Consider the following 109,757-nt stretch of genomic DNA (forward strand, 5'->3'; position numbering starts at 1 on the left):
TTTTGGTGTTGTCGGGCGCTGGTGGTTTCGTTGGGGTGATCTTGATTTTGTTGCCTGGGGTTTTTTTTTTTTTTTTCGTTTTTATTTGTTTTCACTCCCACCCGCCGGGGGAGCTTTGCTCCCCCGGACCCCCTCAAGGTATTTTTGAACAGAAGAAGGGCAGAGCTGGTTTAGGCCTGCGCTTTTTTGAGGGCATCGGTGAGTTCACCGATCAGCGCTTTGCGCTCGTCCTCGGAGAGGAATTTGCCAAGCTCGACCTCGCGGCCGTTGCCTTTGAGGGTGATGTAATGCGGCACGGGGCCCTGACGCGGGTAGATATGGGCGCGGGTCCAGTAAGTGTTGCAGGACCAATCGAGCGGCGCGCCTTTGTGGGGGATATGGGTGAGTGTGGTTTCCTCCGGGCCTATTGTGAGCACTTCGCGGGCATCGCCTGTGCGGTAGGTGTGCATGAAGGCAAAATAGAGCCCCGTCAGCGTGACGAGAACAAAGGGTAGCATCCCCCAGAGAAGAGAGGTTCCGATGAGCCCGAAGAGCGGAATAATGGCCAGAATGAAGATGCAACCGAAGACCACGGCGAAGCCACGGATCGGCAGGCTGCGATGAGGCCAGAGGGTGAGAGCCTGGCCTGTGTCGGTTTTTGTCCAGCGATAGGGCATATCAGGCGCTCCTTTGGCCTTTGAGCGCGCGCAGCATCGAGACCACGAGTTGTATGATGAAGCCTGCCAATGCGACGGCTGTGAGGGTGAAGCCCACTGAGGCTGCGATGATGAACAGTTTGTCGGGCGTGCGGGCTGTGGACCAGTCATAAAAGCCTGCAAAATAGGCCAGGGCGAATGTCATCGGCTCGGTGGCGGCGGCAAGGCTTGCCATGGGCGCGGCGAGCCAGCGGGTGAAGCGGCTGTAGAAAGTGGCGCGGCGCAACTCCTGGAGCCAGTAGAGCGCGGCTGAGGCGGCCAGAAGGGCTGCGTTGAGCAGAGCGAATGCCGGGGGGAGGCGCACGGTGCTTGTGCTGTGGCTTCCGCCTTCGCTTGTGAGGGTGAGCACGCTGGAAAAGGGCCATGCCTGAAGCCCTGGCGCGCTTATGAGCGCCTCGAAGGCGTAGGCGAGCAGGGCTGCCCCGCCCATAAGGGCTGCCAATGTCAAAAACAGGCGCGAGATCCGCAGGCCCCGCCGTGCCAGCCATAGGCCGTAGAGCGGCACGGCAATACAGGCGAGAAAGGGCAGGCTTGGATAGAACATGACGTGCGGGCCTTCGGGTGAGCGAAACGAAAATGGGGCCCCAGATTGCTCCGGAGCCCCGTTTTGTCTTGTTAGAGCATCCGCTTAGTGAGCGTGCTGCTTGTCCCAGTCTTCCTGTTTTGGAAGCTGCTCGAACGTGTGCTCGGGCGGTGGGGAGGGCAGTGTCCACTCAAGTGTATCGGCATATTCGTTCCAGTAGTTGTTTTCGGTCACTTTTGCGCCGCGGAAGAGTGTGTAGAACACGATGCCGAAGAACAGGATGAACGAAGCGAACGACAGGAATGCGCCCCATGAGGAGACATAGTTCCAGTAAGCGAAGGCTTCAGGGTAGTCGATGTAACGACGTGGCATGCCCTGACGGCCGAGGAAGTGCTGCGGGAAGAATGTAATGTTCACACCGATGAAGAACATCCAGAAGTGAACCTTGCCCCAGAACTCCGGATACTGGCGCCCTGTCATTTTGCCCATGTAGTAATAGATACCGGCAAAGATGGTGAAGGCCGCGCCCATTGACATCGTATAGTGGAAGTGCGCCACGACGTAGTAGGTGTCATGGTAGGCACGGTCGATGCCTGCCTGGCTGAGAACAACGCCTGTCACGCCACCGATGGTGAAGAGGATCAGGAAGCCGATGGAGAAGAGCATCGGTGTTTTGAACTCGAGGCTGCCGCCCCACATGGTCGCGATCCACGAGAAGACCTTGATCCCTGTCGGGATCGCGATCGTCATGGTGGCGAGCATGAAGTAGCTTTGCTGTGTCAGCGAGAGGCCAACGGTATACATGTGGTGCGCCCAGACGACGAAACCGAGGGCCCCGATTGCGATGATGGCCCAGACCATTGGCAGATAGCCGAACACAGGCTTGCGCGAGAATGTCGCGAAGATGTGCGAGACAAGGCCAAAGCCCGGCAGAACCACGATGTAAACTTCGGGGTGACCGAAGAACCACAGGATGTGCTGATACAAGATCGGATCACCGCCACCGGCAGGGTCAAAGAAGGTTGTGCCGAAGTTGCGGTCGGTGAGGAGCATCGTGATCGCGCCGGCCAGAACGGGCAGGGCGAGGAGGATGAGCCACGCGGTTACAAAGATTGACCATGCAAAGAGCGGAACCTTGAACAGTGTCATGCCGGGAGCGCGCATGTTGAGGAAGGTTGTGATCATGTTGATCGCGCCGAGGATCGAGCTGGCGCCCGAAACGTGGACCGCGAAGATCGCGAGATCCATCGACATACCGCCTTCAAGCACCGAGAGGGGCGGGTAGAGAACCCAGCCAACACCCGAGCCGAGCTGGTCGTTGCCGCCGGGTGAGAAGAGCGAGGCCAAGCCAAGCGCAACACCGGCAACATACATCCAGAAGGAAAGGTTGTTCATCCGCGGGAAGGCCATATCGGGCGCGCCGATTTGCAGCGGCATAAAATAGTTGCCAAAGCCGCCGAAGAGCGCCGGAATAACCACGAAGAACATCATCAGGACGCCGTGATAGGTGATAAACACGTTCCAGAGGTGTCCGTTCGGGGTGCAGGCATCTGTGGATGAGAAGAAGCGAAAGCCCTCCATACACATATGCTGAACGCCCGGGTGCATGAGCTCGAGGCGCATGAACACGGTGAATGTAACGGCGATCAGACCGGCAAGAGCCGAAACGATCAGATAAAGCAGACCAATATCTTTGTGATTTGTCGAAAGGAACCAGCGCGTAAAGAAGCTGCGGTTATCTTCGTGGTCGTGGCTGTGAATGGCTGCGTCTGCCATGCGTGCCTCCCTTTGGTGCAAAAAATCGGCATACGTCAGGGGGAATCCAGCGGGAATCCCTGCGCGCATACGGGGTGTATCATTTATACGTTTTAGAATGTGTGGGCCGCTGGGGCAACGGGTGAAGTTGATCCAGATCAAATTATATTGTCGCACCCCTCTTGTGCGAGATCAAATCACTTCCAATGGGAGAGCTTTCTTCAGGGGGCCTTGCTGGAAGCGGTTTCATTTTGTTTGATGAGAAGAGTGTTTTTCGAGTAGCCTGTGAGGGCGATAGGACTGCGGCCAGCGGCCAGAAGTTGCTGCCAGCCGCGTAAACTCGGGGATATTAAATGACTTATATCAGTGGATTTGTTGCGGCCGTTCCAGCGGGAAACAAGGCAGAGTATGTTGAGCACGCCAAGAAGAGCTGGCCGATTTTCAAGAAATACGGAGCGCTTCGGATGGTTGAGACCTGGGGTGACGAGGTGCCGGACGGAAAGGTGACCTCATTTCCGATGGCTGTGAAGCTGACGGATGGGGAGACTGTTGTTTTCAGCTGGATCGAGTGGCCCGACAAGGCGGCAAGTGATGCATGTATGAGCTCGATGCAGACAGACCCTGAATGGGAGGCTTTGGGCGACATGCCATTTGACGGCAAGCGCATGATTTTCGGCGGCTTTGAAGCGCTACTGGATTGCTCTGCCGGCGAGGCGTGATGAACGCTCTGGAGCAGGACGGGGTGACAGGTGCTCTGGACGCAATCATCCGTGCGGTCGCGCCAGATGTGAGCCTTGTGCCGAAATATGGCGGCACTCTTTACACGCTTTGGCCCGAGCAGAAGGGGGGCCAGTTTTGCGGTATCTTCCCCTACAAGGCGCATGTTCAATTGGCGTTCAGCGAAGGAGCAATGCTGGCCGACCCTGACCGGGTGCTGGAGGGCACGGGCAAGTTCCGCCGTCATGTGAACTTTACGGCTGTGAGCGAGATTGACGAAGGAGTCATTGCCGCGCTGCTGAAAGAGGCGGTGATGCGTTCGCGGGGGGGCAAAGGAATAGTTAGTTGATTGGCTAAGTTTTATTGACAGTCTGTTGGGCTGCATGATACTAAGGCGTATGGCTAAGTTAGATTTGACCCTCGACCTCTGTTTTGCTACACTTGGAGACCCAACTCGGCGAAGGATTTTGCAGCGCCTCGCACGCGGAGACGCCAGTGTGAGCGAATTGGCCGAGCCTCATGACATGGCGCTTCCGTCATTCATGGGGCACCTCAAAAAGCTGGAAGAGGCAGGGCTGATAACATCGGCCAAACAGGGTAGAACGCGCATCTGCACTCTGTCGCCCGATGCCTTTTTGCCTGCGAAAAGCTGGCTGGGCGAACAGGACGAAATCTGGGAAGGCCGCCTCGACCGCCTTGATGATTATGTGACCAACCTTATGAATGAGCGCGCTAAATGAAACTCGACCCCGAAACCGACCTCAGCTTTACCCGCACGATAAACGCGCCTCCTGCGCTTTTGTGGGAGTGTTGGACAACCCCCGAACACATCAAAAACTTCTTCATGCCAAAGCCACATTTCATTGAGGCTTGCGACATTGATCTCCGCGTTGGTGGCCGCTTCAACACAACTATGAATGTTGATGGCAACAAGATTGAAAACAAAGGGGTTTATCTGGAAATCGTAGATGGCAAGAAGCTTGTCTTTACAGACACATATAGTGAAGGGTGGGCACCCGCTCCGGATCCGTTCATGACGGCTATTGTCGAATTTGAAGACGACGGCAACGGCGGCACAACTTATACAGCCACCGCGCGTCATCGTTCATCGGAAAGTCGGCAGACCCATGAGGATATGGGCTTCTTCGACGGGTGGGGAACTGTCGCCACGCAACTTGAAGAATATGCGCAATCTCTTGCGAAGGGTTGAAAAAGAAAACGCCCCTGCGGTTGGCGGGGGCGTTTTGGTCTGTGTCAGCTCGTAGCTTAGTCTGTAGAGGCTGCGGGCTCTTCTGCCGCGGCTTCTTCTTCCATGGCCGGGCCAACGGAGGCGAGCCATGCGGCGACATCTGCGCCGCCACCTTTCAGCTTGAATGACATTTTTGATTTCGCTGCGAAGTCATTGTCGCTCAGCCATGCTTTGGGATCTTCGGTGTAGATCGCGATGGCTTCCTGGGTCCAGACGAACTCGGCGGCGGCTGCATCTTTCAGGCCGTCGCCGTATTTGAAGCCGTCCACACCGCCAGCCACGCGGCCGACAACACCATAAAGGTTCGGGCCGGTTTTGCCGCCTTTTACGATTTCTTCGCCATCGTCAGAGACGACCATGTGGCAAGCTTTGCATTTTTTGAAGTCTTTTTCGCCGGCATCGATATCACCTTCGGCGAAAGCGGGAGCGGCGACCATGAGGGCGCCCGCAGTGAGGAGTGTAAGGGTTTTCATTGCTAAAGAGTCCTTTGGTTTTGTTTGGTCTTGCGCAGACCTGATATGTGGCTTTGGAGCCTTAGATGCAACGGACAATTCGACGCGGCTGCATCTAGGCGCAGTTTGGCGTTTCCATGGTGCGTTTATAGGCGGTTTTGAGCGCTACGTCGAGATCACCCATGGTAACGGGCAAGCCGAGATCGACCAGCGAGGTGACGCCGTGCTCTGAGATCCCGCAGGGGACGATGCCTGAGAAGTGTTCCAGATCTGGCTCGACATTGATTGAAATGCCATGAAAGCTGACCCATTTGCGCAGGCGGATGCCGATGGCAGCTATTTTGTCTTCAGGCTTTGCGCCCGTTGCGGTGAGAGGTTTGTCATCACGCGTGACCCAGACACCAACGCGGCCTTCGCGGATTTCGCCGGTGACGTTGAATTCGGCGAGGGTTTCTATGACCCAGCGTTCGAGATCATGCACAAAGCAGCGCACATCGCGGCCCCGTTTTGCGACATCGAGCATCACATAGACAACCCGCTGGCCGGGGCCGTGGTAGGTGTATTGCCCGCCGCGTCGCGCCTCGTAGACAGGGAAGCGATCGGGCGCGACAAGATCTTGCGGCTTGGCCGAGGTGCCTGCGGTGTAAAGCGGCGGGTGCTCCAGCAGCCAGATGCATTCGGGCGCTGTGCCTGCGGATATGTCCGCGACACGGGTTTCCATGAAGCTCAGCGCTTCTTCGTAGGGCACGAGGCCGTCAGAGTGTTTCCATTCGATCATTTCGGTTCCTTCAGCGCGGCAAGAGGCCTGCCTCTTTCAAGGCAGGGATATAGCTGCGCGAGGCGGGAATGTCGCGCCCGTCTTTTAGGGTGATGCGGGCTTTGTCGCCCTCGCGGGTGACTTTTTCGATCTGTGCAAGTGCGACCCAATGAGAGCGGTGAACTTGCAGGCCCGTGTCTGAACCTGTTTCCTTGATGGCATCGGAGAGCCGCATAAGGACGAGCGACGCGCCTTTTGTGGTGACAACTTCGACATAGTGATCCTGCACCGAAAGCGAGATGAGCGGCCCGCGTTTGGCATAGTCGAGCCTTTGCAAGAGATGTGGCGGGCCTTTGGGCGCATCGGGCATGTGGTGAGCCGTGTAGTAGAGTGCGAGCGCGATGATTGCGGCGGTAATGAAGACCGAGGCGAGCAAGCTGCCAAGGTAGGCCGTGTCGGTGGGGGCTGTGCCGAAGGCGGCCCAGTTGAGTAAGAGCACCAGCGCACCGACGCTGAGGGCTGTGCAGATCGCGACCATGGCGGGAGCGAGCCAGACTGGCCCTCTGTTTTCGAAGTGGCGCGCGCAGAGCAAGGCAGTGAAGCTGCCGAGCGCAAATGTGAGAGGGGCGGTGAAAGCCCAGTAAGCCAGCCGCGCGGGTAAGCGCAGGGTTTCGTAGGTGCCAAAGGGGCCGGAGACAGCGAGGAAAACCACAACCCCTGACAGTGCCGCAAGATTGCGCGGCGAGGTGAAGGTGCGCCGCAACTCACGAAGCGCGGAATGCGTTGGGCTGTCTTTCACGTAGCGGGTCCGTTCTTTGGGCAAGGGCGGCTGACGCCGCTTTCGCTCTGTCTTAGCCGATTTGTGAACCAAGACAAAAGGAGCTTTGACATGACGATTGACCCGATCCTGAGCGCACCCGTGGCGGTGCAATTGCATTTGCTGGCGGCCCTGGCTGCGCTGGCGCTGACACCTGTGATGCTTTTGGTGGCAAAAGGCACGCCGCGCCACAAGGCTTGCGGGCGCATATGGGTGGCCGCAATGGCACTCACGGCAGCAAGCTCGTTCTGGATTGCCGAAATTCGGCTTATCGGACCGTGGAGTCCGATTCATATTCTGTCGCTGATCACGCTCTTTAGCCTGTTTGAGGCGGTGCGCGCCGCACGAAAGCGCCGTGTTTCGACGCATAAGGCCTATATTTTCGGAGCAATGCTCGGGCTTTTGGGGGCAGGGCTGTTTACGCTCGTACCGGGGCGGCTATTGTCGGACAGCCTGTTTGCGGGCTTTGAAACACTGGGGTTTTCGGCTTCGCTCGTGATCGGCGGAGCGGGGCTTTTCTGGCTGACCTTGCGCTGGCGGAGGGCGTGACGCGATTATTTCGCAATTGCGCGCTCATTTGCTCTTCACATCCCTAAAGGCTTTCGTTAAACGACCCTTCACCAAGCCTAGAGCATTGCGGTCGTGGCGGAATTGGTAGACGCGCAGCGTTGAGGTCGCTGTGAGGTAACACTCGTGAGGGTTCGAGTCCCTCCGACCGCACCAATACAACTCCCAAAACAGTCTTACTTTGTCTCCGCATAAGCGGAATAATTCTGTTCGGCGTTGGGCCGTTGAACTGAGGCGTCGCGTGGTGCATGACTGCTGCATTGAACGTAGTTAATTCGAGTGAACACATGTTTCAGATGGATCTTGCAGAGCGCGCAGCCGTGCATCTGGCCGAATTGCGCAAGCTGGGTTTTGATGTGTTGGCGAGCGACGACTTCGAGCAGATCGAAGAGCTGATGCAGGCCGCTGGCAGCCCGTTTCGCACGCCGATGTTCGATCTGCGGCGCAATGATTTTACCAAGGGCGAGGCCTTTTGGCTGTTTTTGATGCGCGCTGGAAAGCCTGCCGGCGGATTGGCCGCGCGTTTGGTTGACCTGAAAGACGAGAATTTTTTTAACTATATGCAGCGAACGTCGGCGCAACACTATGGAGCCGACGCACCGTTGGCGGCCATGGCCGCGCCGCTACGCCAGCGCCTTGCGGGGCGGCTTGTGCACCTTGGCGAATTGCATTTGCGCGCGGAGGATCTTGCCAAGCCCGAGCTCATGCGCGCGTTCGGGCACATGGCTGTTGTGCTTTCGGCGATGAGCTGGCCTGAATTTGACTGGATGTATAGTTTTGCGCCTGAGGCGCACAGCACGTTGCAAGCGGCTTACGGCTTTCCTATCGTTACGCCTCATGCGTTGAGCTGGCGTGCGCCTGTGCCTTACGCCCATGAAAGCACCGAAGCGGTGATTTATCTCTCTAAAGTGGATTTTCTGCATTTGCTCAGCCTTGGCGCACGCCGCACGCAAGACGTAACGTGACGCGCAGCGCCCCTTTACTCTGAGGCTTGGCAGGTTTCTTATCGGGGGAAACCACGAGGAGATGAGACATGGATCTGGGATTGCGGCCGGAGGCTGAAGCACAGCTTGCCAAGGTGAAGGCGATGATTGCGGACGAGATTATGCCGCTGGAAGAGGCCTACCACGCAGAAATCGGCAAGGGTGAGCGCTGGGGTTATACCGCGCGGCAGGCTGAAATTCTGGAAGGGCTGAAGGCGGAGGCCAAAAAGCGCGGGTTGTGGAACTTCTGGCTGACCGACAGCGAAAAGGGGCGTGGGCTGAGCACTGTTGAATATGCCTACTTTGCTGAAGAGATGGGCAAAACCCCGATGGGGGCGGAGGTGTTTAACTGCGGAGCGCCCGACACCGGAAATATGGAAGTGTTCGAGCGCTATGGCTCGGACGCCATGAAGGAGCAGTGGTTGAAGCCGTTGCTGGCGGGCGAGATTCGCTCGGCTTATCTTATGACGGAGCCTGACGAGGCCAGCTCGGACGCCACCAACATCTCGATGTCTTGTGTGCGGGATGGTGACGACTGGGTGCTGAACGGAGAGAAATGGTGGGCCTCGGGTGCAGGTGACCCGCGCTGCAAGGTATATATTGTGATGGTGCGCACGGGGGGGGACGATGCTCCCAAGCACAAGCGACATTCGATGATTGTTGTGCCTGCCGACACAAAGGGTGTCGAGGTGTTGCGACCTATGCAGGTTTATGGCTCTGATGACGCGCCGCACGGGCATATGCACATCCGCATGACGGATGTGCGTGTGCCAGCCGAAGCGATGATTCTTGGCGAAGGGCGCGGATTTGAAGTGTCGCAAGGGCGGCTCGGGCCGGGGCGTATTCATCATTGTATGCGCGCAATCGGCCAGGCCGAGGTCGCGCTTGAGATGATGTGTCGCCGCAGTTTACAGCGCGCGGCTTTTGGCAAGCAACTGGCGCACCTGGGCGCGAACTACGATATTATCGCCAATGCCCGTATGGAGATCGAACAGGCGCGGCTTCTTTGCCTGAAGACCGCGTGGATGATGGACCAAGGCGATATGAAAGCGGCGGCACCATGGATTCACCAGATCAAGGTGGTTGCGCCGCTTATGGCGCTCAAGGTGATTGACGAGGCTGTGCAGATGTTTGGCGCGGAGGGTATTTCGCAAGATACGGCTTTGGCGAAAATGTGGAAAAACGTGCGCACGCTGCGGCTTGCGGACGGGCCTGATGCGGTGCACCGCCGGCAGGTCGCGCGGGTGGAGCTGCGCCAGTATACGCAGGAGCGTATCTGACAAGAAAAAAGGGCGCCCGCGAAGGGCGCCCGAGGTTAAGAGCAATCAGGATAATGTCGTGCCCCTTGCGGGTTTAAGAACCGGATGCGCGTGCATCGGGGCGATAGGAAATTTGCTCGGAGGCTTCAAAACGGCCGCCGCCGAGCTTGCGGATTTTGCCCGCGCGCAAGAGTTGGCCGAAGGAGCGCAGACGATCCTCGCGAGAGGTGCCGGCGTGATCGGTGCCTTCGAGTTTGGACATAAGTTGTGGGCGCGAGAAAGCATCCTGTCCCTCAACGAAGGCCATGTAGGAGGCAGCAGCCTCCAGCACTTCACCGAGGTTTTGCGCGCCGGCATTTTCAGCATAGTCGGCGAAATCACTGGAAATTTCGGGTGCTTTGTCGTGCACCAGAGTCTGGGTTACGCGCACACGGCGCGGGCGCACGGGGCCTTCGGGCTGGGGCGTGTCGATGCGCTGCTCGGCCACCAGTTTGAGCGGGGCAGGGCGGCGCACTTCTGGGCGCGTGCCTGTGCTGTGAGCGGCCACAGGGCGGCGCGGACGCACGGCTGTTTCCAGATCATCACGGTAGACTTCGGTGTCGCGGCCATCTGCGCCAAGGTCTCCGCCCATGTCACGTTCGGCTTCCGTGGCTTGCACAGCGGCGCGCAGGTGGGCGATGGCGTTGCGGCGGCCGCGGCCTTCGTCTTCATCGAGCTTGCTGTTTGTTTCTTCCAGAATGCGGCCCATCTGGTCGTCGGTTTTTGTTTCGACAAGGCGGGCGCTGCGCACGGCGCGGACGGCAGAATTTACGTTGTTGTCGGTTTCGTCGGAGAAGAGGTTGCCTGTGGTGTCTTCACCAAGGTTTTCGTCATCATAGACCTCGTCTTCATCTTCATCGTCGTCAAAAACAATGTCGAAGTTGTTGCCAGCTGCGGTATCGGCAGAAATGTTTCCGGCGCCCAGCTCGGCTTCGACGGCGGCGAGCTCGCGCATGAGGTCTTCTTCATCCTCATGCGACAGGGTTGAACTTTCATTTTCGCCATCTTCATCTTCTTCTTCGATATAGCCGTCTGAGATGGCCGCTTCGAAATCGGTCTTTTTCATTTTGATGACGCGGGCGCGAACGGGCGCGACTTCCTTGTTGGCCTCGTCGTCGCCAACGAAGGATTCGGCTTTGGGGGCGTCATTGGCCGGGTCGGTTTGACCTGCGCTGTCGGAGGCGCTGAGCCTGTCGAGCATGGCACCGATGTCGTCTTCCTCGCCTTCGTCCTCATCATCAAGGGCATATTCGGCTTCGGCGGCGGCAATGGCAGCAGCTTCGGCTTTTGCAGTGGCTTCCGCCTGTGCTTCCTCTTCGGCTGCGGCGCGGGCGGTTGCCTCGGCTTCGGCCTGTTTTTCAGCCTGTGCCGCTTCTTCCGCTTCTGCGGCGCGGCGGGTCTCTTCGGCGGTATCGTCAGCCTCAAGGGCGGCGGCGATATCGCTCTGTGCGCCTGTCAGGAACTCTTCGGTGGCGTCTTCGTCATCTGTGAGAACATCCTCGGCGTGCTCGTCCTCGGAATAGGCGCTTTCAGCTTCATGTTTGGACACGACATCGCGGATACGTTGCAGCTTGGCAGCGACGCTATCAGGATCAACCGCCGTTTTAGGGGCAGATGGCATGGGCTCGGCGTCAGGTTCTGTCAGAGTGTCATCAGCGATATAGGAAGCCTGGCTTTCGGCCACCAGAGCGGAGAGGCCGGTGATGGAGGCTTCTTCTTTCGCAGGTTCGATTACGGGTGCGGGGGCAGGCGCGGGGGCTTCGGCTTTTACCTCGGGCGCTGTGGCGTCTGGTGCGGGCGCTTCCGGCTGAGCTTCAGGTGTTTGGGCCGGCTTGGCAGCCATGGGCAATGTGCTGGAGGCATCGGCGCGCAGAACAAAGGTGTTCTCGTCGCGGTGCGCTTCGACACGGCGCGAGATTTCGCGCTCGGCGATTCGGGCCAGCATCTCGGCGTCAGGGCTGGGCGGCTCTGCGCCGAAGTATCTGTCATCGGCAGCAAGATCGCGGAAATATTCCGCGATGGCTTTCATCGTGCCAAAAGAATCGTCGAAACCCTCCAGTGTGCACGAGAACGTGCCATAGGAGACGGTGAGGATCTTGTTCGTGTTAACCATGTTCTTGCTCGCCACGTAATTTTATTATTGCCATAGTTAATGACAGCGCACAGCGTCGAAAGCGGACCGAATCTAAGAACTTTACCGTATCATTTCGTGGCAAGAATGTGTCCTGTTTCCTTAAAAAGAGTAAAAACCCTATGATTTCAGCTATTGTTCACGAATTGGAACCAGTTTTGCTTGTTGGCGGGGGAAAATACCGCAAATCAGGGCTAAAGGCGGCTGAAGGGCGGTTTCGGCGGATTGTTGTGGCAGACGGCGGGGCGGATTGGCTTTTGAGCCGCGGGTATGAACCCGATATGGTGATTGGCGATCTGGATTCAATTTCGGACAGCGCATTAACCAGGTTGGGCCCTGAGCGGGTACACAGGGTTGACGAGCAGGACAGCACAGATTTCGAGAAGTGTCTTGTGCGGATCGACGCGCCTTTGGTGTTGGGCGCGGGGTTTCTGGGCGGCAGGGTTGATCATGAACTGGCTGCGCTTCACGTGCTGGCGGCGCTGCCCGCACAGCGCTGTGTGTTGATCGGGCGGGACGATATTGTCTTTCTTGCACCGCCTGAAATGCGGCTTGATCTGGCGCGTGGCACGCGGGTCTCGTTGTTTCCGCTGGGGCAAGTGAGGGCAAAGTCACAGGGTTTGCGCTGGGAGGTGAACGAGGTGCGCTTTGACACTTCGAGCAAGATCGGAACCTCAAACGAGGCTTTGGGGCCCGTTGAGTTGAGCGTTGAGGCTGCGAATATGCTGGTTATTCTGCCACGCTCTGCATTGGGACTGGCTCTGGAAGCGCTCTCAACGAGCGGCGGCGGTTGGCCTCCTCGAAAAGCATCGTAAAGAGGCCCGCGGCGATTGTCAGGCTCATGCCGAAGGCGGCCAAGGCGTTGGGTAATTCGGCGAAGATTAGAAGACCGATGAGCGCCGCGATGGGAATTTCGACATATTGGATGGGTGTGACGGTGGCCGAGGGCGCATAGCGCAACGACCATGTCATTAGGAGGTGTGCGAGTGTCCCAAGCGCTCCGACAGAGAGCAGCAGGCTCCATTCGCGGATGTCGGGCAGCGTCCATGTGAACTCGGCGAACTCTGCCGCAGCGCCAAGAGCGAAGAGCGGCAGGATCATGACCGTTGCCATGATGCCTGAAACGAATTGTAGGCCGATCGGGTCGGTTTCGTGGGCGATGTGGCGGGTGATGAGCATGAAGCCCGAGAAAAGAAAGGCGACCATCAGGGGCAGGATGGCAAACCAGCCAACCTCGGCGAAACTGGGCTGAATCACGAAAAGCGTGCCGACAAAGCCGACGACGCACGCGCCAAGGCGGGCAGGGCCGACAGTTTCGCCCAGGATAAAGCGGCCAAGCACAAGGTTGATGAAAGGGAGCACAAAGACAATCGCGATGGCATCGGCCAGAGGCATGTGGCGCAGAGCGGTAAACATGAGGCCGATGCCCGCCATGTGCAGCACCGTGCGCAAGAAGCAGAGGCGCAGCGCGCGGGGCGAAAGAAGCCAAGGCCGCAGCGAGAGGGCGATAAACGGCAGGAGCAAAAGAACCTGAACCCCGAAGCGCACAAGCAACATGGGGCCGAGCGCGACAGACTGCCCGATGAGTTTTGCGATGGCATCTCCCAGAGGGGCAATGATGCAAAAGCCGAGCATCAAAGCGATTCCGAGGAGGGGTTTATCAAATGACATGAGCCAGACGCTAGACCGAGGAAGCGGTTCTGGCAACTTAAAGTTGTGCTGTGGCGCGAGAAGCTATCTGTTGTGCCGGACTGTTCAGCAGTTCGGCACGTTGACAGCGAGGCCGCCCAGTGAGGTCTCTTTATACTTTTCGCTCATGTCCTGCCCTGTCTGGCGCATGGTTTCGATGCAGGCATCCAGCGGGACGAGGTGTGTGCCATCGCCCCTGAGAGAGAGCGAGGCGGCGGAGACGGCTTTGATCGCGCCGAGGCCATTGCGCTCGATGCAGGGCACTTGCACGAGGCCTTTGACAGGGTCGCAGGTCATGCCCAAGTGGTGCTCCAGCGCGATTTCGGCGGCATTTTCCACCTGCTCGGGCGTGCCACCCATAACGGCGCAGAGGCCAGCAGCGGCCATGGCGGCGGCGGACCCTACCTCGGCCTGACAGCCTGCTTCGGCGCCCGATATACTGGCATTGAACTTGACGAGCCCGCCGATGGCGGCGGCGGTGAGCAGGAAATCCTCGACTTTGCTTTCCGTCGCGCCGGGGACATGATCAAGCCAGTAGCGGATCACGGCGGGCATGACGCCCGCTGCGCCATTGGTCGGCGCGGTGACGACCTGGCCGCCTGCGGCGTTCTCTTCGTTGACGGCCATGGCGTAGGTGCTCATCCAGTCGTTGATGGTGTGCGGCGCACGCTGGTTCATGCCGCGCTCGGCCACGAGCGCATCGTGGATGGCTTTGGCGCGGCGTTTCACAAAGAGGCCGCCGGGAAGCTCTCCTTCTGTTTCAAGGCCACGGTTGATACAGTCGTTCATGACCTGCCAGAGGCGGGCCGTGCCTGTGCGCAGGTTATCATGACCGCCACGGGCGACTTCGTTTGCGCGTTTCATCTCGGCGATGGTTTTGCCGGAGGTCTTGCACATCTTCAGCATCTCGGCGGCGGATTTGAACGGGTAGGGGATGGGCGCGCCATCATCATCTGTGGCTTTGCCTTGAGCGTGTTCCTCCGCAGTGAGGACGAAGCCGCCCCCTATGGAATAGTAGGTTTCTGACAGGATCACATCACCCTGCGGATCGGTGGCGTGCAAGATCATGCCGTTGGCGTGGCCCGTGAGGGCGGGGCCGTAATCAAACACGAGGTCGTCTTTTGGGGAGAACCGGAGCGGGGGCAGGCCCTCGGGGGTTATGATGTGGTTTTCGCGGATGGCCTCGAGCGTGGCTTCGGCCTGCTCGTGGTCATAAGTTTCGGGCACAAAGCCAGCGAGGCCCAGAATGGTGGCGCGGTCGGTGGCGTGGCCGACGCCTGTGAAGGCGAGCGATCCGTGAAGGGAGCCTTTGAGGCCAGCGAACTCGAATGGCGAGGCGCGCATCAGATCGAGAAAACGCGCGGCGGCGACCATCGGGCCCATCGTGTGAGAGGAGGACGGGCCGATGCCGACTTTGAACATTTCAAACACAGAGAGAAACATCAGGTGGCAGATCCTTCTGGTGGGGTGGCATAGCTTGGCGCGGTGAAAGGGCTGGGGCCGAGGCCTTCGGCGAGGATAGCGGCTTGCACGCTGGTGCGGACTTCGACTTGAGACGCTAAACCGAGCAAATGCGGCGTTTCCTTGAGCGAGAACCAGCGCGCGCCGCCTTTCGGGTAGAGCGCGAGCCAGCGTAGGAGTGTGACCACGTAAATATCCAACACGCTTGGTTCTTTGGCTGCGAACCACGGATGGGCTTCGCTTGCCAGAGTGTCGAGCTTTGAAAGATGTGCGGTGAGGCTTTTTTGCAGGCTTGTCCGTAGCGCAGCTTGGTGGGACAGATCATCGCCAATGTATTTGGCCGGATAGAAGAGCATCCGCATCTCGGCATGGAGCGCGTTTGAAACAAAGAACAGCCATTTGAGGAAGTCGCCGCGCGCGGGGTGCTCGGGTGCGGGGGCGAGCTTGCCGTGGGTGTCGGCCAGCCAGAGGAGAATCGCCCCTGTCTCGAACAATGCGCCATGGGGTGTTTCCAGGACGGGAATGAGGCCATTGGGGTTGAGCGCAAGATAATCCGCACTGCGCTGGGCCTCGCTTGCGCGATCAACCAGCACAGTATCATAGGGCGCACCCAGTTCTTCCAGCGCGAGGCGGATGACGAGCGAGGCGTTATCGGGGGCATAGTGAAGGCGGTATGTCATGGGGTATTGATAGCCTGCATAGCTGAATGGCCAAGGCATAAATACGACATGCTCCGGTAAAGCTGCGCGGCAGTGGATGCGATTGCCGCTTGGTTCGGGGTGGTTCATGCCTGTTCGCTGGCCGGCCTGCGGGCGAGAGCGGGCGCATGGCCCGAGCAGTCGAAGCACTTGTGATGATGGTCATGAATGCAGTGCGACAGTTTCGCCCCGTTTTCTTCAAAAGAAAAACCTTCCGCCCTCTCGCACCTTCTGCGCAAGTTTTCTATAAGGCGGGAGGGGACAATTACGCGAGGCTGCTATGAGCGGAGAACTTTCACCGATTGATAAAGCCAAATTCGTTGCTGCCAAACGCGCAGCCGAGTTTGTTGAAGACGGAATGCGTGTCGGGCTTGGCACGGGGAGCACAGCGGCCTGGCTTGTGCGCTGCCTTGGCGAGATGGTGCGCGATGACGGGCTCAAGATACGTGGTGTGCCGACAAGCACGCGCACGGCGGAGCTTGCGCGCGATGTGGGAATCGAAGTCATCAGTCTTGACGAGGCCAAGTGGCTGGACCTGACGATTGACGGGGCCGACGAGTTTGACGGGGAGTTGAACCTCATCAAAGGCGGCGGTGGCGCGCTTTTGCAAGAAAAGATCGTGGCCACAGCAAGCGACCAGATGATCGTGATTGCCGATGTGGGCAAAGAGGTCGAACGCTTGGGAGCGTTCCCCCTGCCTGTCGAGGTGATCCCTTTTGGCTGGCAGACCACGAAAGCGCTGATTGAAGAAACGCTGGTGAGCATGGATGTGCTTGGTCGCACGACCACACTGCGGATGAACGGTGATGTGCCTTACATCACGGATGAGGGCAACCACATCCTTGATCTGCACCTCAACCGCATTGGCAACGCACGCCAGCTGGGAATGGTGATGAACCAGATCCCCGGTGTGGTGGAGAACGGCTTGTTTATTGACATCTGCGACAAGGTGGTTGTGGGATATGGTGACGGCAAGGTTGAAATCCGCGATATCAACGCGGGGACTGTCGAAGTCGACCGGCTTGATTTTCTGGAAGATGACAACCTGTTTACAGATTTGATGGAGTAAGCGCTTATGAGCTTTGACTATGATCTTTTTGTCATTGGCGGAGGCTCGGGCGGTGTGCGTGCGGCGCGGGTGGCGGCGCAGGGTGGGGCGAAGGTCGCTCTGGCCGAGGAAGACCGCTACGGCGGAACCTGTGTGATCCGTGGCTGCGTGCCCAAGAAGTTGATGGTTTTTGCCAGCGAATTCCCCGGAGCTATTGCGGATGCGCAGGCCTATGGCTGGGATGTGAGCAACGGCGGATTTGACTGGGGCGCATTCAAGACCAAGCTGCACGCAGAGCTTGACCGCTTGGAGAACGTCTATCGGGGCATTCTGAAAAATAATGGCGTTGAGAGCTATGATGCGCGCGCCAAGGTTGTCGGCGCGCATGAAGTCGAGCTGTCTGACGGCACACGCAAGAGCGCCAAGCATATTTTGTTGGCGATGGGCGGGCGGCCTGTGAAGCCCGAAATCAAGGGCGCGGAACACGCGATTACCTCAAACGATATTTTCCACCTTGAGAGCCTGCCGAAAAACATGCTGATCCTTGGTGGCGGTTATATTGCCTGCGAATTTGCCGGGATCATGAACGGTCTTGGCGTGGAAGTGACGCAGTATTATCGCGGTGCGCAAATTCTGCGCGGATTTGACGATGAGGCGCGCGGGCTTGTCTCGGAGGAGATGATCCAGAACGGTGTGAAGCTGCACCTTGGCACGAACATCCTTGAGATGGAAAAGGTTGAGGGTGGTGTGCGTGTAAAGTCCACCAATGGTCACGACGAGATATTCGAGCAGGTCATGTTTGCCACGGGCCGTGCGGCCAACACAGAGGATATGGGGCTTGAGGCCGTTGGCGTGGACCTTGGACGCGGTGGCGAGGTCTTGGTTGATGATTATAGCCAGACGAAAGTTCCCAGCATTTATGCTGTGGGCGATGTGACCGACCGTGTGAACCTGACGCCAGTGGCGATCCGCGAGGGCATGGCCTTTGTGGAAACGGTCTTTAACGGCAACCCGACAAAGCCCGACCACGAGCTTATCCCTACAGCGATTTTCACGCAGCCCGAAATGGGCACGGTGGGCCTGAGCGAAGAAGCGGCACGCGAACAGGAGGCAATCGAGGTTTATTGCACTTCCTTCAAGCCGATGCAGCAGAGCTTTGCGGGGCGGTCTGACCGTGTTTTGATGAAACTGGTTGTGTCACAGGAAAGTCGTAAGGTTCTGGGCTGTCATATCGTCGCACCGGGGGCGGGCGAGATGATCCAGTTGGCGGGAATCGCTGTAAAAATGGGCGCAACGAAAGAAGACTTTGACCGCACGGTTGCGGTCCATCCGACGATGAGCGAAGAGATTGTGACAATGAAAGAGCCTGTGAGGCGCGCTTAATCCCGACCAAAAGGGTTGAAATAGTGGCGCAGGCACACAAGTTAGGACATAGCGTCTTAAAGACTTTAAACAGAGGGGAAATCTGTAGATGGCGGGTAATTCTGGCGGCCCATGGGGCGGCGGCGGAAACGATAACGGTGATGACGGGCGTGAACAGCGCCCCAACGGCGGGCGCAGGCCCGACGGCGGCGAGCAGTCGCAGATCCCCGAGATCGACGAGTTGATGAAAAAAGGCCAGGAGCAACTGCGCGTTCTGATGGGCGGCCGTGGTGGCGGCAATGGTGGAAACCGTGGTGCTGCCGGCGGCGGCGGTGGACCGGCCTTCAACCGTGGCACCATTGGCCTTGGCCTGTTGGTGGCTTTCGCGCTTTGGCTCTTTCAGAGTTTTTACACAGTCAAGCCGGAAGAACAGTCGGTCGAGCTTTTCCTGGGCAAATGTAACAGCCCTTGTGTGGGCAGTCCTGGCCTTAACTTTGCACCCTGGCCTGTTGTAACAGCCGAGGTGATATCTGTAACACGGGAAAACACCGAAGACATCGGTGGCGGCACGGGCGCGGAGGCGGGCCTTATGCTGACCGGTGATGAAAATATCGTCGACATCGACTTTCAGGTTGTCTGGAATATCGACAGCGCCGAGGAATACCTTTTCAACCTGCGCGAGCCGAAAGCAACCATCCGTGCGGTTTCGGAATCAGCGATGCGCGAGATCATTGCGCAAAGCGAGCTTGCTCCGATCCTCAACCGAGACCGTGGCCCGATTGCCGACCGTTTGAAAGACCTGATCCAGTCAACGCTCAACAGCTACGACAGCGGTGTAAACATTGTGCGTGTGAACTTTGACAAGGCGGACCCGCCCGAAGAAGTGAAGCAGGCATTCTTTGCCGTACAATCTGCCGAGCAGGACCGTGACCGCCTTGAAAAGCAAGCCGATGCCTATGCAAACACAGTTTTGGCTGCGGCGCGTGGTGAATCAGCTCAGGTGCTTGAAGAAGCCGAGGGTTACCGTGCGCGCGTTGTGAATGAAGCGCAGGGCGAGGCGAGCCGTTTCTCGGCCGTTTTGACGGAATACACCAAGGCGCCCGAAGTGACACGCAAGCGGCTGTATCTTGAAGCAATGGAAGACGTGCTGGGTGGTGTCGACAAAATTATCGTTGATGACGGCATCGGCGGGCAGGGGGGCATTGTGCCATACCTTCCGCTCAACGAGCTTCGCCGCAGCACGGACACTGACACTCAAACCGGAGGGAGCAACTGATGCGCTCGACAACATATATCCTGCCGGTGATAGTGCTGGCGATTGCTGGCTTACTGTCGTCAATTTTTATCGTGGACGAGCGGGAGAAAGCGCTGGTTCTGCAATTTGGTCGCCTTGTGGACATCAAGGACGAGCCGGGCCTTGCTTTCAAGATCCCGCTTATTCAGGAAGTGGTCCGCTATGATGACCGTATCCTGAGCCGTGAAATTCCACAGCTTCAGGTGACACCGTCAGATGACCGCCGCCTCGAAGTCGATGCTTTTGCGCGCTACCGTATTGTCAATGTGGAACAGTTCCGCCAAGCGACAGGTGCGGCCGGCGATCAGGCGATTGAACTTGCGGGCCGCAGGCTTGACTCGATCTTGCGTTCGGAAACACGCGAAGCGCTGGGCACGGTGTCATCCAACGACATCCTGAGTTCGGACCGTGCCGCTCTGATGCTGCGTATTCGTAACGGCTCGATAGAGCAGGCCCGCTCGCTTGGTATTGATGTGATCGACGTGCGCCTCAAGCGCACCGACCTGCCGAATGCAAACCTCGCGGCCACATTCTCGCGGATGCAAGCCGAGCGCGAACGCGAAGCGGCGGACGAGATTGCCCGTGGTAACGAAGCTGCACAACGCGTGCGTGCGCAGGCCGACAGAACCCAGGTCGAGATCACTTCTGATGCGCGCCGTCAGGCCGAGATCATCCGGGGTGAGGCAGATGCCAACCGCAACGCGATCTTTGCGGAAGCTTATGGCGCGGATGCGGAGTTCTTCGAGTTTTACCGCTCGCTCAACGCCTATCGCGAAGCCATCAAGGGGAGCAATTCGACCATGGTTATGTCGCCTGACTCCGAATTCTTTAACTATCTGAAGAATGAAAACGGCAAGCAATGATGATTTGGGCGACAGCCCTTCTGGCCCTCGGGTTGGTATTGTTACTGGAGGGGCTGGTCTATGTGCTGGCCCCTTTTCTTGTTGAGGACATGCTGCGCGCATTGCGCGAGTTGCCGCCCGAGGCGCGGCGTATGATCGGCGCGCTGATGATGGTGTTGGGATTGCTCCTTGTCTGGGGCGCAAAGACACTTGGCGCGTAAATTTGAGCGGTTTTTCGCTTTATCACGAAGCTGTCACGCAAATTTCACGTGAGCTTGAGAGCGCGTGCACAGACTTGGCGTTGCGCAGGAAAGTCCCTAAGTTACATATACAAGAGATTGGACCCACGCCGTTTGGTGTGGAATGATCACACGAGATAAAGGAGTGTCGGTGTGAGACAGGCAACACGAGTAATTGCAATGAAGAGAGCTGATGTGGGCATGATGCGCGCGCTTTGGCTGATGGTTCTGGGCGCTGCCCTTGTGATGGCGCAGGCGTTGAGCGCACAGACAAGGCCCGAGAGCTTTGCAGATCTTGCTGACAGGGTAAGCCCTGCAGTTGTGAATATCACCACCTCAACCATGGTGGCGCGTGGCACAGGGCCAGGTGCGATTGTGCCTGACGGAAGCCCGTTTGAGGACTTCTTCAGGGAGTTTCAGGACCGCAATGGACAAGGCAACCGTCCGCGCCGCTCTTCGGCACTGGGGTCGGGGTTTGTGATTTCGGAAGATGGTTACATTGTCACCAACAATCACGTGATTGACGGGGCCGACGAGGTGATCATCGAGTTTTTCTCAGGCCGTGAGCTTGAAGCGAAGGTGATCGGGACCGACCCGAAAACAGATATCGCGCTTCTCAAGGTTGAAAGCGACGAGCCGCTGCCTTTTGTGCCGTTTGGCGACTCTGATACAGCCCGCGTGGGCGATTGGGTGCTGGCTGTGGGCAATCCGCTGGGGCAGGGCTTTTCTGTTTCAGCAGGGATTGTCAGCCAGCGCAACCGCGCGCTGCAAGGCGCATATGACGACTACATCCAGACCGATGCCGCAATCAACCGTGGTAACTCGGGTGGGCCTCTCTTTAATATGGAGGGTGCTGTTGTGGGTGTGAATACCGCGATTCTCAGCCCCAATGGCGGCTCGATCGGGATCGGCTTTTCGATGGCTTCCAATGTTGTGACGCGGGTTGTTGACCAGCTGCGTGACTTTGGCGAAACCCGTCGTGGCTGGCTTGGTGTGCGCATTCAGGATGTGACCGATGATGTGGCCGAGGCCATTGGGCTTGAAAAGACCGCAGGTGCGCTTGTAACGGATGTGCCTGAGGGCCCTTCCAAAGAAGGCGGTATGCTTGCGGGCGATGTGATTATGAGCTTTGATGGTGTTGAAGTGGAAGACACACGTGGGCTTGTACGCACTGTGGGCAACGCCGATGTCGGCAAGACCGTGCGTGTTATTGTCTTCCGTGAAGGCAAGACCCAGACGCTCAAGATTACCCTTGGCCGCCGCGAAGATGCGGAAAGCACAGACGCCCCCATGGACGACGATGCGCCTGAAGAAGGCGGCGTTAAGGAAGTGGAGATGATGGGCCTGACGCTTGCACCGTTGACCGACGAGTTGCGCGAGCAGCTTGAGTTGGGCTCAGATGCGAACGGGTTGGTTGTGACCGACGTGAACGAAGAAGCCGAAGCCTTTGAAAAAGGCCTGCGCGCAGGTGATATCCTCACCGAGGCAGGGCAGCAGAAAGTCAGCTCTGTGGCCGATCTTGAAGCGCAAATTGCCGCTGCCAAAGAAGGCGGGCGTAAGTCACTTCTGCTTCTGGTGCGGCGCGGTGGCGAACCACGGTTTGTGGCGCTGACGCTGGAGTGAGCCTGAAGGCAATGACACAAAAACGGCCGTGCAAGAAATTGCGCGGCCGTTTTACTTTAGAGCGCGCGGCGGTTGAGCGCGACAGTGCCAAGCGCTAGATCGGTGAGGCCCTGGCCGCGCTCTTGCCCGGCCATGAAAACCATGGAGACAACCTGCACGAAAAAAAACATCCATGACAAGGTGAAGCCCAGCGTGTGGAGAACAGCGAGTGAAAAATCAAACTGCTCTCCACGGCTTGTGCGAAATTCGATCGCCGTGAGGCGCATGCCAAGGGTTGCCGAGCCGTTGGCCAAGCAAACCACGCGGTAGGCAAAATTGACGGTGAGCGCGAGTAATGGCAGAAAGAAAAGCCCCGTGAAGGCTGTGAGCGGCACAATGACCACGACGAGCAGCGCAACGATCACGGTGTCGATCACCCATGAAATGAGCCGCTTCACAGCCACGTCAGCGTAGAATTCGGGCTGGTAGAAGGGATCGGGCAGAGCCCAGCTTTGGCTTTCCATAGTGGTCCTCTCAAAGAAACGAGCTTGGCCCCCAAGATAGGAGGGCCAAGCCGGTGGTGTAAGGGGGCTTAGGCTTTTTCTGCCGTCTGGCCTTCGTTAAGGGTTTCATCGCTGTCTGCGGCTTCGGCGCGTTCGTCCATGAACTGGTCAAACTCGGCCTTGTCCTTTGCATCGCGAAGGCGCTCGAGGAAGGCTTCAAAGTTGTGCTGCTCTTCTTCGAGGCGGCGCAGGGTCTCTTCTTTATAGGCGTCAAAGGCGGTGTTGCCTGAGGGGCGTGACGCATGGAACCTTGCGTGACGGTGGGCGTGACGTTTGCCACAGCGTCCCGAACCGAGGCGTTTGCTCCAGATCATGTAAAAGAGGAGCGCGAGGCCGACCGGCCAGAAGGCGATAAAGCCAAGGACCATAGCGGCGATCCAGGCGCCTTTGCCCTTGTCGTCAAGCCATGCCTCGGCACGGGCAAACCACCCTTGGGAGTGGGCGGGAACGTGAACGGCGTGTGTCATATAGTGTCTCCTTGCGGGTGAGTTGCTTTAATGTGAATGCTCTTCACATTGCCAATATTGGGGTCAAAGGTGCTGCGCGCAAGGCTTGATGTTAATCAAATTTACATTTATTTTAATTACACAACAAAATCAGATAGTTGAGACTTTGACTTTTCCAGGAGTCGAGCGGGAGTTAAGCTGAAAACATGGTGCGGGGTGCCTGCTGCGGCCCAGATCAGCGCGAAATCATGCAAGCGGGGGTCAAAAAAGCTGCGGATCGGGTTTTTATGCGCGATGGGAGACACGCCGCCAATGGCGAAGCCTGTCTGCGCACGCACAAGGGCGGCATCGGCACGGCCCAAGGGCTCGCCTGCAAGGGCGGCGGCTTTCTGCTCGCAAACCTGATTGCCTCCTGCGGTAATGAACAGCAGTGCCTCGCCCGAGGTTTGTCCCTGAAAGATGATCGATTTGGCGATTTGGTCGACTTCCACGCCCAATTCGGAAGCCGCTTGCAGTGCAGTTTTGGCTTCACCTGTCTCGCGGATCTCGGTTTGCTCGCCTTCAAGGGTTGCGCGCACACGTTTGAGGCTTTTTGACATCTTGGTACTCCTGTTCGCGATTGACGCCGCTTTAGGAGCGGCGCATCTTCAGGCATGGAATTTGCACAGAAAATCACCCGCCTGCCAAGGGCTTATGACAATGAACGCGGCGCCGAGGCGCGTGGGATTTTTGGCGGGTTGAGGGGTGATCTGGCCAAGCTTGTGGAGGGGGCCGGGGGGTGCAGCCCTTACTTGCTGTCGCTGATGAGCCGTGAGGCGGCCTGGATGAACACGGCGTTCGATGCGCCTGAAGCGGTGCTTAAGGCCGAGTTTGCTAGGTTGCATGAGGTTGGTGCACCTGATCTTGGCAGTGAGCTGCGCCGTGCCAAGAAGCGTGTGGCCTTGCTTACGGGCTTGGCTGACTTGGGCGGTGTCTGGGCGCTTGAGCAAGTGACAGGGACGCTCACCGAGTTTGCCGACCTGTCAGTAAACCTGAGCCTGAGAGCGGCTCTGGGCGCAGAAATCAAGCGTGGCAAGCTGCCAGGGATGACGGAAGACGACCTTGACGCACTGGGCGGTATGTTTGTGCTTTGCATGGGCAAGATGGGTGCATTCGAGCTGAATTATTCGTCCGACATTGACTTGATTTGCCTGTTTGACGAGACCCGCTTTGAACGCGACGATTTCTTTGAGGCGCGCAAGGCGTTTATCAAAGCGACGCGAACGATGAGCGCAATGCTGAATGACCGCACGGCGGAGGGCTATGTCTTCCGCACTGATCTGCGGTTGCGCCCTGACCCCGCGGTGACACCCGTTTGCATGGCTGCGGAGGCGGCGGAGCGATACTACGAGAGCCTCGGGCGCACTTGGGAGCGCGCGGCTTATATCAAGGCGCGCTGCGGTGTGGGTGATATTTCGGCGGGTGAGACCTTCCTTGAGACGTTGCGCCCGTTTGTATGGCGTAAGCATCTGGATTTTGCCGCCATTGAAGATGCGCACAACATGCGCCTGCGGATACGCGAGCATAAAGGCCTTGGCGGGGCGATCGACCTGCTGGGCCACAATATGAAGCTTGGGCGCGGGGGAATCCGCGAGATCGAGTTTTTCACCCAGACGCGGCAGCTTATATCGGGGGGGCGTGACCCTGATTTGCGCGAGCGGCGCACCGTGCCTGCTTTGGGAGTTTTGGCCGAGAAAGGTTGGGTGCCTCAGGGTGTGGCGCAGGTTTTGGGCGCGCATTACCGAGCGCACCGCGAGGTGGAGCACCGTGTGCAGATGATCGCTGACCAGCAGACGCATTTGCTGCCCGCCACGCCTGAGGGCATGGAGCAGCTTGCCGCCTTTATGGGCGTGTCGCGTGAGGTGATGGAAGCCGACTTGCATAGCCGCCTTGAGGAAGTGCACGAGCTGACAGAGGGCTTTTTTGCTCCTGATGCCATAGCGCAGGAGGCGGAAAGCCTTGAGCTGGAAATTCCCGAGCTGGACAGTGAGGTGATCAGCCGATGGCCGACTTATGCGGCGCTGCGCTCGGAGCGGGGAACGCAGATATTCAAACGCCTGAAGCCTGATATTCTGCGGGCACTGGCCAAATCATCCGACCCTCATGCGGCGTTGTTGGCCTTTGACGGCTTTCTGGCGGGCTTGCCTGCGGGGGTGCAGCTTTTCTCGCTGTTTGAAGCGAACATGCAGCTTGTTGACCTTGTGGTTGATATTGTCAGCACGGCGCCTGCTTTGGCGACTTACCTCAGCCGCAATTCGAGCGTGTTTGACGCTGTGATTGGCGGAGATTTCTTTTCAGAGTGGCCCGGTGTGTCTCCGCTTGCGGCGGAGCTTTCAGCGCGGCTTGCGGCAGAAGATGATTACGAGCGCAAGCTTGATCAGGCGCGGCGCTGGAACAAAGAGTGGCACTTTCGTGTGGGCGTGCATTTCTTGCGTGGCCTGACGGGGGCCGAGGAGGCAGGTGCGCAATATGCCCAACTGGCCGAGGCTGCCCTCAAGGCGCTTTGGCCCGAAGTTGTGGCGCAGTTTGCCGAAAAGCACGGCCCCCCGCCCGGCAAGGGCGCAGCGGTGATTGGTATGGGCTCGCTCGGGGCGGGGCGGCTGAGCAGCGCGTCTGATCTGGATATCATTGTGATTTATGACCCAGAGGATGTGGAAATGTCCGAAGGCCGCCGTCCGCTGGCCACGCGGCCTTATTATGCGCGCCTCACACAGGCTATGGTGACAGCGGTAAGTGCGCCTATGGCGGAAGGTAGGCTCTATGAGCTTGATATGCGTCTGCGCCCCTCGGGGAACCAAGGGCCTGTGGCAACGAGTTGGCCAGCTTTCAAGGCTTATCAGCTTGATGAGGCCTGGCTTTGGGAGCATTTGGCACTGGTACGTGCGCGCCCTGTCTGCGGGCTTGAAACGCTGGGGGCAGAGTTTACGGCCTTCAGGCAAGCGCTTTTGGCGGAAAAGGGGCAAGACCGTGAACGCACGTGCAAAGGCATTGCCGAGATGCGGGGCAAGATTGCGGCAGCCAAGGCTCCGAATGGACCGTGGGATGCCAAGCTCGGCCGCGGACGGCTGCAAGACATTGAACTTTTCTCGCAGATGGGGGCTTTGACGGCGGAGGCCACTGGCGCGAGCAGCATGCGGGTGCAGGCAGGTGTAAAGGGGCTTTTGAGGGCCGGGCTGATCGACAAAACCGATAGCGAAGCCTTGATGCGCGCTTATCGTTTGCTCTGGGCGCTGAACCTGAGCACGCGGTTTTTGTCGGACAAACCGTTTGAGGCGGAGGCCGCAAGCGAGGGCGCAACCCAGCTTGTATTGCGAGAAACAGGGTCACAAGACCTTGCCAGCCTGCGGGATGAGTTGCAAAGCTGCACAGAGAGGGTGGCCACGATGATTGATGCCGTATTGGAGGGACCAGACGATGAAGGGTGACATATATGACCCCAAGGCGCTCATCCGCGAAGCTTACAACATCGACGGGATCACAGCGTCGGAGTGCCGCACAATTTTTCTGGACTGGGCCTTGAGCCTGCCTGTGGAAATGGACCAGAAAGACACAATTTTGAAGCTTCTGGAGCGCCATGGAGATCATGGCCATCCGATGACCGAAGTGATGCAGGAGGGGCTCCAAACGATGGCTGCCCCGCGCCGCAGGGGCGGCTGGCAAGCGCGCCGCCGTGATTAATATCTGAAAAACAAAGCGTTATGAAGTGTGTGGCTCTGAGGGAACACCTTGTGGCAACACGTATTTACCTACAAGTTGCCTTAAAGTCGTCCCATTCCAAGGCCAGATTTCTCCTCAAGCAGAACGCGGGCAGAGTGCCCAAGGAGAATTAACATGAAACTGATCAAAGCAACACTGGTGGCCGCGATGGCCCTGACTGTTTCGGGCTGTGCCAGCATGGATGTGGCAACACGCAACGCGCCGTTTGAGGCCGTAAAAGAACAGCAACCATTGAGCGAGATTGTCGCGGTAAGTGATGTGAAAGTATCTGTTTCACGCGACCTGCGTGTTTCGGAAGCGGAAGTTTTCTACCCTGTTGCAGACATTGTCTGGCGCGGTGACGAGCGTGGCGACCGCTATGAGCAAGTTGGAGCAATTTTTAACGAGAGCGCAAAAGTAGCCACCCAAGACCTTAAAGGTGACGTGCCCGCGCGTATCGAGATCGACGTTCTGCGCTTTCATTCTGTGACCGACAAAACCCGTTACACTGTCGGCGGGACACATTCGATCAGCTTTTTGCTGAGCGTGAAAGACCCCGAGAGCGGGCTTGACCTTGTGGCGCCACGCAAGATCAAATCTGATTTGCACGCATTTGGCGGACAAGAGGCCATTGCAGCTGATGCACGGGGCGAAACACAGAAAGTGCGTGTGAGTGCGCATCTTGCTTCTGTGATCCGACAAGAGCTTTCGACTGTGGCTGCACCTGACGCTGTTGTGAGCCGTAACCGGCAGGTTGATACCCTGACATCGGCACCGATGAAATCTAGCCTTACCCGCGTGTACTAAGGCTTTCACACCGATCAAAAAGTAATGTAAGGGAGCTGTATGACACAGCTCCCTTATTCCGTTATTCGCCTCAAACCCAAAGCAGACGCGCGCAAGATCCGCCATGGCGCGCCTTGGGTGTTTGACAACGAGCTTGTGCTCGACCGCCGCACAAAGGCCATTGCCAAGGGCGAGGTGGTGCTTTTGGAGGATGCCGAGCGCGCGCCTATGGGGCTGGTCGGCTTCAATGCCGAGAGCCGGATTACAGGCAGGATGCTGGACCGCGATGTGACTGCCGTGATTGATGCCAAGTGGTTCGCAGCCAAGCTTTCCAAGGCGCTTGATATGCGAGAGCGGCTTTATGCAGACCCTTTTTACCGTCTTGTTCATGCGGAGGCAGACGGGCTTCCCGGAGTTGTGATTGACCGCTTTGGCGACACTGTGGTTTTGCAGCCGAACGCTGCTTGGGCCGAAGCCAAGCTTGACGCTCTGTGCGAGGCTTTGCTTGGATTGGAAGGCATCACGACGATTTTGAAAAATGCCACGGGCCGCGCGCGCGGTTTGGAAGGTCTTGACGATGTAAGTGCTGTGCTCGCAGGCATTTCTCCAAGCGGGCCTGTGCCAGTGAAAATGAATGGCGCAACCTATATGGCCGATCTGACCGGCGGGCAGAAAACAGGTATCTTCTTTGACCAGCGCGACAATCAGGCTTTTGCGGCAAAGCTCAGTCAAGGTGCTGATGTTCTTGATGTTTTTTCCCACGTGGGCGGCTTTGCTCTTGCCGCTTTGGCGCATGGCGCGTCGAGTGCTCTGGCTGTTGATGGCTCGGCACCGGCGCTTGAGTTGGCGCAGGCAGGGGCCGAAGCTTCGGGCGTTTCAGGGGCGTTTGAAACCCGTGTGTCTGATGCCTTTGATGCGCTTGCCGCATTGGCCGAAGAGGGGCGTAAATTTGATGTGGTGATCTGTGATCCGCCCGCATTTGCGCCGTCTAAAAAGGCTCTTGATGCAGGCCTTCGCGCTTATGAGAGGATCGCGCGACTGGCTTCTGTTTTGGTTAAGGATGGCGGCTATTTGGGCCTGTGTTCCTGTTCACATGCGGCGGATCTGGGCAAGTTTCGTGCAGCTTCCAGCCGTGGCATTGGCCGTGCGGGGCGCACGAGCCAGCTTATCCACACAGGTTTTGCTGGGCCAGATCATCCTCTGATGCCGCAGCTTGCGGAAAGCGGATATCTCAAAGCGCTGTTCTATCGGTTGTGAAGCTTCTGCTTGATACATGTGTGCTCTACCCGACGGTGATGCGCGAGATGCTTTTGGGTGTGGCAGATGCGGGTGCTTTCGAGCCTATTTGGTCTGCCGAGATCGAGGGCGAATGGGCGCATACGGCCGAGAAGCATGAGGCGGGTGCGCGGGTGTTTGCTGAAGGCGAGATTGCCATGCTCAATGCCCGCTGGCCCAACGCGCAGATACGCTATGGCGAAGGGTTGAAAACCCGGCTCTGGCTGCCTGACCAGAACGACATCCATGTGCTGGCGGCAGCTATTGCAGGGTCGGCCGATGCAATTATTACTTTGAATAAAAAGGACTTTCCCGCGCAAATATTGGCGGAAGAGGGCCTAAGCCTGATGGATCCCGATGCTTACCTGCGCGGGCTTTGGGCGGCGCAACCAGAGCTTGTGGCAAGTGTGGCCAAGCGTGTTCTGGCGAAGGCCTGCGAGCTGTCGGGGCAGGACTGGACGATGCGCGGATTGCTCAAAAAAGCGCGTCTGCCAAGGCTTGCCAAAGCACTGGATTAAGCCCTTTCCCAACGGCTTTCGAGCGCGCGGATTGCGGCGATACGCTCTTCTGTTTTCGGGTGGCTCAGAAGCCAAGCGGGCGGGCGGCCCGCGACTGTGCCTGTGAGGGTTTCGAGCTTGTGAAACAACTCGATCTGAGGCGTGACACCAAAGCCAGCTTTGGTCATGAGGGCAGCGGCGTATTCATCGGCCTCGTACTCATCAGAGCGTGACAGCCTTGCCGCAAGCAGTGTGGTGGCGAAGTTGGCCAGCCAGAAGCCGATGAACGGAATGAAGCGCGACAGCACCGCGCCGAGGGCCATGCGCATGGCATTCTGGCCGGAAAAGTCGATCATGCGGCGGCGGGAATGGCCGAGGGCAACATGGCCCAACTCGTGGGCGATGACGCTTGCAAGCTCTTCGGCGCTGACTTCTCCAGAGCGAAATTTGTTGTAAAATCCACGGGTTATGAAGATGCGCCCGTCAGGTGCGGCGAGGCCGTTGACAGGCTCGATCTCGTAAAGTTGCACGCGCACACGGGGAATGCCGAGGGCGGCTGCAAGGCGCTCAAGCACGGGCTGAAAAGACGGATCGACCAGCTCAACAGAATTCTCATCCAGCTCCTTGAGCGTGTTGCGCACGGAAAAGCGGTAAAGGATGTAGCCGTAGACAAGCGGCAGAAGGATAGGCAGAAGCTTTAACATGTTCCTGATATGGGGGCTTTGGGCCCGTCACGCAACGGGCATTTCGGGATGTTGGCGGGGCGGGTATGTGTGTTTTCCTGTGTGAAGGTGGTGTTGCGGCACCTGAAGAGCTTAGCATCAAACCGGAGCGCAAAAGTTAGCGGAGCGTGCGCAGCCGCTTGGAGCCTGATCATCCGCGAATCGGATGGCCCATTAGGGGTGACAGGGGCGTTCTTCATGGGGCAAGGTTGGGATGGCGCGGGATTCGGGCCGGAGAGATTTGTGGAGGTCTGGTGTGCAGGACTATGAACTTGATCAAGGCTACGGCGGCGCAGCGAAGCTGGGGCTGATTGTGCTTTCAACAGATGAGACGCTGGAAAACGAAGCGCGTCAGGTTCTGGCGGGGCAGGATGTGAGCCTCGTTCATACGCGCATTCGGGCGGAGGCCGATGTGACACCTGAACGGCTGAAAATGATGGAAACAAGGCTTCCGGAGGCAGCCGCGCTCTTGCCCGAGGGGCTAACGGCTGTAGGCTATGCCTGCACCTCGGCGAGCACGGTGATCGGCCCCGCACGGGTGACGGAGCTGGTGCGGATGAGCCACCCCGAGGCGGCGGTGAGTGATCCGATTTCTGCAGTGATGTCGGGCCTGAAGGCGCTGAAGGCAAAGCGGATCGGGTTTGTGAGCCCCTATGTGAAAGAGCTGACTGCGCCAATGCGTGTGTTTTTGGGGGCAGCGGGCTTTGAGACAGTAAGCGAGCTGAGCTTTGATCTGTCAGAAGACCGGATGGTGGCGCGGATTGACGAGAAGAGTGCGCTTCAAGCTATTGAAAAGGCATCGGAAAGCAGTGATGTTGACGCGATTTTTGTAAGCTGCACGAACCTGCGGACTTTTGGCATTCTGGAGGAGGCCGAGCGGCGCATCGGGCGCCCTGTGATCTCGTCGAACCAAGCGCTTATGTGGCATATGCTGCGGCTTGCAGGCGTTGAGGCGAAAGGTTGGGGGCCGGGACAGCTTTTCAAACTGTGAACGCTGCGCACCGCTTGGTTAACAGGCATAGAAACGGCATGATTCCAGGGGGGGTGAAATGCGTGCACCCTGTGTGCACATCCCGTGCACCGCCTGAACCGTGTCTGTGTTAACCGAAAATTAGACACTGGAGCGCACGCTGGCCTAAAGCGTTTTACATTTCTCCGATAGAGACGGAGCACAAAGATTTCAGATCAGCTCGCGCATACCACGGCTGATTCCATCAAGCGTCATTGGAACCATGCGGTTCTCGAAGATATCCTGAATCATGCCGATCGAATGGGTGTAGCCCCAGTATTTTTCCGGCACCGGGTTGATCCAGACGTTATGTGCCCATTGCGTGCGGGCACGCTCAAGCCAGACCTGGCCTGCCTCGGGGTTCCAATGCTCGTTTGCTCCTCCGGGGTAGGCCACCTCATAGGGCGACATGGAGGCATCACCTACGAATATACATTTGTAATCAGCGCCATAGGTGCGAAGCACCTCCCAAGTGGGGGTTTGCTGGTCCCAGCGGCGGGCATTGTCTTTCCACACGCCTTCATAGAGGCAGTTGTGAAAATAGAAATGTTCGAAGTGTTTGAACTCGGATTTGGCGGCGGAAAAGAGCTCTTCCACCATCTTGATGTGTGGGTCCATCGAGCCGCCGATATCGAGAAACAGCAGAACCTTGACGGCGTTGCGCCGCTCGGGGCGGGTTTTGACATCGAGGTAGCCGTGCTCTGCGGTGGCGCGGATCGTTCCGTCAAGGTCGAGCTCGTCATGTGCGCCATCCCGCGCCCAGCGGCGCAGGCGCTTGAGTGCAACTTTGATGTTGCGTGTGCCAAGCTCGACATCGCCATCGAGGTTTTTGAACTCGCGTTTGTCCCAGACTTTGACAGCGCTCTTGTGGCGGCTCTCGTTCTGGCCGATGCGCACACCTTCGGGGTTGTAACCGTAAGCGCCAAAAGGCGAGGTGCCTGCCGTGCCGATCCACTTGTTGCCGCCTTGGTGGCGGCCTTCTTGTTCCTTGAGGCGTTCTTTGAGCGTTTCCATAAGCTTGTCAAAGCCACCTAAAGCTTCGATCTCGGCGCGCTCTTCTTCGCTGAGATGCTTTTCGGCGAGCTTTTCAAGCCAATCAGAGGGGATATCGACCGCTTCTAAGACATCACTTAAAGGAAGGTCATCAAGACCTTGGAATGTATGTGCAAAAGCGCGGTCAAAGCGATCTATGTGGCGCTCGTCTTTGACCATTGCCGTGCGGGCGAGATAGTAGAACCCTTCGATATCATAGGTGACAAGGCCCGCTTTGACGGCTTCGAGAAATGTCAAATACTCGCGCAGGGAGACGGGGATTTGGGCTTCTCGAAGGTTTTCAAAGAAGGGCAGAAACATTGCGGGCCTCAGATCATCCGCAAGATGATGATATTGAGAAAGAGTGCAACCAGCCCGACCATGACGCCAATGACAGCGGCGTGCTGAAGTATATCCAGACGGTTGCCGCCTTTTTTACGTGCGACCAGCGCCCCTATGAGAGCGCCGATCAAAAAGCCAGAAGTTACAATCATTTTGCCTTACCCGGGTTTACCTCGTCGCGGACTGAGCATCGAGATTTCGCGCATTTTTGCGCGCACGGCCCATTCCGAACCAAAGCCGTATCGCGCCCAGCCGAGACTGTCCAGCCTGACGTGCTGTGCTTCGGAGGAGCGCCCTGTGAGCTCGAGCGCTTCGGCGCGCAGCATCATGAGGGTGCTGAGGAGCGCTGCATTTTCATGCTCTTGGGCGATGTGCAACGCCGGATTAACCAGAGCCAAGGCGCGCACGCCGTTGCCTTGGCCCACCGCATGGGAGGCAAGTTGCGATGCAACATAGGCGCGGTGCAGGCTTGTGGCCGAAGAGTTTGCATAAAACTGGTCGGCAGCCTGAAAGTGCTTGAGCGCTTCATCGGGATTGGAGGCCAGCGCGATGCGGCCCATCGCGTAGTGGGCGAAAGCGCGGCGGTGATCCTGCCAGCCGAAAGCGCGCGAAATATCGAGAGCTTTCTCGGCGGCTTTGCGGCGCTGCGGCATGCTCGCGCCCGGGCCAAGGGCCGTTTGGACGGCAGCGATATAGCTGCGCGGGGTGGGTGCGGCGCGCTCGGGGGAGAGGCGCTCGCCAGCCGGATTGAGCCGGGCCAGAAGACCGGGAAGGACAGCCGCAACCTGACGTTTGCTCATGCCGGTGCGCAACTCGGGGGAGTAATAGGCACGCAGGACGAGCATATCAAATCCCGTGAGAACGGTGTGCATGTTGTCGTCATTGAAAACGGAATCGGGCAGGCGGTAGAGATCGTTGAGCGGGCCAATGGCCTGGGCGAGTTCTTCGTGCAAGCAATCGCGGACCTCTTGCGGACTGGCGTCATTGGGCACGAAAACGGCGAGTTTGTTGCGCTCGCGCAGCAATGCCCAGTTGGTTTTGGGAGTGCGGCGGGCGGCCTTATATTCGGAGATGTCGGAGATATTGGGCACAACAAAGCAGGCGGCGTGCGGCAGGTTCTTGCGGATATCGGCACGGGTGACGGCTTGCACTGTGATGTTGGCATCAGGCGAGTTTGTGAGGCTGACGGGCAGGCGGGCCTCGCTTTGGAAGCGGTAGACGAGGCGTGTCAGATCGGGCACGAGCGTGGCGGGCGGCGCACCGGTGACGCGGATGCTGATCGGGCCTTCAAACCGTGTGAGAACAGGCAGTTCGCGGCCTGATTCAAGGTGAAAAGACAGTTCGAGGAAATCGCGTGCGATATCGGTATTGGAGCGACTGGGCCGCTCGACTGACGAGGTGCTGAACGATTTGAGCGGCGGCAGGCCTAGGGCGCTCTCTTGCACAAAGCTGCGTGAGGGCGTGTCGGCCATGTTGCCCGGCATACAGCCAACAAGAGTGAGAAAAACCGGCAGCACAATACGACGCATCAGTGGTCTCCCATCGGTGACGGGCATGCCGTCGACATGACAAGAACGCTTGCGGATGCGGGGGCGGGTGCACAGGTTGCCCGCAGACGCAGCTTATGCGCCAGCTCTCTCTTCTTCATGGTCAGCTTCTGCCTTCGTTTTTCCGTTGAGCAGACTTTTCGCTGCCCTTCCTGACATCCTTAAGGATGAATTGGGGCGAAAAAGTGACAATTTGTCTTGATGTGGGGCGGGCTGTGGATGAATTGGAAAAGAAATTTTAAAACAAAGGCTTACAATGAGTTGTTTTCGCAACACATAAGCAAAAAGGATGCCATGCGGCCTGTGCCGCGGCTGTTTTCTGACCTGTTTGGACAGATGTGTGCTCCAGCCAGAAGGCGTTGCAACAGGCTTAAGTTGATGCCGTTTACAGGCCTGTGTGGCGGTGGGCGTGGACAGGGGCTGTGGTGAAAATCAGCGCTTTGTTTTGCCGAATGTCTCGCGATGCCAGACATAAATTCCGGAAGAGGCAATCACGATTGCACCGATGAGAGTGTAAAGATCGGGCACAGCGGAGAAAACGAAAAAACCGTAGATGAGCGCAAAGAGAATGCCCGCGTATGCAAAGGGGGCAAGCATGGCGGCTTCGCCTTCCATGAGGGCGCGGATCAGGGCGAGCTGCCCGAGGGTGGCGCAGAGGGTGATGCCAACCACGAGGGGAAGCTCGGCAAGGCCGATGGGCTGCCAGAAGCGGGGCAAGGCCAGCGTGAGCACGACTGCGCCGAAAAGGGCGGTGTAAAACAGCGAGGTCCAGGCGTTTTCATCGCGTCCGACAAAACGGGTGGCAAGGGCATAGGCCGAATAGCAGAGCGCGGCTGCCAGCGGGAGCAGTGCATAGGGTGAAAAGACATCTGACCCCGGGCGGATGACAAGGTAAGCTCCGAGAAAGGCTGTGAAAATTGCTGCTGCACGGCGAAGGCCGAAGCGCTCTCCCAGAAAAAGGGCAGCACCCAGCGTGATGAAAATCGGGTTTGTGGACATGACAGAAGCGGCCTCGGCCAGTCCGATATTGGAGATCCCGAAGAAGAAAAACGTGGTTGCGCCGAGCAGGAAAACCGAGCGCGCGAATTGTAGTTTGGGGTAGCGCGTGCGGGTGATTGCCCCGATTTTTGGCAGGATGAGGGCGGTGACAAAGAGTGTTTGCCCGAGGTAGCGCACCCAGAGGGTTGTCATGGTTCCGACGCGCCCTGACAAAAGCTTGGCCAGCATATCCATGGTTGAAAAGCAGAAGATTGCGGCCAGCATGAGCAGGATTGCTTTGGAGGTCGAGGAGAGGGGCATAGGGCAGCCTTGCCTGAAAATTCCTTCACAGGTTACCGAGCTTTCAGAGGGAGGGAAAGCGCGAAGGGCTTAATCCTCCTCTTCTCCATCGTCCGCGACAACAAGGGTCAGCTCGCCTGCGGTTTGCAGGGCGCTGATGCCTGCAACTACGGCATTCATCGCGGCCTCACCATCTTTCGGCTTCACGCGGCCCGACTCGCTGATGTCTTCGCGCATGGTTTCGGCCATGCGCTTGGAGATATTGCCGAGGATATATTCGGCGCTGGCTTTGAGGCCTTCATCCGTGCCGGAAAGGGCAAAGGCGAGGGCGGTGCGCAACTGGGCCGGATCCACCTCGCGGGTGATTTTGGGCACATCGACGGGGCCGACACGGGCAGGGATGTGAACGAAGGTGAAGATGGCTTTTTGCAGTCGTTCACTGAACTCGGCATCATCTTCGGCAAGGCCGGAGAGCAGCTCTTCACGTGTGTCGGCGCTTGCGATGTTGAGAATGGCACCGAGGCGCTCGACCGGGTCATCATCAAAGGCGCGGGGGGCTTCATATTCGAATTGGGCGGCAAGGGAGAGGCCGATACGGTCAACCGCCTCGGGGGTGACATGGCCTGTGAGGGAGACAGCATAGCTTATTTTGCGCGCATCGGGGCCGGGGAGCCGGCCGAGAAGTTCGGCCGCTTTCGGCACGGGCAGCTTGGAGAGCAGCACGGCAGCAACCTCGGTGCTTTCCTGTTTGAGGAGAGGGAGAAGTTTGTCCGGCTCGAGCGCGCGAATGCGCTCCCAAGGATCGCCGATCTGGCGCACGCCCGCCTCTTTGCGCAGGCGCGCGGCGGTGACGGGAGAGATGCGCCCCTCAAGGGTCTGGAGCGCCTCGGCGAGGCCTGAGGGAAAAACAAGGCCCATGGCCTCGATCTCGCGGGCGAATTCGGCCAGCACATTGGCGAGGGTCTCGCGGTCGATATATCGCATGTCGCCCATGGCGGCGGTGAGAGTGCTCTGGCTGGCCTCGGAGAGGCGATCAAGCGGAACATCGGCCCCCTCCTTGAGGAGAAAGCGCACAATGATGGCGGCTTTTTGTGCGGGGGCGAGCTGTGGCTTGGTGCGACCGGAAGATTGGCCGGGGGCAAGGCTGCCGAGGGGTTGCATCGCGGACATGGGGCTTCCTATCTGACTCGATAAGACCCTAGCCCCAACCCCCTAAGAAAGCCTTTCGCCGCCCCCGCATGTGTGGAGCGGCGACTGTTATTTATCACAGGTTTAATCTGGTTCTGCCTAAAATTGTCGGCAATTTCTAGCGCGGTTCGCCGTCTTCTTCGAGCTCGCGATCCTCCTCGGAGATATCGAGGACCGACCATGTCTCATCGCCTGCGGGCTCCGGCACCGGTTCGCAGTGGCTTTGGTGAATGTTGACCTTGGCGATGAAGTTGGCCGAGATCGGGGCGGTGACAAAGAGGAAGGCCATGATCAGAAACTCGTGAAACGAGGGGACACCCGAGACGAAGGAGTATGTCATCGAGGCAAGCAGGAGCGCGCCGATGCCGACTGTGCCGACCTTGGTGGGGGCGTGCAGGCGCGACATGGCATCGTTGAATTTGATCAGGCCGAGCACGCCGACGAGGGAAAAACCCGCCCCGATGAGAAGGAAGATTGCTGCGGCGTATGTTCCGAGGATTTCAGGTGTCATTCGATGATGTCCCCCCGCAGCATGAAGCGCGCAAGGGCGACGGTTGACACAAAGCCCAGCATGGCGATGAGCAGCGAGACTTCAAAGTAGATGGTCACGCCTTGGTGAATGCCGAGCAGGATGACGAGGCCCAATGCATTGATAACCATCGTGTCGAGCGCGAGAATGCGGTCGCCCGTGCCGGGGCCGAGGACAAGGCGCACCATGCACATAAGCTGTGCGAAGGCGAGGGACACGAAAGCAACGATGAGCGCAAAGTTGAGCAGATCGGGGGCTGAAATCATGAGAAAATCTCCTTCAGGCGGGCCTCGTAGCGGGCTTTGATAGTGTCGCGCTCGGCGTCCGGGTCATCGGTGTGAAGCACATGCACAAGCAGGCTGTGGCCGCCGTCGGAGAGATCACAGGAGACAGTGCCGGGGGTGAGGGTGATGGTTCCTGCGAGCAGGGTGATGGCTTCGGGTTCGACGAGATCAAGCGGAATGACGATCCAGGCAGGCTTGAGCTTGCTGTTTGGCACGCTGATCACGATCCAGGCGACTTGCACGTTGGCGACCATGATATCCCACATGACCATGAGGCTGTAGGGGATCATTTTGAGCAGGCTGAAGCGATTTGGCGTGTCGGGCCACCAGACGGATGTGCCCCAGGGAATCAGGATGCCGAGAATGATACCGAAGACGACCATGCCTGCGGAGATGTCATTTTGCAGCATGGTCCAGCCGATGGCTAGCAGCAGGGTCAGGAAGGGGTGCGGCATGAGCCAGCGGAATGCGCGTGCCATATCAGTAGCCCTCCTGTGGCGTGCTCAGTTTGCCCGGGGTGTCGAGCGATATTGCGATATAAGGTTCGGGTGCTGCGAGTTGTGCAGCGATGGAGCTTGTGTAGCTGTGGACCTGTCCGGCAAAGACGGTATGTGCGGCCAGAAGTGCGATGAGCCCGCCGACGGCTATATAGGCCAGAGGCGCGGGTGTTGGCATCGGGTCGGCCTGGCCTTCGTCCGGGATGTCTGCCTCGGGGTCGGGCGCGAGGCTTTGGGCCTTCCAGAAGAGGGTGCTGCCTGCACGGGCAAACCCGACGATGCTGATGAGGCTGGCGACAAGCACCACGGCCCAGATCCAGGCGGCGTGAGGCGAGGCGAAGGCGGCATAGAGCAGCAAGAGTTTGCCTAGAAAGCCCGAGAGCGGCGGCAGGCCTGCCATGGCGATGGCGCCGATGAAGAACAGGGCCGCCGTGAGAGCCGCGCCTGAAACGGGGGGCTGTGCCGTGAGCATGAGATTGCCCCGTCCTGTGCGCACCAGATCTGCGACGAGAAACAGTGCTGCGCCTGCAAATGTGGAATGCACGATATAGTAAAGTGCTGCGGAAATACCCGCAGGGGTGAAAAGGGCGATTGCGACCATGACCATACCCATGGAGCCGATGATCGAGAAAGCGACCAGCCTGTCGAGCTTCTTGGCCGCCAGCACGCCGACCATGCCTATGGCGAGCGACAGGAGCGCAGCGGGGAGAAGCCAGAGATCATGCAAACCGGCCGTAGCGGCAAGCTCCGGCGGGAAGATCAGCGTGTAGACGCGGATGATGGCGTAGGCACCAACCTTTGTCATGATTGCGAAGAGCGCTGCCACGGGCGCGGGCGCTTCGGCATAGCTTGAGGGGAGCCAGAAGTGCAGCGGCACAACGGCGGCCTTGATGGCGAAAACCAGCAGCAGAAGCACGGCTGCGATGCGGATGCCGACGGTTTCCTCGGGGGTGATGAGCGTTACGCGCTGCGCAAGATCGGCCATGTTGAGCGTGCCTGTTTCCGCATAGATTGCGCCGAGGGCGAAGAGAAACAGCGTCGAGCCGATGAGATTGAACAACACATATTGCACGCCTGCATGCAGGCGGGCGTTGCCGCCTGCGTGGATCATCAGGCCGTAGGAGGCAATGAGCAGAACCTCGAAGAAGACGAACAGGTTGAATAGATCCCCTGTGAGGAAGGCGCCGAGGATGCCCATGAGCTGGAACTGGAACAGCGCATGGAAATGGCGGCCCCGATTGTCCCACCCCGAGCCTATTGCGTAAAGCAGCACGAACAGCGCAAGCAGGGTGGTGAGCAGCACCATGAAGGTGGACAGCCTGTCGCCCACCAGAACGATGCCGAAGGGCGCGGCCCAATCGCCGAGCTGGTAGAGCGTGATCGTGCCATCAGACGCCTGCACGGCCAGCCCTGCCGCGATGGCCACAAGGGCGAGGACCCCCGCCACGGAGAGGACGCGCTGGATGCCGATATGATAGCGCGCGGCCAGCACGATGAAGGGGGCAAGCAGGGCTGGCAGAACAACGGGTGCGATGATCCAATGGGTCATGATGTGCCCTCCGCTTCTTCATCGAGGGTCGAGGTATCGGTTTGGTCATCCACGTGGTCATCATCGGTGCCGAGGAAGGCACCAAGGCCGATCATGACCACAACGGCGGTCATGCCGAAGGAAATCACGATTGCGGTGAGCACGAGGGCTTGCGGCAGCGGATCGGTGTAAGTGCTGACCCCGTCCCGCAGGATGGGCGGTGCACCGACAGTGAGGCGGCCCGAGGTAAAGAGAAAGACATTGACCGCGTAGGTGAGCAGCGAGATGCCAAGGATCACCGGGAAGGTGCGCAGGCGCAGCATAAGGTAAATGCCCCCGGCAGTGAGAACGCCAATGGCGGACGCGACGAGAAGTTCCATGTTACACGCCCTCCTTTGCAAAACCGGCTTTTTCGGGGGGTGGCCCTTCGCGCGATGGGTCGATGTCCATCGGATGTTCGCTATCGGGCACATGGGCGCGACGCGCGAGGCGCGAGAAACTTTCCAGCGAGAGCATTACGGCGCCTACAACGGCAAGGAAAACCCCCAGATCGAACAGTGCGGCTGTGGCCAGCTCGAACTTTTCAAACGGCGGGATGCGCACATAGGTAAAGTCGGACGTGAGGAAGGGCTTGCCGAAAAACCACGACCCGATGCCTGTGAGCCCCGCAATGAGAACGCCCGCGCCGATGACGCCGTGATAGGGATAGCGCAAGCGCGCAGAGGCCCATGAGAAACCGCTCGCCATATACTGCATGACCACGGCGATCGAGACGATGAGACCTGCGATGAAACCGCCGCCCGGTTCGTTGTGACCACGCAGGAAGATGTAGAAGCCGACCAGCAGGACCATCGGCATGATAACGCGGGTGAGCACAACCATCATCATCGGATGCTTGATGCCTGCGCGGGGCTGGTCGGGCTTGCGGTTGAGCAGGCGCGCCCGCACGGGGCCACCCAGAAGTGTTTCGGTAAGCGCGTAGATGAGCAGCGCGGCGATGCCGAGCACGGTGATTTCGCCGAAAGTATCAAAGCCGCGGAAATCTACGAGGATCACGTTGACAACATTGGTCCCGCCGCCGCCTTTGTAGGAGTTGGCGAGATGAAATTCGCTGATCGGCGTGGTGATGGCATCGCGCAGCAGGTAATGATAGGCGAGACCAAAGGTGGCGAGGCCACCTGCGATGGCCACGCCAGCATCGCGCACGCGGCGCAGAACGGTGCTTTCGACGGGTGTTGTGTTTGGCAGGAAGTTGAGCGCCAGCAACATCAGGATGATTGTGACCACCTCGACGGTGAACTGGGTCATTGCCAGATCGGGGGCGCTGAAGAAGACAAAGCCTATGGAAACCATGAGCCCGACAATGCCGATGAGAATGAGTGACAGGAGGCGGTTGCGGTGCATGAACACCATGCCGCCGGTGGCCGCGACCAGCATGAGCCAGCCTGCGATTGTCACGGGGCTGGCGGGCTGAACAGTGCGGGTTGTCGCGCCGACTGTGCCGGACATATAGGCGTGAAAGCCTGCCGCGAGGATGGCGACTGCGCCGATGGCGGCATAGCGCGAAAAAGCGCCATTGTGCAGCGGCAGGATGATGCCCTGCGCGAGGCTGACGCAGGCCTTGATAAGGCTGTCAAAGATTTGCTTGGCTTCGGGGCGCGGTGTGGCATCCCAGAGGCGCAGCGCAGGGTTGAAGACGGCCAGAAGGAGAAGGCCGCCAGCGACCGCGACAAGCGACATGTAGAGCGCCGGCACGAGGCCGTGCCAGATTTTGAAATGAGCCGATGGCAAGCTGGCGGCATCGCCGAGCACTGCGCTTGTAACGAGCTTTACGAAAGGTTCTGCGATAAAAGGCGCAATACCGATGACCACAACAGGGATCATCAGAAGGGCGGGCGGCAGCCAGAGACCGGCGGGGGGATCATGCGGCTTTGCGGGGTAATCATCGCGGACGGGGCCGAAGAAGACATGTCCGATAAGGCGGAAGCTGTAAGCCGCCGAGAAGAGCGCCCCGAAGGTGGCGAGCGCGGGCACGAGCCACGGAACGCCGAAGAGCGCTGTTCCGTAGGCCTCCTCAAGCATCATTTCCTTGGAGAGAAAGCCGTTGAGCAGCGGGATGCCCGCCATGGAGAGCGCTGCCAGCGTTGCGATTACAAAGGTGACCGGCATGAGGGTGCGCAAGCCGCCGAGGCGGCGGATATCGCGGGTGTGGGCCTCGTGATCAATGATGCCTGCGGACATGAAGAGCGCGGCCTTGAACGTTGCGTGGTTGAGGATGTGAAACACTGCCGCCATTGAACCGAAGGCTGTGCCTGTGCCCAGCAACATGGTGATGAGGCCGAGGTGAGAGACTGTCGAGAAGGCCAGCAGCGCTTTCAGATCGTGCTTGAAGAGGGCAATCACCGCGCCGAGGACCATTGTGATGAGGCCCGCTGAAGTGACGATGACAAACCATTCCGGTGTGCCTGCAAGCACGGGCCACATGCGCGCCATGAGAAAGATACCTGCTTTCACCATGGTTGCGGAGTGCAGGTAGGCCGACACCGGCGTGGGCGCGGCCATGGCGTGTGGGAGCCAGAAGTGGAAGGGGAATTGCGCCGACTTGGCAAAACAGCCCAAGAGGATGAGCAATAGCGCAGGCACATAGAGTGGATCGGCCTGAATGAGCTCGCGGTTTTGCAAGATGGTGCTCAGGTCATAGCTGCCGACGATCTGGCCGAGAATGAGCATACCACCGACCATGGCAAGGCCACCCATGCCCGTGACCGCAAGCGCCATGCGCGCGCCCTGGCGGCCTGCGGGGAGATGCTTCCAATAGCCGATAAGAAGGAAGGAGGAAAGCGATGTCAGCTCCCAGAAAATGAGCAAAAGCAGTATGTTATCGGACAGAACGATGCCGACCATCGCGCCTTGGAAGAGCAGGAGATAGGTGAAGAACTCTCCCATGTTGTCATTGCGGCTGAGGTAGTTGCGTGCGTAGGCGATGATGAGCAGGCCGATGCCCAGAATGAGCAGGGCGAAGAAAAAGCCCAAGCTGTCGAGCATCAGCGTGAAGTTGAGGCCCAAGAGCGGCATCCAGTCGATTCTTGCGGTGACGACCTCACCGGCGAGAACGGTTGGCAAGTTGGTGAGCAGGCCGACGAAGGCGGCGAGGCTGACGGTAAAGGTGACGCCTGCACAAGCGGCGCGGCCAGCGGAATTCATGAGACCAGGGAGGAGAGCGCCGAGGAAAGGCAAGAGGACAATGAAGAAAAGGGACACGGAATCTCCTGCTTGGCTGGGCTTTCAAGTTTACCCAAAAATGCACCTCAGGCTCGGAAACGCAAGGTTGATCGACAAAAATAGTCGATTATTCCGTGTCAGCGGGGCGTTATTTTGTCTTTTTATGTCAGAGGGTTCGCGGCGGGTTTGCAGCTGGAATGAATCTGCTCGCTCGCGGAAATGTGAAGGTCTTGGACGCAAAGGCCGATTGGCCAGAGATTTTACAACCTCCGGCACTCAGGCGTGCGAGGAGTAAGCTGCGGTCAGCTGTTGACGAGCGGCACGCAGGCACCTGTTTGGGCGTCATAGCTCTGGCCTTCGGCACAGCTCATAGCCTGTTCGTGGCCACGGTTGCACTCGGCGGCGGCGAAGGAGGCGGACAGGATGAAGGCTGTCGCGAGAACGAGTTTATTCATAGGGCAATCCTCTCTGTTTGCGAGGAGAGGATAACACGAAAAGCGGTTTGCGCATAGAGATGTGGCGCATTGGGGCGTGAAGCGGCGGCGCTGCGCCTGAAATGGGTCGAAATAGAAACGGCGGCTCCGGTTTCAAAGCCGCCGTTTTGAAAGCTGTGGACTGTGGCTCAGCTCTCGCCGAACACGCGGTTGAAGATCGTGTCGACGTGTTTGGTGTGATAGCCCATATCGAATTTGGCTTTGATACCATCTTCGCCGAGGGCTGCCACGACCTCTTTATCAGCGAGCAGAAGCTCTTGGAAATCAAGCCGTTCTTCCCAGACTTTGAGCGCATTGCGCTGCACCATCGAGTAGGCATCTTCGCGGGATACACCCGCTTGGGTGAGGGCGAGAAGCACGCGCTGGGACATAACGAGACCGGGGAATTTGTTCATGTTGTCGAGCATGTTGTCGGGGAAGATCAGCATTTTCTCGACGACACCCGTGAGGCGGGCGAGGGCAAAATCGAGCGTGATGGTGGCATCGGGGCCGATGGCGCGCTCGACGGAGCTGTGCGAAATGTCACGCTCGTGCCAGAGGGCTACGTTTTCCATCGCGGGGACAACGGCCATGCGCACCAACCGCGCCAAACCTGTGAGATTTTCTGTCAGCACAGGGTTTTTCTTGTGCGGCATCGCCGATGAGCCTTTCTGGCCCATCGAGAAGAACTCGGCGCCTTCCAGAACTTCGGTGCGCTGCATGTGGCGGATCTCTATCGCGACATTCTCGATGCTGGAAGCGATGACACCGAGCGTGGCAAAGAACATGGCGTGACGGTCGCGCGGGATGACCTGTGTGCTGATCGGCTCGGCGCGCAGGCCGAGCTTTTCGCAGACGTGCTCTTCAACGGCAGGATCAATATTGGCGAAGGTGCCAACCGCGCCCGAAATGGCACCAGTGGCAATTTCCCAGCGGGCCTTTTCAAGGCGGTTCTTGTTGCGGTCCATCTCGGCGTAGAAACGTGCGAAGGTGAGGCCCATTGTTGTCGGCTCGGCGTGAATTCCGTGTGAACGGCCCACGCGGACTGTCATTTTGTGCTCCATCGCGCGGGTTTTGAGCGCGGCGAGCAGCTTGTCCATATCGGCAAGCAGGATATCGGCGGCGCGCACCAGTTGCACGTTGAGGCAGGTGTCGAGCACATCGGAGCTTGTCATGCCCTGATGCACGAAGCGGGCCTCGTCGGAGCCGACATGCTCGGCCAGATGTGTCAGAAAGGCGATGACATCATGCTTTGTCACGGCTTCGATCTCGTCAATACGGGCAACATCGAACTCGACATCCTTGGCCTTCCAGACGGCCTCGGCATTTTCGCGCGGAATCACGCCCAGATCGGCCATGGCATCGCAGGCGTGGGCCTCGATCTCGTACCAGATTTTGAATTTGGTCGCGGCGGACCAGATGGAGACCATTTCGGGGCGGGAGTAACGCTCGATCATAAGGAAGCCTTCGCTGTTGCAGGTTGGGTTGGAGCGGTCATAGACTGGGGCTTGGTTAACCTCAAGTCAGGACGCGTATATATGAGACAACTTGCCGACTTTGAGGGCCATTGGGCGCTGTCCCGGCAGATTGTGCCTGCGGTGGGGCCAGAGGCGCGCTTTGAAGGCACGGCTGTCTGGACGCAAGAGGGGGCCTATGCGGAGGAGGGGCTTTTGCATGTGCAGGGCCAGACACCGATGCGGGCGGAGCGGCGATACGTCTGGGATGCGGAATTGAATGTCTATTTCGAGGACGGGCGGTTCTTTCACAGGGTTCCCGCAGAAGGCGGAGAGACGGGGCACTGGTGTGCGCCTGACCAGTATGATGTGTGCTATGATTTTGCCGATTGGCCGCGCTTTGAAGCGCGTTGGAAGGTTTTTGGCCCTCGCAAAAATTATGAAATGATTTCGCATTATTCTCGTGTGTGAGCGGTTCTGACTTGCACAAATCATGTTGCTCGTGCAGAAATTGCGCAAACAAATGGAGGGACGTGGAATGGCCATTGCCATGACGAACAAGGTTTTGACAGAAACATTCGGGGCGGATACGGGCGCTGCCCTATGGGTAAAGCGCGCAGCCCTTGTGATTGCAGGTGTGATGACGCTGGCGGTTTCGGCGAAGATTGCTGTGCCGATGTGGCCGGTGCCGATCACCATGGGAACATTTGCTGTGCTTGCGTTGGGTGCAGCTTACGGCCCGCGTCTCGGGCTGGCGACAATCGGCGCGTATTTGATGCTGGGTGTGATGGGCTTTGATGTGTTCGTCGGATCATCAGCCGAGACTTACGGGCTGACATATATGATGGGTGGCACAGGCGGCTATCTGGTTGGCTACGTGCTGGCGACATTGGCTTTGGGCACGCTTGCGCGCGCCGGTTGGGACCGTTCGGCGGGCAAGATGGCCGGTGCGATGTTGATCGGCAATGCTCTGATTTATGTTCCGGGCCTGATCTGGCTGGGTATGCTTTACGGTTTTGACAAGCCGCTTCTGGCATGGGGCCTAACACCGTTTCTTGTGGGCGACGCTGTGAAGCTGGTTCTGGCGGCGATGCTTTTGCCTGCGGCCTGGAAGCTTGTGGGCCGCGCGCGCGGCTAAGCTGATAGAGCGAAAGAATTTGAGGGCGTGGCGGAGAAATCTGCCGCGCCCTTTTTTGGGGTTCGAATTTGCGCTTTGCGCAAATCCGACCGTTGCGAGGGGGTGTCACCCCCTCGCGCTCCCCCAGGATATCTTTGGCAATAAGAAGGGCGTGGGGGATTTGAGAGGCTTTTGGCCAAAAGAAAACCCGCGCGGTTTTGGAACCGGCGCGGGTTTTGTTTTTTTAGAGTGGTTTACGCGGCGCGGCTGACCAGAACGTCGTCGATCTGCTTTGCTGCGGCGAGTTCGTCTCCGCCTTCAACGGCGCCGACTTCACGGGTGAGGCGCTCAAGCGCCGCTTCGTAGAGCTGGCGCTCGGAGTAGCTTTGCTCGCGCTGGTCATCGGAGCGGTGCAGATCGCGCACCACTTCGGCGATGGCGATGAGATCGCCCGAGTTGATCTTTTGCTCATACTCTTGCGCACGGCGTGACCACATCGCGCGTTTGACCTTGGCCTTGCCCTTGAGGGTCTTCATCGCGTGGCTCACAACATCCGGGCTCGAGAGCCCGCGCATGCCGATTTCGGTGGCTTTGTTGGTAGGGACGCGAAGTGTCATTTTGTCTTTCTCGAAAGAGATCACAAAAAGCTCCAGTTCGAAGCCGGCGACCTCCTGCTTTTCGATCGAGACGATCTGGCCCACACCGTGGGCGGGGTAGACGACGAATTCATTGGCGCGGAACTCCGCTTTCTTCGATTTGCTCATGCAATCTTTCCTCGCATTGCCGAGAAACCCTGTGAGAAGGTCAAAAACATCCCCTGAGGGCGGCGTGTGTCACCCCGACAGGTTGAATTATTCGACAGACAAAACCATCCTTCAAGCAAAAGCTCGGGGGATGGGATCAGGCAGGTTTCATACTTTACATAGACGTTACATACCACGAATCACCGCCAAAAGAAAGGGTCTGGCGGGGAGGCGGTTTTGGGCGTGAAAGGCGGGTTAGCCGCCTTCACCCGGAGCTTCGGAGAAATACTTCTCCAGCTTACCCTCTTCGCCGTCGCGTTCTTCGGCTTCGGGGAGTGGGTCTTTTTTGCTCACGATGACGGGCCACATTTCGGAATACTTGCGGTTGAATTCGACCCATTTTTCCGTGCCCGCATCGGTATCGGGGCGGATGGCATCGGCGGGGCATTCGGGCTCGCAGACGCCGCAATCGATGCATTCGTCGGGGTGGATGACCAGCATATTCTCGCCCTCGTAGAAGCAATCTACAGGGCAAACCTCGACGCAGTCGGTGTATTTGCAGGCGATGCAGGCATCATTGACGATGTAGGTCATTCTTAGAACCCCAGTTTTATCTCAGGTCGTGGGCTAAACTTTTTTGTCTGATCATTCAAGCGCACTCTATGCCGCAGGTGGTGGTGTTGCGAAATGGCTCAGTTTTCATCCTCCAGCCCCTCTTTGAAAGCGGTGAGGTCCCGCCGGTCTTTCTTGGTGGGGCGGGGGCCTGTGCGGGCAGGTTCGGGCGCGCGCTCCTCACGGGGCGGTGTCAGGTCTTCGTAAAGGGCCTGGGCCTCGGGGGCGGGGCCACGGCGTGTGCCGAGCCCGAGAACCCTGATGACGCGAATTTGATCGCCTTGGGCGAAGGTGAGCACATCTCCCGCCGTGACGCTATAGGCGGGTTTAAGCGCTTTTTGGCTGTTCACGCGCACATGCCCGCCCGAGACCTGCTTGGCGGAGAGGCCGCGCGTTTTGAAAAAGCGCGCGTGCCAGAGCCATTTGTCGAGGCGTAGTTTGGCGGGTGCTTGTGGCGTTTCGGCCATCAGTCTTTCTTGGTAAGCCCCATCAGCGCAGCGGCGAAGGGGTTATCCGGGTCGATTGCTTTTTCCTTGGGCGGACGAGACTGGTAGGACTGTGCGCCCCGTTTGTCACCCTGCGGTTTGCCGCGGGGCTTGCCTTTGGGTTTTCCTTTGCCGCGGGGCTTGTCACCTTCGGCGCGCGCAGGGCGGGCAGCGCGTGCGTTGCCGCGGTTGCCTGCCCATGTGAAGCTGTAGAAGACTTCCATTTCAGGCGCTTCGAGGGCTGCATCGGGGGCTTCGCCGGGCAGCGCTTCTGTTTCGGAGGCGGCGGGGATGTCGGCGGGGACTTCACCTGCGGCCTCGGGCTCTACGGCGACGGGGGCGATGCCTTCGTCGGGGATGTTTTCAACGCTGTCTTGGGCTGTCTCGGGTGTGGGCTCTATTTGTGGCGCACCCAGAGCCTGATCGACGGCTTTTACCTTTACGCGCTCGCCTTTTTCGGCCTTGTAGCCAAGGCCTGTCATGAGGTCGGCGAACTGTTCAAGGGTCATGCCGGTGATCGAGAGCATATCGGCTTTGGCTTCAAAGCCGCCGCGGCTGTCCTCATTGCGCAGCATATCGGCGAGGCGCTCGAGCATGTCGATGCGGATCGCGCGGGTGCCTGCGTTGCGGTAGCCTGCCATTGTGTCGGTGCCTTGTGGTTGGGCCGACATGTTGGGCACCGTGACGAGGCCCGCGGGCGGAGATTCGGGGAATTCCTGCAAATCTTGCGCGAGCGACCAGAGCACGAGGCGCAGGCGTGTGGGCGCGGGCTTCAGGAGCAGCGGCAGGAAGATTGTGAACTGGCCAAAGCGGATGCCGTGTTTGCGCAGGGCGGAGCGGGCGTCCTGATCGAGCGACTTTACATCATTGGCAACAGTCGCGCGGGGCAGGATGCCCAGACCTTCGACCATCTGGAAGGCAAAGCCGCGGGCGAGGCCTGTGAGGGTTTCATCGCGCGAGAGATTGAGGAGCGGCTCAAACGCGGTGGCGATTTTGCGATCAATGAAGTGCTGGAGGCGGCGGGTGACTTTTTCGGCCACATCGGCGCCGGCTTCGTCATCAACGAAGGCTTTGACCGTGGGTTTGAGCGCATCGGCACCGCGGATGAGTTTGCCGACGGCGGTGTTGCCCCACATGAGGCCACCTTGCTCGGTGAAGTCGATCTCGGTGTCGGGCGCGTTGTAGAAACGGTCGGCCAATAAGTGAAAATGCGGGGTCAGCGCGGCAAGGCTGGCGGCCTTGAGCGTTTTGGCCTCTTGGCCTGCTGCTGATTTGTCCTGCGAAAAGCGGAACCCTTCGAGACGGCCGACGAATTCGCCCTCGACCGTCACTTCACCATTTTCATTTACTTCGGCCAACATGGCCTCCTTTTGTTTTAGGCGCCGCAGGAGCACAGATGTGCGCCTGTCGACAAATCTCTGGGTCAACGCCTCGTGAAGCGCATCTGACAGGCGGTCTTCTACAGCGCGAGTCGTCCCGCGCCAATGAGAATCGTCCTTTGTCCAGCCTTTTCGCTGTGCGACATAGGTCCAAGTGCGGATAAAGGCCAGCCGTTTGGACAATGTGTCGATGTCACCGGCGGGGCGATCTATGTGTTTTATGTGCCGTGCGATCCAGTCTTCGGGCAGTTCGCCGCGCTCGTGAAGATGCGCGAAAATCTGCCCAAGGAGGGCGGCGTGCTCGGCGGAGGAGATGGAGCGGAAGTCGGGCACGCAGCAGACATCCCACAGAAGGCGCACCGAGGCGGCATCGGAGGCGCGGGCGCGCGGCTCGGCTTCGGCGGCCAGTGTTTTCAGCGCGCCGAGGTCATCGGCTTCGCGGGCTTTGACCAGAAGCTCGTCTTGCGGGCTTTCCTCCAGTGAGCGTATGAGCGCATCAAGCTGGCCGAATTGCAGGTTCGGGTTGCGCCAGATGAGTTTTTTCACAGGGGCGAAGCGGTGCTCCATGATCGCTTGTGCGACTTCATCTTCAAGCGGGGCAGCTTCGCCTGTGACACCGAAAGAGCCGTGCGACATACCACGCCCTGCGCGCCCTGCGATCTGGCCAAGCTCGTGTGGCATGAGCGAGCGCATGCGGCGGCCATCAAACTTTGCGGTGGCGGAAAAGGCGACATGGTTGATATCGAGGTTGAGGCCCATGCCGATGGCATCGGTGGCGACGAGAAAGTCCACATCGCCGTTTTGGTAAAGCTCGACCTGCGCGTTTCGGGTGCGCGGGGAGAGCGCGCCCATGACGACAGCCGCGCCGCCTTTCTGGCGCTTGAGCAGCTCGGCAATGCCGTAGACGTTTTCGACCGAGAAGCTGACGATGGCGGAACGCGCCTGCATGCGGCTAATTTTTTTGGAGCCGCCGTAGACAAGTTGTGACATACGCTCGCGGCCCAGAAAGTCGGCCTCGGGCACAAGCGCGCGGATGATGCCACGCATGGAATCAGAGCCGAGAAACAGGGTTTCGTTCAGGCCACGGGTGCGCAGGAGGCGGTCTGTGAAGACATGGCCGCGCTCGGGATCGGCACAAAGCTGGATTTCGTCGATGGCGACAAAATCGGTGGCCATGCCCTCGGGCATCGCCTCGACTGTGCAGACCCAATATTGTGCCCGTGGCGGGATGATGCGTTCTTCCCCCGTGACGAGCGCCACAACGGAAGGGCCGCGCACCGCGACGATTTTGTCGTAGACCTCACGCGCAAGCAGGCGCAGGGGCAAGCCGATAACGCCTGTGCGATACGCCAGCATCCGCTCGATGGCATAGTGGGTTTTGCCAGTGTTGGTGGGGCCGAGCACCGCCGTGATGCGCCTTGGCTGGGTCATGTTGGGGCTCTTTGACTTCTTGGTAAGAGGGGCTTTTAGAGCCTGGTTCCGTTGAGGGAGGGCTCAAGGCGGGCGATGGCTTGCAGAGCTTTCTCATGAGCCGGATAGAGGTTCAAGAGGATCTTGTATGCGTCATAGGCCTCTTCCGGCTTTTCGATCTGCTCCAGAATGGCGCCGAGGCCGTAAATGGCCCCGAAGTGCTGCGGATTGAGCGCGAGGGTTTGCTTGAGGTCTTCAAGGGCAAGGCCATATTCCCCCATAGCAAAGAAAGCCCGTGCGCGGCCATGCCAGCCTTCGGCGAAGGCGGGGGCGTGATCGGTGAGCGCGGTGAAATGATCGAGCGCAACCTGCGGCTCTTGGGCGTCAAGCGCATCTTCGCCGCGTTTGAGCAACAGGTTCGCCGAGGCCGAGCCGGAGGCGGACCAGCGTATTTCAATATCGCGGGCGATTTGGGCAGCCTCGGGGCCTTTGGCCTCTTTGAGGGCTGTGAGCATGTCGGAGACAGCGGTTTCATCGGCAAAACCTGGCTGACCTAGCGTGAGCAGGGCGACAAGTGCCGTTACGGCAGGTTTGAGATGGACACGTGAAATACTCATAGTAGTGTCAGGATAACCACTGGCAGGGCCGACACAAGCCTTGTCGCAACAATGTGAAGGATTTGATTATGAGCGAAGTGATTGACGGAGCGGTAAAGGCACTGAACGAGAAGATGGGCGGCGGCGGCTTTTCGGGCGGCACGGCCAAATTTGTGATCAACGGCGAAGGCGCGGTTGTGATTGACGAAAGTGGCGCGCGCGCGGGAGATGACGAGGCCGACGTGACGCTTTCGGCGGACCGCGATGTGTTTGAAGCGATTCTCTCGGGGGACATGAACGCCACCGCAGCCTTTATGGGCGGCAAGCTGTCTGTGGACGGTGACATGGGTATGGCGATGCAACTTGGCTCGGTTTTGAGCTGAATGTCTGAGGCTGCTCCCTATTTCGACGGGATTGCCGAGGGGCCGGAGGGCGGATACGCGCTCTGGCTCACGGCGGAAGACGGTGTGCGGCTGAGGGTTGTGCACTGGCCACATGCGGCTGCGCGCGGCACGGTATTGCTGATGCCCGGGCGGACGGAATATGCCGAAAAATACGGACGCACGGCTGGCGAATTTGCAGAGCGCGGGCTGGCGACTTTTGCGATCGACTGGCGCGGACAAGGACTTGCCGACAGGCTGGCGGAGCCTGCGCTTCTGGGTCATGTGGCGCAGTTTGGCGACTATCAGCGCGATGTGCGCGCTATGGTGGCCGCGGCCAAGGCAGAGGGTGCTGTAGAGCCGTTTTTCTTGCTCGGGCACTCTATGGGCGGCTCGATCGGTTTGCGTGCGCTTTATGAGAAGATTGACGTGAAAGCGGCAGCGTTTTCAGCACCGATGTGGGGGATTTACTTGTCGCGGCAGATGCGCCCGGTGGCTTGGGCGCTGGCCAACCTGAGCAGTGCGATCGGGCAAGGCGCGAACTTTGCGCCCGGCACGAAAAGCGAAACCTACGTAATGACCGAGCCGTTTGACGACAATATGCTCACGACTGACCGTGATATGTGGGCCTATATGGTGCGTCAGGCAGAGGCACAGCCGGAGCTGACTTTGGCGGGGCCTTCGCTTGGCTGGCTGGCCGAAGCTTTGCGAGAGACACTTGCCCTGCACCGTATGCCCTCGCCCCAGACCCGCACGATTACATTTCTTGGCACGCAGGAGCGGATTGTCGATGTGGAACGCATCAAGGACCGTATGAAGCGCTGGAACAACGGGCGGTTGGTTATGGTTGAGGGGGCGGAGCACGAGGTGCTTGTGGAAAAACCTGCCATGCGGGCCAAGGTGCTTGACGAGATGGTGCAGTTTTTCTTCGAGTGAGTGCTCTTTGAGGGAGACAGACCGGTTGAAACCCTCCTCCTAGAGCGCGCCCCTAGATTTGGTACTTCTTGGTTTATCAACAAAAATAGATTGTGCTGACATGGTTTGGAACCTTTGATTTGGGCTCTTTTTGCGGCATATTTTCTTGTGATAATTGATTTGAGAACCACCCGGCTTTTAGTGGACAGTTGCCAGTGGACGGTTGAAGGAGTTTTTGATGTCATTGTTTTTAGAGCGTTTTGCGCCGGCGGCGAGCCTGCGCCATAGAGACGGAGGCGGACACTTGAAGGTTTCGACCGTCGAGTTGTTCTTCGATCTGGTTTATGTTTTCACGATCATCCAGCTTTCGCACTACCTGCTCGAGCATCAGACCTGGATGGGCGCGATTGAGGCGATGACGCTTTTTGCCGCCGTCTGGTGGGCGTGGAACTACACGGCCTGGGCCGCCAACTGGATCAACCCCGAACATGCGGCAGGGCGCTGGCTGATGCTGTTTCTTATGGCCTGCGCGCTTTTGATGGCGGTGGCGATACATTACGCCTTCAGCTACCGCGCCGGGCTGTTTGTGTTTGCTTATGTCACCATGGCTTTGGCGCGTGCGGGGTATATGGCACTGGTGATGCGCGGCACACAAATGGGCCAGAACTATGCGCAGCTTGGCGCGTGGAGTGCCTTTTCGGGGCTGTTCTGGATTGCGGGTGCAGTCATGGAAAGCGTGCGGTTGCAGCTCTGGATTATTGCGGTTCTGATTGACTATGGCGCGCCTTATCTGGGCTTCTGGCTGCCCAAATTAGGCAAGACGCCGATGGACACCTGGACGTTGAAAGGGCTGCACCTTCTGGAGCGCAACCAGCTTATTTTCATTATTGCGTTGGGGGAATCTATCCTGCTTCTGGGGGGCACCATGGTGGGCGCGGATCTTGACGGGATTATCATGCTCACTGCGGCTGTCGGCTTTTTGCTGATTGTCTCGCTTTGGTGGCTTTACTTTGTGCATAGCGGCGAAGAGGGCGAAGCGGCGTTCGAGCAGGAAGCATCGCAGGCGAAACTCGCCCGTGCAGGGCTGGCTTATGCGCATGGCATTATGGTGTGTGGTGCGATTGTTGTTGCGGTGGCGATCGAGGAGATCATTGCGCACCCGCAAGATCCGGCGCATATGCCGACCATTCTTATATCGGTTGCGGGCCCCTTGATTTTTGTTCTCGGTAACCTGCTCTTCCGGCGCACGATTGCGCGGCGTATTCCCGTCACTTATCTACTGCCCTTCGTGGCGCTGCCGATCCTTGGCTATGTTGTATATGCGGCCCATGCCTCGGGTATCATACTGGGTGTTGGCATGATGGTTATCATGATGCTGACGGCTCTTATGCAACCTAAAGAGCCCCCCGTGACATGAGCGGCGCGCACTCTGACGGCGCTGTCCGGGCGACAGCCGGGCTTTTGTTTGCGGTGGTCTTGCACAACCTGATTTATCCGGTTTCCCAGCAGGGCATGGCTGGAGCGGTTGTGTTTTACGTCTTTTACGGCGGCATGTATGTGGTGTGGACATGGCTGTTGAGCCACGACAAGCGGCTGCGCATGGCCGCGCTTGTGACAGGGCTGGCTGTGTTTGCGGCAGGGATTGCCAACGCGGGAATGGGCACATCCGTTACGGCGGTGGCGGTTTTTGTCACCTCGATTGCCTATCATTTGGTGATCATTGTGGTGCTCGGGATATACATTTTTGCCGCGCGGAAAGTGTTTACCGAGATTATTCTGGCGGCGACATCGCTATACCTTATCCTCGGATCGGGCTTTGCGGCTGTCTTTGCCTTGATCGAGTGGTTGCAGCCCGGCTCTTTTGTGGGGGCGAATGGTGGTGTCACAGCCTGGCAGGAGCTTCTGTATTTTAGCTATGTGACGCTGACGAGCCTTGGCTATGGTGATATTCTCCCTGTGAAATACTACGCACAGGCCTTTGCCGCTTTTGAGGCAATTGTCGGGGTGCTTTATACTGTAATCCTTTTGTCGCGGCTGGTTGGGATGCACAGCGCACGCGAGTGAGCTTGCCCCTTGAGCAGGAAGTTTGCAGACCGCGCCTTGAGATCAGCTCACGTGCGCTCTATGTCTTTGGGAGCATAACCAAAGAGGCGCTCAAAGATGTTTCAACTTCCCTTTCCCGTTCGTGATGTGAATGCAAGCTCAGGCACAGGTGGCCTTGGAGATTTGCCGGAATGGGACCTGAGCGATCTCTACACTGCAGAAGACGCGCCAGAGCTTAAGCGTGATCTGGTCTGGCTTGAGAAGGAATGCGCGAGCTTTGCCGCGGATTACGAGGGCAAGCTTGCCAGCCTCGATGCGGCGGGCTTTCTCGAGTGCGTTTTGCGCAACGAGAAGATCTCGGGCATCGCGGGGCGGATCATGTCATATGCGGGGCTGCGGTATTACCAACTGACGATTGATGCTGGGCGCGCCAAGTTTCTGTCGGACACGCAGGAAAAGATCACCAATTTCACCACCCCTCTGGTGTTTTTCACGCTGGAGCTGAACCGTCTGGACGACGGTGCTCTGGAGGCGCTGTTTGCTGAAAGTGCCGAGCTTGCACGCTATAAACCCGTTTTTGACCGTATTCGCGCGATGAAGCCTTACCAGCTCTCTGACGAGTTGGAGAAGTTTCTGCATGATTTGGGCGTTGTCGGCGACGCGTGGGAGCGGATGTTTGACGAGACCATCGCGGGCCTTGAATTCGAGGTGGATGGCGAGCCGCTGAACATTGAAGGCACGCTCAACTTGCTGACGGACGAGGCCCGCGAGACCCGCGAGGCGGCGGCGCGTGAGCTTGCAGATGTCTTTGGTAGCAATATCAAGACTTTCGCGCGCGTTCATAACACACAGGCCAAAGAAAAAGAGATCGTAGATCGTTGGCGTGGGATGCCCACGGCACAGACGGGGCGGCATCTTTCAAATGATGTGGAAGCCGAAGTGGTGGAAGCGCTGCGCGACGCGGTTGTGAAGGCCTACCCGAAGCTGAGCCACCGTTACTATGAGCTGAAGCGCAAGTGGCTCGGGCTCGATACGCTACAAGTCTGGGACCGCAACGCGCCCTTGCCGATGGAAGACAAGCGTATTGTCGGCTGGGAGGCGGCGCGCGACACCGTGATGAGCGCCTATGCGGGGTTTGACCCGCGCATGGCAGAAATTGCCGAGCCGTTCTTCACCAAGGGCTGGATTGACGCAGGCGTGAAGCCCGGCAAAGCACCGGGGGCTTTTGCACACCCCACGGTGACAGATGTGCACCCCTATGTGATGCTGAACTATCTGGGCAAGCCGCGCGATGTGATGACGCTCGCGCATGAGCTTGGGCATGGTGTGCATCAGGTTCTGGCGGCGGAGCAGGGCGAGATGCTTTCCTCAACGCCGCTGACATTGGCCGAGACCGCCAGCGTTTTTGGCGAGATGCTAACCTTCCGCAAGATGCTGTCAGAGGCCAAGAATGATGCGCAGCGCCGAGTGATGCTGGCAGGCAAGGTTGAAGACATGATCAACACGGTCGTGCGCCAGATTGCGTTTTATGACTTTGAGTGCAAGCTGCATGCCGCGCGCCGCGAGGGCGAGTTGACGCCTGAAGACATCGGCGAGTTGTGGATGTCTGTGCAGGGCGAAAGCCTTGGACCGGCTTTCGAGTTTATGGACGGATATGAGCATTTCTGGGCCTATATCCCGCATTTCGTGCACTCGCCATTCTATGTTTATGCCTATGCTTTCGGGGATGGCTTGGTGAATGCACTCTATGCTGTCTATGAAGAAAAACCCGAGGGCTTTCAGGACAAATACTTCGACATGCTCAAAGCCGGCGGCTCGATGCACCACACCGAATTACTTGCTCCATTCGGGCTGGATGCGACCGATCCAAAGTTTTGGGACAAGGGCCTCAGCATGATTTCGGGCTTTATTGATGAGCTTGAGGCAATGGAAGCGTGATCCAAAGGAGCGCCTTCGGCGCGCTTTATGTCTCGGCCTTGCCTTTGGCGCGGCCTCGGAGCCTTCGGCGAGGATATTTTGAGCAATAAGAAAGCGCAAAACGAAGTATTAACCAGTCTTGGGTAATATGCTTTTACGGTACAGGCGGGGACGCCGATGGCCGTGCAATGAGAAAGGCGGAAGCCTTGGGGGCGGGTCTTCGGGGCCGCCCTTTCTTATTGCTTCAAATATCCATTCCCATGTCCCTCAAACGCGTGCGCGGTATCGGTTCGCGCTTGCTCGGCTGTTTGCCGTAGGCGAGGGCATAGCCCCCGCCGGTGGGGCGTGGCCGAAGGCCGCGCAAGCTCTGACTATTTGAGCTGGCTGTCTTTTGAGCCGCGACGATTGATGCCGCCGCGCTGGTTTGCAGCTGTGTCTCGCTCGGACATGCAGTCGATGCAAAGCTTCACGCCCGGGATTGCGCTACGGCGCGCCTCGGGGATTTCTTCTTCGCACTCTGCGCAATGGGTGAGGCTTTCGCCGACAGGCTGTTTGCGCGCTTTGAGGCGCGCAAGTTCGTCGCTGATCGAGGCTTCGATCTGTTCGCTCACGGCGCCGTCTCTGGCCCATCCGCCTGCCATGGTTTTCTCCCTGCTACTGCAAGAGCCGCCCGTCGCGGCGGCTTTCTCCAAGAAGAACATAGCGCGAGAATTCCTCGGCTGCCAAGCCTACTCCGCTGGTAAACCTGCGCATGAACTGGATGGCTGCAGGAGAGGAGACCGGGACCATATGGCCGAGGCCTCCGCCTGCTTCAAACAGGGAGAAGTCGAGCACACTCACCTCGAGACCTTCAACCTCTTCGGCGTTCTGGATGCGGCCCAAGCGTTCCTTTCGGCCCGTGAGCAGGCCTGCCACGTTGAGAGCGCGGTCTTTCTGACTTGTCATGATGATGAACGGTTGTGGCAGCTTTCCGATTTCGCGGGCTTGTTGGCGGAAGACATCCGGGTCGATATCGGGTGACATGAGGATCACGGCTTCGAGCGCGTTGACCTGGCCGGATTTTCCTTGAAGGGCCATTTGGCGCAGTGACTCCATTACCAGATAGCTGCCCATAGAGTGTGCGAGAATGATCACACGGCGTTGGCCCGAGCGGTTCAGATCTTCCAGCAGGCGGGCAAAGTCGGAGCGCGCGAAGAGCACTGAGTCACGGTCGTAGGCGTAGCCGAGCGGATCACCTGCGGAGGGCCATGAGAAGAGCAGCGCGGGGTTTGTCAGCTCGAAATCATGCTGGATCTGGGCGAGGCGGAAGGCGGCATCTTCGAGCGTATTGTTATAACCGTGCACAAAGATCAGCAGCGGCTCGTCTTGATCTTTGCTGGCCTTGCGAATGCGGGTGGCCAGCGCAGGGGCATCTTTTAGCGGTTCCGCGCCAAGGGGAGCGAAATGGCGGCGGGCATCGACCACTCCGGTGCCGCGCTCGATCTTGCCGACTTCATGGTGCGGAGGGATGGATATTTCGGCCTGAGCGTAGCTCATTTTTGCAGAGCGCCGCTCACCGAATATCTGGCCGCTCTGGCCTTCGGTGCGCATGGTGGCGATGAAGATGGTTTTGACAGTGGCCTCAGGAACGGGCGCCGAAAAGCCCACGGCCTGCGGGCGGGTACAGGCTGCGAGGACGATAAGCATGATAAACAGGAAGATACGGTAAAGCATAGGCGCTTTATGGCACGTTGATCACGAGCAGGAAAGCGCTGCTGTGAGGCTTTCGGGGCCGGTGTAGGCTCCGATGTCCTTTGTGCTGAGGGCTTGCCCGTCAAACTGTGTGGCGATGATGCGCGTCCAGTTTGAATTTGCTGTAATCATTTCGGGCGTGCCTTGGCAGGTGCGGATGCCGCCTGCAATAAAATTCCAGCCGATCTGGTGATTGGTAAGGCCTGTCTGGCTGGCAACTTCGGTGAGTGTGCCATCCTTGAAGCGCCAGAGGCGGAGGGTTTTGGCAAGGTGTGGTCTGTCGATGTAGGCGATTTCGATCTGGCCGTCGCCGTCAAAATCGGCTGCGCCGACGGGAGCCAGCCAGCGGTTTTTCTGGCCGATGTGGGGCGTGGCGGTAAGGAGGCCGGTGGGGTTGTAGACGGAGAGCCGCGCGCCGAGCGAGGCTTCGGATTCAACCACCACAACTTCTGCTGCACCATCCCCGTCAAGGTCAATGAGGCGGGGGCTTAAGTCTTCAAACACGCGGTTTTCGGGAAGGCGCAGGGTAAGCGTTTTGCTCGGACCATTTATGGATTTGGTGAGCAGCTCCAGTGCGCCATATTCGATATCGTCGCCCAGAACGCCGTGGGGGTAGCGTGTTGTCGGCTCTGTGAACTTGGCTGATGTGATCAGGTCTTGCGCGGCACTTGCCGCCGGCAACGTTGCAACAAGAGCCGCAGACAGAACCGCGCCGCGGGTGAGGCGGCGCAGGGTGTGCACGGTTTGTCGCGGTGCTTTGGCCAAAATCAGATTTGTTTTTCAGGCATATTTACGATGAGGCCGTCCATATCGTCGGTCACTTTGATCTGGCAGGTGAGGCGCGAACGCGTTTCATCGGGTTGATAGGCGAAGTCGAGCATGTCTTCTTCCATGTCGTCTTTGGCCGGAATTTTATCAACCCATGCAGAATCGACATAGACATGGCAGGTCGAGCAGGCGCAGGCGCCGCCGCAGTCGGCTTCGATGCCGGGGATGTTGTTGTCGCGCGCGCCTTCCATAACGGTGAGACCGCTCGCAACTTCGACAACATGTTCTGTGCCGTTGTATTCGATATAGGTGATTTTTGCCATCGTGACGGGCTCCTCAAAAACTCTGCTTAGGTCTTGTTACAAAAGGCGGCGCGCCGCTGCCAGCCCTAAAGCGTTTTGCACTTCATCTGTGTCTCAGATTTGTTTCATAACGCCCGCCCCACTGAAGGGACGTGGGCATTTTTACGAACTGCATTCATGCCACAGCGCGAAGACTTCGTGAGCGAAGGCAGGAATGTATGCTTTGCGGGGCGCAGTTTTGGGCGTAACTTGAGCGAAATCAGCAGAAGCAGGCGAAAAACAGATTGAAACGGGTTTTGACATCACTGGTGATGACGCTTGCTTTGGGCGCGTGTGCCGAGCAGAGCCTCATTTCAAAAGTCGAGCCTGCACTTGTGGAGAGTTTTGAAGCCCCGCCGCCCGGATCGGACCCGAACTCGTGCTGGGGGAAGGATGTGAGCCCTGCGGTGATTGAAACCGTGAGCGAGCGGGTCTTGGTGCAGCCTGCCGAAATACGTGAAGACGGGACGGTTGTGAGTGAACCTGTCTACAATAAGCAGACGCGGCAGGCGATTGTGAAGGAGCGCCGCGAGATCTGGTTTGAGACGCCTTGTCAGGATGCGTTGACCCCCGACATCATTGCGACGTTGCAGCGCGCGTTGAAGGCACGGGGGCTTTATGCGGGGCCGTTGTCGGGCAATCTTGATGGGCCGACCCGCTCGGCGATCCGCCGTTTTCAGGCGCGCGAAGGGCTCGACAGCTCGATCCTGTCGCTCTGGGCCGCGCGTAAGCTTGGGCTTGTGGCGATCGAGCGGAGTTAGAGCACCTTAGCGCCAGTCGACCAGATCGGACAGCGCGGCGCGAGGCGTGCGGAAGCTGTTGATCGGCGCTTTTGTATCACTGTAGCCGAAGGAGACGGCGCAGAGGATGAGGCGGTCATCGGGCAAAGCGAAATATTCGCGCAGAAAGGGGGCGTAGCCTGCCGGTGCGGCCTGCGGAATACTGCCGAGACCGAGGCTTGTGAGGGCCGCGCAAAACGCGGTGACAAAGCCGCCGCAATCGAGCGCGCCATATGCTCCAAGCTCGTGCGGGCTGCTGACAAGTGCCATGTGTGGTGCGCCGAAAAAGTTAAAATTTTCCAGCATTTGCGCGGTGCGCGCAGGTTTGTCATCGCGTTCAATCGACGCTGCATCATAGAGCTGCATTCCGCAATCAAAGCGGCGGGCTTTGTATGCGCCTGAATAGCTTTCGGGCCAGGGGAGGTCTGGTTGCATGGGGCTTGTTTGGGCGTGGGTATGGAGTGCCTTCCCCAAGCGGGCTGTTTCGCTCGCTTCGGTGATGAGAAGGTGCCACGGCTGGGCGTTACACCACGAGGGTGCGCGGGCGGCTGTGGCCACGGCTTGCTTGATGAGTTCGCGCGGCACAGGTGTGTCGAGATAGGCGCGGCAGGAGTGGCGCGCTTTGAGGATGCTGTCGAGGGCTGTGTGCTCTGCGGTCATTGGAAGGCTCCTTGCTCGAGACCGTAGAAGTAGCCGATTGTGCCTGCGATGATAAGGCCGAGCAGGACAGCGAAGGCGATTTTCCAGGCCGAGTAGGGCCGCTCGCCCTGCACGCGGCCTGTGCGGCCGTTGACGACAAAGCGGAAGGTGCGGCCACGGTATTTGTAGGCTGCGAGCCAGACGGGCAGCAGGATATGCTTGAACGTCACGTCTTTTACCGATGTGTCGATGTCGTGGATGCGCTGGCGGTCACCGCCGATATCAAACTTCACATCGCGCTCGATGACGCGGGCCATATGTGCGCGGGCCTCCTGATAGCCTTCCTCAAGCTGCACAGAATAGCCCTCGGCGCGAAATCCGGCGAGGTATTCGGGGCGGTAAGGCTCAAGGGCTGCCAGATCCCACGGCTCAAGCGCGTCGGTGAAGCGTTTGGGCGGGCTTTTGGACGCCAGCACCAATACATCATCAAAGAAGCGCGCCACGCGACCACGGGCGGGGGACCAGCGGATCTTGGCGACCTGCTTGCGCACGCGTTTGCCATCGCGCACGACTGTTATGGTTTCATAATATACGGTACCGCGCTCACCCGAGTAGCGCGAGGCGGTATCGGCATCAAATGTCCAGTAGGGCACATAGATACCGCTCATGGCGCGGCCCTTGCGGGCGTAGTCTTGCAGGCCATTCGGGGCAAACCAGAGGCTGCCGAGCCAGTCTTTCATGGCGCTGCGGGCGGTGGGTTCATCAAGCGCGAAGGGCAGCACACCGCGTGGTTTTATGTGACGGTGCAGCCCCGTATCCGTGACCACGGGCGTGGCGCAGAAGGGGCATTCGGCGGCGTGGGTGTTGGAATCAAACTCCACCTGCGCGGCGCAGTTGGGGCATTGGGAGACACGGGTCTCTTCGATATCCTGCGCGGGCAGGACCGAGCGCAGTGCCGCCTCAAAATCCAGCTCGCGGATCGCCGGGCCACGCGTCAGGCCGATCTCTTCGGTATTTCCACAGTGATCGCAGATCAGACGATCATGCCCCGGATCAAAGCGGTAGTCCGCCCCGCAGCTTTGGCAGGGAAAACGGTGACTGGCGGCCACGTCTACGGGTGCGGTTTCGGACAAGAGATTTATGCCTTTGGCGAGGATATTTGGAGCAAAAAGAAAGGAGTTTGTCAGCCTTCGGGAGGGGGCGGCGGCAGGACTGTGAAGAGGGTCGCGAGGGCTGTGACCTCGGCGGCTTTTTTCCAGCCGTCCTGACCCGCGGTCCAGACCAGCGTGTCACGGGTGAGCGCACCATCTGCCGACATGCGGCCCATTGAGGCGCGCGAAAACGGCCCCTTTGTCTGCCCCGCTTCGGCGATGTGCCAGACCTGCTCTACAGGAGGCGGGGGCGGCGCGATTTGGGCTTGCGGCGCGGGCGTGCCCCATGGCCCCGCTTGGGCGGAGGCTTCGCGGGCGATTTGCATGCCAAGGCCTGCACCGACGCCAGCCTGAAGCGCGCCGGCACCTGCACCTTGCGCAGTGAGGCTTTCGGCGGCCTGAAAGTTCATATAAGTTGACAGGTCGCCGATCACGCCCATGGAGGTGCGTTTGTCGAGCACAGCTTCGACAGCCTCGGGGAGCGAAATATTCTCGATATAAAGCTCTGGAATTTCAAGGCCATATTCGGCAAGGCGCGCGGCGATATCGCGGCCGACCAGCGTGCCGAGTTCGCGGGTGTTGGCGGCCATGTCGAGCACAGGGATGCCCGAGCGCGCGATGGTGCGGGAAAATTCCTGCACGATGATGTTGCGGATCTGGTAGCTGATTTCGTCCATGGTGAATTCGCCGTCTGTACCGACGATCTCTGTCAGGAAGCGGGCGGGATCGCTCACCTTGATCGTGTAGCTGCCATAGGCGCGCAAGCGCACGGGGCCGAACTCGGGATCACGCGCGATGATCGGGTTTTTGGTGCCCCACTTGAGGTCACTAAAGCGGGTGGTGTTGACGAAATAGACTTCTGATTTGAACGGGCTTTCAAAACCGTGATCCCAGTGGTTGAGCGTTGTCATCACGGGCATGTTGTTGGTCTCGAGCATGTAGAGACCCGGGGTAAACACATCAGCTAGCTGGCCTTCGTGAACGAAGACTGCCGCCTGACCCTCGCGCACTGTGAGCTTGGCACCGTATTTGATCTCGTGGCCCTCACGCTCGAAGCGCCAGACCATCGTGTCGCGGGTGTCGTCTGTCCAGTGGATGACATCGATAAATTCGCCTGTCAGAAAATCAAAAATACCCATGGGGGTCTCCTTTTTTGTGCTCAGCTGTCGGTTTCATCTGTGAGCTCAGATGCGATTTGGGTGATGACGGGGCGGGCCTCGCTTAGGCTCATGCCGCTTTTGAGACGCGGGTCATAGAGCATTTTGAGGAGCAGCTCGTCGTGGCTTGTGAGGGTGGCGAATTCCTCGTCATCGTTGAAGATCGAGGGGCGCGCGAGGGGGCTGTCATTGGAGAGGCCAAGGCCTTGCGCCAGCTCCTCGTGGATGCAGGAGAGCCGCATAAGTGAGGGGTGCTCTGCTCTGATAATGGCGATGGCACGCTCGCCGCCGGCATTGGCGGAGGGGGTATTGGTGTGCACGAGGCAATAGATATCGCGTGGCAGGTTGGTGAGCGTTTCGAGGCGTGCTTTGGGAAACGCGGGCCAGACGCGGGTGACTGTTTCCTTGAGGGCGTCGCCGTCATCGGCGCTGGCGAAGATCACATGAAAGTTGGCTTTAGCGGCGGAAACGCGGATTGGATGGCCTGTTACGCGGGCAAGGCGACTTGCGTAGGCATTGACGGCGGCGGCATCACTGGCGCGCTGTTTCGCAGAAACCGAGGGGCCGAAATGTGTGGCGAAGCGCACTTCGCCGCGCCACGGATGAAAACGGCTGACAGCTTCTGACCCTGCGGTGAGGTTACCGCCTGCGTGTTCGTCATAAAAGGCGATGGTCTCGAAATTGCGCGCCAGATCACGCGCGCGGTAGTTGGTGTCGGGGCCGCCTCCATCACGGCGCAGAAGGCCTTGTGAGAGCAGGTGTTCTTCGAGCTTTACATAATAGGCGGCCAGTTCGCGGGATCTGGCCGAAGGCGTCATGGGCGCTTGTGGTTGGGACGCGGCTTTGGGCGGAACGAGGCCAGCTGGGCGCGCCTGTGGTTTAAGGCTTTCGCGCATCGGAAAGTCGCATCCAGCCAGAAGGGACAGCCCTAGAAGAGCTGCCCCTGCAAGGTTCAAACTGCGACTTGCGCGGCTCATGGCTCAGCTTGGAACGGCTGTGCCGGCGGTATCGCCTGTGCCTGTTTTGCGCGCTTTGGCCGAGGCGAGCGTATCGCGAAGCTCGGCTTCCATTTTCTTGAGCTCGACTTCGGCGGAGGCGCGGCGCGCTTTGCCTTCGTCGGCGATTTGCAGGCTTTCTTCGATCGTGCCGATCAGGTCGGCGTTGGCCTGTTTGACGGCTTCGATATCAAACACACCGCGCTCCATTTCTGTGCGGATCATCTTGTTGCTGTCGCGCAGGTTCTTGGCGTTGGCGGTGAGCAGTTCGTTGGTCAGGTCGTTTGCGTCGCGCACGGCGGCGGCGGCCTCGGCGGAACGCTGGATTGTCACGGCCTGAGCGAGCTGGGTCTCCCAGAGCGGCACGGTGTTGACCAGTGTCGAGTTGATCTTGGTGACGAGAGATTTGTCATTCTCCTGCACCAGACGGATCGAGGGCAGCGACTGCATGGTGACCTGACGCGTCAGCTTCAGATCATGCACGCGGCGCTCCAGATCATCGCGCGCGGCGCGCAGGTCGCGCAGCTCCTGAGCGCGCATGACCTTGTCTTTTTCAGGTGCTTTTTCGACTTTTTTCTCCAGCGCAGGGATATCTTTTTCGTCGAGCACGCGGAGCTTTTCTTCGCCTGCGGCGATATAGAGCGCGAGCTCGTCATAAAACGCCAGTGTCTTTTCATAGAGCATGTCAAGCGACTTGATGTCTTTCAGCAGCGTGTGCTCGTGATCAAGCAGGCTCTCTGTGATGCGGTCGATCTGGCCTTGGACTTGCTCGAATTTGGCGGTGAACTTGGCAAAAGGAGCAGCGCGGCCCAAGAGTTTTTCCCACCATGTGCGCTGGCGGCGCACGTCAAGTTCGCTGACAGAGAAACCACGAATTGTGGTGACGATGCCGCGCAGGCTGTCGCCTGCCGGGCCGACATCTTTATTGCGCACGCCTTGGAGCATGGCTTGGCTGATTTCTTGCAACTCGGCCTGCGCGGCGGAGCCGAAGCTGACGATCGACTGGGTGTCCCCCATGTCAAGCTCGCCCATGCGGGATTTGATTTCTTTGCTTACTGCACCTTTGGCTTCCGCCATGGGCACAACGGCGTTGGCATCGGTGGGCTCCGGCAAAACCACGGCGTTCACTTCTTCCACAAGGGCGAGTGTGTCTTGGGCTTTTTTCTGAATTTCTGTGGCCATGTCGGACCTCACTTTCTTATCAATCAGGATTTGTCTAATTTATCTAAACGGATGCCTTCTTGAGCGAGACGGTCACGCAGCACTTCGATTTCGATATTGAGATCGCTGCGGTTGTCCAGCAGAAGATGACGGTTCTTGGCGGAGAAGCTGTCTTGCAGATCGCTCAGCAGGGCGAGGTAATCATTTCTGGCCTCGGTGCTGCGGGCGCGGGTGTAGATATCGGCGAATTTCTCTGTCGCGTCGCGTGCACCTTTCAGGTAGACGCCCATGAATTTGCGCGCGGCTGTAAGGTCGCGCGGGTCTTCCTCGACGGTGCGCAGAAGCTCGCGGACCTGATGCTGGAAGCGCTCGACACGCGAGGAGACCTGACGGTCGGCGGCGCGGTTGGCGGCAGCGGTAATGGCGATGAGATGCTCTTCCGCCTGGGTGACGACGCGCGCGACACGGTCGTTCTGGAACTGGTCGACGCCGTCCATGCCTTTGTTGACAAGCGGATCGGGGCCGAAGGCGGCAAAGTGCAGCACAAGGCCGAGGATACCGAAGAGCAGGGCTTCAACTGTGCCGAAGCCGGTATAGCCCGCAATGGCGAGACCTGTACCTGTCAGGATCGAGGCGAGGATTTTGCGCGGCAGGGCGGGGCGGCGGGCCACTTTGCGGGCCTCGTAGGCTTCATGCGCTTGCTGGCCCGCGCGGGTAAGCCATGCGGCGAGCAATAAATCGGCCAGTGCGACGAGCCAGAGAAACATTTCGGCAGGTGGAGAGGTGAATGCCTGCCAAACCATCGGGAGGGGTGCAAGAAAGAGGAAATTGACCCGTCCGCCAGCGCGCGTGCGACGTGCGCCCTGGTAGCTGTTTTCACCGGTTTCGGGGCTGAATTTTCCGCCGTATCGCTGTGACATCAGGCGGCTCCGAACACGGATACATAGAGCATGAGCAGCACCAGAAGTGCGAAGGCCAGTTTTTGCAAGCCGGTTTCTGTCATAAATCCCCCAGATATCCCCAAGTGTCTGTTCCTGTTAACCTAAGGGAGGTGCGCGCAAGGCGCTAGGGGGAAACGGCGGGATTTCGCCTCAAGGCGGGGATTCGCCCGAAATGGCCTAGCGTGTGCGGCGGCGCATCGGCTTTTTGCGTTGTGTGGGCTTTTGGGCCTCCGGCTCGGGGGCTTCCAGCCCAAGCTGGTCGCGGATGACTTTGGCGCGCAGTTCCTGCACCTCGCCTTGCTTCAGCTCTCCGAGCTGGAAAGGGCCGTAGGAGACGCGGATGAGGCGGTTGACGGAAAAGCCAATGGCCTCCATCGCACGGCGGATTTCGCGGTTTTTGCCTTCGCGTATACCCAGTGTAGCCCAAGCGTTTGCGCCTTGCTGGCGGTCGAGCGTGACTTGCATCGGTTGAAATGTCTCGCCGTCAACGGTGATGCCGCGGCGCAAGGGTTCGAAGCTTTCCTCTGTCGGGCGGCCATTGATGCGCACGCGATAGCGGCGCAGCCAGCCTGTCGAGGGCAACTCGAGCTGGCGTTTGACGCCGCCATCATTGGTGAGCAACAAAAGCCCTTCCGAGTTGATATCGAGCCGTCCGACAGACATGACGCGCGGCAGATCCTCGGGGAGTTTGTCAAAGATCGTGGTGCGGCCTTGCTCATCATTGTTGGTTGTGACGAGGCCTGCAGGCTTATGATACAGCCACATGCGGGCAGGTTCGGGTGCTTTGAGGGCCTTGCCGTTGACGACGACCTTATCGGTGCTTGTCACGTTGAGGGCAGGGCTGGTGATGACCTTTCCATTGACCGAGACGCGGCCTTGCTCGATCAGCCGCTCGGCCTCGCGGCGGGACGCCACGCCTGCGCGGGAGATGACTTTGGCGATGCGGTCGCCTTCAGGGGTGTCTGGTTTGGGTGTGTTGCTCATAAGGGGGGCTTAGAGCATTCGCGCCTCTTGCGAAAGAGGGCTTTGATGGGGCATGTGAGGATATGGGTTTTGATACACATATGGACGTGGCGCTTGAGCAGGCGCGCTTGGCGGGCGAACGGGGCGAAGTGCCTGTGGGCGCGTGCCTTGTCATGAACGGTGACGTTGTGGCGCGGGCAGGCAACCGCTGCCGTGAACTCAACGATCCGACGGCGCATGCGGAAATGCTGGTGATCCGCGAGGCTTGTGCCACGCTGGGGCAGGAACGGCTGGAAGGTGCGGCGCTTTATGTGACGCTCGAGCCATGCCCGATGTGTGCTGCGGCGATTGCGGCGGCGCGTGTGGCGCGGCTTTATTACGGGGCGAGCGACCCCAAGAGCGGCGGTGTGGCGCAGGGGGCACGGGTGTTTGAGCATCCGCAGTGCCATCATGTGCCCGAGGTCTATGACGGGATCGGGGCGCGGGCAAGCACGGCTTTGTTGGAAGCTTTTTTCGCAGGAAAGCGTTGAGGCGGGGTCGAATTTGCTTCGCAAATCCGACCCCGCCGGGGGGCTAGCCCCCCGGACCCCCCAGGATATTTTCAGCAAGAAAAAAAGGAGCAGTGGTGCTAGGTGAAGCGGATGGGCTCCAGCACCTCCGGTTCGATCACTTCGACCTCGGGGAGCTCTCGCGCGAGCAGCTCTGCGGACTGTTCAAGGATCGGGAAGGTGCGGTAGTGGCCGGGGATCAGGGTTTTGAAATTGAAGAACTTTTTGGCAGCGTAGGCTGTGCGGCGCATGTCCATTGTGAAGTGTCCACCGGCGGAAAGGACGCCGATATCAGGCGCGTGGAGATCATGGATTATGGCCATATCGCTCATGACATCGGTGTCGCCCGAGTGATAGATCGAGTGGCCTTCGCCCTCGATGACGAAGCCGCATTCAGAGCCAGGGACATTGGGGCCGGCCTCTGTGCCGAAAGAGCTTGAGTGAACGGCGTTGACCATGGTGACGCGCACGCCGCCGAGATCAACCGTGCCGCCCTTGTTAAAGCCAATGGTTTCAATGCCTTCCGTGGCCTCCCAGTGGCCCATAAGATCGTATTGACCGACCACGGGAATGCCGAGCTTTTTGGCCAGTGGCAGAACATCTATGACGTGATCGAAATGCGCATGGGTGAGCAGGATGTGGGTTGCGCCCTGGATGGCTTCCTCGTGACGCGCCTCGGGCATCATAGGGTTGCCTGTGAGCCAGGGATCGACCAGCAGAACCTTGCCGCCGATGGCGTAGCGAAACGAGCCGTGTCCGAGCCAGATGATTTGCATGATGGGTCTCCTGAAAAGGGCGTGGGGCTTTCTATATGGCAAACAGTATATACAACAGTATGGACAGGGGAAGGCATGTGATGTTGCGGGTTTGGCGGGGGCGGGATTCTGGTATTTGGGAACAGAAGAAGCTGAAAGGCGGGGCAAGAGTGTCAGACTTGGAGTTTGGAGCAAGGAAGCAGGTTGAAGCGGAGCGCGCTGCGCGCTAAAGGCTGGACAACACAAAACGGAGTGACAGCCATGTCGATTGACAAGGACACAGCGGCCAAAGTGGCCAAGCTGGCGCGGATCAGGGTTGAGGACGCGGATTTGCCAGCCCTCGCCGAAGAATTCAACGCGGTGCTCGGCTTTATCGAGCAGTTGAGCGAAGTGGATGTCGAAGGTGTGGAACCGATGGTGTCTGTGACGCCCATGCGCCTGCCCCGGCGGGTTGATGAGGTGACGGACGGTGGCCAGCAGGCCAAAGTGCTCGCCAATGCGCCTGATGCGCGTGAAGGCTTCTTTGCGGTTCCGAAGGTGGTTGAATAATGGCTGAACTGAACAAAATGACGATTGCTGCGGCGCGGGATGCGCTGCGTAAGGGCGATGTGACAAGCGCTGAGCTGACCGAGGCTTGTCTGAGCGAGATAGACAGCGCGGGCGCTTTGAATGCATTTGTGCACCATACTCCCGAGATTGCGCGCGCACAGGCGGCGGCGGCGGATGCACGGATCAAGGCGGGCGATGCGCCGGATATGTGCGGGATACCGCTCGGCATCAAGGATTTGTTCTGCACCAAGGGGGTGCCGTCTCAGGCGGCATCCAACATCCTCAAGGGCTTCAAGCCGGAATATGAAAGCACGGTGACCAGCCAGCTTTTTGATGCGGGTGCGGTTATGCTGGGCAAGCTCAATATGGACGAGTTTGCCATGGGCTCCTCAAACGAGACCAGCGCTTACGGGAACGCGGTGAACCCCTGGCGGCGCGGCAATGATGACTCGGCGCTGACACCGGGCGGCTCTTCGGGCGGCTCGGCCTCTGCTGTGGCGGCAGACCTTTGCCTTGCTGCAACAGGCACAGACACGGGTGGCTCGATCCGCCAACCTGCGGCCTTTACCGGCATTACCGGCATCAAGCCGACGTATGGCCGCGTTAGCCGCTGGGGCGTTGTGGCCTTTGCCTCAAGCCTCGACCAGGCAGGGCCGATGACCAAGGATGTGCGCGATGCTGCGATTATGCTGGAGGCGATGTGCGGCCATGACGCGAAGGACAGCACCAGCGCCGATCTGGCTGTGCCGAATTTCGAGGCCATGCTGACGGGCGACATCAAGGGCAAGACCATCGGTATTCCGCGCGAATACCGTATGGACGGAATGCCGGAAGAGATTGAAAAGCTCTGGGCCGAGGGCACGGAAATGCTCAAGGCGGCGGGGGCGAAAATCGTTGATATCTCGCTGCCGCATACGAAATATGCTTTGCCGGCCTATTATGTGATTGCGCCTGCGGAGGCATCTTCGAACCTCGCGCGCTATGATGGTGTGCGCTATGGCCACCGTGCCAAGCTTGCCGCGGGTGATGGCATCACCGAGATGTATGAAAAGACCCGTGCCGAAGGCTTCGGCCACGAAGTGCAGCGCCGTGTGATGGTGGGGACTTATGTGCTTTCGGCGGGCTTTTATGACGCCTATTACAACCGCGCGCGCAAGGTGCGCACGCTGATCAAGCGTGACTTCGAGACTGTGTTTGCAGACGGGATTGACGCGATCCTGACCCCGACCACGCCGAGCGCGGCCTTTGGCCTTGGTGAAATGTCGGATGCGGACCCGATTGCCATGTATCTCAACGATGTTTTCACTGTGACGGTGAACCTTGCGGGGCTTCCCGGTATTGCTGTGCCAACCGGTGTGGACAAGCGAGGCCTGCCTCTGGGGCTGCAACTTATCGGCCGTCCTTGGGAGGAAGGCGATTTGCTGAATACCGCCTATGCGCTGGAGCAAGCGGCAGGATTTGTAGCCAAACCGCGAAAATGGTGGTAACTGGCTGCAAATTTGCAAGTTTTTGCATGAAAATAGGCAGGACGTATCGTGAAAAGATTTTTGGTAATAAGTGCGGCGGCTTTGGCTCTTGCCGGTTGTGCGCCAGCAGTTCCGGACAGCGGCGCGCCTGACCCCGGTGCCGGCGTGGGCTTTGGCGACTATAACGAGTATCAGCAGAAGCAAGCGGCGCGCGAAGCCCAGCTGAATGGCACTTCACTGCCAGCGGCGAGCGCCGTGAGCCAGGAAACTCTGGGGGGCAGCACCAATGATGTTGCCGCCGAGGCGAGCGCTGTTCTGGATGCGACGCGCCCTGCGGGGCAGGCTATTGATGCGAGCCCGAGCAACCCCGCGCCTGCTGTTATCAACGCGGCTGGTATCTCTAAAGAGAACGACTTTAACGCGGTAGATTCGCAGCGCACGATTCAGGATGACGCGGCGCGACAGGCTGCTCTCAAGGCGCAGTATCAGGTTGTGGAAGCCACCGAAGTGCCGACGCGCGCAGGCCGCTCCGGGCCCAATATCGTTGAGTATGCCTTGAGCACGTCGCGCCCGCGCGGGCAGGGGGTATACCGCCGTGTCGGGCTGAACCTTCAAGCCAAATACACCCGCAACTGTGCCAAATATCCATCGCCTGATCTGGCGCAGAGCGAGTTTCTGGAGCGCGGCGGACCCGAGCGCGACCGCCTTGGGCTTGACCCCGACGGGGACGGCTATGCCTGCACATGGGACCCGGCACCCTTCCGTGTTGCGAAGACAGCCGGCCTTGCAGCGGCTGAGCCTGCCGAGAACGCGGCCCTTGGGGAAGAGTGAGCCCTGAGGTGAAGATCACTGAAGTTTTATCGCCCAATCGGGGCGCGCGCCGTGAGGCTGCGCGCCCCGATTTGCTTGTGCTGCATTACACGGCCATGCAGAGCGCGGGTGCGGCTATCGAGCGGTTGTGCGCACCCGAGGCCGAGGTTTCGGCGCATTATGTGATTTGCGAGCGCGGTGGCGTAACGCGGCTTGTGCCCGAGGCGGAGCGCGCGTGGCACGCGGGTGCTGGGCGCTGGGGCGATGTGTGCGATGTCAATTCGCGTTCGATCGGGATCGAACTGGCGAACTGTGGCGATCATCCGTTTCCCGAGCCGCAGATGAGCAGCCTTGAGGTGCTGATGCTCGGGATTATGGCGCGGTGGGGGATTGTGCCGGAGCGGGTCATTGGGCATTCCGATATGGCGCCGGACCGAAAGGGCGACCCCGGGCCAAGGTTTGATTGGGCGCGGCTGGCACGCGGCGGGTTGTCTGTCTGGCCTGTCGAGGGTGTGGCGGGTGATTTTTATGCAGATGCGGCGCGGTTTGGGTATCCTGTCGGAGATGTTGCGGATGCGCAGGTTTTAGAGGCGTTTCGGCTCAGGTTCAGACCTTGGGCGAGCGGGGCTCTGAGCCATGAGGATGCAGCTTTGATGGCGGGGTTGGCGAAGCGTTGGCCAGTGCTGCGCGAAAACGCCTGAGGGATTGCGCCGCCTTTGGCATCGCCAAGTAGGGGGCTCTGCCCCCTGGGTTCAAAAGCTGCAGAGCTTTTGAACCTTACCCCCGAGGTATTTTTGAACAGAAGAAGATCAGTCGAGATTGACGGCGGGGGTGAGGCGGACTATCTGCGAGGGGCGCGGAAGGCTGGATGGCCGCTGTGAGATATCCGCTTGCGGATGCTCGTAGAGGAAAGTCCGGACTCCACAAGACAACGGTGCCGGGTAATGCCCGGGCAGGGCGACCTGACGGAAAGTGCCACAGAGAAGAGACTACCTTCGTGACATCGCTTGCGATGCACTTGGGAAAAGGTGAAACGGTGGGGTAAGAGCCCACCGGAGGGCTGGCAACAGGCCTCGCAGGGCAAACCCCACCGGGAGCAATGCCGAATAGGGACCTCGCTACAGGCCGTCTTGGTCTTGAGGTTCGGGTAGGCAGCTAGAGGGGCGTTGGCAACAGCGCTTCAAGATGAATGGTCATCCAGAGCGGGGCAACCTGCTTGGACAAGATCCGGCTTATAGGCCTTCCGCGCGTTTATCTGATGTGACGATATAGAGGCCTGCGAGGAGCAGCGCGGCACCTGCAAGCTTGAGCGGCGTGGCTGTTTCTCCGACCACAATGAGAGCGAGTACCCAAGCTGTGAGGGGCTCGGCCAGCGCCAAAGTGACGGCTGTTGAAGCCGGGAGCGCTTTGAGACCCCATGTGTAAAGTGCGTAGGCGAGGCCTGTCGAGCCGAGGCCGAGGGCAAGAAGCGTGAGCGGGGCCGTGCCTGCGAAGGCCCATTGCCATGGGACGAGCAGGAAGACGGGTGTTGTGAAGAGTGCGGCCAGTGTGAAGGTGCCGGCAGCTATGGCGGCGGGTGGCGCGTGTTGGGCCATGCGTGAGGAGGTCAGCGAGTAGGTCGCGTAGGAGAGGCCCGCAGCGGCAGCGAGCAAGAGGCCGAAGGGGGTGACACCACTGGAGGAGCCCGAGAGCACCAGAAGTGCAGCACCAGCTATTGCAATGGCTTGGCCGAAGGCTTTGCGCGGGCTCGGTCGGCAGCGCAGCACGGCAATGTCATAGGCGGCGACCCAGAGCGGGGCGGAGCCGATGGTGACCGCTGTGCCAAGGCCGACGCCTGCGCGTGCCACGGCGGCAAAGAAGAGCAGGTTGTAAGCGGCGATGGCCGCAGAGGCGAGCAGGAGTGGGGCTTTGGGGATCTGGCCGAAAGCGGCGTGGGCGGCAGGTTGAAGGCTTGCCAGAAGGATGAGAGAGGTGGCTCCGATCCAGAGCCTGAGCGCGCCGACAACCAGAGGTTCGCGCGCCTCGGGCAGGATGCTTTGCAATGTGCCTGTTGTGCCCCAGAGCATAGCTGCGGCAAGGACAGCCAGTGTTGCTGTGAAAGTGGTCGAGCGGCTGGTCATAAGGGCTTTTGCTCTTTGCGTGGCGCAGTTGCAAAGCAATTCTTTGCAAGTGCTGCGCTTTGCGGTTGACTCGGGCGCGCATGTCCTTAAAAGGCAGGCTTCAAGAGATTTCACGGGTTGTGCGCCATCTGCGCCAGCCCAGCCGCAGGAGAAGCCCAATGGCGAAGCCAACCACGATCAAAATCCGCCTGAACTCGACCGCAGGCACAGGCCACTTCTATGTGACCAAAAAGAACGCGCGTACGATGACAGAGAAAATGTCTGTCCGCAAATACGACCCCGTTGTGCGCAAGCATGTTGAATATAAAGAAGGTAAAATCAAGTAAGCCTTGGTTTTGACTTTGTGAAATTGTGCCGCTCCGTTTGGGGCGGCCTTTTTCGTTGTGCCCTTGTCTGGCGGAGAGGGTGCGGATCAGGGCGCCTGGATGCGGGCTGTCAGCACCTTGAGGCTTGCGGCGCCGAATCCGAGAGCGAAGGTGGTTTCAAATCCGCGTCTGAGGCGCAGGTAGCTTCGTGTCATGGTGTGCGATGAGAACAAGAGCGCGTAGCCGTGAAAGATGATTGCGCTTTGGAGGCCGACGGCGAATATGACGATTGCAAGATCGGCGGGAGATGCGCTTAGGGGAACGCCGAGAGAGTAGAGCGCACCGAAAAACAGGATTGCTTTGGGGTTGGTCAGGTGCAGCAGCAAGCCTTTGGTGAAAAGGCGGGGGGCGCTGCCTGCGACGGGCTTTAGGGCGATGTCTTTGTGCGAGAGAGCCGAGCGCGCGGATTTGTAGGCTAGATACATGAGATAGGCTGCGCCGAAATAGCGGATAACTTCGAATACCCACGCATGGGCCAGCATGAGCGCGCCGAGGCCGAGGGCGGCTGATATGGACCAGATGAGCGAGCCAGTGGTGATGCCGAGCGCCAGAGGCAGGCCCGCGGCGCGGCCAGAGGCCATAGATGTGCCCGCTATGGCCAATGTCGCGGGGCCGGGGCTTGCCACTGCAACGAGGGCTGCGAGCAGGATGAGGGGGAGATTTACATCAACGGGCATGGGCGTGGCCTTATTTGGGGTTGCACAAGCTTCGTGCGCGGGGAGGCGCGTGTCAAAGACAAATAGATCGTTGCTCATCTAGATCGTCGCTCATCCGGTCCTCATGTGCTTTGGTAAATGGTCGTTAGATCACTCTCTGTCATCATGGCAAGCTGGGGAAGGTCATGGAATGCAGTGGCAGTGAGGGCGTGCGCAGGATGAGCTGGACTCGCCTAGTGGAGTATGGCGGGTGTTTCCGCTGAACTGGGGAAGCTGTTGACAGTGTAGAAATTCGAGACCTAATGTCGCCTCATGTGCATGAAAACCAAACTGTTTACGATCTACTATCATTGCCTCGTTTGAGCGCGGTGTATGCACTTTGACATGATGCCGCCGTCGGGTGGCACATCTATGGGCTCCTGCGGTGTAAAGGAGCTTTTGAATGATACAGGATAATTTATGTTTACCGACCTCTTTCGGGGTGGTGAGGAATGTGCGCTTGTCCGATACGGATAAGGTTGTTGCGCTTGTCAGCAAGTTGGCAGCGTATCACGGTGATGTCGCAGCGCTGACGCGGACAGAGTTTGAGCGGGATGTTTTTGGAGACAGGCCGTGGATATATGTGCTTGTTGCGGAAGCAAAGGGAGAACTGGTCGGCTATGCTGCGCTTTGTGGATTGATCCAGCTTCAGTTTGGTGCACGCGGGATGGATATGCACCATTTGTTCGTTGAGGAGGCGTTTCGTGGACGTGGAGTCGGGCACGGTCTTGTGGAGGCTTGCATGAGCAAGGCGAGGCTGTTGTCGTGCCGGTATCTGGCTGTTGGAACGGACCCCGAAAATCAGGCGGCACAGGCGTTTTACGAGGGTCTGGGGTTTGCGCGCAGAGATGCGCATCCTCCGAGGTTTTCGATGCGGCTTGAGGGATGACGCCTTACAAAAGAAAAAGGGCCAGCGCGGTGGCTGGCCCTTCGGGTGGTTTCAAGCGTTTCGCTTAGTCGCGCGGCATGAAGAGGAACATGATCGAGCGGAACATCGCGATGAAGCTGATGTAGAGTTGCAGCGCACCGATGATGGCGGCTTTCTCGAGGAAGAGCTCTGCCTCTTGGCCGCCATGCTGGCGTGCGCCGAGGTATGTGTTCTTGATGTCTTGTGTCGAGGTGGCTGTGAGCACGGCGAAGACGCCGAGGATTGCCACGTTCATCCACCATACACCGTTGGCCCCCATGCCACCTGTGACGAAGCTGAAGATACCGATCGCGACAAGGCCCCAAGCCATCATCGTGGCGACCTGGCCGATGGGGCCGAGATTGCGCTTGGTGAGGTAGCCTGTGAGGCTAAGGCCAAGGAAGGCGATAGCCGTGTAGAGCAGGCCCATGATGACGCTGGTCATTGAGAACATGATGAAGATTACTGAAAGCGACACGCCTGTAAGCGCGGCGTAGGCCCAGAAGATCATGTTGATGCTGGCGACGCTGAGGCGTTCGAACGCGAAGTTTGCGACCAGAACAAAAGCCAGCGGGCCAAAGATGACCGCGTAGACGATTGGTGGCACGAGCAGGAACTGCTGTGCTGCCGGGCTTTGGGCCACGAGGTAGGCCAAAGCAAAAGTTGCAAGGAGTGCAGCCGACATTAGGCCGTATACCTTGTTCATATGGGCGCGAAGCCCTTGGTCTATTGCGGCGGCATGCGTGCGCGCACCGGAATGGACTGTATCAAATTCTGCCATGTGTTGGCCTCCGAGACGTTGAATTGGCGTTACGTGGTCCTTTTTGCAGAACCCTCGGAGTAAATATCGGTTAGGTGGAGCTGTTTTTCAAGCTTTTCAGTTACCGATTTGGTCAGGATTTGAGTGTTTTAGCTGCGCCAGGTTTGTGGAACGTCCCAAATCGGGCGTTTGGCCTCGTTTCTGGCGGCGGTTTTGTCCATGCCGATATCGCAAAGTTGATCGCCGGTGAGGCTTGCGAGGGCGCGGCGGCTGCGGGACAGTTGCAAGAGGCGCAGGATGGAGTGGCCGAGACCTGTGCGAGATACGGGAGTGGAGCAGTGGCTTTGGCAGGTGGATGAGGCGTGCATAGTCTGGCCTTTCTGTGATGCTTTTTTGAGTTCAATCAATCTTGTTGATGTATATCCCGTGAGGGTATATAAGGAAAATGAATGTTATTGAGGGTTATCATCTGAATTTGTGATGTATTGGAGTTGTAAGTGCGGAATATGGATGTGGCGGTGTTGCGCTCGTTTGTGGCGGTGGTTGATAACGGCGGGGTGACGCGCGCGGCGGGAGTTCTGAACCTCACGCAATCGGCTGTTTCCATGCAGATCAAACGGCTGGAAGAGCTGCTCGGGTTTGCGTTGTTTGACCGTGTGGGGCGCAAGCTTGTCCCGACGGCGGCGGGGGAACAGCTACTGGGTTATGCGCGCAAGCTTGTTGCGCTGAACGACGAGGCGGTGACGCGCCTGATGCATCCGGCCTTTGAGGGGGTTCTGCGCTTCGGCGTGCCGCATGATCTGGTGTATCCTGTCATTCCGCAGGTATTGCAGCAATTTGTGCGGGCCTTTCCACGGGTGAAAATCCAGCTTGAAACCGGCTTTACGGCGGGCTTGCACGCAAGCTTTGCGCGCGGAGAGCTCGACATTATTCTGACGACAGAAACACAGCTGAAAGAGGGCGGCGAGACATTGGCCGAGCTGCCCCTCGTCTGGTACGGGCGGCAGGAAGGCCATGCGTTTCAGAAGCGGCCTTTGCCACTGGCCTACGCGCGCACTTGCGTGTTTCGCCCGCAAGTGACCCGCGCTCTGGATGCGTCGGGGCTGGCTTGGGACATGGTGGTTGATACGGAGGCGGACGCCAGTGTGACAGCTATGGTCGGGGCGGACCTTGCTGTGATTGCGCTGCTCAAGGGGCAGGAAATTGCGGGGCTTGCGCCTTTGCCGCGCGGCCACGGGCTGCCCGATCTGCCGCTCCAGAAGGTGAACTTGTATCAAGCCAGCGGCACAATGCCTGACGTGCTGGCGCATTTCACCCAACTGCTTGAGGCAGGGTTTTCAACGATCAAGGCAGAGGCGGCTTAAAGCGTGATCACGACTTTTCCTGTTGATTTTCGGGCGCGCAGAAGGTCCATGCCCTCGGTGGCTTGCTCAAGTGGCAAAGCGTGGCTGACATGGGGTTTGATTTTGCCCTCGGCGTGCCAGCGGACAAGCTCGGCGAGGCTATCGGTGACAACAGAGGGTTTGAAGGCAAGGTAGCCACCCCAGTAAAAGCCCATGACGGTGAGGTTTTTGACCAGAAGGATATTGGCGGGGATTTGCGGCACTTCGCCCGAGGCGTAGCCGATTGTGAGGAGGCGGGCTTCCGGGTTGCAGGCGCGCATGGCAGCTTTGAACTGATCGCCGCCGACAGGGTCGTAGACCACATCTGCCCCGCCGAGTGCGCGCACGGCCTCGCGGATATCATCGGTTTTGGCATCAATCAGGTGATCGGCCCCCGCCGCGCGAGCGACAGCAAGCTTATCGGCCCCGCGCGCGCAGGCAATGACTGTTGCGCCCATGAGCTTGCCGATTTCGACAGCGGTGAGGCCAACGCCGCCAGCTGCACCCAGGACCAGCAAAGTGTCACCCGCTTTGAGGCCTGCTTTATAGCCAAGCGCAACATGGCTTGTGCCGTAGGCCACTTGCAAGGCTGCGGCTTCGACCATATCCGCGCCTTCGGGCAGGGGAGTGACGCGCGACGCCTCAAAGCAGGCATAGTCTGCCAGCCCTCCCTGACCGCCGAAGACGGCAACAGGCGTGCCGACAGCTGGACCGCTCACGCCCTCGCCCAAGGCATCGACCACACCGGAGACTTCCATACCCATGGTGAAGGGGTAGGCTGGCGTGTCTTGGTATGTGCCTTGCACCATCAGAAGATCGGCAAAGTTGAGCCCGCAGGCGGAAATCTTGATGCGCAGCTTGCCGCGCGAGGGTTTGGGGCGCGGGATCTCTTGAATTTCGGGTGGCTGGCCTTTGGCAAGGCAGCGCAAGGCGCGCATAGTGGGGGCTGGCATGACAGTGTCCTTTCTGGGGGACGGGATCGGGCTTGATGAGGCATTTTCCAGCAGTTTTGCCTTGGTGTCCGGGTAAGGTAAACCGCCAATCGCGTGTGCTTGCGGGGGAATGTCTGTGTGAGGCTTAACCGGGTAGTGGACTTACGTAAGGGTAAACCTTGACAAGAGGGGGGGCTAAACGCCTAATACGTGTGCTGAAGGATTTGTTTAGCTTTATGCGGTAGTCCTTGGGCGAGTACACATCGTGGCAGAGTTTAAAGAGGTTTTTTTCCCCTTACAGTTTAGTCAGAATTGCTGGCATGTTGAATTATTGAAAGCGTTATTACCGCTTGGGAAACCACTTGGCATGAAGTGTAAAAGAGTGATTTGAGGAGTAAAATATGGCCCATCCCGTAGATGTTCATGTTGGCAAACGCCTACGCCAGCGGCGCTGGCTTGCCGGCATGACTCAGCAACAGTTGGCCGAGAAGGTCGGCATTAAATTCCAGCAGATACAGAAGTATGAAACCGGGGCAAACCGTGTCAGCGCCTCGCGGCTCTGGGATATTTCAGAAGTGTTTGATGTACCTGTTGCATATTTTTTCGAAGGGATTGAGGCGTCAGAAGCCTTAAACACCAAGGACGAGAATATCCCTGCGGATTTGCTTGGCGACAAAGAAGCGATGGATCTCATCCGGTCTTATTATTCTATACCGGAAAACCAGCGCAAACGCCTGTTTGAGCTGGCGCGGGTTTTGAGCGACGCTGCTTAACAGGTGAGGCATGCCTTGCGTCCGGGGGCCGAGCTACGGCATAGAAGCCGTAGCAGGAGGCACTGAAGATGCAGTATGACACAGACGAATTGGTAAGCACTGCGCATGGGTTGGCCGAGGCCGCCCGAAGCGTGGTGCTTCCTTATTTTCGTGCGACAGGGCTGATGGCCGAAAACAAGCTTGCCACGGGATTTGACCCTGTGACAGAGGCCGACAAAGCCGCCGAGCGCGCCATGCGGGCGCTGCTGGCGCAACTGCGGCCTGATGATGCGATTGTGGGCGAGGAATATGGTGCTGCCAGCGGCACATCGGGGTTGACCTGGGTGCTGGACCCGATTGACGGGACGCGCGGCTTTATGTCGGGCACGCCGACTTGGGGGGTGCTGATCTCGCTTTGCGATGCGGACGGGCCGATCTTCGGGATGATCGACCAACCTTATATAGGCGAGCGTTTCTGGGGCGGGTTCGGAGCCGCCCAGATGAGCGGACCGCATGGGGCAAAGGTTTTGACCACACGCGCCGGCAGGCCGCTGTCGGAGGCGATATTGTTTACAACTTTTCCGGAAGTGGGCAGTCCCGCGGAGCGCAAGGGCTTTGAGAGCGTTGCGAAAGAGGTGCAGCTTACGCGCTACGGGATGGATTGCTATGCGTATGCTCTTTTGGCTGCCGGACAGATTGACCTTGTGATCGAAGCGGGGCTTTCCAACTATGATATTTGCGCGCCGATCGGAGTGATCGAGGCGGCAGGCGGAATTGTGACCGACTGGGAGGGTGGCAAGGCGCATGGCGGCGGGCGCGTTCTGGCGGCGGCAAACGAGCAGCAGCATAGAGAGGCGCTTGGCCTTTTATCGCGCATCACGTGACGGTAGGCTTTCAGGATCTGCCAGATTGGCCTATATTCTACGGGTGATGCGCTTCTAGGCCCTTTTCCAGCGACACGGTTTTGAACATGAGGGGGCACCATGACGAGGTGCTGACATGGCTGAAACACTGATCCGCGGCGCGGACCACATACTGACAATGAACGACAGGCGTGAGGAGTTGCGCGGCGCGGACATCTTGATCCGTGATGGCCGGATTGCGGCTGTGGGCCACGGGCTTGCGGGGCAAGGCACTGTGCTTGAGGCCAGAGGCTGTGTGGTGACGCCAGGCCTCGTAAATACACATCACCACCTTTACCAGAGCCTTACCCGTGCGGTTCCGGGCGGGCAGGATGCGCTGTTGTTTGGTTGGCTTAAAACGCTTTATCCTATCTGGAGCAGGTTCGGCCCCGAAGAGATGTTTGTGAGCGCGCAAGTGGGGCTTATCGAGCTGGCGCTGACGGGCTGCACCATGAGCTCGGACCATCTTTACCTTTATCCCAACGGCGCGCGGCTGGATGATACGATTGCAGCGGCGGCGGAAATTGGCTTGCGTTTTCATCCTACGCGCGGGGCGATGAGTATCGGCGAAAGTGATGGGGGCCTGCCGCCTGACAGTCTTGTGGAGAGCGAACGGGCCATTCTGGAAGACAGTATTCGCGTGATTGATGCGCATCATGATGCGCGCGAGGGTGCGATGGTGCGGGTGGGCGTTGCGCCGTGCTCGCCTTTTTCGGTGAGCCGCGATCTGATGCGTGAGGCGGCTATTCTCGCGCGCGACAAGGGCGTTATGCTGCACACCCATCTGGCGGAAAATGATGAAGATGTGGCTTATAGCCTTGAAAAATTCGGGTGCCGCCCGGGGCAGTATGCAGAAGATCTGGGCTGGACGGGGCCAGATGTCTGGCATGCGCATTGCGTTAAGTTGGATGGGCAAGAGATTGATTTATTTGCACGTTCCGGCACGGGAGTTGCGCATTGCCCGTGCTCCAACTGCCGTCTTGGCTCGGGGATCGCACCCGTGCGCGGGATGCGCGACGTGGGTGTAAAAGTTGGCCTTGGTGTGGATGGCTCGGCGAGCAATGACACAGGGCAGCTTATGGCGGAGGCGCGCCAGAGCATGTTGTTGCAGCGGGTGGCAAACGGGGCTGATGCGATGAGTGCGCGTGAGGCGCTGGAGATTGCCACGCGCGGGGGCGCAGAGGTGCTGGGGCGGCCTGACTGTGGACAGATTGCAGCGGGCAAATGTGCTGACATCGCGATTTGGGACACACGCGGGATCGAAAGCGCGGGCAGTTGGGACCCTGCGGCGCTTTTGCTTGCGGGGCCAAGCCGCGTTAAGGATTTGTTTGTGAACGGACGTCATATTGTGCAGGATGGTCATATGCCGCACCTTGACCTTGCGGCCATAGTTGCACGCCAGAATAAACTGGCGGCCAAGCTCATGGAGGCCTGAACATGCAGGTGATGAAACAGATGATAGGCGCGATTGCGCTATGCTTTGCAGCGACGATGACGCCTGCCCAGCCTGCCAGAGACGTGGTGCAGATGGTGAATGCCTTGCGCGCGCAAAACGGGCTTCATGCGCTTCAGATCAGCGGCCAGCTCGAGCAAGCTGCCGAGGGGCATGCTGCCGACATGGCGCGGCGTGGCGTTCTGAGCCACAAGGGCTCTAATGGCTCGGACCCCTCACGGCGCGCCAAGCGTGCCGGTTACAAGTTTTGCACTGTGGCTGAAAATGTAGCAGCGGGGCAGGAAAGCGCGGCCGAAGTGATGCAGGCCTGGGCCAATTCTGCGGGGCATAGGCGCAATATGCTTAAGCCCAAAGCGCGTGATATAGCTGTTGTGCGCGGCCCGAATAACACATGGGTGATGATGCTTGCCGCCAAGCGGGGCCAGTGCTGAAAAGCAAATCGCCGATTGCCCCTGCTTCGGCTTGCGCATAGGTTACGCGCAAGCGAACGGGGGCCGATTTGGACGAGCAAGACATCGAATTACCTGAGCCTGAAGAAGAGGCCTATCAGCTAAGCCGCCGCGATGTGGATGCGGTTCTGGAAGCTGTGGAAGAGGGCGACCGCGACAGGGTGATCGCGCTGATGGAGCCGATGCATGCGGCCGACATCGCCGACATGCTGGAGCAGATCAGTTCGGCGGACCGGAATGCGCTGATTGAGCTTTATGGTGTCGAGTTTGACGGGGATATCCTCTCGGAGCTTGACGAAAGCATCCGTGAAGATGTGATTGCGGCGCTGAGCCCTGAAGTTCTGGCTGATGCGGTGCGCGACCTTGAGTCGGACGATGTTGTCGATCTTCTGGAAGACCTTGAAGCGCAGCAGCAGGAAGCCATTTTTGATGCGCTGGATGAATCGGATGCGGTGATCGCGCGTCAGGCGTTGAGCTATCCCGAGGAATCTGCGGGCCGCCTGATGCAGCGCGAGGTTGTTGCTGTGCCCGAGCATTGGACTGTGGGCGATGCGATTGACTTCATGCGCTCGTCTGAAGATTTGCCCTATCAGTTTTACCATGTCGTGCTGGTCGATCCGCGGATGCATCCTGTTGGGAATGTTACGCTGGGTCGCATTATGGGGGCGCCGCGCAAGCAGATTTTGATGGAGCTCACCGAAGAGGTTTTCCAGATTATCCCTGTCGATCAGGATGAAGGCGACGTTGCTTATGCCTTCAACCAGTATCACCTGATTTCGGCGCCTGTTGTGGATGATGAGGGCCGTCTTGTGGGGGTGATCACCATTGATGACGCTATGGCGGTGCTTGATGAGGAGCACGAAGAAGACATCATGCGCCTTGCGGGTGTGGGTGAGGGCAGCCTGACCGACCGCGTGATCAGCACTACAAAGCGGCGCTTTCCGTGGTTGGCTGTGAACCTTGTGACAGCGGTGCTGGCAAGCCTTGTGATTGCGCAGTTTGATGTGGTGATCCGCGATTTTGTTGCGCTGGCGGTGCTGATGCCGATTGTGGCCTCGATGGGCGGCAATGCAGGCACACAAAGCCTGACCGTGGCCGTGCGCGCGATTGCGACCAAGGATTTGACCAGCTCCAACGTCTGGCGGGTGATCCGACGTGAGGTGCTTGTGGGCGCGGTGAACGGCACAATTTTTGCTGTGGTGATGGGTATTGTTTGCATACTCTGGTTCTCCTCGACGACTTTGGGAATGGTGATTGCTGCGGCGATGGTGATTAACCTTGTTGTGGCGGGCTTTGCCGGCACAGTGATCCCTGTCGTTTTGGAGAAGGTGGGGGTTGACCCTGCGCTGGCCTCGGGTGCCTTTGTGACGACAGTTACAGATGTTGTCGGTTTTTTTGCCTTCCTCGGATTGGCGGCGTGGGTGTTGATATGAACGATCTTGCGGACTTGAAAGCACAGGCCCGCAAACAGGCTTTCGCCCGCCGCAAAGAGGCGTTTGAAGCGGCGGGCAAGGCGCAGGCCGGTTATCTTTCGGAAGTTCTGGCGGGCCACAGGGGTGTGCCATTGTCGGGCTTTTTGCCGATCAGAACCGAGATTGATCCGTTGCCCGCGATGGAAGAAGCTGCGGCGCACGGGCCTGTGGCAGTGCCTTATATTGTGGGCAAGGGGGAGGCTCTCAAGTTTGCCCTCTGGGAGCCTGATTGCGCGTTGGTTGAAGGCGCGTTCGGCGCCATGGTGCCTGCGGAGCTTGATTTTATCGAGCCGGAAATTCTGATAGTGCCGCTGGTTGCATTTGATCTCAAAGGCGGGCGGCTCGGGTATGGCGGTGGATTTTATGACCGAACGCTGGAAAGCCTGCGCGCCAAGCGGGCGACTTTGGCTGTCGGCTTTGCATTTGCGGCGCAAGAGGCGGCCAGTCTTCCGCTGGAAGCAACGGATCAGACGTTGGATATGATCGTGACTGAGAGCGGGATTATTACGGTGTGAAGCCCTTTTGCAGAGCGTTCCCACCCGCCCGCCCCACGCTCTGCAAAAGGGCTGCCTCCGGCGGGGATATTTTTAGTAAGAAAAAGGATCGGCCATGAGTCACGCACATGATTTTGATGCCAAGGTTGTCTGGACCGGCAATCTTGGGACGGGCAACGAGAGCGACAAGGGGTATGCGCGCACGTGGGAGGTGCGCACAGAAGGCAAGCCAGTGATTGCCTGCTCCAACGATCCGCTCTTGGGCGGTGATCCGCGTCTGCACAACCCTGAAGATATGTTGATTGCCGCGATTTCGGCCTGTCATATGCTTTGGTATTTACATCTTGCGTATGAGGCTGGCGTGGTGGTGCTTGGGTATGAAGATGATCCTGTGGGACATGGCGAGAGTGAGCCGAGCGGTGCGGGGCGATTTGTGAGTGCAGAGCTTCGCCCTCGCATCACTTTGGCGGCGGGAACCGACCTTGCGCGTGCCGATGCGGTACATTCAGAAATTGCCAAAGTGTGTTTCATTGCGCGCTCCGTGGCCTTTCCTGTGCGTTACAAGGCGCGATACAAGATTGCATCAGTTGCGCCTGGGGCCTAAGAGTTTGGCATGAGACTTCTATTTTTAGGTGATGTGATGGGCCGCGCGGGCCGCCGTGCTGTGTCTGAGCGGCTCAAGGGCCTTCGGGAGGCTTGGGGCCTCGATTTTGTTGTGGTTAACGGAGAGAACGCCAGCAATGGCATGGGGCTATCGGGCGAACATGCCAAGGCGCTTCTTGAAGCAGGTGCGGATTGCCTCACTCTGGGCGACCATGCGTTTGACCAGAAGGACATGCTGCAATTCATCGGCAGCGAGCCGCGGATTTTGCGGCCCGTAAACTTTGCCAAGGGCGCACCCGGAACTGGCGCGCGGGTGTTTCAGGACGGGCGCGGGCGCAAGGTGCTTGTTGCGCAGGTGTTGGGGCAGGTTTTTATGAAGCGGGCGTTTGAAGACCCGTTTGGCCAGATTGATTTGGTTTTGAAAAAGCATATTCTGGGCGGTGCGGTGCAGGCGGCGATTGTCGATGTGCATTGTGAGGCGACTTCGGAGAAAATGGCTATGGGCCATTTCTGTGACGGGCGCGCGAGCCTTGTTGTGGGCACGCATACTCATGTGCCGACGGGGGACGCGCAGATTTTGCCGCAGGGCACAGCCTATCTGACGGATGCGGGAATGTGCGGCGATTATCTCAGCGTGATTGGTATGGAAAAAGCCGAGCCGATGCGCCGCTTTGTGACGGGCATGGCCAAGAGCCGTTTTACACCGGCAAACGAGGAGGCCACGCTTTCGGGTATTTTTGTCGAGACCGATGACCGCACGGGCAAGGCACTGAAAATAGCCCCTGTGCGCGTGGGCGGGCGGCTTCAGGAGGCCACGCCTTAAAGCAGGCTTTTGATGCGGATTTTAATGGTGTTCTGCGACAAGGAAAAACTTGCGGCTTACCGCCTTGAACGTGACAATGTGTAAAGATTTAAAAAGAGGCAGGGCCTGATGGGATTATTCGAACTGAGCCAGACAGCACAGGCGTTTTTGGCGCTTTTGGTTGTTGTGGGCATGTTTGTGTTTTTTGTGCGCGAAACCTACCCTGCAGAAGTTGTGGCGATTGCGGGGACAGCGCTGATGCTGGTGCTGGGGTTACTGCCCTATGAAAACGCGCTTGATGTGTTGTCAAACCCTGCGCCATGGACGATTGCAGCAATGTTTATCGTGATGGGCGCGTTGGTGCGCACGGGGGCTTTGGAGGCTTTTACCAGTGTGGCCGACAAGACAGCGGCGACGAACCCTGTGCTCGCCATCGGACTTTTGATGGGGTTTGTGGTGATTGCCTCGGCGTTTGTATCCAACACGCCGGTTGTGGTTGTGATGATCCCCGTGTTTGTGCAGCTTGCAAAAACAATGGGGATGTCAGCTTCAAAGCTGCTTATTCCCCTGTCTTATGCAGCTATTCTGGGCGGCACGCTGACGCTGATCGGCACATCGACCAACCTTTTGGTCGATGGTGTGGCGCGGGCCAATGGGCAGGCTGCGTTTACCATTTTTGAAGTGACGCCGCTTGGGATTGCACTGGTGATCTGGGGGATGATTTACCTGCGTTTTATTGCACCAATGCTGTTGCCTGAGCGTGACAGCATGGCCAGCTTGCTCAGCAACCGCTCCAAGATGAAGTTTTTCACCGAGGCGGTTATTCCGCCCGAGAGCAACCTGATTGGCCGTGAGGTCTCGGGTGTTCAGCTCTTCAAGCGGGATGGTGTGCGTCTGATTGACGTAATCCGCGGGGATGCCTCGCTGCGGCGCAATCTGGCTGGGGTCACATTACAGGTAGGCGACCGTGTGGTTTTGCGAACCGAGATGACAGAGCTTTTGAGCTTGCAGAGCAACAAGGAGCTAAAGCGGGTGGATCAGGTTTCAGCCGTTGAGACGACAACTGTTGAGGTGCTGATTACGCCCGGGGCAAAGATGGTCGGGCGCAAGCTGGGCGCGATGCGTCTGCGCCGCCGATACGGGGTTTATGCGCTGGCGGTGCACCGTCGTAACCAGAACATTGGCCGCCAGCTTGACGAGCTGATTGTGCGGGTGGGGGACACGCTGCTGCTGGAAGGTGCACCGGACGATATCCACCGTCTCGCCGATGATATGGAGCTCGTAGAAGTGAACCAGCCGCAGGCGCGTGCTTTCCGCCGTGGCCATGCGCCGCTGGCGATCGGGGTGATGGTCGGCTTGGTGCTGCTGGCGGGCCTGGGTGTTGCGCCGATTTTGCTTCTGGCGGTTCTGGCTGTAGCGATTGTGCTGTTGTCGCGCTGTATTGATGCGGAAGAGGCATTTTCCTTTGTGGACGGGCGCCTGCTTGCACTGATCTTTGCTATGTTGGCGATCGGCGCGGCGTTGCAGGCGACGGGTGCTGTGGAACTGATTGTGCGATCCATTGCGCCCGTGCTGTCGGTTTTGCCGCCATTTCTGATTATCTGGGCGATATACCTGCTGACATCGGTGCTCACAGAGCTTGTGAGCAATAACGCTGTGGCTGTGGTTATTACGCCTGTTGCGATCGGGGTCGCCGATGCGCTCGGGATTGATGCGCGGCCTTTGATCGTGGCGGTGATGGTTGCGGCGAGTGCTTCGTTTGCAACGCCGATCGGGTATCAGACAAACATGCTGGTGTATGGCCCCGGCGGATATAAATTTACCGACTTTATGCGCGTGGGCATACCGCTGAATTTGACGGTGGGTCTGTTGGCATCGGCGCTGATACCGCTGCTCTGGCCGCTTTAACCCCTTTCTTTTTGCTCTAAATATCCCGGGGGTGCGGGGGCTGGCCCCCGCCTGACCCGCTGGGGGCAAAGCCCCCAGCGGGTCAGATTGCGCGCAGCGCGATTTGAAGCAGGCTAGAGAGGCCAGAAGACGAGAATGAGCGGGATCGAGACCGCGACCACGATGATTTCGAGCGGTAAACCCATGCGCCAGTAATCGCCAAAACGGTATCCGCCCGGACCGAGGATGAGTGTGTTGTTCTTATGCCCGATCGGGGTAAGGAACGCCGAGCTTGCCGCCACGGCGACGGCCATGAGGAAAGGGTCCGGAGAGACGTCGAGCACGCGTGCCATTTCGATGCCGACAGGGGCGGCAACGATGGTTGTTGCAGTGTTGTTGAGCACGTCCGACAGCGTCATGGTAACGATCATCAGCACCGTCAGGATGGCCCAAGCCGGCATTGAAGCGGTGATGCCGAGCAGTGCGTTTGCGAGCAGTTCGGTTCCGCCGGAGTTTTCGAGCGCCGCCCCGAGGGGGATCATCGAGCCGAGCAGGACGACAACGGGCCAGTTGATGTGATCATAAAGCTCGGAGAGCGGCAGGATTTTGAAAAGCACATAGGCGACAACGACGATTCCGAGCGCGATGGGAAGATAGACGAGGCCGAAAGATGCCGCCGCCACGGCTGCCCCGAACAGGCCGATGGCGAGCCATGTTTTGCTGTCTTGGGTGACGGCAAGGCCACGGTCGGCCAGCGGCAGGCAGCCGAGCCAGTCCGTGATCTCGGCACCAGCGCCTTTTGGGACGAGCAGGAGCAGGATATCGCCTGGCTGCACTTCGGCTTTGCGGATATGGTTGGTGATGCGGCGCCCCTTGCGAGAGATGCCCATGAGCACGGTTTGCTTGCGCCATGACAGGCCCAGTGTGATTGCGGATTTACCATTGATCCGTGCTTCGGCGGTGACCACGACCTCAATGAGATCAAGGCCGTCGCTCGCGGCTTTGAGTTGTTCTTCGCGTTGTTCATCGGCGAAAGCGAGGCCCAGTGTGGCACGGAATTCATCCAGCGCATCCGGAGATGCCTCAAGAACGAGGGTATCACCGGCCTGCAACAGCGAGTTGCGGGCAGCGCCGTAACGGCGTTTTCCGTCACGCATGAGGCCAAGAATGGCGACATCGGCCTGTTCGGCGGTTTCTTCAAGCTCGCCGAGGCGTTTGCCGATGTGCTTTGAGCCTTTGGGCACGGTAAGTTCGGCGATATAGGCTGACATATCGGAAACTTCTTTGAGGGCATCGTCCCGGCTGGGAATGAGCCGCCAGCCTATGAGCGCAACAAAGACGAGGCCCGCGACTGCTGTGAGCCCGCCGACGGGTGCAAAATCAAACATGGCGAAGGGCTCGCCGAGGGCATCTTCGCGAATTGACGCAATGATGATGTTGGGCGGAGTGCCGATGAGCGTCGCCATACCGCCAAGGATGGTGGCAAAGCTGAGGGGCATGAGCGAAAGGCCCGGTGCGCGGCCTGCTTTGCGCGCGGTCTGGATATCGACCGGCATGAGGAGGGCAAGGGCGGCAACGTTGTTCATAAAGCCGGACAGGACACCTCCGACGGCTCCCATGATGGTAATATGCGCGCCAAGCGAGCGGGTGCTGTCAACAAGCGTCCGTGTGATGAGATAGATCGCTCCGGAGCGCACGAGGCCCGCAGAGACAACCAGCACCAGCGCAACCACGATGGTGGCCGGATGCCCGAAGCCGGTAAAAGCGTCTTTGGTTTCAACCACTCCGAGAACGACCCCTACCATGAGAGCAGCAAAGGCGATGAGATCATAGCGCCAGCGGCCCCAAAGCAGGAGAGTGAAGAAGACGCCGAAGAGGGTGAAGAGGATGATTTGATCTTGTGTCATGGGGCGACACTAACGCGGGTTGATGGGACTTGCGACGGGAAAATTAGGCGTTTTGCATCAGCTTGTGTGGCGCTTTTTGAGAAGGAAGTATGCCGGTTTCGAGTGTCTCAAAGCAACCTGTATCCGGTTTTATCACAAGTCTTTCGGCGAGAGGTTGAACCCGACCCGTTGCATCACTTATAGAGTGCAAAACACATATTGTGCGATCAGGAGCATATCTATCATGGCCGGTCATTCCAAATGGGCAAATATTCAGCACCGCAAGGGGCGTCAGGACAAGCTGCGTTCGAAGCTGTTTTCCAAGCTTTCAAAAGAAATCACCGTTGCGGCCAAGATGGGTGACCCTGACCCCGAAAAGAACCCGCGTTTGCGTATGGCTGTGAAAGAGGCCAAGGGCCTGTCTATGCCTAAGGACAACATCGAGCGCGCGATCAAGAAAGCGATTGGCGGTGATGGCGAGGCTTATGAAGAGATCCGCTATGAAGGCTACGGGCCAAATGGCGTTGCTGTCATTGTCGAGGCGATGACCGACAACCGCAACCGCACGGCGAGCAATGTGCGCTCGCTGTTTACAAAGCACGGCGGGAACCTTGGCGAGACAGGGTCTGTCGGCTTTATGTTCGACCGCAAAGGCGCGGTAGAATACCCTGCCAGCGTTGGCGATTCCGACACCGTTATGATGGCCGCCATCGAAGCGGGGGCAGAAGATGTGGAAAGCGGTGAGGACGGGCATATCGTCTGGTGCGCCGACACGGACCTGAACGAAGTGTCTACGGCCCTTGAGGCAGATCTCGGGGAAAGTGAAAGCACCAAGCTGATCTGGCGGCCAAGCATGACCACAGAGATGGGCCTTGAGGAGATGCAAAAGCTCATGAAATTGATCGACGCGCTCGAAGATGACGACGATGTGCAGACTGTTACGACCAATTTTGAGGCCTCTGACGAGGTTATGGCGCAGCTGGGCGCGGAGTAGACCGAGTGAGTGCAGCCTCAGCGGGCTTTGCGCTCGGGTTTTCTCTTATTCTGGCGATCGGGGCGCAGAATGCTTTTGTGTTGCGTCAGGGGATCAGGCAGGAGCATGTTTTTGCAACCTGTCTCACCTGCGCGGTTTCCGATGCTTTTCTGATTGCCGCTGGCGTGGCGGGTTTTGGCGCTTTGGCCGAAGCGGTGCCATGGCTGGAAACGGTGATGCGTTTCGGCGGAGCGGTGTTTCTCTTTTGGTATGGCGCGCGCAACTTTTGGGCGGCGTGGCGCGGCGGCGCGGCACTTGAGACGGATGGAGCCGTGAAATCCTCGCTCAAGGGTGTTTTGGCAACGGTATTGATGCTCACCTGGCTCAACCCGCATGTTTACCTTGATACTGTGGTTCTGCTCGGCTCGATCAGTGCGCAGTGGGAGGACAAGCTGAGCTTTGCACTAGGTGCGATGAGCGCGAGCTTTGCGTTTTTCTTTTCACTTGGCTATGGTGCGCGACTTCTCACGCCTATTTTTGCCAAACCCCGAGCGTGGCAATTTCTTGATGTGTTTGTCGGGCTGACGATGTGGGCGATTGCACTGAAGCTTGTGTTTTAGCCACGTTTTGGGCTTGCAGCGCTGCGGGCTTCATGGCTTTCTTAACAGATGAATGAAACACCTTCTTATCAGCCTGTGAAGGGCGTCATCTGGATGCTTGTGACGGGGCTTCTCTTTGTCGCTGTGACAGCATTGGTAAAATACAACGGCACGCGCATTCCTGCGGCGGAGTCAGCGTTTTTGCGCTATGCGATGGGGCTTATTTTTCTGATCCCGTTGATCAAAATCATGCGGCAGGCGCATCTGACACCGCGCCAGCACAAGCTGTTCTGGTTTCGCGGGTTGGCGCATACGGGCGGTGTGACGCTTTGGTTTTATGCCATGGCGCGCATCCCGATCGCGGATGTGACTGCAATGAACTATCTCTCGCCGATTTATGTCACGCTGGGGGCTGCGCTGTTTTTGGGCGAGAAGCTCGCGTTCAGGCGGATCATGGCGGTTGTGGCGGCACTTGTCGGGGCGCTGATTATTCTGCGGCCCGGATTTCGTGAAGTTGGTCCGGGGCATCTGGCGATGTTGTTTGCGGCCGTCTTTTTTGCGACGTCGTATTTGCTGGCAAAGCTCATGGCCGATGAAACCAACCCTGCAATCGTTGTGACGATGCTTTCGATCACTGTGACAGTGGGGCTTGCACCGCTTGCGCTCGCCAACTGGGTGACGCCGACGGCGGGTGAGCTTGGTGTTTTGTTTGCGGTCGCCGCTTTGGCAACGGCAGGGCATTACACAATGTCGATGGCCTTTGCGGCAGCCCCTGTGACGGTGACTCAACCAGTGAGCTTTTTGCAGCTTGTCTGGGCGGTTGCGCTTGGCGCGGTGGTATTTAACGAAGGGGTGGACCCGTGGGTTGTGCTTGGCGGCTCGGTGATTATCGGCTCGATCGCCTTTATCACGATGCGGGAAGCGGCTTTGAAACGCAAGATGCGCACGCCCGCTGTGCCTGCGACAAAGTTTTGATCTGAAGCAGCGCGGCCCCAAACCCCAGGATTTATCGGGCAATAAAAAAAGGGCAAAGGCGTGTCAGGATGGCGGTGCGAGCAGGCGCTGAAGGAGGGCTGTCTTGGTGACCTGCCCGACGGCGGCCCCGTTTTGAAGGACTTTTACGGGGGCGTCTCGGCTTTGAAAATGGGGGAGTAGGGCTGCGAGCTTTTCTGAAGCTTCTATTTCGCCTGTGGCTTGCTGTGTGAGTGGCTCCATAACATCGCGGGCGGTGAGAACGCCAAGCGGGTTCATGTGGGCGACGAATTCGGCGACATAGTCATTTGCGGGTTGCGTGTAGATTTCCTGTGGTGTGCCGCACTGGACGATGCGGCCACCTTCCATGATTGCAATGCGGCCACCGATTTTGAAGGCTTCGTCAAGATCGTGGCTGACAAAGATGATTGTGCGGCCAAGGCGCGCTTGTAGCTCCAGAAGCTCGTCCTGCAGGCGGGTGCGGATGAGCGGATCGAGGGCGGAAAAAGGCTCGTCCATGAGCAGGATCGGCGCATCGGTTGCAAAGGCACGAGCAAGGCCGACACGTTGCTGCATGCCGCCTGAGAGTTCGGAGACTTTATGATTTGCCCAGTCGGACAGGCCGACAAGCTCAAGTTGCTCACGAATTTTTGCTGCGCGGGCGGGGGCCGGCATGCCATCAAGTTCTAGCCCGAGGCCGACATTTTCGGAGACGGAGCGCCACGGCAAAAGGCCGAATTGTTGAAACACCATCGAAACGCATTTTCGGCGCAAGTAGCGCAAATCGGCTGGGGAGGCGCCACCGACTTCGGAGGTCCAGTCGTCATCATGCACTGTCACTTGGCCGCGCACCACCGGGTTGAGCCCGTTGACTGCGCGCAGGAGTGTTGATTTTCCCGAACCGGACAGGCCCATGAGAACCAGAATTTCACCACGCGCGACATCAAGCGAGCAATCGTGAACGCCGAGGACTTGGCCAGTTTCTTCCTGAACTTCTGCGCGGCTCCGGCCTGCGTCCATGAGTGGCAGGGCCGTTTCGGGTTTGTCGCCGAAGACGATGGAAACCTTATTAAATGAGACTGCGATATCGTTGGTCATGATTTTGTCTCCACGCGCAGCATGCGATCAAGGGCAATAGCCACGGCGACGATGACGAGGCCACTTTCAAAGCCGAGAGAGGCATTGACCGAGTTGAGTGCGCGCACGACGGGCACGCCGAGGCCATCGGCTCCCACCAGCGCCGCGATAACGACCATCGAGAGCGAGAGCATGATGGTTTGGTTGAGCCCTGCCATGATTTGGGGCAGGGCGGATGGTAACTCGACCTTCCAGAGCAGTTGGCGCGGGGTTGCCCCGAAGGCGCGCGCCGCCTCGATGAGGGTGACGGGAGTGCGCGAGATACCGAGATGCGTGAGTCTGATGGGCGCGGCCAGAACAAAAATGAAGGTGGCGACAAGGCCCGGGACCATGCCGATGCCGAAGAGCACGATCATCGGGATGAGATAGACGAAGGTCGGGATGGTTTGCATCATGTCGAGCACAGGCAGAAGCCATTGATAAAAGCGCGGGCGGTGGGCCGCATAGATGCCGATGGGCACGCCAACCCCCATACAGAAAACGCCCGCAAACAGGATGAGTGCAAGGCTTTCTGTGGCTTCTTCCCAATAGCCCTGGTTGATGACAAAGGCGAAGCAAAGCGCAACGAGAGCTGTGCGTTTGAAAGAGCGTTGCAGCGCCCAGGTGAGAGCGGCAAAAAGCGCCACCATCAGGAAAGGCGGTGGAAACTGAAGTAGCCAGAGCGCTCCGTCTATGGATGTGCTCAGAACGGTTTCGAGCACATCGAAGGCCGCGCCGAAGGCATCGGTTAGCCAGTCAAAGGCAGCGGCGATTGTTTTGCCGACTTCAAGTTTACCGTCTTCGTTGATCAGCTTGTTTGGCCATTTCAATATCATGTGGGGTTGCCTTTTCGCCTTTAGCGGGCTTTGCTGATTGTGTTGTAGGTGTTGGCCGAGAGGGTACGGCCCTGCTGGTTGAGTTTTTCAGACCTGAGCGCGATGTCGATTTCAGGGGCGTAAAATTGACGCCATGTGTAGTGCGCACCAGAAGCCAGCTTGGTATCGGTCCTGATTTTCAGGGCGTCGTAGCGGCAATTGCTGATGGTGATTTGAGCGCGGCCTTCATAGGTGAAGGTTGTGCGGCCTGTGTCGAGCTCGCGGCCCGAGGACATGATGCGAAAGCGCACGCTTGTCTGGTTGAGACCGTTGCCAAGGCGGGCCAGTTTCGGGCGCGGATCGCTCAGGTGAACAAAGCGGGTTTCATATCCGTTACGATCGGTTGCGCCGGGGGTGAGGCCGTTGAGATACCATGTGGTTTGCACGCCTGTTTCACCGGCGGTTCCGCCGCGGCGCTTTTCAATCAGATGGGCATCGGGACTGGCGCGGGTGAAAACAGAGGTTGTCTTGCTGCGCTGGTCTTCAAGGCGGATGCCGTTTGCAAGGTCTGCCCCTGACGGGCATTGCGCCAGTACAGGGCTTGCGGCCAGCGAGAGGAAAAGGCCGAACAGGGAAAAGCGAATGCGCATATAACTGGTCCTGAGGGAATAAGGAGGCGGGGCACAGATGCACCCCGCCATTTGCTGGCTTACATGCCGAGAGCGGCTTTGAGCGCGGCGGCTGCATCGCCACCGTCTTTGGTGCTCACACCTTCAAGCCATGCCATAGCAGCATCTGGGTTGGCTTTGAGCCATGTTGTTGCGGCTTCTTTCGGGTCTGTCCCGTCGTTCAGAATCGCGCCCATGATTTCGTTTTCCATGGCGAGGGTGAACTTGAGATTGCTGAGAAATACGCCAACATTGGCGCATTCGCTTATATAGCCTGCGCGGGTGTTGGTGTAGATAGTTGCGCCGCCAAGATCCGGCCCGAAGAACTCATCACCACCTGTCAGGTAGCCCATTTCATAGTTGGCGTTCATGGGGTGTGGCTCCCAGCCGAGAAACACAATCGGCTCGCCTTTTTTGATGGCGCGGTCGACTTGCGAGAGCATGCCTTGCTCGGAGCTTTCGGCAACTTCAAAGCCTTCAAGGCCAAAGCTGTTGCCATCAATCATAGTCTGGATCACGCGGTTGCCGTCATTGCCGGGCTCGATGCCGTAGATTTTGCCATCCAGCGCATCTTTATGTGCGGCTATATCGGCGAAGTCTTTGATCCCAAGGTCGGTTGCGGCCTTGTTGACAGCGAGGGTGTATTTTGCGCCTTCAAGGTTTTCGCGCACGGTGTCGACTGTGCCTGCCTCGCGGTAGGGGGCGATATCGGCTTCCATGGTTGGCATCCAGTTACCGAGAAAGACATCAATGTCGCCTGCCGCCATTGCGGCGTAGGTCACTGGAACAGCAAGAATTTTTGTGTCGGTTTCATAGCCGAGTGCCTCAAGAACTGTGGTTGTGGCGGCTGTTGTGGCTGTAATGTCGGTCCAGCCGACATCGGAAAAGGTGACTTTGTCGCACTGGCCTTCGGCCATGGCTGACGAGGCGGCAAAGAGGGCTAGTGCTGAAAGGGTATACTTAAGGGTCATCGGTTTTCTCCCGTTGGTGACGTCTTTCTTGATTGACGAGTCAATAAAAACAAAACAATCTCGGCTACGCAACTTTTGGGGGCTGCAATGCCGAAACTTGGAATGGAGCCTATTCGAAGACAGGCTCTGGTAAAAGCAACTATTGCCGAAATCGGCCAGCACGGCACGCTTGATGTGACGGTGAGCCAGATTGCGCGGCGGGCGGGCATGTCGAGCGCGCTGGCGCATCACTATTTCGGTGGCAAGGAGCAGATTTTTGTGGCGGCGATGCGCTACACCATGGGCGTTTATGCCGCCGAGGTTCGGGGGGCGCTGGCTATGGCTGATGTACCTGCCGAGCGGGTCGAGGCGATTATTCGTGCGTCTTTCTCCAGCCGCAACTTTCGCGTTGATACTGTGGCGGCGTGGATGAATTTTTATGTTCTGGCGCAGGTGTCGCCCGGGGCCAAGCGCCTGCTTAACATCTATCACCGCCGCTTGCGCTCGAACCTTGCGCATGGGCTGCGCCCGCTTGTCGGGCTGCGCGCCGAGGCGGTTGCAAGCCGTGTGGCGGCTTTGATTGATGGCGTTTATTTGAGGCAATCGCTTGGTGAGGCGGAGCCGAACGGCGCACGCGCGCTGGAGCAAATCATGGGATATGTCCGGCTGGAGCTGGGCCAAGAGGAGTCAAAATGAGCAAACCGAATATTCTGATTATCATGGTCGACCAACTCAACGGCACGTTCTTTCCCGACGGGCCTGCGGAGTGGTTGCATGCGCCCAACCTCAAGAAACTGGCCGCGCGATCGACCCGTTTCAAGAATGCTTACACGGCCAGTCCGCTTTGCGCGCCCGGGCGCGCGGCGTTTATGTCGGGGCAACTTCCCAGTGCTACAGGCGTATATGACAATGCGGCAGAGTTTGCGTCAAGCATTCCCACCTATGCGCACCATCTGCGCCGCGCGGGCTATCAGACGTGCTTGTCAGGCAAGATGCATTTTGTTGGCCCTGACCAGTTGCACGGCTTTGAAGAGCGGATGACGACAGATATTTACCCGCCCGACTTTGGCTGGACACCGGACTATCGCAAGCCGGGTGAGCGGATCGACTGGTGGTATCACAATATGGGAAGCGTCACGGGTGCAGGTGTGGCCGAGATCACCAACCAGCTCGAATATGACGATGAGGTGGCTTATCACGCGGTGCGCAAGGTTTATGACTACGGACGCGGGCTTGATGCGCGGCCATGGTGTATGACGGTGAGCTTTACGCACCCCCACGACCCTTATGTGGCGCGCAAGAAATACTGGGATTTGTATGAGAATTGCGAGCATCTTTTACCCGAAGTTCCTGCACTGAAATACGAGGACCACGACCAGCACAGCAAGCGCATATTTGATGCCAATGACTGGCGTTCTTTTGACATTACCGAAGAAGATATCCGCCGCTCGCGGCGGGCGTATTTTGCCAATATTTCCTATCTGGATGACAAGATCGGCGAAATTCTGGAGGCCTTGGAAAGCACGCGGCAGGAAGCGACAATCCTGTTTGTCTCCGATCACGGTGATATGTTGGGTGAGCGCGGGCTTTGGTTTAAGATGAGTTTTCTGGAAGGCTCGGCGCGTGTGCCTATGATGATTGCGGCGCCGCAGATGGAAGCGGGGCTAGTAGAAACGCCCGTGAGCAACATTGATGTCTGCCCCACGCTTTGCGACCTTGCCGGGGTAAGTATGGCCGAGGTGATGCCTTGGACGACAGGTGAGAGCCTTGTGAAGCTTGGGCAAGGGGGGGAGCGCAAGAGCCCTGTGGCGATGGAATATGCCGCCGAGGCGAGCTATTCGCCGCTGGTGTGCCTGCGCCAGGGACGCTGGAAATACACCAATTGTGCGCTCGATCCAGAGCAGCTGTTCGACATGAAGGCTGACCCCAGTGAGCTGCGTAATGTGGCCGAAGAGGCTGAAAATGCCGAAGTTCTGGAGCGGTTTCGCATAATGGCGGCAGAACGCTGGGACTTGGAAGAGTTTGACGCCGACGTGCGCCAGAGCCAGGCGCGGCGCTGGGTTGTTTATGAAGCCTTGCGGGAAGGCGGCTATTTTCCCTGGGATTACCAGCCGCTGCAAAAAGCGTCCGAGCGCTACATGCGCAACCACATGGATCTCAACGTGCTTGAAGAAAACCAACGCTTTCCGAGAGGCGAATGACCATGCAAGCTGATTATGTAATCATCGGCGCAGGCTCGGCGGGCTGTGCCATGGCCTACCGCTTAAGTGAAGCCGGACGCTCGGTGATTGTGATCGAGCATGGCGGCACGGATGCGGGGCCGTTTATCCAGATGCCTGCGGCTCTGAGCTATCCGATGAATATGAGGCGCTATGACTGGGGTTATATGACCGAGCCTGAACCGCATCTTGGTGGGCGGCGGCTTGTTGCGCCACGTGGAAAGGTGATCGGTGGCTCATCCTCGATCAACGGGATGGTCTATGTGCGCGGACATGCGCGCGACTTTGACCACTGGCGCGACAGCGGGGCCGAGGGCTGGGGCTATGCCGATGTGCTGCCCTACTACAAACGCATGGAAAACTGGAGCGATGGCGGCCATGGTGGTGACCCTGCTTGGCGTGGCACGGATGGGCCGCTGCATGTGAGCCGTGGGCCACGGAAAAATCCCCTGTTTCATGCCTTTGTCGAGGCAGGGCGGCAAGCGGGCTATCCTGTGACGGCAGATTATAATGGCGCGCAACAGGAAGGTTTTGGCGCGTTTGAGCAAACTGTTCACAAAGGGCGGCGCTGGTCGGCGGCGAATGCATATTTGAAGCCCGCTTTGAAGCGTGAGAACTGCACAGTCGTGCGCGGGTTGGCCGAAAAAGTGGTGATCAGGGACGGGCGTGCCGTGGGTGTGCAACTCAAACGGGCCGGCAAGAGTGAGGTGATCGAAGCGCGCGCCGAGGTAATACTGGCGGCGAGTGCGTTTAACTCGCCCAAGCTTTTGATGCTCTCGGGCATCGGCCCAGCGGCGCATCTGGCAGAGCACGGGATTGAAGTGATGGCGGACCGCAAGGGCGTAGGCCAGAATTTGCAGGACCACCTGGAGATGTATATCCAGTTTGCCTCGAAGCTCCCGATCACGCTTTATAAGCACTGGAACCTCGTGTCTAAAGCCATGATTGGCGCGCAATGGCTCTTCACCAAAACAGGGCTGGGCGCATCAAACAATTTTGAAAGCTGTGCTTTTATTCGTTCTGAGGCGGGTGTTGAGTATCCTGATATTCAGTATCACTTCCTGCCCATCGCTGTGCGCTATGATGGTAAGACAGTGGCGGAAGGCCATGGATTTCAGGTGCATACGGGGCCGATGCGCTCGGCTTCCCGGGGCGCTGTGACGCTTAAATCTGCTGACCCGAGCGCGGCGCCGCGTATTCTTTTCAATTATATGAGCGAGGAAAAGGACTGGGCAGATTTCCGGCGTTGCATCAGGTTGACGCGGGAGGTTTTCGGGCAGGAGGCCTTTGAACCCTATGTGAAGCACGAGATACAGCCTGGTATTGCGGCGCAGACGGATGACGCGCTTGATGATGTGATCCGCGAGCACGCCGAGAGCGCTTATCACCCGTGCGGGACATGCAAAATGGGGCGTGCGGATGACCCTTGGGCTGTGGTGGATTCGGAATGTCGCGTGATTGGTGTCGATGGTCTCAGGGTGGCGGACAGCTCGATTTTCCCAAGAATTACAAATGGTAACCTTAATGCGCCGTCGATTATGACGGGGGAAAAGGCGAGCGATCATATCCTTGGTCGTGCCCCCCTCGCGGCTGCCAATGAGGAGCCTTGGGTGCATCCTGCCTGGCAGAGCGAGCAGCGTTAACCTTTAGCAAGCTTTGGCATTGAAGTGCTGCCCGATGCGGCGCATGTTAACCAAATGTTAAGAATGGTTAACATCGCGGCGACGGCCCTTTTGTTCGGATTATCCGGTATTCCAACCTATGTGGCAGCCGATGTGGCAGGGCGTATGGACATTGTGGATGGCGATACGCTTCATGTTTCGGGGAAGACTGTCCGCATTTTCGGGATTGATGCGCCCGAAGCAGGCCAGACCTGCAAGACCCGCGATGGAACGACATGGGCCTGCGGCAAGTGGGTAAGTGACACGGTGCGCAAAGCTTTTCAGGGCAAATTCGCTCGCTGTGTCGAGATTGATCGTGACCGTTATGATCGTATCGTCGCGCGATGTGATGTGAACGGAACGGATATGGGCCGTTGGCTGGTGCAACAGGGGCTGGCTTTTGCTTATCGCAAATATGCGATGGACTATGACTTGGACGAAAAGGGTGCAGCGGTGAACGACCGTGGCTTGCATGCGAGCCTTGTGGAAAACCCTGCCGATTTCAGGGCGGCGCGTGTCAACGGGCGCACAACGGGGCGTGTCGCTCCTGATGCGACCTGTGCGATTAAGGGCAACATCTCGTCCAAAGGCGTGCGGATTTATCATATGCGCGGGCAGGAACATTACGAGCGGACCTCGATCAGCACCGCGAAGGGCGAGCGTTGGTTTTGCTCGGAAGCAGAGGCACGGGCGGCAGGATGGCGGCGCGCCAAGCGCTAGTGTCTGTGAGAGGTTTAGCGCAGCTGTGATGCGTCGCCCAGCCGGGGCCTTCTTGCTTCGGACATCCGGTTTTGGAGCAAAGACGAGTGGGCTTAGGCTGGTTTTTGGAACTGTGAGCAGTTTTATTGATCGTGATCAAGGCGTGGTTCCTGTTTAGGCATTACCTTTTGTTTGGAGACAGCAACAGGAGCAGCCCATGTCACACACACCTCACGAATTGCAGGACGAATTTCCGGAATTCGCCGATAAGCTAAGTGAATTGAAAGCGTCTGATGCGCATTTTGCCCGACTTTCCGAGGAGTACTACGAAGTGAACCGTGCAGTTCACCGAGCGGAAACCAATGTGGAACCAACGGACCAGTTTGCCGAGGAAGAAATGCGCAAGAAACGTGCGGCCTTGAAGGACCAGATTTACAAGATGCTGTCAGCCTAAAGGCGACCTGACGCTTCAATGAAGCGCCAGATCTCTTGGAGCACACCGGAGCGCCAGAGATTTGTGTGGCCAGCGCCTTGAACAGCGAGGAATTTTTTAGAATTGGCAGGGGCGGCGGAGAATATCTGCCGCCCCTGTTCTATCGGGATGAGGTTATCGTCTGTACCATGGATAACAAGAAGCGGCGCGTTGAGCGCTTTTGCGTCTCTCAGGCTTTCCCATGGTGAGGTGAGAAATTTTGTGAGCGGAGCAAGCTTGGGGGAGGTATTGAGCGCGACATCGGAGATAGAGGTGAAGGGCGCTTCGAGCACAACGGCGGCGGGGCGCGGCTGCACTTCCGAGGCCATGAGACCCACGATGACAACCCCTGTTCCAAGACTCTCGCCGTAGAGCACGCGCGGGGCATCGGACGGGAGCACTTTGTGCAGATCGCGGTAAAGCGCACGCACATCCGAGACGATGGCTTTTTGGGAGGGCGAGCCTGTGGAGCCGGAGGAGCCGCGGTAGGCCATGGCCACGAGGCCGTAGCCTTGGGCAAGCATATGCTGAAAGCGCGGCGCGCGCATGGCGAGGTTACCTGCGTTGCCGTGAAAGTAGAGCACAACGGGTTTGCCCGCGCGCGGCGGCGCAACCCATGTGACGAGTTTAGCGCCTTCGGTTTCAAAAATTTTTTCGGAGATTGTGGACAGGCCTGCGGCCTTGGGGCTGATCCGGTGGCTGTCAAAGGGATAGAGCATGCGCTCTTCCAGTAGGCCGACGATTGCAACGCCGCCGAGGCTGAACAACAGTGCAAAGGCTGCGAGGCGCAGCATCAGCCGACCTCATAGGGGAGCACACCGCGACTGTCGGGGTTGATTGTCAGGCGACGCTCAAGCGGGGGCACGGAGCGTTGGTGACAGGTTGTGCGCTCGCAAATGCGACAGGAAATACCAATTGGCTCGAAGCTTTGTTTCTCGCTCACATCGAGGCCGTCGGCGTAGACGATATCGCTGGCGTGGGTCACTTCACAGCCAAGCGCAATGGCAAAGCGGCGCGTGGGCGCCCCGAACTGGCCGCCCGTTTTGCTCACATCGCGTGCGATGGATATGTAGCGCACGCCATCGGGGGTTTCGGCGAGTTGACGCAGGAAGCGCCCCGGCGTTTCAAACGCGCGGTGCACATTCCAGAGGGGGCAAGCTCCGCCGAAACGGGCGAATTGCAGCCGTGTGGCGGAGTGGCGTTTGGTGATTGTGCCTGCCTGATCGACGCGCACAAAGAAAAACGGCACACCCTTGGCGCTCGGGCGTTGCAAGGTTGAGAGGCGGTGGGCGACCTGTTCGATGGACGCACCAAACCGGCGCGCGAGCATTTCGAGATCATGACGGGTTTCACGGGCGGCAGCGAGGAAGGCCGTGTAGGGCATAAGCGCGGCCCCCGCGAAGTAATTGGCGAGGCCGATTTTGGCGATGGTGCGGGCCTCGGTTGAGTGAAAGCGGGCGAGATCGAGCGTGGCCTCGATGAGCTTGTCTTGCTTTAGCAGGGCAAGCTGGAGGAGCAGTTGGAAGTTGCGTGTGCCGAGGCTGGCGCGGGTTGAAATGGTGAGGGTGCGGGTTTCGCGATCAAAGTTGCGCAGCTCGGCGCGGTCAAGCTCGTGCACGGTGATGCCCTCGTCGCGCAAGGCGCGCACGGCGGTTTGACGAATATCACTGCTTTGGGCGGCGAAATGTTCGGCGGCGCGGTCGACTGCATCGATGTAGTTGTCGCAATAGTGAAAAAAATCGCGCACCTCGTCCCAGGGGCTGGCTTGGGGACGGGCATCTTCGCGGCCCAAGGCCTCGTCGAGCGAGGCGAGACGCTCGTGAGTTTGGCGGTAGGCGTTGTGCAGAGCGAGGAAGGCGCGCGCGAGGCCCGGAGCATTGGAGGCGGTGAGGCGCAGATCGGCCAAAGGGGGCGGATCATCGGCAAAGACCGGATCGGCCATGGCTTCGCGCATGTCAGACACCAGCCGCTCGCTATCGGCTGATGTCAGCTCGGTGACATCAAAGCCGAACTCTTGGGCGAGGCCGAGCACCACGGTTGTAGAGACGGGGCGTTTGTTGTTTTCCATCTGGTTAAGATAGGGGAGGGAGACGCCGAGCTTTTGGGCGAAATCCTTTTGGGTGAGGCCGAGGCGGCTGCGGGTTTCGCGCAGTTTGGCGCCTGCGTAGAGTTTTTGCTGGGGCATGGGGCTCACTTGGATTTGCAAATTAGCTATGTGGCGAGTGTGCCTTTGCAAAACCGTTGTTGCAAGATGCTGGTTTCGAATTTTCGCTCCGCGAAAATCCGACCGTCCGGGGTTGGTCTCTAGACACAGGCCAAGCTGGGGGCCAGCCCCCAGACCCCCGGGATATTTCTGGCAATAAGAAAGAGTGAACGTCAGAGACGCAGGCGTTTTTCGCGGCGGATGACCAATATGATGACGCTGAGGGCAGCGATGCAGCTGAGCATCATGAGGGCGATGAGCGGCAGGTCGCTTGAGCCTTCTTTAAGGAGCGCGCCTGCGACTGCGGAAAGGGCGGCGCCACCGCCGATCATTATGGCACTGCCGAGGCCTGAGGCCGTTCCTGCGAGGTGTGGGCGCACGGAGAGCATACCGGCTTGGGCGTTGGGAATAACCATGCCGTTGCCGACCCCGAGGATCATGACGCAGCCGAAGAACGCGGCGGGAGAGCCTGCGCCGGACAGGCTGAGAAGGAGGGCGGGCGAAAGAGCTGTCGCGCAAATGATATTGCCCCAGAAGATCATCGGGTTGATGCCTATGCGGGCTGAAAAGCGGGCGGTGATGAAGTTTCCGAAAAAATAGCCGACGCCGGGAGCGGCAAAGTAGAGGCCGAGCTTGTCGGGGCTGAGCCCGTAAACCTGCACGCCGACAAATGGCGCGCCGCCGAGATAGGCAAAAAACGCGCCTGAGGAGAAGGCGGATGCCATGCAGTAGCCCCAGAAACGGGGGGATTTGAGCAGCTCGGGGTATTCGGCAAATTGCTGGCGCAGGGTGTTATCACTAGGCGGGGCCGTTTCGGCAAGGTCGAACCATGTGACGACAAAAAGTGCTACGCCGCAGGCCAGAAGCATCCAGAAGCTTGCGTGCCAGCCATACCAGACTTCCAGTATGCCGCCGATGGCCGGGGCAATCATGGGGACAAGGGACATACCCATCGTGACATAGCCGATCATCGAGGCGGCCCTGTCTTGTGGATAGATGTCACGCACCACGGCGCGCGCCAGCACCATTGCAACGGCGATGGTGGCCTGAAGCATGCGGAAGACCATGAAGACTTCGGCGCTTTGCGAGAGCAGGCAGCCGAGGGTTGCGAGGATGAACAGGCCAAGCCCCCAGAGGATCACGACACGGCGGCCGTATTTATCGGAGATCGGGCCAATGAAGAGCTGCAAGAAGCCGTTGATTGCCAGATAGAGCGCGACCGAAAGCTGCATGAAGGCATATTCGGTATTGAAATAGGCCGTCATCCCGTCCAACGAGGGCAGGAAGATGTTCATGGCCAGCGCTGAAAGACCCGTGAGGCAAACCAGCGTCATGATATGGGGCGGTGTCGCCTTATCAAAAAAGCGACTCTTGGGGAGTTCTTGCATTGTTAAGGACTAGGCCGCTCCTACGTGGAAGTCCAGATGGCGCAAGCAGATGTGAAGGGATAAGGTTAAGTTTGCAGTTATGCAATTTGCCAAAACTATTCTGACGTATGTTTGCAAATTTGCTGGTTTGGGCTTTTTCGGTGGCCGATAGCCTATTATAGAGGGGAAAACCATAAGGGGACGTATGATGAAAGACATTCTCCAGAAGCTCGAAGATCACCGCGCAGAAGCGTTGCTCGGTGGTGGCGAGAGGCGGATCGCGGCGCAGCATTCCAAAGGCAAGCTGACAGCGCGCGAGCGGGTCGAGCTTTTGCTCGACGAGGGCAGCTTTGAAGAATTTGATATGTTCAAAACCCACCGCTGCACCGATTTTGGTATGGAAAAACAGAAGCCTGCGGGTGATGGCGTAATCACCGGTTGGGGCACGATCAATGGCCGTATGGTCTATGTATTCTCGCAGGATTTCACTGTATTTGGCGGCTCTCTAAGCGAAACGCATGCCGAAAAGATCTGTAAGATCATGGATATGGCGATGCAAAACGGTGCGCCGGTGATCGGGATCAACGACTCGGGTGGCGCGCGTATTCAGGAGGGGGTTGCCAGCCTTGCGGGCTATGCCGAAGTGTTTCAGCGCAATATCATGGCTTCGGGTGTCGTGCCGCAGATCAGCTTGATCATGGGGCCATGCGCAGGCGGTGCGGTCTATTCACCTGCGATGACCGACTTTATCTTTATGGTCAAAGACAGCTCTTACATGTTTGTCACTGGTCCTGATGTTGTGAAAACGGTCACCAACGAAGTTGTCACGGCGGAAGAGCTTGGCGGTGCTTCGACACATACCAAGAAGTCGTCGGTTGCTGACGGCGCCTTTGAAAACGACGTGGAGGCGCTGGCCGAAGTGCGGCGCCTTGTTGACTTTCTGCCGCTCAACAACCGCGAGAAGCCGCCTGTACGCCCATTCTTTGACGAGCCGGGTCGCGCCGAGGCCAGCCTTGATACCTTGATCCCCGAAAACCCGAACCAGCCGTATGATATGAAAGAACTCATTCACAAGCTGGCCGATGAGGGCGACTTTTATGAAATTCAGGAAGATTTCGCCAAGAATATTCTGACAGGCTTCATCCGTTTGGAAGGGTCCACCGTGGGCGTGGTTGCCAACCAGCCAACGGTTCTGGCGGGGTGTCTGGATATCGACAGTTCGCGCAAGGCTGCGCGTTTTGTGAGGTTCTGCGATGCTTTTGAAATTCCGATCCTGACTCTTGTTGATGTGCCCGGGTTTTTGCCCGGCACAAGCCAGGAATATGGGGGGGTCATCAAACACGGTGCGAAGCTTTTGTTTGCCTATGGCGAGGCGACTGTGCCGAAAGTGACTGTCATCACACGCAAGGCGTATGGCGGCGCTTATGACGTGATGGCCTCAAAACACCTGCGCGGTGATTTCAACTATGCGTGGCCCACGGCCGAGATTGCTGTGATGGGGGCGAAAGGCGCTTCGGAGATCATTCACCGTGCCGATGCCTCTGACGCTGAAAAGATTGCGCAGCATGCGGCGAATTATGAAGAGCGGTTTGCCAACCCGTTCGTTGCAGCAGAGCGTGGCTTTATCGACGAAGTGATCATGCCGCAGAGCACACGTAAACGGGTGAGCCGTGCTTTTGCGAGCCTACGGGGTAAGAAGCTCGAAAATCCGTGGAAAAAGCACGATAACATTCCGCTATAAGGCCAGAGTATGCGTAGTTCTCCATGTTTTCTTCTGGGTTGTATTGGCCTGGCCTTTGCAGGCTTGCCTGCGGGTGCGCAAGGCTTGCCAAGCCTGCCTTCAGGGCTTGCACCTGTGTTGTTGGAAGAGTTCATTGAGGTAAAGCCTGACGGCATGTTCACCTATGCGCGCTTTCGTTTTGTTGCGCCCGAGATCGGGCAGAGCGGTGCACAGGACTACGAAGCACTTGTAGAGGATTTCATGATGCTGTGTCAGGATTACGCGGTGCCAAGGCTCGTGGGCAACCCCGAGCACATTGACCGTGTGATTATTTCCTATGCTGACAGGGCGCTTGAGTTTGGTGTGTCTGATGCTGACGCGACGCAGTATTTCGAGCAATTTACGCTGCAAAACGACATCTGCATATGGGAGCAGTTTTGATGCTAACACAATATGTTGCGGCTCAGAGTTTTTGCCGGAGGCTGTTTGCGGCTTTCTCGTCACAGGGTGGCGAGATCCCGCTGGGGCCATATCGGGGATTTCGCAAATCGGGTATATTACGCACATGCGCCTCATTCGGGGCGCGCATCTCATATGAGAGGCAGGACGGGGGAATTCCCCTGGTCATGTCCGAGCAAAAAAACAGGAGTAAAGAATGTCCAAGACACTTAAAGCCCTCTGCGCACTTGGCCTCGTGGCTACAGTTTCGGCCTGCGGCGGCAACAAAGCATCAGACGATGATTATGTTGTTGTTGACCCGGCACCAATCTCTGTTGAGCCAACCTACACCGGCAAATACAAGTAAGACGACCTGGGAGCGGGCTTCACAGCCCGCTCTCCCTTGGCTTTGCCAGCACAGCGCAACCTCAAACATGGAGGGCGCATCATGCTGAAGCATCGCGGCTTCCCGGGCCGGCTTTCTGGCACGGATTTCCAATTTGTCATTCGTCGTGCGAACCCTCGCGGGGTGACACCGATCACCGTGCGCGAGCGCTTTCGCGACCGCAGGCCTGCCGATAAGCGTGCGGATGTGGGGTTCATGGCTGCGCTTTGGGCGCAGTTCGGTGATGAGCCGTTCGAGCGGGGCAATCTGGATGCAGGGCGGCTCTCGTGGTTGTTCGGGCGAGAGGTTGTCGCGGCTGAAGATCCGTTTGATCCTGCGAGCTATGACGCGTTGTTGCGCATCAATGTGGATGTTGCCCAAGTGTCATTCCCCGATATTTTTGATGGCACCTACGTGGAAGAGGGGCAGGCATGATTTTGCCGATCGCCTCTTCATTTGAGCAGGGAACGGCTCATTTCCGTGCTGTTCGAACATGTCCTCTTCCGCCGCATTCGCGCTCATGCAAGGTTGCTGGAGTGATGGTTGCCCGACCTCGGGCGCAGAGTATCTTCTCTGCCTGTTACCCTTCCCCTGCAGGGCGTTGCAGCTGCCCCCAAGGCTGCGCGCCCTGCTTTTTTCCTGCCACAGGTGGCGGTAATTCGCTTAGTGGCGACTTGGCAGCGCGGCCGCTAATGTCTAGTTCTTGGCATATAGGAGTCGCAAAGACGGCTCGGAATAAATCGAGACACAAATCAAGACGAGGCAAAGAGACATGCAAACAGTTACAAAATGGGTTGCGGCCCTCAGCACGGCAGCACTTCTCAGTGGGTGCGGAGACACGTTTGGCGAGCAGGCCCTCATGGGCGGCGGAGCAGGTGTTGCGGCGGCGGCTGTCACCAAAGGCGACCTTGCCACAGGCGCAATTATCGGTGCCGTCGGCAACGTGGCCTATTGCCAGCAATACCCGTCACGCTGCTAAAGGCGTAGCGACCGCCCTGCGAGGGGCCAGAAATAACCTGAAACCAGCTTCGGAGTTTTCCGATGCTGGTTTTTTTTGTGATCAAACACATGACGAAATAAGTGCGCGCACGATAATTGCCCGCACCAAAGAGGGGACGGACCATGTTTAAGAAAATCCTGATTGCAAACCGTGGCGAGATTGCATGCCGTGTGATCAAGACCGCGAAGAAAATGGGGATCAAGACGGTTGCGATCTATTCTGATGCCGACCGTCAGGCACTGCATGTGCAAATGGCCGATGAAGCTGTTCATATCGGCCCGCCGCCTGCGAACCAGTCCTATATTGTGATCGACAATGTGATGCGCGCAATCAAGGAAACGGGGGCCGAGGCGGTTCACCCGGGTTATGGCTTCCTTTCGGAGAACGCGAAGTTTGCCGAGGCGCTTGAGGCCGCTGGCGTGGCTTTCATCGGCCCACCTGTTGGCGCGATCGAGAAGATGGGTGACAAGATCACCTCCAAGAAGATCGCTCAAGAGGCCAAAGTCAGCACGGTTCCGGGCTATATGGGGCTGATTGCCGATGCAGACGAGGCGGTGAAGATTTCAAACGAAGTTGGCTACCCCGTTATGATCAAGGCCTCCGCTGGCGGCGGTGGCAAGGGTATGCGGATTGCGTGGAACGATGAAGAGGCGCGCGAGGGCTTCCAGAGCAGCAAGAACGAAGCGGCCAACTCTTTTGGTGATGACCGTATTTTCATTGAGAAGTTCATCACCCAGCCGCGCCATATTGAAATTCAAGTGCTCTGTGACAGCCACGGCAACGGTATTTATCTGGGCGAGCGCGAATGCTCGATCCAGCGCCGTCAGCAGAAGGTTGTGGAAGAAGCGCCATCGCCATTCCTTGATGAGGCAACACGCAAGGCGATGGGCGAACAGTCTGTCGCGCTGGCGAAAGCTGTGAACTATGCCAGCGCCGGCACGGTTGAATTTATCGTGGATGGTGCCAAGAACTTCTATTTCCTTGAAATGAACACGCGCTTGCAGGTGGAGCATCCTGTGACCGAGCTGATCACGGGTGTTGATCTTGTTGAGCAGATGATCCGCGTAGCTTACGGCGAGAAGCTTGCCATGGCGCAAAAGGATGTGACGCTGACAGGCTGGGCGATTGAAAACCGTCTGTATGCGGAAGACCCTTACCGGGGCTTCCTGCCTTCCATTGGCCGCCTGACACGCTATCGCCCGCCGCAGGAAACTGCCTCTGGCCCGCTTCTCAGCAGCGGCAAGTGGCAGGGTGATGCGCCAGCGGGTGACTTTGCTGTGCGCAATGATACCGGTGTTTACGAGGGCGGTGAGATCTCGATGTTTTATGACCCGATGATTGCCAAGCTTTGCACATGGGCGCCCACACGCGGTGAGGCGATTGCCCATATGCGCGACGCGCTTGACGGGTTTGAGCTTGAAGGGATCGGCCACAACCTGCCGTTCCTTTCGGCGGTGATGGATCACGATATTTTCATCAAGGGCGAGATGACGACAGCCTTTATTGAAGAGCAGTATCCCGATGGCTTTGAGGGTGTTGAGCTGGGCGAGGATGCCCTGCGCGCGATTGCCGCCAGCGCGGCGGCGATGCACCGTGTGGCCGAGATCCGCCGCACGCGTGTTTCGGGGCGGATGGACAACCACGAGCGGGTTGTTGGTAGCGATTGGGTTGTGAGCCTTCAAGGGCAGGACTTCCCCGTGCGCATCGAGGCGGATAAGGCCGGATCGACCGTGCACTTTGAGGATGGTTCTTCGCAGCGCGTGGCCTCGGATTGGACCCCCGGCCAGCAGCTTGCGCGCCTTAGCGTGGGTGATGGCACACTGGTGCTGAAAGTTGGCAAGATCTCGGGCGGGTTCCGCATCCGCAGCCGTGGCGCTGATTTGAAGGTGCATGTGCGCACGCCGCGCCAGGCCGAGTTGGCAAGGCTGATGCCTGAAAAAGTTGCGCCTGATACGTCAAAACTTTTGCTCTGCCCAATGCCTGGGCTGATTGTGAAAATCAACGTGGAAGAGGGCGACGAAGTGCAGGACGGCCAAGCGCTTTGCACCGTTGAAGCCATGAAAATGGAAAACATCCTGCGCGCCGAGCGTAAGGGGGTTGTCTCCAAGATCAATGCGGCGCCGGGTGACAGCTTGGCTGTTGATGAAGTGATTATGGAGTTCGAATAAGTCCTATGCCCCAAAGCCCCACATATGCGTCAAGAAACCCTAAAGGTTTTGGCGTTACTCTGAGCAGGGTTTTGCCTTGCTTGGAGGGGCTTTGGAATGCGCAAATTCATAACGTGCCTTTTGGCCGCTCTGCTGACAGCAGGTTGCGAACTCGACCGCGAAGAGGATGTGAAAACGCTTTTGTCTTCAAGGCTCTATATTTTGACGACAATGCATTTTACGTCCAAGAGCAGCTGCACGGCGGCGGTGTTTACGCTGGCTCTGGGCGAGTTTCGCAAAGGGTATTATCTGGCCGAGACGCTCGACACCGCGCTGGAGCGGATACGCGATCAGGAACCGGTGCAATTTGCGCTGGAGGGATTGAACCCCAACCAGATCACCGAGGCGATCATGAGCCGCGATCTCTCAAATGGCCTGGGGTTGATCTCGTCTGGCATAGGGCCCGCGCGCGACTGCATGGATGCGAAGATTTCGCGGGGCTATTATCGCGTGCTGCTTTCGGAGCAAACACAGATGGTCTATTTGCCCGAAGAG

General features: G+C 58.5%; 116 protein-coding genes, 1 tRNA gene, 1 other RNA gene and 1 pseudogene (1 of these 119 running past the window's edge). 62 read left to right on the top strand and 57 right to left on the bottom strand.

All coding sequences use genetic code 11. The features are described from left to right. Positions 1-170: 170 nt before the first annotated feature. The 3 genes from OE750_RS00005 to OE750_RS00015 all read right to left on the bottom strand — a co-directional run bounded on the left by OE750_RS00005 (position 171) and on the right by OE750_RS00015 (position 2,994). Positions 171-656: a DUF2244 domain-containing protein gene (locus OE750_RS00005; RefSeq protein ID WP_263760101.1), complete on the bottom strand. Its 486-nt coding sequence runs from the start codon at positions 654-656 to the stop codon at positions 171-173. Between the two features lies 1 nt (position 657). Beyond that, a complete protein-coding gene (locus OE750_RS00010) occupies positions 658-1,239 on the bottom strand; it encodes a hypothetical protein (protein WP_263760103.1) in 582 nt (193 codons plus the stop codon). Positions 1,240-1,323: 84 nt separating this feature from the next. Continuing rightward, a complete protein-coding gene (locus tag OE750_RS00015) occupies positions 1,324-2,994 on the bottom strand; it encodes a cytochrome c oxidase subunit 1 (protein WP_263760105.1) in 1,671 nt (556 codons plus the stop codon). A 332-nt stretch (positions 2,995-3,326) separates the two neighbouring features. On the opposite strand from OE750_RS00015, the gene OE750_RS00020 reads away from it, so the two are divergent. The 4 genes from OE750_RS00020 to OE750_RS00035 are packed head-to-tail and all read left to right on the top strand — an operon-like array spanning position 3,327 to position 4,900. Beyond that, entirely contained in the window at positions 3,327-3,692 is a 366-nt protein-coding gene (locus tag OE750_RS00020) for a DUF1428 domain-containing protein (RefSeq protein ID WP_263760108.1), read from the top strand. After that, entirely contained in the window at positions 3,692-4,039 is a 348-nt protein-coding gene (locus OE750_RS00025; RefSeq protein WP_263761147.1) for a DUF1801 domain-containing protein, read from the top strand. The genes OE750_RS00020 and OE750_RS00025 overlap by 1 nt, the downstream gene beginning before the upstream one ends. Before the next feature lie 49 nt (positions 4,040-4,088). Beyond that, the gene (locus tag OE750_RS00030) at positions 4,089-4,430 is read left to right on the top strand and encodes an ArsR/SmtB family transcription factor (RefSeq protein ID WP_263760110.1); all 342 of its coding nucleotides are present in this window, start codon (positions 4,089-4,091) and stop codon (positions 4,428-4,430) included. Then, positions 4,427-4,900, top strand: a complete 474-nt coding sequence (locus tag OE750_RS00035) for an SRPBCC family protein (protein WP_263760111.1) — start codon at positions 4,427-4,429, stop codon at positions 4,898-4,900. The genes OE750_RS00030 and OE750_RS00035 overlap by 4 nt, the downstream gene beginning before the upstream one ends. Before the next feature lie 56 nt (positions 4,901-4,956). Here OE750_RS00035 and OE750_RS00040 read toward each other — a convergent pair whose 3' ends face one another. From OE750_RS00040 to OE750_RS00050, 3 genes are all read right to left on the bottom strand, one after another. Beyond that, a complete protein-coding gene (locus tag OE750_RS00040; protein ID WP_263760113.1) occupies positions 4,957-5,412 on the bottom strand; it encodes a c-type cytochrome in 456 nt (151 codons plus the stop codon). Positions 5,413-5,506: 94 nt separating this feature from the next. Then, positions 5,507-6,169, bottom strand: coding sequence for a lipoyl(octanoyl) transferase LipB (gene lipB / locus OE750_RS00045; RefSeq protein ID WP_263760116.1), 663 nt, complete (start codon positions 6,167-6,169; stop codon positions 5,507-5,509). 10 nt (positions 6,170-6,179) lie between these two features. Next, positions 6,180-6,971 (bottom strand): LytTR family transcriptional regulator, encoded by a 792-nt coding sequence (locus OE750_RS00050; protein ID WP_263760118.1) that lies wholly within the window; start codon positions 6,969-6,971, stop codon positions 6,180-6,182. Positions 6,972-7,037: 66 nt separating this feature from the next. Between OE750_RS00050 and OE750_RS00055 the strand changes: the two genes are divergently transcribed. The 4 genes from OE750_RS00055 to OE750_RS00070 all read left to right on the top strand — a co-directional run bounded on the left by OE750_RS00055 (position 7,038) and on the right by OE750_RS00070 (position 9,795). Further along, positions 7,038-7,514, top strand: coding sequence for a DUF2306 domain-containing protein (locus OE750_RS00055; RefSeq protein ID WP_263760120.1), 477 nt, complete (start codon positions 7,038-7,040; stop codon positions 7,512-7,514). Positions 7,515-7,601: 87 nt separating this feature from the next. Next, a tRNA-Leu gene (locus tag OE750_RS00060) sits at positions 7,602-7,688 on the top strand. A gap of 131 nt (positions 7,689-7,819) precedes the next feature. After that, positions 7,820-8,497: a hypothetical protein gene (locus OE750_RS00065; RefSeq protein WP_263760122.1), complete on the top strand. Its 678-nt coding sequence runs from the start codon at positions 7,820-7,822 to the stop codon at positions 8,495-8,497. A gap of 68 nt (positions 8,498-8,565) precedes the next feature. After that, positions 8,566-9,795, top strand: coding sequence for an acyl-CoA dehydrogenase family protein (locus OE750_RS00070; protein ID WP_263760124.1), 1,230 nt, complete (start codon positions 8,566-8,568; stop codon positions 9,793-9,795). 73 nt (positions 9,796-9,868) lie between these two features. On the opposite strand, the gene OE750_RS00075 is transcribed toward OE750_RS00070, so the two are convergent. Continuing rightward, entirely contained in the window at positions 9,869-11,926 is a 2,058-nt protein-coding gene (locus OE750_RS00075; protein WP_263760126.1) for a chemotaxis protein CheA, read from the bottom strand. A gap of 140 nt (positions 11,927-12,066) precedes the next feature. Here OE750_RS00075 and OE750_RS00080 point away from each other — a divergent pair, with 140 nt between their 5' ends. Beyond that, entirely contained in the window at positions 12,067-12,759 is a 693-nt protein-coding gene (locus OE750_RS00080) for a thiamine diphosphokinase (protein ID WP_263760128.1), read from the top strand. On the opposite strand, the gene OE750_RS00085 is transcribed toward OE750_RS00080, so the two are convergent. The 3 genes from OE750_RS00085 to OE750_RS00095 form a co-directional block, all read right to left on the bottom strand. Continuing rightward, on the bottom strand, positions 12,674-13,615 hold the full coding sequence (locus tag OE750_RS00085) for a DMT family transporter (RefSeq protein WP_263760130.1): 942 nt from the start codon (positions 13,613-13,615) through the stop codon (positions 12,674-12,676). The genes OE750_RS00080 and OE750_RS00085 overlap by 86 nt on opposite strands. A gap of 84 nt (positions 13,616-13,699) precedes the next feature. Further along, complete coding sequence (locus OE750_RS00090) at positions 13,700-15,076, bottom strand: L-serine ammonia-lyase (protein WP_263760132.1); 1,377 nt, start codon at positions 15,074-15,076, stop codon at positions 13,700-13,702. Continuing rightward, the gene (locus OE750_RS00095) at positions 15,076-15,774 is read right to left on the bottom strand and encodes a glutathione S-transferase family protein (protein ID WP_263761149.1); all 699 of its coding nucleotides are present in this window, start codon (positions 15,772-15,774) and stop codon (positions 15,076-15,078) included. Before OE750_RS00095 ends, OE750_RS00090 begins: the two co-directional genes overlap by 1 nt. Before the next feature lie 298 nt (positions 15,775-16,072). Between OE750_RS00095 and rpiA the strand changes: the two genes are divergently transcribed. The 6 genes from rpiA to OE750_RS00125 all read left to right on the top strand — a co-directional run bounded on the left by rpiA (position 16,073) and on the right by OE750_RS00125 (position 22,200). Continuing rightward, positions 16,073-16,861 (top strand): ribose-5-phosphate isomerase RpiA, encoded by a 789-nt coding sequence (rpiA, locus tag OE750_RS00100; RefSeq protein ID WP_263760134.1) that lies wholly within the window; start codon positions 16,073-16,075, stop codon positions 16,859-16,861. Positions 16,862-16,867: 6 nt separating this feature from the next. Next, positions 16,868-18,223: a glutathione-disulfide reductase gene (gene gor / locus OE750_RS00105; RefSeq protein ID WP_263760136.1), complete on the top strand. Its 1,356-nt coding sequence runs from the start codon at positions 16,868-16,870 to the stop codon at positions 18,221-18,223. 88 nt (positions 18,224-18,311) lie between these two features. Beyond that, positions 18,312-19,478, top strand: coding sequence for an FtsH protease activity modulator HflK (gene hflK, locus OE750_RS00110; RefSeq protein WP_263760138.1), 1,167 nt, complete (start codon positions 18,312-18,314; stop codon positions 19,476-19,478). Continuing rightward, entirely contained in the window at positions 19,478-20,359 is an 882-nt protein-coding gene (hflC, locus tag OE750_RS00115; protein ID WP_263760140.1) for a protease modulator HflC, read from the top strand. Before hflK ends, hflC begins: the two co-directional genes overlap by 1 nt. After that, on the top strand, positions 20,356-20,559 hold the full coding sequence (locus OE750_RS00120) for a DUF2065 family protein (RefSeq protein ID WP_263760142.1): 204 nt from the start codon (positions 20,356-20,358) through the stop codon (positions 20,557-20,559). Before hflC ends, OE750_RS00120 begins: the two co-directional genes overlap by 4 nt. Before the next feature lie 198 nt (positions 20,560-20,757). Then, a complete protein-coding gene (locus tag OE750_RS00125; protein ID WP_263760144.1) occupies positions 20,758-22,200 on the top strand; it encodes a DegQ family serine endoprotease in 1,443 nt (480 codons plus the stop codon). Positions 22,201-22,256: 56 nt separating this feature from the next. Here OE750_RS00125 and OE750_RS00130 read toward each other — a convergent pair whose 3' ends face one another. The 3 genes from OE750_RS00130 to OE750_RS00140 all read right to left on the bottom strand — a co-directional run bounded on the left by OE750_RS00130 (position 22,257) and on the right by OE750_RS00140 (position 23,787). Next, positions 22,257-22,703 carry an RDD family protein gene (locus OE750_RS00130; protein ID WP_263760146.1) on the bottom strand — a complete coding sequence of 149 codons (447 nt, stop codon included), beginning with the start codon at positions 22,701-22,703 and terminating at the stop codon, positions 22,257-22,259. A 68-nt stretch (positions 22,704-22,771) separates the two neighbouring features. Further along, on the bottom strand, positions 22,772-23,209 hold the full coding sequence (locus tag OE750_RS00135) for a DUF2852 domain-containing protein (RefSeq protein WP_263760147.1): 438 nt from the start codon (positions 23,207-23,209) through the stop codon (positions 22,772-22,774). 116 nt (positions 23,210-23,325) lie between these two features. Next, positions 23,326-23,787, bottom strand: coding sequence for a YbaK/EbsC family protein (locus tag OE750_RS00140; RefSeq protein WP_263760149.1), 462 nt, complete (start codon positions 23,785-23,787; stop codon positions 23,326-23,328). A 54-nt stretch (positions 23,788-23,841) separates the two neighbouring features. Between OE750_RS00140 and OE750_RS00145 the strand changes: the two genes are divergently transcribed. The 5 genes from OE750_RS00145 to OE750_RS00165 all read left to right on the top strand — a co-directional run bounded on the left by OE750_RS00145 (position 23,842) and on the right by OE750_RS00165 (position 29,502). Continuing rightward, positions 23,842-26,652, top strand: coding sequence for a bifunctional [glutamine synthetase] adenylyltransferase/[glutamine synthetase]-adenylyl-L-tyrosine phosphorylase (locus OE750_RS00145; protein ID WP_263760151.1), 2,811 nt, complete (start codon positions 23,842-23,844; stop codon positions 26,650-26,652). Further along, entirely contained in the window at positions 26,642-26,905 is a 264-nt protein-coding gene (locus OE750_RS00150; RefSeq protein WP_263760153.1) for a hypothetical protein, read from the top strand. The genes OE750_RS00145 and OE750_RS00150 overlap by 11 nt, the downstream gene beginning before the upstream one ends. 153 nt (positions 26,906-27,058) lie before the next feature. Further along, positions 27,059-27,730 carry a DUF6778 family protein gene (locus tag OE750_RS00155; protein ID WP_263760155.1) on the top strand — a complete coding sequence of 224 codons (672 nt, stop codon included), beginning with the start codon at positions 27,059-27,061 and terminating at the stop codon, positions 27,728-27,730. Positions 27,731-27,769: 39 nt separating this feature from the next. Next, positions 27,770-28,966: an RSP_2647 family RNA methyltransferase gene (locus OE750_RS00160; protein WP_263760157.1), complete on the top strand. Its 1,197-nt coding sequence runs from the start codon at positions 27,770-27,772 to the stop codon at positions 28,964-28,966. Beyond that, positions 28,963-29,502 carry an RSP_2648 family PIN domain-containing protein gene (locus OE750_RS00165; RefSeq protein WP_263760159.1) on the top strand — a complete coding sequence of 180 codons (540 nt, stop codon included), beginning with the start codon at positions 28,963-28,965 and terminating at the stop codon, positions 29,500-29,502. Before OE750_RS00160 ends, OE750_RS00165 begins: the two co-directional genes overlap by 4 nt. Here the strand turns inward: OE750_RS00165 and OE750_RS00170 are convergent. After that, the gene (locus OE750_RS00170; protein WP_263760161.1) at positions 29,499-30,185 is read right to left on the bottom strand and encodes a M48 family metallopeptidase; all 687 of its coding nucleotides are present in this window, start codon (positions 30,183-30,185) and stop codon (positions 29,499-29,501) included. The genes OE750_RS00165 and OE750_RS00170 overlap by 4 nt on opposite strands. 274 nt (positions 30,186-30,459) lie before the next feature. Between OE750_RS00170 and OE750_RS00175 the strand changes: the two genes are divergently transcribed. Continuing rightward, entirely contained in the window at positions 30,460-31,194 is a 735-nt protein-coding gene (locus tag OE750_RS00175; RefSeq protein WP_263760163.1) for an Asp/Glu racemase, read from the top strand. A gap of 189 nt (positions 31,195-31,383) precedes the next feature. Here the strand turns inward: OE750_RS00175 and OE750_RS00180 are convergent, their stop codons facing one another. The 13 genes from OE750_RS00180 to purB all read right to left on the bottom strand — a co-directional run bounded on the left by OE750_RS00180 (position 31,384) and on the right by purB (position 44,589). Then, a complete protein-coding gene (locus OE750_RS00180; RefSeq protein WP_263760165.1) occupies positions 31,384-32,565 on the bottom strand; it encodes a vWA domain-containing protein in 1,182 nt (393 codons plus the stop codon). An 8-nt stretch (positions 32,566-32,573) separates the two neighbouring features. Further along, a complete protein-coding gene (locus tag OE750_RS00185; RefSeq protein WP_263760167.1) occupies positions 32,574-32,738 on the bottom strand; it encodes a hypothetical protein in 165 nt (54 codons plus the stop codon). Between the two features lie 6 nt (positions 32,739-32,744). Beyond that, entirely contained in the window at positions 32,745-34,115 is a 1,371-nt protein-coding gene (locus OE750_RS00190) for a DUF2927 domain-containing protein (RefSeq protein ID WP_263760169.1), read from the bottom strand. Positions 34,116-34,565: 450 nt separating this feature from the next. Continuing rightward, a complete protein-coding gene (locus OE750_RS00195) occupies positions 34,566-35,432 on the bottom strand; it encodes a DMT family transporter (RefSeq protein WP_263760171.1) in 867 nt (288 codons plus the stop codon). A 69-nt stretch (positions 35,433-35,501) separates the two neighbouring features. Beyond that, entirely contained in the window at positions 35,502-36,581 is a 1,080-nt protein-coding gene (locus OE750_RS00200; RefSeq protein WP_263760173.1) for a flagellar motor switch protein FliG, read from the bottom strand. 136 nt (positions 36,582-36,717) lie between these two features. Next, entirely contained in the window at positions 36,718-37,110 is a 393-nt protein-coding gene (gene mnhG, locus OE750_RS00205) for a monovalent cation/H(+) antiporter subunit G (RefSeq protein ID WP_263760175.1), read from the bottom strand. Then, a complete protein-coding gene (locus OE750_RS00210) occupies positions 37,107-37,394 on the bottom strand; it encodes a K+/H+ antiporter subunit F (RefSeq protein ID WP_263760177.1) in 288 nt (95 codons plus the stop codon). The genes mnhG and OE750_RS00210 overlap by 4 nt, the downstream gene beginning before the upstream one ends. Further along, positions 37,391-37,891: a Na+/H+ antiporter subunit E gene (locus OE750_RS00215; RefSeq protein WP_263760179.1), complete on the bottom strand. Its 501-nt coding sequence runs from the start codon at positions 37,889-37,891 to the stop codon at positions 37,391-37,393. The genes OE750_RS00210 and OE750_RS00215 overlap by 4 nt, the downstream gene beginning before the upstream one ends. A 1-nt stretch (position 37,892) precedes the next feature. Beyond that, the gene (locus tag OE750_RS00220) at positions 37,893-39,458 is read right to left on the bottom strand and encodes a monovalent cation/H+ antiporter subunit D (protein ID WP_263760181.1); all 1,566 of its coding nucleotides are present in this window, start codon (positions 39,456-39,458) and stop codon (positions 37,893-37,895) included. Continuing rightward, on the bottom strand, positions 39,455-39,817 hold the full coding sequence (locus tag OE750_RS00225; protein ID WP_263760183.1) for a Na+/H+ antiporter subunit C: 363 nt from the start codon (positions 39,815-39,817) through the stop codon (positions 39,455-39,457). Before OE750_RS00225 ends, OE750_RS00220 begins: the two co-directional genes overlap by 4 nt. Before the next feature lies 1 nt (position 39,818). Beyond that, a complete protein-coding gene (locus OE750_RS00230; protein WP_263760185.1) occupies positions 39,819-42,698 on the bottom strand; it encodes a monovalent cation/H+ antiporter subunit A in 2,880 nt (959 codons plus the stop codon). A 263-nt stretch (positions 42,699-42,961) separates the two neighbouring features. Further along, positions 42,962-43,114: a chitin-binding domain-containing protein gene (locus OE750_RS00235; RefSeq protein ID WP_263760187.1), complete on the bottom strand. Its 153-nt coding sequence runs from the start codon at positions 43,112-43,114 to the stop codon at positions 42,962-42,964. Positions 43,115-43,281: 167 nt separating this feature from the next. Continuing rightward, the gene (purB, locus tag OE750_RS00240; protein ID WP_263760189.1) at positions 43,282-44,589 is read right to left on the bottom strand and encodes an adenylosuccinate lyase; all 1,308 of its coding nucleotides are present in this window, start codon (positions 44,587-44,589) and stop codon (positions 43,282-43,284) included. Between the two features lie 81 nt (positions 44,590-44,670). Between purB and OE750_RS00245 the strand changes: the two genes are divergently transcribed. Both OE750_RS00245 and OE750_RS00250 read left to right on the top strand, forming a co-directional pair. Then, positions 44,671-45,057 (top strand): DUF6314 family protein, encoded by a 387-nt coding sequence (locus OE750_RS00245; protein ID WP_263760191.1) that lies wholly within the window; start codon positions 44,671-44,673, stop codon positions 45,055-45,057. Positions 45,058-45,124: 67 nt separating this feature from the next. Next, positions 45,125-45,724: a biotin transporter BioY gene (locus tag OE750_RS00250; protein ID WP_263761151.1), complete on the top strand. Its 600-nt coding sequence runs from the start codon at positions 45,125-45,127 to the stop codon at positions 45,722-45,724. 233 nt (positions 45,725-45,957) lie between these two features. On the opposite strand, the gene OE750_RS00255 is transcribed toward OE750_RS00250, so the two are convergent. The 5 genes from OE750_RS00255 to OE750_RS00275 form a co-directional block, all read right to left on the bottom strand. Further along, entirely contained in the window at positions 45,958-46,467 is a 510-nt protein-coding gene (locus tag OE750_RS00255) for a CarD family transcriptional regulator (protein WP_263760193.1), read from the bottom strand. A 234-nt stretch (positions 46,468-46,701) separates the two neighbouring features. Beyond that, the gene (gene fdxA, locus OE750_RS00260) at positions 46,702-47,040 is read right to left on the bottom strand and encodes a ferredoxin FdxA (protein WP_263760195.1); all 339 of its coding nucleotides are present in this window, start codon (positions 47,038-47,040) and stop codon (positions 46,702-46,704) included. Between the two features lie 98 nt (positions 47,041-47,138). Continuing rightward, complete coding sequence (locus OE750_RS00265; protein ID WP_263760197.1) at positions 47,139-47,525, bottom strand: RNA-binding S4 domain-containing protein; 387 nt, start codon at positions 47,523-47,525, stop codon at positions 47,139-47,141. Then, positions 47,525-50,353, bottom strand: coding sequence for a helicase-related protein (locus OE750_RS00270; protein WP_263760199.1), 2,829 nt, complete (start codon positions 50,351-50,353; stop codon positions 47,525-47,527). The genes OE750_RS00265 and OE750_RS00270 overlap by 1 nt, the downstream gene beginning before the upstream one ends. A 35-nt stretch (positions 50,354-50,388) precedes the next feature. After that, the gene (locus tag OE750_RS00275; RefSeq protein ID WP_263760201.1) at positions 50,389-50,949 is read right to left on the bottom strand and encodes a tetratricopeptide repeat protein; all 561 of its coding nucleotides are present in this window, start codon (positions 50,947-50,949) and stop codon (positions 50,389-50,391) included. Positions 50,950-51,017: 68 nt separating this feature from the next. On the opposite strand from OE750_RS00275, the gene OE750_RS00280 reads away from it, so the two are divergent. From OE750_RS00280 to OE750_RS00300, 5 genes are all read left to right on the top strand, one after another. Next, positions 51,018-51,311: an SCP2 sterol-binding domain-containing protein gene (locus tag OE750_RS00280; protein ID WP_263760203.1), complete on the top strand. Its 294-nt coding sequence runs from the start codon at positions 51,018-51,020 to the stop codon at positions 51,309-51,311. Then, on the top strand, positions 51,312-52,244 hold the full coding sequence (locus OE750_RS00285; protein ID WP_263760205.1) for an alpha/beta hydrolase: 933 nt from the start codon (positions 51,312-51,314) through the stop codon (positions 52,242-52,244). A 217-nt stretch (positions 52,245-52,461) separates the two neighbouring features. After that, complete coding sequence (locus tag OE750_RS00290; protein ID WP_263760207.1) at positions 52,462-53,640, top strand: low temperature requirement protein A; 1,179 nt, start codon at positions 52,462-52,464, stop codon at positions 53,638-53,640. Next, positions 53,637-54,287: a potassium channel family protein gene (locus OE750_RS00295; protein ID WP_263760209.1), complete on the top strand. Its 651-nt coding sequence runs from the start codon at positions 53,637-53,639 to the stop codon at positions 54,285-54,287. Before OE750_RS00290 ends, OE750_RS00295 begins: the two co-directional genes overlap by 4 nt. A gap of 96 nt (positions 54,288-54,383) precedes the next feature. Next, positions 54,384-56,204: a M3 family oligoendopeptidase gene (locus OE750_RS00300; RefSeq protein WP_263760211.1), complete on the top strand. Its 1,821-nt coding sequence runs from the start codon at positions 54,384-54,386 to the stop codon at positions 56,202-56,204. A 350-nt stretch (positions 56,205-56,554) separates the two neighbouring features. Here OE750_RS00300 and OE750_RS00305 read toward each other — a convergent pair whose 3' ends face one another. From OE750_RS00305 to OE750_RS00320, 4 genes are read right to left on the bottom strand one after another with little or no spacing between them, the layout of a single operon-like run. Beyond that, positions 56,555-56,824: a DksA/TraR family C4-type zinc finger protein gene (locus OE750_RS00305; protein WP_263760213.1), complete on the bottom strand. Its 270-nt coding sequence runs from the start codon at positions 56,822-56,824 to the stop codon at positions 56,555-56,557. Between the two features lie 13 nt (positions 56,825-56,837). After that, complete coding sequence (locus tag OE750_RS00310; protein ID WP_263760215.1) at positions 56,838-57,896, bottom strand: alpha/beta hydrolase; 1,059 nt, start codon at positions 57,894-57,896, stop codon at positions 56,838-56,840. Between the two features lie 21 nt (positions 57,897-57,917). Beyond that, positions 57,918-58,655, bottom strand: coding sequence for an FG-GAP repeat domain-containing protein (locus tag OE750_RS00315; protein ID WP_263760216.1), 738 nt, complete (start codon positions 58,653-58,655; stop codon positions 57,918-57,920). 26 nt (positions 58,656-58,681) lie between these two features. After that, positions 58,682-59,005, bottom strand: coding sequence for a 2Fe-2S iron-sulfur cluster-binding protein (locus tag OE750_RS00320; protein ID WP_263760217.1), 324 nt, complete (start codon positions 59,003-59,005; stop codon positions 58,682-58,684). 263 nt (positions 59,006-59,268) lie between these two features. Here OE750_RS00320 and OE750_RS00325 point away from each other — a divergent pair, with 263 nt between their 5' ends. Beyond that, on the top strand, positions 59,269-59,784 hold the full coding sequence (locus OE750_RS00325; RefSeq protein ID WP_263760218.1) for a peptidoglycan-binding domain-containing protein: 516 nt from the start codon (positions 59,269-59,271) through the stop codon (positions 59,782-59,784). Between the two features lie 6 nt (positions 59,785-59,790). Here OE750_RS00325 and OE750_RS00330 read toward each other — a convergent pair whose 3' ends face one another. The 7 genes from OE750_RS00330 to OE750_RS00360 all read right to left on the bottom strand — a co-directional run bounded on the left by OE750_RS00330 (position 59,791) and on the right by OE750_RS00360 (position 66,830). Then, positions 59,791-60,462 (bottom strand): nitroreductase, encoded by a 672-nt coding sequence (locus tag OE750_RS00330; protein WP_263760219.1) that lies wholly within the window; start codon positions 60,460-60,462, stop codon positions 59,791-59,793. Further along, the gene (locus OE750_RS00335) at positions 60,459-61,574 is read right to left on the bottom strand and encodes a primosomal protein N' (replication factor Y) - superfamily II helicase (RefSeq protein ID WP_263760220.1); all 1,116 of its coding nucleotides are present in this window, start codon (positions 61,572-61,574) and stop codon (positions 60,459-60,461) included. Before OE750_RS00335 ends, OE750_RS00330 begins: the two co-directional genes overlap by 4 nt. A gap of 50 nt (positions 61,575-61,624) precedes the next feature. After that, on the bottom strand, positions 61,625-62,731 hold the full coding sequence (locus tag OE750_RS00340) for an SPFH domain-containing protein (protein ID WP_263760221.1): 1,107 nt from the start codon (positions 62,729-62,731) through the stop codon (positions 61,625-61,627). Positions 62,732-62,751: 20 nt separating this feature from the next. Further along, entirely contained in the window at positions 62,752-63,726 is a 975-nt protein-coding gene (locus OE750_RS00345; RefSeq protein WP_263760222.1) for a DUF2927 domain-containing protein, read from the bottom strand. A 3-nt stretch (positions 63,727-63,729) separates the two neighbouring features. Next, on the bottom strand, positions 63,730-64,926 hold the full coding sequence (locus OE750_RS00350; RefSeq protein ID WP_263760223.1) for a toxic anion resistance protein: 1,197 nt from the start codon (positions 64,924-64,926) through the stop codon (positions 63,730-63,732). A 23-nt stretch (positions 64,927-64,949) separates the two neighbouring features. Next, positions 64,950-65,825 (bottom strand): 5-bromo-4-chloroindolyl phosphate hydrolysis family protein, encoded by an 876-nt coding sequence (locus tag OE750_RS00355; protein ID WP_263760224.1) that lies wholly within the window; start codon positions 65,823-65,825, stop codon positions 64,950-64,952. A gap of 198 nt (positions 65,826-66,023) precedes the next feature. Then, on the bottom strand, positions 66,024-66,830 hold the full coding sequence (locus OE750_RS00360; RefSeq protein WP_263760225.1) for a pseudouridine synthase: 807 nt from the start codon (positions 66,828-66,830) through the stop codon (positions 66,024-66,026). A 62-nt stretch (positions 66,831-66,892) separates the two neighbouring features. Between OE750_RS00360 and OE750_RS00365 the strand changes: the two genes are divergently transcribed. Next, positions 66,893-67,339: a nucleoside deaminase gene (locus OE750_RS00365; protein WP_263760226.1), complete on the top strand. Its 447-nt coding sequence runs from the start codon at positions 66,893-66,895 to the stop codon at positions 67,337-67,339. A gap of 98 nt (positions 67,340-67,437) precedes the next feature. Here OE750_RS00365 and OE750_RS00370 read toward each other — a convergent pair whose 3' ends face one another. Beyond that, complete coding sequence (locus tag OE750_RS00370; protein WP_263760227.1) at positions 67,438-68,133, bottom strand: metal-dependent hydrolase; 696 nt, start codon at positions 68,131-68,133, stop codon at positions 67,438-67,440. Between the two features lie 240 nt (positions 68,134-68,373). On the opposite strand from OE750_RS00370, the gene gatC reads away from it, so the two are divergent. From gatC to rnpB, 5 genes are all read left to right on the top strand, one after another. After that, positions 68,374-68,661, top strand: coding sequence for an Asp-tRNA(Asn)/Glu-tRNA(Gln) amidotransferase subunit GatC (gene gatC, locus OE750_RS00375; protein WP_263760228.1), 288 nt, complete (start codon positions 68,374-68,376; stop codon positions 68,659-68,661). Further along, positions 68,661-70,148: an Asp-tRNA(Asn)/Glu-tRNA(Gln) amidotransferase subunit GatA gene (gene gatA, locus OE750_RS00380; RefSeq protein ID WP_263760229.1), complete on the top strand. Its 1,488-nt coding sequence runs from the start codon at positions 68,661-68,663 to the stop codon at positions 70,146-70,148. The genes gatC and gatA overlap by 1 nt, the downstream gene beginning before the upstream one ends. 48 nt (positions 70,149-70,196) lie before the next feature. Further along, positions 70,197-70,958, top strand: coding sequence for a hypothetical protein (locus tag OE750_RS00385; protein ID WP_263760230.1), 762 nt, complete (start codon positions 70,197-70,199; stop codon positions 70,956-70,958). Positions 70,959-70,972: 14 nt separating this feature from the next. Beyond that, the gene (locus OE750_RS00390; RefSeq protein WP_263761153.1) at positions 70,973-71,638 is read left to right on the top strand and encodes an N-acetylmuramoyl-L-alanine amidase; all 666 of its coding nucleotides are present in this window, start codon (positions 70,973-70,975) and stop codon (positions 71,636-71,638) included. A gap of 155 nt (positions 71,639-71,793) precedes the next feature. After that, an RNA gene (rnpB, locus tag OE750_RS00395) (RNase P RNA component class A) lies at positions 71,794-72,188 on the top strand. Positions 72,189-72,208: 20 nt separating this feature from the next. On the opposite strand, the pseudogene OE750_RS00400 reads toward rnpB, so the two are convergent. Further along, a pseudogene (locus OE750_RS00400) lies at positions 72,209-73,057 on the bottom strand (DMT family transporter); the annotation flags it as partial. A 158-nt stretch (positions 73,058-73,215) separates the two neighbouring features. On the opposite strand from OE750_RS00400, the gene rpmG reads away from it, so the two are divergent. After that, positions 73,216-73,383, top strand: coding sequence for a 50S ribosomal protein L33 (rpmG, locus tag OE750_RS00405; protein ID WP_068241894.1), 168 nt, complete (start codon positions 73,216-73,218; stop codon positions 73,381-73,383). 86 nt (positions 73,384-73,469) lie between these two features. On the opposite strand, the gene OE750_RS00410 is transcribed toward rpmG, so the two are convergent. Then, a complete protein-coding gene (locus tag OE750_RS00410) occupies positions 73,470-74,099 on the bottom strand; it encodes a LysE family translocator (RefSeq protein WP_263760232.1) in 630 nt (209 codons plus the stop codon). Positions 74,100-74,577: 478 nt separating this feature from the next. Here OE750_RS00410 and OE750_RS00415 point away from each other — a divergent pair, with 478 nt between their 5' ends. Next, a complete protein-coding gene (locus tag OE750_RS00415; RefSeq protein WP_263760234.1) occupies positions 74,578-75,006 on the top strand; it encodes a GNAT family N-acetyltransferase in 429 nt (142 codons plus the stop codon). A 64-nt stretch (positions 75,007-75,070) separates the two neighbouring features. On the opposite strand, the gene OE750_RS00420 is transcribed toward OE750_RS00415, so the two are convergent. Both OE750_RS00420 and OE750_RS00425 read right to left on the bottom strand, forming a co-directional pair. Next, a complete protein-coding gene (locus tag OE750_RS00420) occupies positions 75,071-75,805 on the bottom strand; it encodes a Bax inhibitor-1 family protein (protein WP_263760236.1) in 735 nt (244 codons plus the stop codon). 128 nt (positions 75,806-75,933) lie between these two features. Beyond that, on the bottom strand, positions 75,934-76,152 hold the full coding sequence (locus OE750_RS00425; RefSeq protein ID WP_263760238.1) for a DUF1127 domain-containing protein: 219 nt from the start codon (positions 76,150-76,152) through the stop codon (positions 75,934-75,936). A 138-nt stretch (positions 76,153-76,290) separates the two neighbouring features. Between OE750_RS00425 and OE750_RS00430 the strand changes: the two genes are divergently transcribed. Further along, on the top strand, positions 76,291-77,148 hold the full coding sequence (locus OE750_RS00430; protein ID WP_263761156.1) for a LysR family transcriptional regulator: 858 nt from the start codon (positions 76,291-76,293) through the stop codon (positions 77,146-77,148). Here the strand turns inward: OE750_RS00430 and OE750_RS00435 are convergent. After that, positions 77,145-78,104 (bottom strand): NADPH:quinone oxidoreductase family protein, encoded by a 960-nt coding sequence (locus OE750_RS00435; RefSeq protein WP_263761158.1) that lies wholly within the window; start codon positions 78,102-78,104, stop codon positions 77,145-77,147. The two genes, OE750_RS00430 and OE750_RS00435, sit on opposite strands and share 4 nt — an antisense overlap. 395 nt (positions 78,105-78,499) lie before the next feature. On the opposite strand from OE750_RS00435, the gene OE750_RS00440 reads away from it, so the two are divergent. From OE750_RS00440 to OE750_RS00480, 9 genes are all read left to right on the top strand, one after another. Further along, a complete protein-coding gene (locus tag OE750_RS00440) occupies positions 78,500-78,871 on the top strand; it encodes a helix-turn-helix domain-containing protein (protein ID WP_263760240.1) in 372 nt (123 codons plus the stop codon). A 68-nt stretch (positions 78,872-78,939) separates the two neighbouring features. Beyond that, a complete protein-coding gene (hisN, locus tag OE750_RS00445; protein WP_263760242.1) occupies positions 78,940-79,734 on the top strand; it encodes a histidinol-phosphatase in 795 nt (264 codons plus the stop codon). Between the two features lie 115 nt (positions 79,735-79,849). After that, a complete protein-coding gene (locus OE750_RS00450; RefSeq protein WP_263760244.1) occupies positions 79,850-81,187 on the top strand; it encodes an 8-oxoguanine deaminase in 1,338 nt (445 codons plus the stop codon). Positions 81,188-81,189: 2 nt separating this feature from the next. After that, entirely contained in the window at positions 81,190-81,636 is a 447-nt protein-coding gene (locus OE750_RS00455; protein WP_263760246.1) for a CAP domain-containing protein, read from the top strand. 68 nt (positions 81,637-81,704) lie between these two features. Next, entirely contained in the window at positions 81,705-83,087 is a 1,383-nt protein-coding gene (gene mgtE, locus OE750_RS00460; protein WP_263760248.1) for a magnesium transporter, read from the top strand. Continuing rightward, the gene (locus OE750_RS00465) at positions 83,084-83,641 is read left to right on the top strand and encodes a 5-formyltetrahydrofolate cyclo-ligase (protein ID WP_263760250.1); all 558 of its coding nucleotides are present in this window, start codon (positions 83,084-83,086) and stop codon (positions 83,639-83,641) included. Before mgtE ends, OE750_RS00465 begins: the two co-directional genes overlap by 4 nt. A 94-nt stretch (positions 83,642-83,735) precedes the next feature. Further along, positions 83,736-84,224 carry an OsmC family protein gene (locus OE750_RS00470; RefSeq protein ID WP_263760252.1) on the top strand — a complete coding sequence of 163 codons (489 nt, stop codon included), beginning with the start codon at positions 83,736-83,738 and terminating at the stop codon, positions 84,222-84,224. A gap of 9 nt (positions 84,225-84,233) precedes the next feature. Beyond that, the gene (locus tag OE750_RS00475) at positions 84,234-85,046 is read left to right on the top strand and encodes a TIGR00282 family metallophosphoesterase (RefSeq protein WP_263760254.1); all 813 of its coding nucleotides are present in this window, start codon (positions 84,234-84,236) and stop codon (positions 85,044-85,046) included. Positions 85,047-85,154: 108 nt separating this feature from the next. Further along, entirely contained in the window at positions 85,155-86,933 is a 1,779-nt protein-coding gene (locus OE750_RS00480; RefSeq protein WP_263760257.1) for an SLC13 family permease, read from the top strand. A 113-nt stretch (positions 86,934-87,046) separates the two neighbouring features. On the opposite strand, the gene OE750_RS00485 is transcribed toward OE750_RS00480, so the two are convergent. Further along, entirely contained in the window at positions 87,047-88,819 is a 1,773-nt protein-coding gene (locus OE750_RS00485; protein ID WP_263760259.1) for an SLC13 family permease, read from the bottom strand. Between the two features lie 223 nt (positions 88,820-89,042). Between OE750_RS00485 and OE750_RS00490 the strand changes: the two genes are divergently transcribed. From OE750_RS00490 to OE750_RS00500, 3 genes are read left to right on the top strand one after another with little or no spacing between them, the layout of a single operon-like run. Beyond that, positions 89,043-89,792: a YebC/PmpR family DNA-binding transcriptional regulator gene (locus OE750_RS00490; protein ID WP_263760261.1), complete on the top strand. Its 750-nt coding sequence runs from the start codon at positions 89,043-89,045 to the stop codon at positions 89,790-89,792. A gap of 5 nt (positions 89,793-89,797) precedes the next feature. After that, on the top strand, positions 89,798-90,391 hold the full coding sequence (locus OE750_RS00495) for a LysE/ArgO family amino acid transporter (RefSeq protein WP_263760263.1): 594 nt from the start codon (positions 89,798-89,800) through the stop codon (positions 90,389-90,391). A gap of 48 nt (positions 90,392-90,439) precedes the next feature. Continuing rightward, entirely contained in the window at positions 90,440-91,345 is a 906-nt protein-coding gene (locus OE750_RS00500; RefSeq protein ID WP_263760265.1) for a DMT family transporter, read from the top strand. A 63-nt stretch (positions 91,346-91,408) separates the two neighbouring features. Here OE750_RS00500 and choV read toward each other — a convergent pair whose 3' ends face one another. Genes choV through choX form a run of 4 tightly spaced genes read right to left on the bottom strand, consistent with a single transcriptional unit; the run spans position 91,409 to position 94,912 of the window. Further along, complete coding sequence (choV, locus tag OE750_RS00505) at positions 91,409-92,440, bottom strand: choline ABC transporter ATP-binding protein (RefSeq protein WP_263760267.1); 1,032 nt, start codon at positions 92,438-92,440, stop codon at positions 91,409-91,411. Continuing rightward, positions 92,437-93,294: a choline ABC transporter permease subunit gene (gene choW, locus OE750_RS00510; RefSeq protein ID WP_263760269.1), complete on the bottom strand. Its 858-nt coding sequence runs from the start codon at positions 93,292-93,294 to the stop codon at positions 92,437-92,439. Before choW ends, choV begins: the two co-directional genes overlap by 4 nt. A 20-nt stretch (positions 93,295-93,314) precedes the next feature. Further along, positions 93,315-93,923: a hypothetical protein gene (locus tag OE750_RS00515; RefSeq protein WP_263760271.1), complete on the bottom strand. Its 609-nt coding sequence runs from the start codon at positions 93,921-93,923 to the stop codon at positions 93,315-93,317. A 59-nt stretch (positions 93,924-93,982) separates the two neighbouring features. Beyond that, positions 93,983-94,912, bottom strand: a complete 930-nt coding sequence (gene choX, locus OE750_RS00520; protein WP_263760273.1) for a choline ABC transporter substrate-binding protein — start codon at positions 94,910-94,912, stop codon at positions 93,983-93,985. An 87-nt stretch (positions 94,913-94,999) separates the two neighbouring features. Between choX and betI the strand changes: the two genes are divergently transcribed. The 5 genes from betI (at position 95,000) to OE750_RS00545 (ending at position 99,924) form a co-directional block, all read left to right on the top strand. Beyond that, positions 95,000-95,587, top strand: coding sequence for a choline-responsive transcriptional repressor BetI (gene betI / locus OE750_RS00525; protein WP_263760276.1), 588 nt, complete (start codon positions 95,000-95,002; stop codon positions 95,585-95,587). Further along, a complete protein-coding gene (betC, locus tag OE750_RS00530) occupies positions 95,584-97,092 on the top strand; it encodes a choline-sulfatase (protein ID WP_263760278.1) in 1,509 nt (502 codons plus the stop codon). Before betI ends, betC begins: the two co-directional genes overlap by 4 nt. Positions 97,093-97,094: 2 nt before the next feature. Next, complete coding sequence (betA, locus tag OE750_RS00535; protein WP_263761160.1) at positions 97,095-98,753, top strand: choline dehydrogenase; 1,659 nt, start codon at positions 97,095-97,097, stop codon at positions 98,751-98,753. Between the two features lie 54 nt (positions 98,754-98,807). Further along, positions 98,808-99,491: a thermonuclease family protein gene (locus tag OE750_RS00540; protein WP_318527954.1), complete on the top strand. Its 684-nt coding sequence runs from the start codon at positions 98,808-98,810 to the stop codon at positions 99,489-99,491. Between the two features lie 196 nt (positions 99,492-99,687). Then, a complete protein-coding gene (locus tag OE750_RS00545; RefSeq protein WP_263760280.1) occupies positions 99,688-99,924 on the top strand; it encodes a YdcH family protein in 237 nt (78 codons plus the stop codon). Here OE750_RS00545 and OE750_RS18145 read toward each other — a convergent pair. The 3 genes from OE750_RS18145 to OE750_RS00560 form a co-directional block, all read right to left on the bottom strand. Further along, a complete protein-coding gene (locus OE750_RS18145) occupies positions 99,921-100,736 on the bottom strand; it encodes an alpha/beta hydrolase (RefSeq protein ID WP_318527955.1) in 816 nt (271 codons plus the stop codon). The two genes, OE750_RS00545 and OE750_RS18145, sit on opposite strands and share 4 nt — an antisense overlap. After that, positions 100,736-102,127: a helix-turn-helix domain-containing protein gene (locus tag OE750_RS00555; RefSeq protein WP_263760282.1), complete on the bottom strand. Its 1,392-nt coding sequence runs from the start codon at positions 102,125-102,127 to the stop codon at positions 100,736-100,738. Before OE750_RS00555 ends, OE750_RS18145 begins: the two co-directional genes overlap by 1 nt. A gap of 191 nt (positions 102,128-102,318) precedes the next feature. Next, positions 102,319-103,533, bottom strand: coding sequence for a multidrug effflux MFS transporter (locus OE750_RS00560; RefSeq protein WP_263760284.1), 1,215 nt, complete (start codon positions 103,531-103,533; stop codon positions 102,319-102,321). Positions 103,534-103,720: 187 nt separating this feature from the next. Here OE750_RS00560 and OE750_RS00565 point away from each other — a divergent pair, with 187 nt between their 5' ends. The 7 genes from OE750_RS00565 to OE750_RS00595 all read left to right on the top strand — a co-directional run. After that, complete coding sequence (locus OE750_RS00565; RefSeq protein ID WP_263760286.1) at positions 103,721-105,253, top strand: acyl-CoA carboxylase subunit beta; 1,533 nt, start codon at positions 103,721-103,723, stop codon at positions 105,251-105,253. A 9-nt stretch (positions 105,254-105,262) separates the two neighbouring features. Further along, on the top strand, positions 105,263-105,673 hold the full coding sequence (locus OE750_RS00570; protein ID WP_263760288.1) for a DUF6497 family protein: 411 nt from the start codon (positions 105,263-105,265) through the stop codon (positions 105,671-105,673). Between the two features lie 214 nt (positions 105,674-105,887). Then, the gene (locus tag OE750_RS00575) at positions 105,888-106,037 is read left to right on the top strand and encodes a hypothetical protein (RefSeq protein WP_263760290.1); all 150 of its coding nucleotides are present in this window, start codon (positions 105,888-105,890) and stop codon (positions 106,035-106,037) included. Positions 106,038-106,118: 81 nt separating this feature from the next. Beyond that, positions 106,119-106,490, top strand: a complete 372-nt coding sequence (locus OE750_RS00580; RefSeq protein WP_263760292.1) for a hypothetical protein — start codon at positions 106,119-106,121, stop codon at positions 106,488-106,490. Positions 106,491-106,827: 337 nt separating this feature from the next. Then, positions 106,828-107,034 carry a hypothetical protein gene (locus OE750_RS00585; protein ID WP_263760294.1) on the top strand — a complete coding sequence of 69 codons (207 nt, stop codon included), beginning with the start codon at positions 106,828-106,830 and terminating at the stop codon, positions 107,032-107,034. Between the two features lie 143 nt (positions 107,035-107,177). Further along, the gene (locus OE750_RS00590) at positions 107,178-109,223 is read left to right on the top strand and encodes an acetyl/propionyl/methylcrotonyl-CoA carboxylase subunit alpha (RefSeq protein WP_263760296.1); all 2,046 of its coding nucleotides are present in this window, start codon (positions 107,178-107,180) and stop codon (positions 109,221-109,223) included. 96 nt (positions 109,224-109,319) lie between these two features. Beyond that, on the top strand, positions 109,320-109,757 hold the 5' portion of the coding sequence (locus OE750_RS00595; protein ID WP_263760298.1) for a hypothetical protein. It continues 63 nt past the right edge of the window; the window shows 438 of its 501 coding nt (coding positions 1-438); its start codon is at positions 109,320-109,322; its stop codon lies off the right edge, out of view.

The sequence above is a fragment of the Lentibacter sp. XHP0401 genome (assembly GCF_025751535.1).
GTDB lineage: Bacteria > Pseudomonadota > Alphaproteobacteria > Rhodobacterales > Rhodobacteraceae > Lentibacter.

Bases quoted from the DNA above. Each gene is read 5' to 3' on its own strand.
- OE750_RS00070 (WP_263760124.1), top strand. From the start codon at position 8,566: ATGGATCTGGGATTGCGGCCGGAGGCTGAAGCACAGCTTGCCAAGGTG.
- OE750_RS00450 (WP_263760244.1), top strand. From the start codon at position 79,850: ATGGCTGAAACACTGATCCGCGGCGCGGACCACATACTGACAATGAAC.
- OE750_RS00080 (WP_263760128.1), top strand. From the start codon at position 12,067: ATGATTTCAGCTATTGTTCACGAATTGGAACCAGTTTTGCTTGTTGGC.
- OE750_RS00200 (WP_263760173.1), bottom strand. From the start codon at position 36,581: ATGTCCGCGATGCAACCCCTCGGCAGCCTTGCCCCCGGCCAATCTTCC.
- hflC (WP_263760140.1), top strand. From the start codon at position 19,478: ATGCGCTCGACAACATATATCCTGCCGGTGATAGTGCTGGCGATTGCT.
- OE750_RS00465 (WP_263760250.1), top strand. From the start codon at position 83,084: ATGAACGATCTTGCGGACTTGAAAGCACAGGCCCGCAAACAGGCTTTC.
- OE750_RS00490 (WP_263760261.1), top strand. From the start codon at position 89,043: ATGGCCGGTCATTCCAAATGGGCAAATATTCAGCACCGCAAGGGGCGT.
- OE750_RS00160 (WP_263760157.1), top strand. From the start codon at position 27,770: ATGACACAGCTCCCTTATTCCGTTATTCGCCTCAAACCCAAAGCAGAC.
- OE750_RS00420 (WP_263760236.1), bottom strand. From the start codon at position 75,805: ATGGCAGAATTTGATACAGTCCATTCCGGTGCGCGCACGCATGCCGCC.
- OE750_RS00155 (WP_263760155.1), top strand. From the start codon at position 27,059: ATGAAACTGATCAAAGCAACACTGGTGGCCGCGATGGCCCTGACTGTT.
- OE750_RS00255 (WP_263760193.1), bottom strand. From the start codon at position 46,467: ATGAGCAAATCGAAGAAAGCGGAGTTCCGCGCCAATGAATTCGTCGTC.
- OE750_RS00500 (WP_263760265.1), top strand. From the start codon at position 90,440: ATGAATGAAACACCTTCTTATCAGCCTGTGAAGGGCGTCATCTGGATG.
- OE750_RS00320 (WP_263760217.1), bottom strand. From the start codon at position 59,005: ATGGCAAAAATCACCTATATCGAATACAACGGCACAGAACATGTTGTC.
- OE750_RS00545 (WP_263760280.1), top strand. From the start codon at position 99,688: ATGTCACACACACCTCACGAATTGCAGGACGAATTTCCGGAATTCGCC.
- OE750_RS00290 (WP_263760207.1), top strand. From the start codon at position 52,462: ATGTCATTGTTTTTAGAGCGTTTTGCGCCGGCGGCGAGCCTGCGCCAT.
- OE750_RS00560 (WP_263760284.1), bottom strand. From the start codon at position 103,533: ATGCAAGAACTCCCCAAGAGTCGCTTTTTTGATAAGGCGACACCGCCC.
- OE750_RS00245 (WP_263760191.1), top strand. From the start codon at position 44,671: ATGAGACAACTTGCCGACTTTGAGGGCCATTGGGCGCTGTCCCGGCAG.
- OE750_RS00330 (WP_263760219.1), bottom strand. From the start codon at position 60,462: ATGACCGCAGAGCACACAGCCCTCGACAGCATCCTCAAAGCGCGCCAC.
- OE750_RS00455 (WP_263760246.1), top strand. From the start codon at position 81,190: ATGCAGGTGATGAAACAGATGATAGGCGCGATTGCGCTATGCTTTGCA.
- OE750_RS00580 (WP_263760292.1), top strand. From the start codon at position 106,119: ATGCTGAAGCATCGCGGCTTCCCGGGCCGGCTTTCTGGCACGGATTTC.
- OE750_RS00125 (WP_263760144.1), top strand. From the start codon at position 20,758: ATGAAGAGAGCTGATGTGGGCATGATGCGCGCGCTTTGGCTGATGGTT.
- OE750_RS00370 (WP_263760227.1), bottom strand. From the start codon at position 68,133: ATGCAAATCATCTGGCTCGGACACGGCTCGTTTCGCTACGCCATCGGC.
- OE750_RS00475 (WP_263760254.1), top strand. From the start codon at position 84,234: ATGAGACTTCTATTTTTAGGTGATGTGATGGGCCGCGCGGGCCGCCGT.
- OE750_RS00250 (WP_263761151.1), top strand. From the start codon at position 45,125: ATGGCCATTGCCATGACGAACAAGGTTTTGACAGAAACATTCGGGGCG.
- OE750_RS00010 (WP_263760103.1), bottom strand. From the start codon at position 1,239: ATGTTCTATCCAAGCCTGCCCTTTCTCGCCTGTATTGCCGTGCCGCTC.
- choX (WP_263760273.1), bottom strand. From the start codon at position 94,912: ATGACCCTTAAGTATACCCTTTCAGCACTAGCCCTCTTTGCCGCCTCG.
- OE750_RS00280 (WP_263760203.1), top strand. From the start codon at position 51,018: ATGAGCGAAGTGATTGACGGAGCGGTAAAGGCACTGAACGAGAAGATG.
- OE750_RS00055 (WP_263760120.1), top strand. From the start codon at position 7,038: ATGACGATTGACCCGATCCTGAGCGCACCCGTGGCGGTGCAATTGCAT.
- OE750_RS00135 (WP_263760147.1), bottom strand. From the start codon at position 23,209: ATGACACACGCCGTTCACGTTCCCGCCCACTCCCAAGGGTGGTTTGCC.
- OE750_RS00145 (WP_263760151.1), top strand. From the start codon at position 23,842: ATGGAATTTGCACAGAAAATCACCCGCCTGCCAAGGGCTTATGACAAT.
- OE750_RS00410 (WP_263760232.1), bottom strand. From the start codon at position 74,099: ATGCCCGTTGATGTAAATCTCCCCCTCATCCTGCTCGCAGCCCTCGTT.
- OE750_RS00435 (WP_263761158.1), bottom strand. From the start codon at position 78,104: ATGCGCGCCTTGCGCTGCCTTGCCAAAGGCCAGCCACCCGAAATTCAA.
- OE750_RS00025 (WP_263761147.1), top strand. From the start codon at position 3,692: ATGAACGCTCTGGAGCAGGACGGGGTGACAGGTGCTCTGGACGCAATC.
- gor (WP_263760136.1), top strand. From the start codon at position 16,868: ATGAGCTTTGACTATGATCTTTTTGTCATTGGCGGAGGCTCGGGCGGT.
- OE750_RS00295 (WP_263760209.1), top strand. From the start codon at position 53,637: ATGAGCGGCGCGCACTCTGACGGCGCTGTCCGGGCGACAGCCGGGCTT.
- OE750_RS00355 (WP_263760224.1), bottom strand. From the start codon at position 65,825: ATGTCACAGCGATACGGCGGAAAATTCAGCCCCGAAACCGGTGAAAAC.
- OE750_RS00425 (WP_263760238.1), bottom strand. From the start codon at position 76,152: ATGCACGCCTCATCCACCTGCCAAAGCCACTGCTCCACTCCCGTATCT.
- OE750_RS18145 (WP_318527955.1), bottom strand. From the start codon at position 100,736: ATGCTGCGCCTCGCAGCCTTTGCACTGTTGTTCAGCCTCGGCGGCGTT.
- hflK (WP_263760138.1), top strand. From the start codon at position 18,312: ATGGCGGGTAATTCTGGCGGCCCATGGGGCGGCGGCGGAAACGATAAC.
- OE750_RS00515 (WP_263760271.1), bottom strand. From the start codon at position 93,923: ATGCGCATTCGCTTTTCCCTGTTCGGCCTTTTCCTCTCGCTGGCCGCA.
- lipB (WP_263760116.1), bottom strand. From the start codon at position 6,169: ATGATCGAATGGAAACACTCTGACGGCCTCGTGCCCTACGAAGAAGCG.
- mnhG (WP_263760175.1), bottom strand. From the start codon at position 37,110: ATGACACCTGAAATCCTCGGAACATACGCCGCAGCAATCTTCCTTCTC.
- OE750_RS00480 (WP_263760257.1), top strand. From the start codon at position 85,155: ATGGGATTATTCGAACTGAGCCAGACAGCACAGGCGTTTTTGGCGCTT.
- OE750_RS00345 (WP_263760222.1), bottom strand. From the start codon at position 63,726: ATGAGCCGCGCAAGTCGCAGTTTGAACCTTGCAGGGGCAGCTCTTCTA.
- OE750_RS00575 (WP_263760290.1), top strand. From the start codon at position 105,888: ATGTCCAAGACACTTAAAGCCCTCTGCGCACTTGGCCTCGTGGCTACA.
- OE750_RS00085 (WP_263760130.1), bottom strand. From the start codon at position 13,615: ATGTCATTTGATAAACCCCTCCTCGGAATCGCTTTGATGCTCGGCTTT.
- OE750_RS00265 (WP_263760197.1), bottom strand. From the start codon at position 47,525: ATGGCCGAAACGCCACAAGCACCCGCCAAACTACGCCTCGACAAATGG.
- OE750_RS00005 (WP_263760101.1), bottom strand. From the start codon at position 656: ATGCCCTATCGCTGGACAAAAACCGACACAGGCCAGGCTCTCACCCTC.
- OE750_RS00095 (WP_263761149.1), bottom strand. From the start codon at position 15,774: ATGACATACCGCCTTCACTATGCCCCCGATAACGCCTCGCTCGTCATC.
- OE750_RS00270 (WP_263760199.1), bottom strand. From the start codon at position 50,353: ATGACCCAGCCAAGGCGCATCACGGCGGTGCTCGGCCCCACCAACACT.
- betA (WP_263761160.1), top strand. From the start codon at position 97,095: ATGCAAGCTGATTATGTAATCATCGGCGCAGGCTCGGCGGGCTGTGCC.
- choV (WP_263760267.1), bottom strand. From the start codon at position 92,440: ATGACCAACGATATCGCAGTCTCATTTAATAAGGTTTCCATCGTCTTC.
- OE750_RS00555 (WP_263760282.1), bottom strand. From the start codon at position 102,127: ATGCCCCAGCAAAAACTCTACGCAGGCGCCAAACTGCGCGAAACCCGC.
- OE750_RS00305 (WP_263760213.1), bottom strand. From the start codon at position 56,824: ATGGCAGGCGGATGGGCCAGAGACGGCGCCGTGAGCGAACAGATCGAA.
- OE750_RS00360 (WP_263760225.1), bottom strand. From the start codon at position 66,830: ATGAGCAACACACCCAAACCAGACACCCCTGAAGGCGACCGCATCGCC.
- OE750_RS00485 (WP_263760259.1), bottom strand. From the start codon at position 88,819: ATGACACAAGATCAAATCATCCTCTTCACCCTCTTCGGCGTCTTCTTC.
- OE750_RS00365 (WP_263760226.1), top strand. From the start codon at position 66,893: ATGGGTTTTGATACACATATGGACGTGGCGCTTGAGCAGGCGCGCTTG.
- OE750_RS00225 (WP_263760183.1), bottom strand. From the start codon at position 39,817: ATGGAACTTCTCGTCGCGTCCGCCATTGGCGTTCTCACTGCCGGGGGC.
- OE750_RS00540 (WP_318527954.1), top strand. From the start codon at position 98,808: ATGTTAAGAATGGTTAACATCGCGGCGACGGCCCTTTTGTTCGGATTA.
- OE750_RS00150 (WP_263760153.1), top strand. From the start codon at position 26,642: ATGAAGGGTGACATATATGACCCCAAGGCGCTCATCCGCGAAGCTTAC.
- rpiA (WP_263760134.1), top strand. From the start codon at position 16,073: ATGAGCGGAGAACTTTCACCGATTGATAAAGCCAAATTCGTTGCTGCC.
- OE750_RS00090 (WP_263760132.1), bottom strand. From the start codon at position 15,076: ATGTTTCTCTCTGTGTTTGAAATGTTCAAAGTCGGCATCGGCCCGTCC.
- OE750_RS00340 (WP_263760221.1), bottom strand. From the start codon at position 62,731: ATGGGTATTTTTGATTTTCTGACAGGCGAATTTATCGATGTCATCCAC.
- fdxA (WP_263760195.1), bottom strand. From the start codon at position 47,040: ATGACCTACATCGTCAATGATGCCTGCATCGCCTGCAAATACACCGAC.
- OE750_RS00140 (WP_263760149.1), bottom strand. From the start codon at position 23,787: ATGTCAAAAAGCCTCAAACGTGTGCGCGCAACCCTTGAAGGCGAGCAA.
- OE750_RS00215 (WP_263760179.1), bottom strand. From the start codon at position 37,891: ATGGCACGCGCATTCCGCTGGCTCATGCCGCACCCCTTCCTGACCCTG.
- OE750_RS00130 (WP_263760146.1), bottom strand. From the start codon at position 22,703: ATGGAAAGCCAAAGCTGGGCTCTGCCCGATCCCTTCTACCAGCCCGAA.
- OE750_RS00570 (WP_263760288.1), top strand. From the start codon at position 105,263: ATGCGTAGTTCTCCATGTTTTCTTCTGGGTTGTATTGGCCTGGCCTTT.
- OE750_RS00180 (WP_263760165.1), bottom strand. From the start codon at position 32,565: ATGTTTCTGCCCTTCTTTGAAAACCTTCGAGAAGCCCAAATCCCCGTC.
- OE750_RS00235 (WP_263760187.1), bottom strand. From the start codon at position 43,114: ATGAATAAACTCGTTCTCGCGACAGCCTTCATCCTGTCCGCCTCCTTC.
- OE750_RS00120 (WP_263760142.1), top strand. From the start codon at position 20,356: ATGATGATTTGGGCGACAGCCCTTCTGGCCCTCGGGTTGGTATTGTTA.
- OE750_RS00275 (WP_263760201.1), bottom strand. From the start codon at position 50,949: ATGAGTATTTCACGTGTCCATCTCAAACCTGCCGTAACGGCACTTGTC.
- rpmG (WP_068241894.1), top strand. From the start codon at position 73,216: ATGGCGAAGCCAACCACGATCAAAATCCGCCTGAACTCGACCGCAGGC.
- betC (WP_263760278.1), top strand. From the start codon at position 95,584: ATGAGCAAACCGAATATTCTGATTATCATGGTCGACCAACTCAACGGC.
- OE750_RS00030 (WP_263760110.1), top strand. From the start codon at position 4,089: ATGGCTAAGTTAGATTTGACCCTCGACCTCTGTTTTGCTACACTTGGA.
- OE750_RS00185 (WP_263760167.1), bottom strand. From the start codon at position 32,738: ATGATTGTAACTTCTGGCTTTTTGATCGGCGCTCTCATAGGGGCGCTG.
- OE750_RS00590 (WP_263760296.1), top strand. From the start codon at position 107,178: ATGTTTAAGAAAATCCTGATTGCAAACCGTGGCGAGATTGCATGCCGT.
- OE750_RS00075 (WP_263760126.1), bottom strand. From the start codon at position 11,926: ATGGTTAACACGAACAAGATCCTCACCGTCTCCTATGGCACGTTCTCG.
- OE750_RS00020 (WP_263760108.1), top strand. From the start codon at position 3,327: ATGACTTATATCAGTGGATTTGTTGCGGCCGTTCCAGCGGGAAACAAG.
- OE750_RS00470 (WP_263760252.1), top strand. From the start codon at position 83,736: ATGAGTCACGCACATGATTTTGATGCCAAGGTTGTCTGGACCGGCAAT.
- OE750_RS00350 (WP_263760223.1), bottom strand. From the start codon at position 64,926: ATGGCCACAGAAATTCAGAAAAAAGCCCAAGACACACTCGCCCTTGTG.
- OE750_RS00220 (WP_263760181.1), bottom strand. From the start codon at position 39,458: ATGACCCATTGGATCATCGCACCCGTTGTTCTGCCAGCCCTGCTTGCC.
- gatA (WP_263760229.1), top strand. From the start codon at position 68,661: ATGGCTGAACTGAACAAAATGACGATTGCTGCGGCGCGGGATGCGCTG.
- OE750_RS00210 (WP_263760177.1), bottom strand. From the start codon at position 37,394: ATGATTTCAGCCCCCGATCTGCTCAACTTTGCGCTCATCGTTGCTTTC.
- choW (WP_263760269.1), bottom strand. From the start codon at position 93,294: ATGATATTGAAATGGCCAAACAAGCTGATCAACGAAGACGGTAAACTT.
- OE750_RS00310 (WP_263760215.1), bottom strand. From the start codon at position 57,896: ATGCTTTACCGTATCTTCCTGTTTATCATGCTTATCGTCCTCGCAGCC.
- OE750_RS00195 (WP_263760171.1), bottom strand. From the start codon at position 35,432: ATGCCCCTCTCCTCGACCTCCAAAGCAATCCTGCTCATGCTGGCCGCA.
- OE750_RS00285 (WP_263760205.1), top strand. From the start codon at position 51,312: ATGTCTGAGGCTGCTCCCTATTTCGACGGGATTGCCGAGGGGCCGGAG.
- OE750_RS00565 (WP_263760286.1), top strand. From the start codon at position 103,721: ATGAAAGACATTCTCCAGAAGCTCGAAGATCACCGCGCAGAAGCGTTG.
- OE750_RS00170 (WP_263760161.1), bottom strand. From the start codon at position 30,185: ATGTTAAAGCTTCTGCCTATCCTTCTGCCGCTTGTCTACGGCTACATC.
- OE750_RS00035 (WP_263760111.1), top strand. From the start codon at position 4,427: ATGAAACTCGACCCCGAAACCGACCTCAGCTTTACCCGCACGATAAAC.
- OE750_RS00065 (WP_263760122.1), top strand. From the start codon at position 7,820: ATGTTTCAGATGGATCTTGCAGAGCGCGCAGCCGTGCATCTGGCCGAA.
- hisN (WP_263760242.1), top strand. From the start codon at position 78,940: ATGCAGTATGACACAGACGAATTGGTAAGCACTGCGCATGGGTTGGCC.
- OE750_RS00190 (WP_263760169.1), bottom strand. From the start codon at position 34,115: ATGCGTCGTATTGTGCTGCCGGTTTTTCTCACTCTTGTTGGCTGTATG.
- OE750_RS00585 (WP_263760294.1), top strand. From the start codon at position 106,828: ATGCAAACAGTTACAAAATGGGTTGCGGCCCTCAGCACGGCAGCACTT.
- OE750_RS00040 (WP_263760113.1), bottom strand. From the start codon at position 5,412: ATGAAAACCCTTACACTCCTCACTGCGGGCGCCCTCATGGTCGCCGCT.
- betI (WP_263760276.1), top strand. From the start codon at position 95,000: ATGCCGAAACTTGGAATGGAGCCTATTCGAAGACAGGCTCTGGTAAAA.
- OE750_RS00300 (WP_263760211.1), top strand. From the start codon at position 54,384: ATGTTTCAACTTCCCTTTCCCGTTCGTGATGTGAATGCAAGCTCAGGC.
- OE750_RS00430 (WP_263761156.1), top strand. From the start codon at position 76,291: ATGGATGTGGCGGTGTTGCGCTCGTTTGTGGCGGTGGTTGATAACGGC.
- purB (WP_263760189.1), bottom strand. From the start codon at position 44,589: ATGATCGAGCGTTACTCCCGCCCCGAAATGGTCTCCATCTGGTCCGCC.
- OE750_RS00440 (WP_263760240.1), top strand. From the start codon at position 78,500: ATGGCCCATCCCGTAGATGTTCATGTTGGCAAACGCCTACGCCAGCGG.
- gatC (WP_263760228.1), top strand. From the start codon at position 68,374: ATGTCGATTGACAAGGACACAGCGGCCAAAGTGGCCAAGCTGGCGCGG.
- OE750_RS00015 (WP_263760105.1), bottom strand. From the start codon at position 2,994: ATGGCAGACGCAGCCATTCACAGCCACGACCACGAAGATAACCGCAGC.